Origin of the sequence: Sutterella massiliensis, from assembly GCF_016899755.1 — a bacterium.
GTDB classification, from domain to species: Bacteria; Pseudomonadota; Gammaproteobacteria; order Burkholderiales; family Burkholderiaceae_F; genus Sutterella; species Sutterella massiliensis.
In genome coordinates, this window is sequence record NZ_JACJJC010000005.1 from 57,067 (window position 1) to 162,145 (window position 105,079).

General features: G+C 61.1%; 75 protein-coding genes and 7 tRNA genes. 54 read left to right on the forward strand and 28 right to left on the reverse strand.

What is annotated here, in order from left to right:
- Window positions 1-76: 76 nt before the first annotated feature.
- Window positions 77-1,189 carry an iron-containing alcohol dehydrogenase family protein gene (locus H6A60_RS04515; RefSeq protein ID WP_205102226.1) on the forward strand — a complete coding sequence of 371 codons (1,113 nt, stop codon included), beginning with the start codon at window positions 77-79 and terminating at the stop codon, window positions 1,187-1,189.
- A gap of 101 nt (window positions 1,190-1,290) precedes the next feature.
- Here the strand turns inward: H6A60_RS04515 and H6A60_RS04520 are convergent, their stop codons facing one another.
- The 5 genes from H6A60_RS04520 to leuS all read right to left on the reverse strand — a co-directional run bounded on the left by H6A60_RS04520 (window position 1,291) and on the right by leuS (window position 8,549).
- Window positions 1,291-2,505 carry a THUMP domain-containing class I SAM-dependent RNA methyltransferase gene (locus H6A60_RS04520; RefSeq protein ID WP_205102227.1) on the reverse strand — a complete coding sequence of 405 codons (1,215 nt, stop codon included), beginning with the start codon at window positions 2,503-2,505 and terminating at the stop codon, window positions 1,291-1,293.
- 133 nt (window positions 2,506-2,638) lie between these two features.
- The gene (locus H6A60_RS04525; protein ID WP_205102228.1) at window positions 2,639-3,928 is read right to left on the reverse strand and encodes a glutamate-5-semialdehyde dehydrogenase; all 1,290 of its coding nucleotides are present in this window, start codon (window positions 3,926-3,928) and stop codon (window positions 2,639-2,641) included.
- 101 nt (window positions 3,929-4,029) lie between these two features.
- The gene (gene holA, locus H6A60_RS04530; protein WP_205102229.1) at window positions 4,030-5,025 is read right to left on the reverse strand and encodes a DNA polymerase III subunit delta; all 996 of its coding nucleotides are present in this window, start codon (window positions 5,023-5,025) and stop codon (window positions 4,030-4,032) included.
- Complete coding sequence (locus H6A60_RS04535) at window positions 5,022-5,522, reverse strand: LPS-assembly lipoprotein LptE (protein WP_205102230.1); 501 nt, start codon at window positions 5,520-5,522, stop codon at window positions 5,022-5,024. The genes holA and H6A60_RS04535 overlap by 4 nt, the downstream gene beginning before the upstream one ends.
- A gap of 390 nt (window positions 5,523-5,912) precedes the next feature.
- A complete protein-coding gene (gene leuS, locus H6A60_RS04540; RefSeq protein WP_205102231.1) occupies window positions 5,913-8,549 on the reverse strand; it encodes a leucine--tRNA ligase in 2,637 nt (878 codons plus the stop codon).
- Between the two features lie 332 nt (window positions 8,550-8,881).
- Between leuS and H6A60_RS04545 the strand changes: the two genes are divergently transcribed.
- Window positions 8,882-11,416, forward strand: a complete 2,535-nt coding sequence (locus H6A60_RS04545; protein WP_205102232.1) for an ATP-dependent helicase — start codon at window positions 8,882-8,884, stop codon at window positions 11,414-11,416.
- 164 nt (window positions 11,417-11,580) lie between these two features.
- A tRNA-Arg gene (locus H6A60_RS04550) sits at window positions 11,581-11,656 on the forward strand.
- A gap of 180 nt (window positions 11,657-11,836) precedes the next feature.
- Here the strand turns inward: H6A60_RS04550 and ansB are convergent.
- On the reverse strand, window positions 11,837-12,883 hold the full coding sequence (gene ansB, locus H6A60_RS04555) for an L-asparaginase 2 (RefSeq protein ID WP_205102233.1): 1,047 nt from the start codon (window positions 12,881-12,883) through the stop codon (window positions 11,837-11,839).
- Window positions 12,884-13,407: 524 nt separating this feature from the next.
- Here ansB and H6A60_RS13730 point away from each other — a divergent pair.
- The 4 genes from H6A60_RS13730 to arcC all read left to right on the forward strand — a co-directional run bounded on the left by H6A60_RS13730 (window position 13,408) and on the right by arcC (window position 17,188).
- A complete protein-coding gene (locus tag H6A60_RS13730; protein ID WP_338054836.1) occupies window positions 13,408-13,653 on the forward strand; it encodes an ABC transporter permease in 246 nt (81 codons plus the stop codon).
- Between the two features lie 443 nt (window positions 13,654-14,096).
- Entirely contained in the window at window positions 14,097-14,870 is a 774-nt protein-coding gene (gene allE, locus H6A60_RS04565; protein WP_205102234.1) for a (S)-ureidoglycine aminohydrolase, read from the forward strand.
- Window positions 14,871-14,993: 123 nt separating this feature from the next.
- The gene (locus tag H6A60_RS04570; protein WP_205102235.1) at window positions 14,994-16,022 is read left to right on the forward strand and encodes an aspartate/ornithine carbamoyltransferase family protein; all 1,029 of its coding nucleotides are present in this window, start codon (window positions 14,994-14,996) and stop codon (window positions 16,020-16,022) included.
- A gap of 239 nt (window positions 16,023-16,261) precedes the next feature.
- Window positions 16,262-17,188, forward strand: coding sequence for a carbamate kinase (gene arcC, locus H6A60_RS04575; RefSeq protein ID WP_205102236.1), 927 nt, complete (start codon window positions 16,262-16,264; stop codon window positions 17,186-17,188).
- Window positions 17,189-17,227: 39 nt separating this feature from the next.
- Here the strand turns inward: arcC and H6A60_RS04580 are convergent, their stop codons facing one another.
- A complete protein-coding gene (locus H6A60_RS04580; protein WP_205102237.1) occupies window positions 17,228-17,461 on the reverse strand; it encodes a hypothetical protein in 234 nt (77 codons plus the stop codon).
- 37 nt (window positions 17,462-17,498) lie between these two features.
- Between H6A60_RS04580 and H6A60_RS04585 the strand changes: the two genes are divergently transcribed.
- On the forward strand, window positions 17,499-18,581 hold the full coding sequence (locus H6A60_RS04585; RefSeq protein WP_239477583.1) for an AraC family transcriptional regulator: 1,083 nt from the start codon (window positions 17,499-17,501) through the stop codon (window positions 18,579-18,581).
- A 39-nt stretch (window positions 18,582-18,620) separates the two neighbouring features.
- Window positions 18,621-19,280, forward strand: a complete 660-nt coding sequence (locus tag H6A60_RS04590; protein ID WP_205102238.1) for an NUDIX hydrolase — start codon at window positions 18,621-18,623, stop codon at window positions 19,278-19,280.
- Between the two features lie 107 nt (window positions 19,281-19,387).
- On the opposite strand, the gene H6A60_RS04595 is transcribed toward H6A60_RS04590, so the two are convergent.
- The 3 genes from H6A60_RS04595 to H6A60_RS04605 all read right to left on the reverse strand — a co-directional run bounded on the left by H6A60_RS04595 (window position 19,388) and on the right by H6A60_RS04605 (window position 21,710).
- Window positions 19,388-19,948 carry a nitroreductase family protein gene (locus tag H6A60_RS04595; protein WP_205102239.1) on the reverse strand — a complete coding sequence of 187 codons (561 nt, stop codon included), beginning with the start codon at window positions 19,946-19,948 and terminating at the stop codon, window positions 19,388-19,390.
- A gap of 54 nt (window positions 19,949-20,002) precedes the next feature.
- A complete protein-coding gene (locus H6A60_RS04600) occupies window positions 20,003-20,881 on the reverse strand; it encodes a hypothetical protein (RefSeq protein ID WP_205102240.1) in 879 nt (292 codons plus the stop codon).
- A 397-nt stretch (window positions 20,882-21,278) separates the two neighbouring features.
- The gene (locus H6A60_RS04605) at window positions 21,279-21,710 is read right to left on the reverse strand and encodes an FMN-binding protein (RefSeq protein ID WP_205102288.1); all 432 of its coding nucleotides are present in this window, start codon (window positions 21,708-21,710) and stop codon (window positions 21,279-21,281) included.
- Between the two features lie 572 nt (window positions 21,711-22,282).
- Here H6A60_RS04605 and argG point away from each other — a divergent pair.
- Entirely contained in the window at window positions 22,283-23,614 is a 1,332-nt protein-coding gene (argG, locus tag H6A60_RS04610; RefSeq protein WP_205102241.1) for an argininosuccinate synthase, read from the forward strand.
- A 140-nt stretch (window positions 23,615-23,754) separates the two neighbouring features.
- Window positions 23,755-24,756 carry a cation diffusion facilitator family transporter gene (locus H6A60_RS04615; RefSeq protein WP_205102242.1) on the forward strand — a complete coding sequence of 334 codons (1,002 nt, stop codon included), beginning with the start codon at window positions 23,755-23,757 and terminating at the stop codon, window positions 24,754-24,756.
- Window positions 24,757-24,817: 61 nt separating this feature from the next.
- Here H6A60_RS04615 and H6A60_RS04620 read toward each other — a convergent pair whose 3' ends face one another.
- Entirely contained in the window at window positions 24,818-25,051 is a 234-nt protein-coding gene (locus tag H6A60_RS04620; protein ID WP_205102243.1) for a hypothetical protein, read from the reverse strand.
- Between H6A60_RS04620 and pyrG the strand changes: the two genes are divergently transcribed.
- The 4 genes from pyrG to H6A60_RS04640 all read left to right on the forward strand — a co-directional run bounded on the left by pyrG (window position 25,050) and on the right by H6A60_RS04640 (window position 29,687).
- A complete protein-coding gene (gene pyrG / locus H6A60_RS04625; protein ID WP_205102244.1) occupies window positions 25,050-26,693 on the forward strand; it encodes a CTP synthase in 1,644 nt (547 codons plus the stop codon). The genes H6A60_RS04620 and pyrG overlap by 2 nt on opposite strands.
- 164 nt (window positions 26,694-26,857) lie before the next feature.
- Complete coding sequence (gene kdsA / locus H6A60_RS04630; RefSeq protein ID WP_205102289.1) at window positions 26,858-27,712, forward strand: 3-deoxy-8-phosphooctulonate synthase; 855 nt, start codon at window positions 26,858-26,860, stop codon at window positions 27,710-27,712.
- Window positions 27,713-27,888: 176 nt separating this feature from the next.
- The gene (gene eno / locus H6A60_RS04635; protein WP_205102245.1) at window positions 27,889-29,178 is read left to right on the forward strand and encodes a phosphopyruvate hydratase; all 1,290 of its coding nucleotides are present in this window, start codon (window positions 27,889-27,891) and stop codon (window positions 29,176-29,178) included.
- Between the two features lie 77 nt (window positions 29,179-29,255).
- Complete coding sequence (locus H6A60_RS04640; protein WP_205102246.1) at window positions 29,256-29,687, forward strand: septum formation initiator family protein; 432 nt, start codon at window positions 29,256-29,258, stop codon at window positions 29,685-29,687.
- Between the two features lie 94 nt (window positions 29,688-29,781).
- Here the strand turns inward: H6A60_RS04640 and hslO are convergent, their stop codons facing one another.
- Window positions 29,782-30,684 carry an Hsp33 family molecular chaperone HslO gene (gene hslO / locus H6A60_RS04645; RefSeq protein WP_205102247.1) on the reverse strand — a complete coding sequence of 301 codons (903 nt, stop codon included), beginning with the start codon at window positions 30,682-30,684 and terminating at the stop codon, window positions 29,782-29,784.
- 228 nt (window positions 30,685-30,912) lie between these two features.
- Here hslO and H6A60_RS04650 point away from each other — a divergent pair, with 228 nt between their 5' ends.
- From H6A60_RS04650 to H6A60_RS04680, 7 genes are all read left to right on the forward strand, one after another.
- Window positions 30,913-31,767, forward strand: coding sequence for a PHP domain-containing protein (locus H6A60_RS04650; RefSeq protein WP_205102248.1), 855 nt, complete (start codon window positions 30,913-30,915; stop codon window positions 31,765-31,767).
- Between the two features lie 139 nt (window positions 31,768-31,906).
- Window positions 31,907-32,563, forward strand: a complete 657-nt coding sequence (locus tag H6A60_RS04655; protein WP_205102249.1) for a site-2 protease family protein — start codon at window positions 31,907-31,909, stop codon at window positions 32,561-32,563.
- Window positions 32,564-32,574: 11 nt separating this feature from the next.
- Window positions 32,575-33,171, forward strand: a complete 597-nt coding sequence (locus H6A60_RS04660) for a class I SAM-dependent methyltransferase (RefSeq protein WP_338054837.1) — start codon at window positions 32,575-32,577, stop codon at window positions 33,169-33,171.
- A gap of 97 nt (window positions 33,172-33,268) precedes the next feature.
- A complete protein-coding gene (gene bamC / locus H6A60_RS04665; protein WP_205102250.1) occupies window positions 33,269-34,444 on the forward strand; it encodes an NlpB/DapX family lipoprotein in 1,176 nt (391 codons plus the stop codon).
- A 153-nt stretch (window positions 34,445-34,597) separates the two neighbouring features.
- Window positions 34,598-35,314 carry a DUF805 domain-containing protein gene (locus H6A60_RS04670; protein WP_205102251.1) on the forward strand — a complete coding sequence of 239 codons (717 nt, stop codon included), beginning with the start codon at window positions 34,598-34,600 and terminating at the stop codon, window positions 35,312-35,314.
- Between the two features lie 47 nt (window positions 35,315-35,361).
- Window positions 35,362-35,829, forward strand: coding sequence for a DUF805 domain-containing protein (locus tag H6A60_RS04675; protein ID WP_239477585.1), 468 nt, complete (start codon window positions 35,362-35,364; stop codon window positions 35,827-35,829).
- Between the two features lie 98 nt (window positions 35,830-35,927).
- Entirely contained in the window at window positions 35,928-36,536 is a 609-nt protein-coding gene (locus H6A60_RS04680; protein ID WP_205102252.1) for an FKBP-type peptidyl-prolyl cis-trans isomerase, read from the forward strand.
- Between the two features lie 336 nt (window positions 36,537-36,872).
- Here the strand turns inward: H6A60_RS04680 and gluQRS are convergent, their stop codons facing one another.
- Entirely contained in the window at window positions 36,873-37,778 is a 906-nt protein-coding gene (gene gluQRS / locus H6A60_RS04685; RefSeq protein WP_205102292.1) for a tRNA glutamyl-Q(34) synthetase GluQRS, read from the reverse strand.
- Between the two features lie 57 nt (window positions 37,779-37,835).
- Here gluQRS and H6A60_RS04690 point away from each other — a divergent pair, with 57 nt between their 5' ends.
- The gene (locus tag H6A60_RS04690; protein ID WP_205102253.1) at window positions 37,836-39,089 is read left to right on the forward strand and encodes a Bcr/CflA family efflux MFS transporter; all 1,254 of its coding nucleotides are present in this window, start codon (window positions 37,836-37,838) and stop codon (window positions 39,087-39,089) included.
- 180 nt (window positions 39,090-39,269) lie between these two features.
- Here the strand turns inward: H6A60_RS04690 and H6A60_RS04695 are convergent, their stop codons facing one another.
- Window positions 39,270-42,947: an Rne/Rng family ribonuclease gene (locus tag H6A60_RS04695; RefSeq protein WP_205102254.1), complete on the reverse strand. Its 3,678-nt coding sequence runs from the start codon at window positions 42,945-42,947 to the stop codon at window positions 39,270-39,272.
- Between the two features lie 1,554 nt (window positions 42,948-44,501).
- Here H6A60_RS04695 and H6A60_RS04700 point away from each other — a divergent pair.
- The 4 genes from H6A60_RS04700 to H6A60_RS04715 all read left to right on the forward strand — a co-directional run bounded on the left by H6A60_RS04700 (window position 44,502) and on the right by H6A60_RS04715 (window position 48,743).
- Entirely contained in the window at window positions 44,502-45,512 is a 1,011-nt protein-coding gene (locus H6A60_RS04700; RefSeq protein ID WP_205102255.1) for an RluA family pseudouridine synthase, read from the forward strand.
- 156 nt (window positions 45,513-45,668) lie between these two features.
- Window positions 45,669-46,571: a L(+)-tartrate dehydratase subunit alpha gene (gene ttdA, locus H6A60_RS04705; protein ID WP_205102256.1), complete on the forward strand. Its 903-nt coding sequence runs from the start codon at window positions 45,669-45,671 to the stop codon at window positions 46,569-46,571.
- Window positions 46,568-47,188, forward strand: a complete 621-nt coding sequence (ttdB, locus tag H6A60_RS04710; RefSeq protein ID WP_205102257.1) for a L(+)-tartrate dehydratase subunit beta — start codon at window positions 46,568-46,570, stop codon at window positions 47,186-47,188. Before ttdA ends, ttdB begins: the two co-directional genes overlap by 4 nt.
- A 298-nt stretch (window positions 47,189-47,486) precedes the next feature.
- Window positions 47,487-48,743, forward strand: coding sequence for a peptidase U32 family protein (locus H6A60_RS04715; protein WP_239477587.1), 1,257 nt, complete (start codon window positions 47,487-47,489; stop codon window positions 48,741-48,743).
- Between the two features lie 36 nt (window positions 48,744-48,779).
- On the opposite strand, the gene H6A60_RS04720 is transcribed toward H6A60_RS04715, so the two are convergent.
- Window positions 48,780-49,724 carry a LysR family transcriptional regulator gene (locus H6A60_RS04720; RefSeq protein ID WP_205102258.1) on the reverse strand — a complete coding sequence of 315 codons (945 nt, stop codon included), beginning with the start codon at window positions 49,722-49,724 and terminating at the stop codon, window positions 48,780-48,782.
- A 269-nt stretch (window positions 49,725-49,993) separates the two neighbouring features.
- Here H6A60_RS04720 and H6A60_RS04725 point away from each other — a divergent pair, with 269 nt between their 5' ends.
- The 4 genes from H6A60_RS04725 (at window position 49,994) to H6A60_RS04740 (ending at window position 55,274) form a co-directional block, all read left to right on the forward strand.
- Window positions 49,994-51,253, forward strand: coding sequence for a hypothetical protein (locus tag H6A60_RS04725; RefSeq protein ID WP_205102259.1), 1,260 nt, complete (start codon window positions 49,994-49,996; stop codon window positions 51,251-51,253).
- 158 nt (window positions 51,254-51,411) lie between these two features.
- Window positions 51,412-52,113: an HAD family hydrolase gene (locus H6A60_RS04730; protein ID WP_205102260.1), complete on the forward strand. Its 702-nt coding sequence runs from the start codon at window positions 51,412-51,414 to the stop codon at window positions 52,111-52,113.
- A gap of 247 nt (window positions 52,114-52,360) precedes the next feature.
- Window positions 52,361-53,563 carry a hypothetical protein gene (locus H6A60_RS04735; RefSeq protein ID WP_205102261.1) on the forward strand — a complete coding sequence of 401 codons (1,203 nt, stop codon included), beginning with the start codon at window positions 52,361-52,363 and terminating at the stop codon, window positions 53,561-53,563.
- A 94-nt stretch (window positions 53,564-53,657) separates the two neighbouring features.
- Entirely contained in the window at window positions 53,658-55,274 is a 1,617-nt protein-coding gene (locus tag H6A60_RS04740; RefSeq protein WP_205102262.1) for a gamma-glutamyltransferase family protein, read from the forward strand.
- A gap of 112 nt (window positions 55,275-55,386) precedes the next feature.
- Here H6A60_RS04740 and H6A60_RS04745 read toward each other — a convergent pair whose 3' ends face one another.
- Window positions 55,387-56,679 carry a dicarboxylate/amino acid:cation symporter gene (locus tag H6A60_RS04745; RefSeq protein WP_239477588.1) on the reverse strand — a complete coding sequence of 431 codons (1,293 nt, stop codon included), beginning with the start codon at window positions 56,677-56,679 and terminating at the stop codon, window positions 55,387-55,389.
- Window positions 56,676-57,377, reverse strand: coding sequence for a lyase family protein (locus tag H6A60_RS04750; RefSeq protein ID WP_239477589.1), 702 nt, complete (start codon window positions 57,375-57,377; stop codon window positions 56,676-56,678). The genes H6A60_RS04745 and H6A60_RS04750 overlap by 4 nt, the downstream gene beginning before the upstream one ends.
- A 186-nt stretch (window positions 57,378-57,563) precedes the next feature.
- Here H6A60_RS04750 and H6A60_RS04755 point away from each other — a divergent pair, with 186 nt between their 5' ends.
- The 3 genes from H6A60_RS04755 to H6A60_RS04765 all read left to right on the forward strand — a co-directional run bounded on the left by H6A60_RS04755 (window position 57,564) and on the right by H6A60_RS04765 (window position 61,313).
- Window positions 57,564-58,268, forward strand: coding sequence for a FadR/GntR family transcriptional regulator (locus H6A60_RS04755; protein WP_205102263.1), 705 nt, complete (start codon window positions 57,564-57,566; stop codon window positions 58,266-58,268).
- Between the two features lie 156 nt (window positions 58,269-58,424).
- Window positions 58,425-59,852, forward strand: a complete 1,428-nt coding sequence (locus H6A60_RS04760; RefSeq protein WP_205102264.1) for an MmgE/PrpD family protein — start codon at window positions 58,425-58,427, stop codon at window positions 59,850-59,852.
- Between the two features lie 129 nt (window positions 59,853-59,981).
- Entirely contained in the window at window positions 59,982-61,313 is a 1,332-nt protein-coding gene (locus tag H6A60_RS04765; protein ID WP_205102265.1) for an anaerobic C4-dicarboxylate transporter family protein, read from the forward strand.
- A gap of 129 nt (window positions 61,314-61,442) precedes the next feature.
- Here H6A60_RS04765 and fdhD read toward each other — a convergent pair whose 3' ends face one another.
- The 5 genes from fdhD to H6A60_RS04790 all read right to left on the reverse strand — a co-directional run bounded on the left by fdhD (window position 61,443) and on the right by H6A60_RS04790 (window position 68,428).
- Window positions 61,443-62,354 (reverse strand): formate dehydrogenase accessory sulfurtransferase FdhD, encoded by a 912-nt coding sequence (fdhD, locus tag H6A60_RS04770; RefSeq protein WP_239477590.1) that lies wholly within the window; start codon window positions 62,352-62,354, stop codon window positions 61,443-61,445.
- 71 nt (window positions 62,355-62,425) lie between these two features.
- Window positions 62,426-63,337 (reverse strand): formate dehydrogenase accessory protein FdhE, encoded by a 912-nt coding sequence (locus H6A60_RS04775; protein ID WP_205102266.1) that lies wholly within the window; start codon window positions 63,335-63,337, stop codon window positions 62,426-62,428.
- A gap of 299 nt (window positions 63,338-63,636) precedes the next feature.
- Window positions 63,637-64,362: a cytochrome b/b6 domain-containing protein gene (locus tag H6A60_RS04780; protein ID WP_205102267.1), complete on the reverse strand. Its 726-nt coding sequence runs from the start codon at window positions 64,360-64,362 to the stop codon at window positions 63,637-63,639.
- Window positions 64,363-64,373: 11 nt separating this feature from the next.
- On the reverse strand, window positions 64,374-65,279 hold the full coding sequence (locus tag H6A60_RS04785) for a 4Fe-4S dicluster domain-containing protein (protein ID WP_205102268.1): 906 nt from the start codon (window positions 65,277-65,279) through the stop codon (window positions 64,374-64,376).
- Between the two features lie 35 nt (window positions 65,280-65,314).
- Window positions 65,315-68,428, reverse strand: a complete 3,114-nt coding sequence (locus tag H6A60_RS04790) for a molybdopterin-dependent oxidoreductase (RefSeq protein WP_205102269.1) — start codon at window positions 68,426-68,428, stop codon at window positions 65,315-65,317.
- Window positions 68,429-69,117: 689 nt separating this feature from the next.
- Between H6A60_RS04790 and H6A60_RS04795 the strand changes: the two genes are divergently transcribed.
- The 3 genes from H6A60_RS04795 (at window position 69,118) to H6A60_RS04805 (ending at window position 76,037) form a co-directional block, all read left to right on the forward strand.
- Window positions 69,118-70,971, forward strand: coding sequence for an FAD-dependent oxidoreductase (locus H6A60_RS04795; protein WP_205102270.1), 1,854 nt, complete (start codon window positions 69,118-69,120; stop codon window positions 70,969-70,971).
- Between the two features lie 212 nt (window positions 70,972-71,183).
- Window positions 71,184-72,590: a metallophosphoesterase family protein gene (locus tag H6A60_RS04800; RefSeq protein ID WP_205102271.1), complete on the forward strand. Its 1,407-nt coding sequence runs from the start codon at window positions 71,184-71,186 to the stop codon at window positions 72,588-72,590.
- Between the two features lie 30 nt (window positions 72,591-72,620).
- A complete protein-coding gene (locus H6A60_RS04805) occupies window positions 72,621-76,037 on the forward strand; it encodes an AAA family ATPase (RefSeq protein WP_205102272.1) in 3,417 nt (1,138 codons plus the stop codon).
- A gap of 102 nt (window positions 76,038-76,139) precedes the next feature.
- On the opposite strand, the gene lplT is transcribed toward H6A60_RS04805, so the two are convergent.
- Both lplT and H6A60_RS04815 read right to left on the reverse strand, forming a co-directional pair.
- Window positions 76,140-77,456, reverse strand: a complete 1,317-nt coding sequence (lplT, locus tag H6A60_RS04810; protein ID WP_205102273.1) for a lysophospholipid transporter LplT — start codon at window positions 77,454-77,456, stop codon at window positions 76,140-76,142.
- A gap of 173 nt (window positions 77,457-77,629) precedes the next feature.
- Entirely contained in the window at window positions 77,630-78,628 is a 999-nt protein-coding gene (locus H6A60_RS04815) for an AEC family transporter (protein WP_239477591.1), read from the reverse strand.
- 85 nt (window positions 78,629-78,713) lie between these two features.
- Between H6A60_RS04815 and H6A60_RS04820 the strand changes: the two genes are divergently transcribed.
- The 3 genes from H6A60_RS04820 to radA all read left to right on the forward strand — a co-directional run bounded on the left by H6A60_RS04820 (window position 78,714) and on the right by radA (window position 82,506).
- A complete protein-coding gene (locus H6A60_RS04820) occupies window positions 78,714-79,805 on the forward strand; it encodes a LysR family transcriptional regulator (RefSeq protein WP_205102274.1) in 1,092 nt (363 codons plus the stop codon).
- A gap of 192 nt (window positions 79,806-79,997) precedes the next feature.
- The gene (alr, locus tag H6A60_RS04825) at window positions 79,998-81,116 is read left to right on the forward strand and encodes an alanine racemase (RefSeq protein ID WP_205102275.1); all 1,119 of its coding nucleotides are present in this window, start codon (window positions 79,998-80,000) and stop codon (window positions 81,114-81,116) included.
- A complete protein-coding gene (gene radA / locus H6A60_RS04830; protein WP_205102276.1) occupies window positions 81,109-82,506 on the forward strand; it encodes a DNA repair protein RadA in 1,398 nt (465 codons plus the stop codon). Before alr ends, radA begins: the two co-directional genes overlap by 8 nt.
- Window positions 82,507-82,644: 138 nt before the next feature.
- Here the strand turns inward: radA and H6A60_RS04835 are convergent, their stop codons facing one another.
- From H6A60_RS04835 to H6A60_RS04845, 3 genes are all read right to left on the reverse strand, one after another.
- Window positions 82,645-83,673: a hypothetical protein gene (locus H6A60_RS04835; RefSeq protein ID WP_205102277.1), complete on the reverse strand. Its 1,029-nt coding sequence runs from the start codon at window positions 83,671-83,673 to the stop codon at window positions 82,645-82,647.
- 232 nt (window positions 83,674-83,905) lie between these two features.
- Window positions 83,906-83,990: transfer RNA gene (locus H6A60_RS04840), tRNA-Leu, on the reverse strand.
- 97 nt (window positions 83,991-84,087) lie between these two features.
- Entirely contained in the window at window positions 84,088-84,657 is a 570-nt protein-coding gene (locus tag H6A60_RS04845) for a hypothetical protein (protein WP_205102278.1), read from the reverse strand.
- 341 nt (window positions 84,658-84,998) lie between these two features.
- On the opposite strand from H6A60_RS04845, the gene tig reads away from it, so the two are divergent.
- The 10 genes from tig (at window position 84,999) to H6A60_RS04895 (ending at window position 94,440) form a co-directional block, all read left to right on the forward strand.
- On the forward strand, window positions 84,999-86,375 hold the full coding sequence (tig, locus tag H6A60_RS04850; protein WP_205102279.1) for a trigger factor: 1,377 nt from the start codon (window positions 84,999-85,001) through the stop codon (window positions 86,373-86,375).
- A 277-nt stretch (window positions 86,376-86,652) separates the two neighbouring features.
- A complete protein-coding gene (gene clpP, locus H6A60_RS04855) occupies window positions 86,653-87,252 on the forward strand; it encodes an ATP-dependent Clp endopeptidase proteolytic subunit ClpP (RefSeq protein WP_205102280.1) in 600 nt (199 codons plus the stop codon).
- Between the two features lie 81 nt (window positions 87,253-87,333).
- On the forward strand, window positions 87,334-88,587 hold the full coding sequence (gene clpX / locus H6A60_RS04860; protein ID WP_275114214.1) for an ATP-dependent Clp protease ATP-binding subunit ClpX: 1,254 nt from the start codon (window positions 87,334-87,336) through the stop codon (window positions 88,585-88,587).
- Window positions 88,588-88,830: 243 nt separating this feature from the next.
- A complete protein-coding gene (gene lon, locus H6A60_RS04865; protein WP_205102298.1) occupies window positions 88,831-91,239 on the forward strand; it encodes an endopeptidase La in 2,409 nt (802 codons plus the stop codon).
- A 146-nt stretch (window positions 91,240-91,385) separates the two neighbouring features.
- Window positions 91,386-91,461: transfer RNA gene (locus H6A60_RS04870), tRNA-Val, on the forward strand.
- A 343-nt stretch (window positions 91,462-91,804) separates the two neighbouring features.
- A tRNA-Asp gene (locus H6A60_RS04875) sits at window positions 91,805-91,881 on the forward strand.
- 95 nt (window positions 91,882-91,976) lie between these two features.
- Window positions 91,977-92,053 (forward strand) — tRNA-Asp (locus H6A60_RS04880).
- 93 nt (window positions 92,054-92,146) lie between these two features.
- Window positions 92,147-92,223 (forward strand) — tRNA-Asp (locus H6A60_RS04885).
- Between the two features lie 93 nt (window positions 92,224-92,316).
- Window positions 92,317-92,393: transfer RNA gene (locus tag H6A60_RS04890), tRNA-Asp, on the forward strand.
- Window positions 92,394-92,532: 139 nt separating this feature from the next.
- Complete coding sequence (locus H6A60_RS04895) at window positions 92,533-94,440, forward strand: SurA N-terminal domain-containing protein (protein ID WP_205102282.1); 1,908 nt, start codon at window positions 92,533-92,535, stop codon at window positions 94,438-94,440.
- A 207-nt stretch (window positions 94,441-94,647) separates the two neighbouring features.
- Here H6A60_RS04895 and H6A60_RS04900 read toward each other — a convergent pair whose 3' ends face one another.
- Window positions 94,648-96,195 (reverse strand): FGGY-family carbohydrate kinase, encoded by a 1,548-nt coding sequence (locus H6A60_RS04900; RefSeq protein ID WP_205102283.1) that lies wholly within the window; start codon window positions 96,193-96,195, stop codon window positions 94,648-94,650.
- 334 nt (window positions 96,196-96,529) lie between these two features.
- On the opposite strand from H6A60_RS04900, the gene H6A60_RS04905 reads away from it, so the two are divergent.
- The 4 genes from H6A60_RS04905 (at window position 96,530) to H6A60_RS04920 (ending at window position 104,837) form a co-directional block, all read left to right on the forward strand.
- A complete protein-coding gene (locus H6A60_RS04905) occupies window positions 96,530-98,509 on the forward strand; it encodes a DNA topoisomerase IV subunit B (protein ID WP_205102284.1) in 1,980 nt (659 codons plus the stop codon).
- A 363-nt stretch (window positions 98,510-98,872) separates the two neighbouring features.
- Window positions 98,873-101,260 (forward strand): DNA topoisomerase IV subunit A, encoded by a 2,388-nt coding sequence (gene parC / locus H6A60_RS04910; protein ID WP_239477598.1) that lies wholly within the window; start codon window positions 98,873-98,875, stop codon window positions 101,258-101,260.
- Between the two features lie 128 nt (window positions 101,261-101,388).
- The gene (locus H6A60_RS04915; protein ID WP_205102285.1) at window positions 101,389-103,281 is read left to right on the forward strand and encodes an ATP-binding protein; all 1,893 of its coding nucleotides are present in this window, start codon (window positions 101,389-101,391) and stop codon (window positions 103,279-103,281) included.
- A 17-nt stretch (window positions 103,282-103,298) separates the two neighbouring features.
- The gene (locus tag H6A60_RS04920; protein WP_205102286.1) at window positions 103,299-104,837 is read left to right on the forward strand and encodes an NlpC/P60 family protein; all 1,539 of its coding nucleotides are present in this window, start codon (window positions 103,299-103,301) and stop codon (window positions 104,835-104,837) included.
- The last annotated feature ends 242 nt before the right edge of the window (window positions 104,838-105,079 follow it).

A 105,079-nucleotide genomic window follows, 5' to 3' on the forward strand; every position in this document is an offset into this window, starting at 1 on the left:
GCGGTCCGTCGGGCCGCGCCTGAGAGAGCCGTCGAAGCGGCCGCGAAGGTAAACGATTGACAAAGAGAGGCAAAGAATGAAGAACTACACGGTGACGCTGCCCAACTACAGCATCGGGCCGAACTGCTACGAAGAGATCGGCGCCGTCTGTACACGCTTTGGCAAGCGCGCGGCGGTGGTGGGCGGCGCAACGGCGCTCGAAAAGGCGGGGCCCGCGCTTCGTCAGGGGCTCGCGGACGCGGGGATAGAGATTGCCGATTGGTTTGTCTACGGCTCGGACGCGACGATGGCTGCGGTCGAACGGATTGTCACCGCTCCCGAAGTGCAGGCTGCCGATATGCTTTTTGGCGTCGGCGGCGGGCGCGCCATTGATACGGTGAAGGCTGCGGCCGACATGCTCGGCAAGCCCTTCTTCTCGTGCCCGACGGTGGCGTCGAACTGCGCCCCCGTTTCGGCTATTTCCGTTATCTACCGTGAAGACGGCGCCCTCGACCGCTACTACTTTCCGAAGGGCTGCCCGACGCACTGCTTCATCAACACGAGCGTCATTCTCGACAGTCCCGAAGAGCTCTTTTGGGCCGGGATCGGAGACGCGCTCAGCAAGGGGCTCGAAACGCAGCTCGCGAGCCGCGGCAAGCGCCTCTCGCATACGCCGCTCATGGGTGTTGAGCTCGGCCGCATCTGCGAAGCGCCGCTTCTCACATACGGCAAGGCCGCACTCGAAGATTTCCGCGCCGCTCGGCTGACGGATGCTTTTGTGGAAGTGGTGCTCGACATCATTATTTCGACGGGGATCGTCTCGAACCTCGTGACGACCGCTGACGACTACTATTACAACTCTTCGCTTGCGCACTGCTTCTACAACGCTTCGATGGTGCTGCCCAAGGTGCACACGCACCTTCACGGCGAAGTGGTGAGCTTCGGCAATCTCGTGCTGCTCGCTGCCGACGGTCGAGACGAAGAGCTCGAGCGCTTCATTGCGTTCAACCGTTCGATTCGATTGCCGATCACGCTCGCCGACATCGATATCGTCGAGCACGCCGACATCGTGCGCTTGGTCGAGCGTGCGAGCGCGATGCGCGAGTGGACGTGCGTGCCCTACGAAATGACGAAGGAAAAATTCACGGCGGCAATTCTGAAGGCCGATGCGGCAGGGCGCACCTACCTTGCGAGAAGCTCGGGCGAATAACGAGCTCGAAGCGAAGCACCGCACGAGAAAAACGCCCGAAGGCTTCGAAAAGCTTTCGGGCGATTTTTCTCTTGAAGCGAAGCGTACGAATGGATGCCCGCTTATTCGGCGTCGTTCGTCTGCGTCTTCTTTTCGCGGCGGTTGCTGCCCGCGACCATGTCGAAGCGGAAGAAGCGGCATTCGAGCGGGCCGTTAAAGAGTACGACCTTGCGCGAGGGCTTCAGCCGCATCTGGCTCGGCAGCGTCCGGTCGGAGGAGAGCATCCAGGCGCGCCACCCTGCGTAATGCTGCTTGAGGTTCGCTGCCACGTGTCCCATCATGGACTGAATGGATGCGGACTTCGGATTGGACTGTTCGCCGTAGGGCGGATTTGCGATGACGAGCCCCGGCTCGAACCCTTCGGGGAGTTCGGGCGGGACGACTTCGCGCGCGTCACCCTGCGTGAAGCTGAGGCGGCCGTCGTCGAGGAGCTTTCCGAGACCGGCGCGATCGGCGTTTTCGAGCGCCTTTTCAACGACGATCGAAGAGATGTCGCTCGCGCGGATGAGGACTTCGGCATGCGGATTCACGGCCGCACGCGCGTCTTCGAGCATTTCCGTCCAGAGCGAGCGGTCGAACCCTTCGAGGTTTTCAAAGGCAAAGCTGCGGTCTAGTCCCGGCGCGTAGTTGATCGCGATGCGCGCGGCTTCAATGGCAATCGTGCCCGAGCCGCAGAAGGGGTCGACCAGGGGCATTTCGGGGCGCCATTCCGAGAGCAGCAGAAGACCGGCGGCGAGGTTTTCCTTCAGGGGCGCTTCGCCGTGCGTGAGGCGCCAGCCGCGCTTAAAGAGCGCTTCGCCCGCGAGGTCGAGAAAGAGGCTCACGCGATCGTACGTGAAGTGCGCCACGATGCGCACGTCGGGTGTGCGGCGGTCGACGCTCGGACGCCGTCCGGCGAGTTCGCGGAAGCGGTCGCAGATCGCATCCTTGATGCGCAGCGCCGCGAAGTCGATGCTCTCGAGCGGGCAGCGCGTCGCGCTCGTGTCGATGCGAAGCGTTACGTCGGGACCGAACCAGCGCTCCCACTTCGTCGAGCGGGCAATGTCGTAAACATCGCGGCTGTCCCAGTATTCGGCGTGCGCGACACGCATCAGAATGCGGCTTGCAAGACGCGAATGCAGGCACGCGGCCATCGCGAGGCCCGTGTCGCCCGCAAACTGTACGCCGCCGCGGCCGGGGCGCACGAGATCGGGATCCGCGCCGAGCGCGAGAATCTCGTCTGCGAGCAGCGTCTCGAGTCCGAAGGGGCAAACAGCGTAAAAGGAAAAGGCCGGCATGTTGGTGTCAGTAGTTGGATTGTTCGGGCGGGCGCCGCTTCGCTGAAGCGGCGCCCGAGGGCAGTTGTTGCTTTCTGTGTGCGCTTTGCGGCGTCTCTCTCAGGAAGGCGTCTGCGGCGCGAGGACAGGCGATTTAGGCGCGCCCTTCGCCGTGGCCCAGGACGACGTACTTGAGGTTCGTGAGGCCTTCAAGTCCGACAGGGCCGCGCACGTGAAGTTTGTCGGTCGAGATGCCGATCTCCGCGCCGAGGCCGTACTCAAAGCCGTCGGCAAAGCGCGTCGATGCGTTTACCATGACGGAGCTCGAGTCGACTTCCCGCAAAAAGCGGTTCGCTGCCGTCCAGTCGTTCGTAATGATCGCATCGGTGTGCTGCGAGCCGTGCTCAGCAATGAAGTCGATCGCCGCGTCGAGCGAATCGACGACGGCAATGCTGATGACGGGCGCATTGTATTCGGTATCCCAGTCCGTGTCCTCTGCGGCAACGACGGGGAGTTCCGCCGCAGACAAAATTGCAAACGCAGCGGGGTCTGCGCGCATTTCGACGCCCTTATCGGCAAAGATGCGGCCGATTTTCGGCAGAAACGCCTCCGCGGCGTCGCGGTGCACAAGGAGCGTCTCCGTGGCGTTGCAGGGCGAGTAGCGCTGCGTCTTGGCGTTGTCCGTGACGCGAACGGCCATTTCGATGTCGGCGGCGGCATCCACATAGGTGTGGCAGATGCCGTCGAGGTGCTTGATCATCGGCACCGTCGCTTCGGCCATGAGGCGCGAGATGAGGCCCTTGCCGCCGCGCGGAATCAGCACGTCGACGAATTTGCGCGCGCGGATGAGTTCGCCCACGATGGTGCGGTCGCCGACGGCGACGACCTGTACGCCCGCGCCCGGGAGCCCGGCCGCTTCAAGCGCGCGGGAGACGAGTTCGGCGAGCTTCTTGTTGCTTTCAAGCGCTTCGTGGCCGCCGCGCAGAATGATGGCGTTGCCCGACTTGATGGCGAGCGCCGAAGCGTCGATCGTGACGTTCGGGCGCGATTCGAAAATCATGGCGATGACGCCGAGCGGCACGCGCATGCGGCCGACGCTGATGCCGGTCGGCCGAGGGCGCAGCGCTTCGATTTCGCCCACGGGATCGGGGAGCGCTTCGATTTCGCGAACCCCTTCGGCCATGCGCTCGAGCACTTTGTCGGTGATGGCAAGGCGGTCGAGGAAGGCTTCGGAGAGCCCTTCGGCGCGCGCACGTTCGAGGTCGAGGCGGTTGGCGGCAAAAATCGCTTCGCGCTCTTCGGTCAAAAGCGCGGCGAGCGTCGAGAGCGCGAGGTTTTTCTTCGCGCTCGGCGCACTCGCGAGGCTTCTTGCAGCGCGCTTGGAGGCGCGGCCGAGCGTAGCGACGACTTCACGGGCGTCGGCGGCTTTCTCTTGCGTGGACATGGCTAGGGGCTCCCTGGGGAAAAATGCTTTGCGAGCAGCTGCGTGCTCGGTTCTCATTGTAGGTCCGCCTCGAGCGGCTCGAGCGGGTGCGGCGCATGCTTTCAGCGGGCGAGAAAGAGACAGACGCTCTTTAGTTCGATCCACGGATCGCTGTCGCGCTGCGGCACGGGGAGCCCCTTTGAGATGCGGTCGATGTCGGCGCATACCGAGAGCGCCGCCGCAACGCGCTGGGGCTTCAGGCGCCTTGCTGCGCGCTTGAGTTCGTCGGTGGCGAAGACGCCCTTGACGAAAGACTGACCGCGCGCGTAGGCGGCGGAAAGCCGCAGGACGCTTCTGAGCTGCATTGTGAGCATCATGAGGATGAGCGGGAAGGGCTCGGCTTGCGCTTCAAGGCCGTCAACGATGCGTGCGACGCGCTCGGGTTCGCCCAAAAGTGTCGAGCGAACGAGTGCGTCCGTGCCGTAGCGCGAGCTGTTGCTCACGCACGCATCGATGTTTTCCGACGTGAGTTCGCCGGGACCGAAGAGAATGCCGAGCTTGTCGACTTCCTGTTTGGCGGCGAGAAGGTTGCCTTCGACCAAGTCGGCGAAGCGCTCGAGCGCCTCGCGCGGCGCTTTCTGACCGTTGCGCGCAAGGCGCGAGGCGAGCCAGCGCGGCAGCGCTTCGCGCGGCACGGGCGAGCAGTCGACGACGCTCGAAGCCTTGACGAGCGCCGTCCACCATTTGGCTTTTTCACCCTGCCAGCCCGGGCGCGGCATCGAGAAAACGGTGACGACGCCCTCGAAAGGCCGCTCGACGAACTGCGTAAGCGGTCCCGCACCGCGAATGCCGGGCGCGCCACCCGGGATTCGCACTTCGAGAAGTTTCTTGTCGGCAAACATCCCGATTGCGGCAGCCGAATCGGCAAGCTGCGACCAGTCCGACGAGGGAGCGAGCTCGAGCACCTGGCGGTCCGTGTAGCCGAGTGCGCGTGCGCGCTCGCGGATGAGGTCCACGCTCTCGAGCTTCAGAAGGTCTTCGCTGCCCGTAACAAGCCAGAAGGGCGCAAGCTCGGCTTGCGCTTCCAGGTAGGCAGCGAGTTCGCCCGCTTCAATCATGGCTTTCGCGCCGCTTCGATGTAGCGGATCATCTGCGCGATGAGGTCGTTTTCCATATCGCGGTAAAGGACCTCTTCTTCCTTTTCGCGCGAAAGGAATTCGCTTTCCGAATACGTGATGTCTCGGTGTGCGATGAGCTGCGTCGGCTCGACGAAAGTGAAGTCTTCAATCGTCGACGTGACGCGGAATTCGATTGTGAGCGTGAGCTCGTACTCGCGCGCGCGGCCCGAGTCGCTGATCGAGAGCACCTCGCGGTCACGCTCCCAGTCGATGAGTTCCAGAATCGCTTCCGCCTCATTCGGGCTCTTGACGCAGCGCACGTTCGAGCCGGATTCGATCATGCGCTTGAGCAAGCCGGAAAAGCGCGTGTTCTCGCGCATCTGCAGGTAAAGCGTTTCAAAGGGCGCCTGGAAGTGGCCGCGAAGGCGAAAGCCGCAGCCCGAAAGAAGAAGGCCGGCGCCGGCGGCCGATAGCAGTGCGCGTCGAGTTGTCTGCATGAAAATGGGGCCGCAGGAGGCGCTTCGCGCTGCGAGTGAACTGGCGCGGACCCTCGGGCTGCGGCGGACGAAAGTGTCGGGTTCTGTGTTCGCACGCGGCGATTGCGGTCTGCGTGCGGAGCGGGTCGGGCGCGAAGGCGGATCGGTCGCTTTGGGGGCGTTATCGTCGCTCTTCAGGGCGCTCGGGTCCGCTCATTATAAAGTGCGTCGCACCGTACAAAACGATGACCGGCCATAGAGACGGTTGCTGAAAAAAGGAAGCTACCGTCACCAAAAGCGAACCGAGAGAGCACACGAAAATAAAGCCCGGCTGCGCGGTTGCAGCCGGGCTTTCGAGCTTTGCGGCCCGAGGGAGCGCGGGCAGCTGCCCGCGGCTCGATCGCTTTGCGATTACTTCGCGACGACGTTCACGAGGCGGTTCTTGACGACGATTACCTTGCGAACGGTGAGTTCACCCACAAAGCGCTGCACGTCGGGATTGGCGAGCGCAGCGGCCTCAATCGTCGCCTGGTCGGCGTCGGTCGGCACGCGGATTTCGCCGCGCAGCTTGCCGTTCACCTGCACGACGAGCTTCAATTCGTCGGCGGCGATCGCTTCTTCGGACCACTTCGGCCAGGGCGCATCGATGAGCTCGCCGATCGCTTCGACAAAGCCCACTTCGCCCCAGAGGGCGGTCGTGATGTGCGGCGCGATCGGGTAGAGCGTACGTAGCAGAATCGAAGCGCATTCCTTGCGGACGGCGTCCGCGGCGGCGCCTTCTTCCTTAAAGGCTTCGATCACGTTGAACATCTTCATGCAGGCCGACACGACCGTGTTGTACTGCATGCGCTCGAAGTCGAATTCGGCCTGGCGCAGCGCCGTATGCACTTCGCGGCGCAGATGCTTGGCGTCGTGGCTGAGCGCGGCGGCATCAAACGTCATCGGCGCGGCGAGCAGCGCTTCGTGCTTGGCATAGACCCAGTTCCAGATGCGGCGCAGGAAGCGGAACGTGCCTTCGGCACCCGAATTGGACCAGGCGGCCGACTGATCGGGGGGACCGGCGAACATCACGAAGCTGCGGGCCGTGTCGGCACCGTACTTCTGAATGATGTCGCGCGGCTCGACAACGTTGCACTTGGACTTCGACATCTTTTCGATGCCGCCGAGCACCACAGGCTCGCCGTCTTCCTTCGAAATCGCGCCCGAGGGACGGCCTTTGTCGTCGAACTGCATTTCGACTTCATCCGGGTAGTACCAGCGGCGGTGGCCGTCGGGCAGATCGCGGTAGAAGCATTCGGCCATGAGCATGCCCTGCGTGAAGAGGCGCTTGAAGGGTTCGTCATACTTGACGAGCCCGAGGTCGCGCATCACCTTCGTCCAGAAGCGGGCGTAGAGCAGGTGCAGCACGGCGTGCTCGATGCCGCCGATGTACTGATCCATCGGCATCCAGTAGTCGGCGCGCTTGTCGACCATGGCTTCGTTGCAGTCGGGCGAGCAGTAGCGCTGGAAGTACCACGAGGAGTCGACGAACGTGTCCATCGTGTCGGTTTCGCGCTCGGCGTCGCAGCCGCACTTCGGGCACTTCACCTTCTTGAAGGCGTCGCACTTGTCGAGCGGGTTGCCGCTGCCGTCCGGCACGAGGTCTTCGGGCAGAACAACCGGGAGGTCTTCGTAGGGAACGGGGACCGGGCCGCAGTGCGGGCACTTGATGATCGGAATCGGCGTACCCCAGTAGCGCTGGCGGGAAATGCCCCAGTCGCGCAGACGGAACTGCACGCGCTTTTCGCCCAAGCCCTTTTCGGCGAGGTCCTTGAGGATCGCTTCAAAGGCGGCGTGGAAGCCGAGACCGTCATAGGCGCCCGAGTTGACGAGCTTCGTTTCGTCGGACTTTTCGCCGTACCACTCTTCCCAGGCCTCGGTCGAGTAGGTCTGGCCTTCGACGGAAACCACCTGCTTGATGGGCAGACCGTATTTCTTGGCAAACGCAAAGTCGCGTTCGTCGTGCGCGGGTACGCCCATGACGGCGCCTTCGCCGTAGCTCATGAGCACGTAGTTGCCGACCCAGACGGGGATGTCGGCGCCCGTGAGCGGGTGCTTCACCGAGAAGCCCGTGGGGACGCCCTTCTTTTCCATCGTCGCCATGTCGGCTTCGGAGACCGAACCCTTGGCGCATTCCTTGATGAAGGCCTGCAGCTGCGGATTATTTTCGCTCAGGCGCGTGGCGAGCGGATGCTCGGCCGCAATCGACATGAAGGTGACGCCCATCAGGGTGTCCGGGCGCGTCGTGTAGACGCGCAGCGTCTTGGCTTCGCCGTCGAGTTCGTACGGGAACGTGATCGTGAGGCCTTCGGAGCGGCCGATCCAGTGTTCCTGCATGCGGCGGACCTGTTCGGGCCACCCGTCAAGCTGCTTGAGGTCGTCCAAAAGTTCCTGCGCGTACTGCGTGATGCCGAGGTAGTAACCCGGGATTTCACGCTTTTCGACAACGGCGCCCGAGCGCCAGCCGCGCCCGTCGATCACCTGTTCGTTGGCGAGAACGGTCTTGTCGACCGGGTCCCAGTTGACGATCTGCGTCTTGCGGTACGCAATGCCCTTTTCGAGCATCTTGAGGAACATCCACTGGTTCCAGCGATAGTACTCGGGGCGGCACGTGGCGACTTCGCGCGACCAGTCGAAGGCGAGCCCCAGGGGCTCCATCTGCGACTTCATGTCGGCGATGTTGTTGTAGGTCCACTGCGCAGGAGCCACCTTCTTGGCGATGGCAGCGTTTTCAGCCGGCAGACCGAACGCGTCCCAGCCCATCGGGGTCATGACGTTGTAGCCCTTCATGCGGAAGTAGCGGTACATCACGTCGTTGAGCGTGTAGTTGCGCACATGACCCATGTGCAGCTTGCCGCTCGGGTAGGGAAGCATCGAGCAGACGTAGAACTTGGGCTTGGGATTGCCCTTCTCGTCGAGCGCATTTTCGACGGCACGATAGACGTCGCGGGCCTTCCACATGCCCTGAACTTCGCTCTCGACCGCCTGCGGGGAGTAAGTCTCGCGCATAACGCTTAAATCCGATAATTGAGAGTTGAACGGAAAAAAATAGTCAGTCGAAAAGTATAGCCATTTGTCTTTGGGACCCGCGTGCGCGTGCTGTGCACTTCGCAAGCGCCGCCACGCCGATCATGACGGCGCGACGCTTCGTCTAAGCGTTTGTGCCGAGCGCGTATCTCGTTTTCTCGCGGCCGACGCGCGCCGCACGGAAACGAACCAATGGGCGCTCGGATGCCGAAATATGCTAACTTTTCGAGCCTCGAATTCACCTCCGGGGAGCTTTCTGCCGCAGCGCCGCACTCCCAGGAGGGAAAACCCGTCCTGCAAAGCCTTTCCACGCCATGCAACAAGATTTGCTCTCGAGCCTCAATCCCCGTCAGCTTCAGGCGGTCACCGCCCCGGAAGACAGCGTCCTCATTCTTGCGGGCGCGGGGTCGGGCAAAACGCGCGTGCTCACTTCGCGTATTGCGTACCTTCTGAACGAACATCTCGCGCGCACCGACGAGATTCTTGCCGTGACCTTTACGAACAAGGCGGCCAAGGAAATGGTGACGCGTCTTGAAACGATGCTTCCCTACGACCTGCGCCGCATGTGGGTGGGGACGTTCCACGGGCTCTGCAACCGGATTCTGCGCCGGCACGCGGAATTTGCGGCGCTGCCGAAAACCTTCCAGATTCTCGACAGCGGCGATCAGCTCTCGCTCATCAAGCGCGTGATGAAGGCCGCCAACGTCGATCCGGAGAAGACCGATGCGAAGTACGTGCAGAACTTCATCAATTGGAGCAAGGAGCACGGACTGCGCTCGAGCCAGGTGACGGGCAGCGACTGCGACGAGACGACGAAGTCGCTTTACGTCGAGTACGAGCGGCAATGCCAGCGCGAAGGCGTCGTGGACTTCGCCGAGCTGCTTTTGCGCTGCTATGAACTCCTCGAGCGCAACGAACTCGTTCGCACGCACTATCAGCACCGCTTCCGCCACATTCTCGTCGACGAGTTCCAGGACACGAACATCCTGCAGTACCGCTGGCTTAAGCTCCTTGCGGGCGCCGGACTCGGCCCGGACGGGTGCTCGCTCAATGCGGTTTTTGCCGTGGGCGACGACGACCAGTCGATTTACGCCTTCCGCGGTGCCAACGTCGGCAACATGGAGGACTTCCTCAAGGACTTTCGCGTTGCCGAGCCGATTCGCCTCGAAGAAAACTATCGCTCGACGGGGACCATTCTCGATGCCGCCAACGGCCTCATCGCGAAGAATTCCGGGCGCTTGGGCAAGAATCTCTGGACTTCGGGTGCGCGCGGCGAAAAGATCATCGTTGAAGAACTCCCCGATGACCGTGCCGAAGCGCGCTGGGTGGTCGACGACATCGAGCACGAACGCGGCCGCGGGACTGTCTATCGCGACTTCGCTGTGCTCTACCGCATGAACTCGCAGTCGCGCGCCATGGAAAGCGCGCTCGCTTCCGCAGGCATTCCCTACCGCGTCTACGGCGGGCTGCGATTCTTCGAGCGTGCGGAAGTGAAGCATGTTCTCGCGTATCTGCGGCTCCTTACGAACCCCTGGGACGACACGAGCTTCCTGCGCATCGTCAACTTTCCGACGCGCGGCATCGGCGCCAAAACAATCGAGTCGCTCACGCTCGAAGCGCGTGCGCGCGGCGTGAGTCTCTGGGCTGCGCTCTCGGACGATACGGTGAAGGTGCCGCCGAAGCTCGCAGCCTTCCATTCGCTCATTCTTAAGATGCGCACCGATGCGCAGACGATGTCGCTCGACAAGGCGATCCGTTACACGATCACGGCTTCGGGGCTGCGCGACGCGTACATGAAGGAAAAGGACGGCGAAGACCGTGTGGCCAACATGGACGAAATTCTGAGTGCCGCCAAGGGCTACCTCGAAAACGAAGGGATCCGTCCCGAGCACTGCGCGTTTGAGCCCGTGAGCGACGATTCGCCTTCGCCGCTCGAAGGGTTTCTCACGCAGGCGACGCTCGAAGCGGGCGACAAAAATGAAGACGCCTCGACCGATGCGGTGCAGCTCATGACGGTGCACGCCGCAAAGGGGCTCGAATTCAAGTACGTCTACATCATCGGGGCCGAAGAAGGGATCTTTCCGCATTTTTCGGCGCTCAAGGAAACGGAGAAGAAGGGCGGCCGAGGCGGCCTTGAAGAAGAGCGCCGTCTCATGTATGTGGCGATCACGCGTGCGAAAAAACGCCTCGTGATTTCGCACTGTCGCGAGCGACTCCTTTACGGCAACAACTTCAGCAACCCCGTTTCGAGCTTCGTCAACGAAATTCCGCAGGAGCTTCTCGACATTCGCGAGCTCGCGAGGTCGCGCCGCGACGATGACGACGACGGATTCGACGCGTATTTCGACGATTACGGTCGCAAGAGCGGCTCGTCGGGGCGCGGCGGTTACGGCGGCTACAGCAAGAGCGGTCGGGGCAGCACGGGCGGCTACGGCGCCCGAGGTGCTTCGGGTTACGGGTCGCGTGCATCGGGCTCTTCGCTCTCGCCGGAGACACGTGCGGCCTTTGCGGCGCACGTGGCCCGCTCGCCCTTTGGCGGGGCCGCGCGCTCCGGAACGAGCGGCAGCGGCTACGGGTCCCGTTTCGGGAGCTCGGGCTTTTCCGGGCGCGCTGCGCTCGAAAAGGGACGCGGGCCGCTTGAAAGCATCTCGCCTTTGGAGCGCAGCAATCTCGGCGCCTCCGCTTCGGGTTTTGCGCCTGGCGACCGCATCGAGCACGAAACGCTCGGTCCCGGGCGCGTTCTTTCGGTGACGGGTATCGGCGATATGGCGCGCATTCGCGTGAAGTTCGCGAGCCGCGAAGCCGAGCTGATGCTGAAATTCGCCCGCCCAAAGATTCGAAAGCTTTGAGGCGCAGCGAGCGCAAAGCCGTCTTTCATAGCGGCGCAGATCCGCAGGCGCCGTTATGAAGTCGTCCGTGCTAGACTTGCCATTCTTCCTGACGGGGGGCCTGGTGCCGTCCGTCGATGCCGGACCTTCGCGGCGGCTCTTTGCCGAGCGGCAGCGAACGTCTCCGGGCCATAGTTCAACTGGATAGAACTGTCCCCTCCTAAGGGACCGATCTGGGTTCGAGTCCCGGTGGCCCGGCCAGCGCGCGATAAGCCGCTGCAAAGAAAAGCCTTCCTGTCCTCGTCGGATAATGGAAGGCTTTTTTGTTTTTCGGCCCGCCAAACGACTCGAGCCCGGCTTGAGACCGGGCTTGAATGCGGATCAGCATTGTCGAAGTGCCGCCCGAGAGAATTCCTTGCGGCACTTCAGATCGTCAGCCGATTAGTACTGGTCGAAGTACTTCTGGACTTCCTTCCAGTCGCTCGTCTTCGTCAGAGCGAGCTGCAGAAGCACGCGGGCCTTCTGCGGGTTGAGCGAACCCGAGGCAACCCAGTGCATCTTCTGGTCGTCGACTTCGGCTTCCTTCGTCGTGGCGCCCGTCGGGACGCGCGAAGAACGAACCACAACCGTGCCGTCCTTGGCAGCCTTTTCGAGGATCGGCCAGATCGCCTTGTGGATGTTGCCGTTGCCGACACCGGCGGAGACGATGCCCTTGTAGCCGGCCTTCACAAGCGCTTCGGCCTGGTAGCCTTCAACGCCGGCGTGGTTGTAGACGATACCGACCTTCGGAAGCGATTCGAGCTTCGTCACGTCGAACGGAGCTTCCTTCTGAGCGCGCAGACCGACGGCTTCGTATTCAACATGGTTGTTGAAGATCGTGCCGACCTTGCCGAAGTTGCCGGCCTGGAACGTTTCGGGCTGAACCGTATTGGTCTTGATCACTTCGCGGGCGCCGACAACAACGTTGTCCATGGCAACCACGACGCCCTGCTTGGCGGTTTCGGGCGTGGCGGCCGTCAGAACGGCGTTAAAGAGGTTGCGGGGACCGTCAGCCGAGAGGCCCGTCGAGGGCAGCATGGCGCCGACGAGAACGACCGGCTTCTTGCAGCGGTTCGTGAGCTGCAGGAAGTAGGCGGTTTCTTCCATCGTGTCGGTACCGTGCGTGATCACGAAGCCGTCATACTTGCCGCAGTCGGCCGAGATCGTCTTGGCGAGCTTGAGCCAGACTTCGTCGGACATGTCCTGCGAACCGATGTTCGTGACCTGGACGGGCGTGACGTTCGCGATCTTGGCGAGTTCGGGAACCGCGTCGACGAGGTGGTTCACCGAGACCTTGCCAGCCTGGTAGGCCGAGCCGGTCGAGGAAGCGCCGGCACCGGCGATCGTGCCGCCCGTGGCGAGCACGGCGATATTCGGCAGCGAGGCGGCCATGGCGGCGCTCGAAAGGGCGGCGATACCAAGGGCGACAAGGGTGTGTTTGATCTTCATGACGAACATCTCCTTTGGGTGAAATGCTTTTTCTAGTGTTGGTCGATTCCGGTCGAACCCATCCGACCGGAAAGCACTGGTCCTGCTTCGTGAGGCGCGCGAGCGATAGTTCTTTTCGCGCGCCGCACCTGCATTTGCGAAGAAAAGTCTATCGATCGGGGCGCTCGTCGGCGATCAAAAACAGTAAGACTATTGCCTCAGTTCAATAAAACCGAACAGGTAGGGAAAAGTGCCTATTTCTAAATGGAGAAAGCAATGGGTGCTTCCGGCAAGCGAGATGACATTTCGCCTGGTGACTTCAATGAAAGTCCCTGAAGGTAGGGCGCTTCAGTCCAGGCTCTGCTCGGAATCGTCTTGAGCGACGTCGGTATTGCGCTTGTCTTCACGACCGCGGCCGTCTATTTCGCCGCCTTTGTCGCCGGACTGCCGTTAAAAAGCGTGCAACGCTTCAGGCGATCGAATTCGCCGCGCGTGTGCACGGCGCAACGCCCTTAACGGTTTTTCGCCGGGGCACGATGCCGCTCGTGCGGCCGCATTTGGCGGCAGGCCTGCTTTTGGGACTCACACGGGCGAGTGGCGAAGTGGGCATCACGATGATGCTGGGCGGCAATATTTCCGATCGTACCAACACGCTTTCGCTCGAGATTTTCAATGCCGTCTCTCGTGCCGAATTCGACGCTGCAACCGCACTCTGCCTGCTGCCAACGATCTTTACATTCGTCGTCTTTTGCCTTCTCGAAATCATTCAGAAACGTTCAGTCAAGCTCTGAGGTTTGGCGCCCGGCCTTCATTTTTCATAAGCCGTACTCGCCGTAGCGATCGTTTAGGCACTAAATCGCATCTGTCGAGGTCGTATTACCGGACATAACGCAAAGGCTCAAACTGCCAATTTTTTCTCTGGTGCGTCGAAGACGAGGCAGGCAAACTTTAGGTGGCGCGAAATGACAAGAAGAATGGTATGTACTGACCTATCGCGACAAGCGAGTTTGCGATATTGTGCGTCCTCTTTATGAAAAAGAACTTTGCGACTATTTGAAAAATAAGAAAATTTCTCCAATAGATGGCTCGGATGTGCGGGATATCTACTGGCGCGAAATGACAATAGCTTGACGTTCTGAGCGGTAATTGGGCGACGTCTGAAACCTATAGTTTTTTGCAACGCCGGCGCGCAAAGGAGGCGCGTCCGTTGAGTTTCAGACACTAGGAGACAAACATGCCCGGCTATCCGCAGGACCTTCTTTCGAACCGTTCGGTCGTCAAGCACGACTTTGCGATCATCACGCCGCAGGGGCGCGTCATCAACACCATCCCCGGCATCGTCGACACGAAGATGACGATTCTGTGCTCGCCCAAGATCGGCGCCGGCTTCGTGCAGCTGATCGGCACGCTCGGTCCCGATGCGCACACGGAATATCCGTACGCGACCGAAGCGCTTGAAGAGTCCTTCATCTATGTGCTCGACGGCGAAGTCGAACTTGAAGTGACGGTCGGCGACGAAACGTGCGTTCTCACGCAGGGCGGCTATGCCTATGCGCCCGCCGGCGTCGGCATCGGCTTCCGCACGAAGAACGGCCGCGAAGGCCGCATCCTGCTCTACAAGCAGCGCTACATCCCGCATCCGAAGGGCCTCAAGCCCTGGACGGTCTTCGGCAACATCAACGAAGTTGCCTTCCGCGACTACGACGGCATGGCCAACGTGCACGTCAAGGACTTCCTCCCGGTTGAAGAAGCCTTCGACATGAACATGCACATCCTCTCGTTCGATCCGGGTGCCTCGCACAACATCTGCGAAACGCATGTTCAGGAACACGGTGCCTACATCTACGAAGGCCAGGGCACGTATCTCCTTGACGATACCTGGTACCTCGTCAAGAAGGAAGACTTCCTCTGGATGGGCGCCTTCTCGGTGCAGGCGGGCTACGGCATCGGCCGCGAACCCTTCTCCTACATCTATTCGAAGGACTGCAACCGCGACGTCGAAATCTGATCGACCGAACGACTTTCGAAGAATCTCACTCGTCGTGCGAGCGCACTTCGTCTCAGACCGAACTTCAGACCTGAGGGCGCTCGCCGACCGAACAATCAACCACGACCCAATAAGGAGCCGATCATGGCGCTCGACGCAAACTTCAAAGCCCTTGACATCCGTGAATACCTTGACGCGACCCACATGCGCGGCAAGAACATCACGTTCCTCGACGACTTCTCGCAGGACGAAATCATGAGCCTCTTCCGCGCTGCGGAAATGCTCGAACCGTTCATGCGCACCGGCACGGACCTCCTCAAGGGCAAGGTGCTCTACACGCTCTTCTTCCAGCCCTCGACCCGTACGCGATGCTCGCACGAAAACGCCATGCACCGCCTCGGCGGCTCGGTGATCACTGAAGCCGACCCGACGCACAATTCCTCCGTCGCGAAGAACGAGTCGCTCGCCGACTCGCTGCGCGTGACGAGCGAATACGCCGACGTCATCGTGATGCGTCACCCGAACGACCAGGAAGCCCTGGGCGCGCTCGAAGAAATCAAGGGTCACTGCTCGCCCGTGATCTCCGGCGGCTACGGCAACGTCACGCACCCGACGCAGGGGCTGCTCGACTCCTACACCTGCTGGCGCGCCTTCGGCGACCTCTCGAAGCTCACGGTTGCGATCGCCACGCCCGACCTCTCGCGCGCCCGCTCCGGGCAGTCCTTCGCGCTTGCGCTCGCCCGCCTCGGCGCCAAGATCGTCTACACGGGCACGAGTGAACTGCGTACGCCCGAAATCGTTCGTCAGAAGCTCGTCGCCATGGGTGCGAACTTCGAAGAACACTTCGACCTCACGATGAAGCAGAACGAAGAGCTCTACATGGACAAGGGCGTCGACCTTATCTATCTGCCGGGCTGCTCCGTGAAGAAGGACGATCCGAACCGCGCCGACTTCGAAAAGAAGATGGCCAACTACTACGTCTCGCTCGAAATGCTCAAGAACATCAAGGCGAAGACTGGCAAGACCGTCGGCGTGCATCACTCGCTGCCGCGCAACCCTGGCGAATTCGACTTCGGCATCGACAACACCGAGCACCAGCTCTACTTCCGTGCGATCGGCTTCTCGGTGGCGCTGCGCATGGCGCTCCTCGCTTCCGTCGTCGGCGTTGCCTAATTCGTCGGAAGAAACCGGAAAAGACTTCTCCGGAAGTGCGCCGGCCGCTTGACGGTCATTGGAGCGGCCGGCGGCGCTCTTTCTCGTAGCGGTTGAGGCGAGCCGCCTCAACCGTACCAGCGAAACAGATTCAACGTCCGTTTTTTGTGGCTCGCGTAAGCGTACGAAAAACGGCGAAGGGATCGTCTTGTCTTCAAAAACGGTCGGCCCTTTAAAATTATTTCAAGGAAATCATCAAAATGCGTCTTGTTATTGCTCTCGGCGGCAACGCCCTTCTGAAGCGCGGCGAACCGATGCTCTGCGAAAACCAGCGCGCCAACGTTCGCATCGCCTGCCAGCAGATCGCCAAGGCCTATGAAGGAAACCAGCTCGTGATCGCGCACGGCAACGGTCCGCAGGTGGGCCTTCTTGCGCTGCAGAACAATGCGTACAAGGAAGTGCCGATGTATCCGCTCGACGTGATCGGCGCCGAATCGATCGGCATGATCGGCTACATGATCCAGCAGGAACTCGTCAACTTCGTGCCGAAGTCCGCCAAGCTCGCTACGGTGCTCACGCAGACCCGCGTCGACCCGAACGACCCGGCCTTCCAGAACCCGACTAAGCCCGTCGGCCCCGTCTATGAAAAGGAAGAAGCCGAACGTCTCGCCAAGGAACACGGCTGGACGATCGCGCCCGACAACGACAAGTACCGTCGTGTTGTGCCGAGTCCGGAACCCAAGCAGATCTGGGGTCTTGAACCGCTTCGCACGCTCGCCGAAAAGGGATACATCACGATTTGCTGCGGTGGCGGCGGGATCCCGACCTACTTTGACGAAAAGGGCAACCTCGTCGGGGCCGAAGCCGTGATCGACAAGGATCTGGCTTCCTCCGTGCTCGCTACGTCGCTCGACGCCGACATGTTCATCATTGCGACCGACGTTGACGCCGCTTATGTCGACTGGCGTCAGCCCACGCAGAAGAAGATCCGTCAGGCCGATCCGGCTTCGCTGCGCGCCTTCGGCTTTGCCAAGGGCTCGATGGGTCCGAAGGTTGAAGCTGCCTGCCGATTCGTCGAACAGACGGGCAAGACCGCCGTTATCGGTGCGCTCGACAAGATCGAAGACATCCTTGCCGGCAAGTCCGGTACCCGCGTTGTCGTCGAAAAGGGCGTTATTTACGAATAAGCGCTCCGATTGACAGGGTTGTAAGGCAATTTTCTCTCGTTATTCGAGTCGGTCGGCAGCCCGCGCGTTGCCGACCGTTTTTTTGAGGTTGTCTGGCGCGGAAAACCTATTTTTCGGCGTTAAAGGCCATTTGGATAATTGGCCTGAAAAAGCGATTATTTCCAAGGAATAACGAGCAGTTGCAAACAATTTGGTATTTTCATTTGCGGAGAATCGGTGTGAAAATTTTTCGGCGCGCAAAAACAGCTGCGGAAAACGGTAGGTCGATATCATCACTTTTCCGCGAAATCTTCATTGGCGAGTAAGAACCATGGTTGATGCATTCCAATCGTCCGGGGCCATGACCGGGACGGACGATACGTTTCTGCCGCTCGGCGACAGCATTCTCGCTAGTTGGATCCGCTCCATCTGCCAGACGGTTCGCGGCTACGGGATTACGCCCGAGGCCGTGATGGAACGCGTGGGGCTCGACGTTTCGCTTCTTTCCGTGCCCGATGCCCGCTTCCCCGCCATGAACGTGCGCCGTTTCTGGGAAGCCATCATTTCGGGGAGCGGTGACGAACTGATCGGTCTTCGCTGCGGGCAGGAAATGCAGGTGGCAACGATGCACGGCCTGGGGCTTGCGATCGTGACGTCGCACTCGCTCGCGCAGGTGCTCGACCTCACGGCACGCTACGCCAAGGTGATTTCGACGACGATGGAAATGAGCCTCGCGCACGATGCGTCGGGCTCGACGCTTTATTTGCGTACGCTCCACGGCTACGAAGCCAAGCATGCGGCACTGATGGCCATGCTCGCTTTCATCCACCGCCAGGCCAATTCGCTTTCGCAGCACAAGGTGACGCCGCTCGCGGTGCATATTCATCTGCCGCGCACGTCCGAGGCGGACCACCGGCGTTTGGACGAATACTTCGGCTGCCGCGTTGAAACCGACGATCTCGGTCCCGATTACATTCGTTTCTCCTACGCCGACGTGATGGAGCCCTATGCGGGCGCCAATGCAATGCTGCGTGAAGCCAACGAGCACGTCGTCATGCAGTATCTCAACCGCGTGCGGCAGTTCTCGTTTACGGTTCGCGTCGAAGAAGAAATACAGGTGCTTCTCAAGGCGGGCGAAAGCGTTAAGATCGCAGACGTTGCCTCCCGACTCAATTTGTCTTCGCGCACGCTGCAGCGGCGGCTCGAAGGCGAGGGGGCGACCTTCGCAGAGCTTCTCGAGAAGCACCGCAAGCAGCTCGCGCACGACGCGCTCGCGCACACCGAGCTCAGCATCACCGAAATTGCCTACACGATCGGCTTCTCCGATCCGAGCAATTTCTCCCGCACCTGCTATCGCTGGTTCGGCTCGTCGCCCGCGGCCTATCGCCGCCGCATTCGGCAGCTGCCGACCTGATGCGACGGAAGTGCTTTTTCTTCATAAAAGGCATTCACCATGGAACCTCTTGCATCGACGCTTCATCCGCAGCCTGACGAAAACGGCAATCCCCTTCTGATCGAAGCGCCGAGTGCACCGAGCGACGCAGCCGCGTGGCTCGATCCGGACGCGAGCGCCACGTATTCAGCAACGCACGGCGGGGCGCTTCCCGCAGCGCTCAACGATGTTGCCTTCACGAGCGAAAAATTCGAAGGCAAGGCTGTGAAGGCCGCGATGATGCGCCTCGCGAAATTTAGGGAGCCGCCGCTGCCCGTCACGCAGAAGCGCTTTACGAGCGGCCTCGTCGTTGCCGAGCCAGACGGTCGCTTTTGGGTCGTTCACCCCTCGAACCGCTATGCGGGCGCTGACGCCACTTTTCCGAAGGGACGGCTCGATGCGGGACTGACGCTTGTCGTCAACGCCATGAAGGAAACCTGGGAAGAGAGCGGTCTCATCGCCGAGCCCGTCTGCTGGCTCTGCGACATCGACCGCACGAAGACCGTTACGCGCTACTACATGGCGCGCAGAACGGGCGGCACGCCCAAGAACGTCGGCTGGGAAAGCCAGGCGGTGAGCCTCGTTCCCGCGGAGGCGCTCCTTGAGTTTCTCAACCGGCCCAACGACCGCAAGATTCTGCCTTTCCTCGCGCACTGGCGTGCGGCGGCGCAGCGCGGCTGAGCATGTGCTGCGGCCATGACGCCCGAAGAAACGCAAAGGAAAACGCCGTCCGAGTCGAACTCGGGCGGCGCTTTCGGCCTTTAGGATTCGGCGTCGGCGTACTCGAATCAGGCGGGGCGGCCCACAGTGAAGAGCACGATCGGTTCCATGTGTTCAGCGAGCTTCATGCCGTTGCGAAGCGCGTCGTGGTCGAACGACGCACGAACACATCCCGCAAGCCCGAGCGACGTTGCGGCGAGGTAGCAGGCCTGACCCATCGTACCCGCGTCGACGAAGACGCCTGTCGGGCGCGCATTCTTGGAGCGTTCTCGGTCTGCAACGAAGACGATCGTCACGGGCGCCTTCTTGACGTACTCGTACTGGTAGCTAGTCGAAAGTTCGCGCACGTCCTCGGCGGTCGTCTGTTCGAGCGCATTCTTTTCCGGGTCGAAGCGCCAGGCGCCGTCAGCGCGCAGCACGTAGGCCGTGACGGCGCGCAGGTCGAGCGTCGAAGGCACGGTTCTGCGGCCGTCTTCGCTCGTGATGCCTGCGCACGCCCAAAGGAGCGCCGCGAGGTCCTTGTCGCAAAGCGCTTCATCCGTGCATTCGCGGTTGGTGCGGCGGCGAGCAAGCGCATCGCCGAGCGTCATCGTGAGCGCCTGCGGTTCGGGCAGCTGAATAGTCGTCATGATGAAAATCCTCCGTTCGGTGTGTGTTGAATGGTCGGTGTGATAGGCGGCGTCTCAGAGACTGCTTTCCTTCAATAGGCGGGTTTCGATTTTGCGGCCCTCGACAAGACTCGCGCGGGCGATGTCAAGCCGCCGCTCGAGAATATCCGCGCCTTTCAGCAGCACGCGTGCAAGCGCATCGGCGCGCTCCGCGCTGGATGCACCTTCGGCCGAGAGGAGCGCGCAGGCGCCGGGCTGAGAAATCGCTTCACCGTAAATTGATCGCCTTGTGCCGCGCGAACGCAGAGGTGTCGTCTGGTCGAGCGTCGTCTTAAGGCGCAGCACTTTGCCCGCATCTTCAAGCGACAGGGCGCACATGATGTTTTCCGTGCCGTTGCCGGCAAAGACGCTTAGAGAAAGCGGTTCAGGCTTTTCGTCGGTGTCCCGATCGGGCAGGGGACTGCTTGCAATGACGAACCAAGGTGTCTCCCGCAGAATGAGTGACTCGGGGGCGGCGTTGCGCAGCGCTTCGGCGTCGGCAAAGAGATCGATGGCAATCACGACGGGCAGCGCGCCGATGCGAGCGGCAGCCGAGAGCCGCAACGCGCGGCTCTCGGGGAATGTCTTCCATTGGAAGCCATCGAGTTCGCCGAAAAGGGAAAAGGCGCGAAGGCGATCGATCGCGCTTTCGAGCGAATGTACGCAGAGGGCTTCGAGTCCGCGCGAGAAAGCGGCGTCGTCGAGAACGAAGTCGGCAAGCGCCGCTTTTTGCCGTTCGCTAAGGCTGGTCTTACAGTCCGCGAGCGAAACGAGACGCAAAAGCGCACGCAGTGCGTCGCGCGCTGCCGTGTTTCCGAAGTCAAGACCGATGCGTGCGCCGATGCCAAGACAGGCGGGGGCGGCCCGGCAGGTGCTGGTGCTGGCGGACGTGTTGGCGGCGCAGGACGGGGACATTTCTCTCTCTCCGAAGTTTGGGAGCGCACGACGAGCCCGCTGCCCGCTTTCGTCTCTTACGGTTTGCAAGCAGCACGCGTGCATGCGCGGACATGCTTCGATGCTTTGAAGGAGATTAGTCGTGTGACTGCTATTTCGACTGCGTTCGCGAATGACAACAAACAGTCATTGGGCGCCAAGCATCGGCTTGCGGGTCGAGTGATCGGCCGGACTCGAAAACAAATGCAAAAGGCCGTTGCAACTACGGGAAGTCGCGACAGCCTTCAGTCAGCGGCGAAGTCCCTTGCGGAGGCTTTGCCGAGGCAATCGAGTCGAGCTTTCGGTTATTTCGCAGCGAACGCTCTCGCTTCACGTCCGGCGAGCAGACCGGAGGCGAGCGACGTGGCGTTATGCGCACCTAGTCCCGCATTCGTGATGGCGTTGCCGATTGCGCCGCCCGCACCGTAAAGTCCTTCACATAAAGTGTGTCGCCGCTCGCCACCTTTTCGATGCGAATGTACCCTGCGTCGTCGACAACAATCTCCGCGCTGAGCTCGCTCTTTGCGCCGTGTGCCGTACCGATCCAACGACCAACGCGGGCCTTGGTTTCGGTCGCTTTCGACAGCCCCGCTTCTCGAAGCGCCGATTCTGCGGCCGTCCGGACGGCGTCGCTTGTCACGGTGGCGCCTGAGACGCCGTCGACCTTCGAGGCGCCCGCAGCAAGAATGCGCTCGGCCATCACTCGGCCGATGTCGTGGCCGTAGCCCGGCGTTTCCGAACCGGTGTCGGCCTCGACTTCAGCGAGCTTGCCGTTTTTGACGGTAATCGTGCCGGTTACGTCGCCGCCGATCCCTTTTGCTGAACCGACAAAACGCCTTGCGCCACGTCAGCGAACGACGGCGCGACAAGTCCGGCCAAGCCCGCGCTCGCGACTGAGACGGCCCAAGCGGCTTTTTTCAAGAAGTGCCTCTGCATTTTTTCTCCTTTTCCGTGTAACCGGAATGCTTGAGTGCATGCTAGGCGTCCCGCATTGCGCATACAAATATCAAATAATTAGTTTAATTAATACTAAATTGCCATTAATAGAAGATCCACCCTTCGATCAGCCTGCAAGTCAGGGCTTTTCGCGACAGAAATGGACCGATTCGAACGTTCACGCTCATCAAAAGTGATGATTTGTCGACAAAAAACCACTAATAAGTTAAAGGGAATAAGACATTCTGCCTAGACATCTTGCGGCGCTCCAAAGACCGATTTCGAGCTTCCGAAGTGCCCGTTTTTTTGCGTTTTGCACGCCCATAATGGGTCGGTCGAAATCAACACAACGCCATGGCGCCGCAGTCGCGGATGCCGGCGCCGGAAGAAAAACGCCTTCGGGCGGCGACCCTCAACAGTTCGAATTTTTTGCAACGGTAGGAAGTTATGTCTCAGACGATTCTGCAAAGCGTCCCGGTCGGCCAGAAGGTCGGCATTGCCTTTTCGGGCGGCCTCGATACGAGCTGCGCGCTTCACTGGATGAAGGTGAAGGGTGCGCTCCCCTATGCCTATACGGCCAACCTCGGGCAGCCCGACGAGACGGACTACGAAGCGATTCCGCGCCGCGCCATGGAATACGGCGCCGAAAACGCGCGTCTGATCGACTGCCGCGCGCAGCTTGTCAACGAAGGCATCGCCGCTATTCAGTCGGGCGCCTTCCACATCTCCACGGGCGGGCAGCTCTACTTCAACACCACGCCGATCGGCCGCGCCGTGACGGGCACGATGCTCGTAGCCGCGATGCGCGAAGACGGCGTCGATATCTGGGGCGACGGCTCGACCTACAAGGGCAACGACATCGAGCGCTTCTACCGCTACGGGCTTCTGGCCAATCCCAACCTCAAGATCTATAAGCCCTGGCTGGACGTGACGTTCATCAAGGAACTCGGCGGCCGTGCCGAAATGTCCGCCTTCCTCCAGAAGGAAGGGTTCGAGTACCGCATGAGCGCCGAGAAGGCTTATTCGACCGACTCGAACATGCTCGGCGCCACGCATGAAGCCAAGGACCTCGAAGAGCTCGCCACGAGCATGAAGATCGTCGAGCCGATTATGGGCGTGCCCTTCTGGAAGAGCGACTGCAAGATCGAACCCGAAGTCGTCAAGGTTGCGTTCCAGGACGGCGTTCCCGTCGCGATCAATGGCGAACGCTTCTCCGACCCGGTTGCTCTCATGATGGAAGCGAACCGCATCGGCGGCCGTCATGGTCTCGGCATGAGCGACCAGATCGAAAACCGCATCATCGAAGCCAAGAGCCGCGGCATCTACGAAGCTCCGGGCATGGCGCTGCTCTTCATCTGCTACGAACGTCTCGTCACGGGCATTCACAACGAAGACACGATCGAGCAGTACCGCACGAACGGTATCCGCCTCGGCCGCTACCTCTACCAGGGCCGCTGGTTCGACAGCCAGGCGATCATGCTGCGCGAAACGGCGATGCGCTGGGTGGCGAGCGCCATCACGGGCGAAGTGACGCTCGAGCTGCGCCGCGGCAACGACTACACGATCCTCAACACGGTGAGCCCGAACCTCACGTATGAACCGAGCCGTCTCACGATGGAAAAGGGCGACAGCATGTTCACGGCCGAAGACCGCATCGGCCAGCTCACGATGCGCAATCTCGACATCGTCGACACGCGCGCCAAGCTCGGCATCTACTCGAAGGAAGGCCTCCTCTCGGGCGGCGACCTCGATACGGTCACGCCGCTCCTCAAGCAGTGATCTTCGCTTTATAATCACCCGAGCTGAATAAAGCACGTGCGCCCGGGCTTCGCTCTGTCGAAGCCCGGGCGATTTGACGTCCGGCCCCCTCAAGCCGCAAGCAACCGACCGGTCGTCGGAAAGCCCGAAAAGAGTCGACTATGACCTCGAAACACCAAGAAGAACGCCGCGAAACGGCCGAACGCCGTGCCGACATTGAGGCACGCGAAAAGACTTTCTACGCCCACGAAGAGGGTGACAGCGTCTACGCGCACGCCGCCGAGCAGACACGACTCTCGGTTCTCGGACTTGCGGTGCTCCTCACGTTCGGGTTCTCCGCCATCGAACTCGCGGGCGGCATCTGGGCCAATTCGCTCGCGCTTATCGGCGATGCGGGCCACATGGTGACCGACTCGGCAAGCCTGCTTTTTGCGCTCATCGCCAACCGCATCGCCGCCAAGGGTGCCGACGAAGTGCACAACTTCGGGCACGGCCGCGTCGAAGTGGTTGCAGCCTTTGTGAACGGTCTCGTCATGCTTTGCGTCGTCATTTGGCTTTTTGTCGAGGCGTTCGAGCGCATTCAGACGCCGCCCGCTGTTTCGGGCGGCAGCGTCATGATGATCGCCTTTACCGGTCTCGTGATCAATCTCGGCGTCGCCTGGTCGCTCTCGCGCGACAAGAAGAACATGAATACGCGTGCGGCGCTCCTGCACGTCATGGGCGACCTCTTGGGGTCGGTTGCGGCTATTGTGGCGGGCGGCATCATTCTCGCGGGCGGCCCTTCGATCATCGACCCGATTCTTTCGATGTTCGTGGGGGTGATGCTACTGCACGCGACCTATTCGATTCTGCGCGACTCGATCCGTGTGCTGCTTGACAGCACCCCCGAGGGCGTCGAGTACGTCGCAGTGGGCGACTTCATCGCTTCGGTGCCCGATGTCGCGCACGTGCACGATCTGCACGTCTGGACGATGAGTCCGGGGCATGCGGCGCTGCAGTGCCACGTGAAGATTTCGTCTTCGCGGTGCTGGCCGACGATTCTGAACGAAATCCGCGCGGGGCTGCGCGAACGCTTCGGGATCGACCACGTGACGATTCAGCCCGAGTGGGCGGACAGCGAGCACGGGTGCGCCTGCGCCGAGCGGGCTTCGCGCGCTCGATAAACGTCTTCATTTCCCGACAGGGCGCTTGAGAGCGGTTCGCGCCGCTCTCTTTCGGCGCTCCTCAACTCTGCTCGCGCCTCTTCAAGCGGGCGGGCGCTTCATCTAAAATAAGCCGAACCGAGATCTGCACCCGAAGCGGATCGCCGATGATGTCGAACGAGAGCGCGCCTCGCGCAAAATTACGCTTCGATATCGCGGCGACGCCTCGGGCAATCTTCGTATAATCGGCGCTTCGAAACTTATCCCTGCCTTTCGTAAAAAAGCGAAAAGGTGTTTCTCTGGTTGGAATTTTCATGACCAAGTACGTATTTGTGACCGGCGGCGTTGTCTCCTCTCTTGGGAAGGGCATCGCCGCCGCTTCTTTGGCGGCCATCCTCGAATCTCGCGGTCTGAAGGTGACGATGATCAAGCTCGATCCGTACATCAACGTCGATCCGGGCACGATGTCGCCTTTTCAGCACGGTGAAGTGTTCGTGACGGAAGACGGTGCGGAAACGGACTTGGACCTCGGGCACTATGAGCGCTTCATCTCTTCGAAGATGCACAAGCCCAACAACTTCACGTCCGGCCAGATCTACGAGAGCGTGCTGCGCAAGGAGCGCCGCGGCGAGTATCTGGGCAAGACCGTTCAGGTGATTCCGCACATCACGAACGAAATTCAGGAATTCATCGCGCGCGGCGCCGCTTCCGCTTTTGACGGCAAGCCCGACGTCTGCGTCGTCGAAATCGGCGGCACCGTGGGCGACATCGAGTCGCTGCCCTTCGTTGAAGCCGTGCGCCAGATGTCGTTCCGCGTCGGCCGCAACAACACGTGCTTCATCCACCTCACGCTCTGCCCGTGGATCCCGTCGGCCGGTGAACTCAAGACCAAGCCCACGCAGCACTCCGTGCAGAAGCTGCGCGAAGAAGGCGTCTACCCCGACGTTCTCCTCTGCCGTGCCGAACGCATGATTCCGGAAGGTGAACGCGCCAAGATTTCGCTCTTCTCGAACGTGCCGATGGACTGCGTTATCAGCGTTGCCGACGCTTCGACCATCTACGAAGTGCCCCTGATGCTGCACGCGCAGCACCTCGACGAGATCGTCTGCCGCAAGCTCGGTCTCGAAACGAAGCCTGCCGACCTCTCGGCCTGGGAGCACATTGTCGAGCGCATCCGCAATCCCAAGCACACCGTTACGGTGGGTATGGTCGGCAAGTACGTCGACTACGCCGACAGCTACAAGTCGCTCAACGAAGCGCTTCTGCACGCCGGCATCCATACCGAAACCAAGGTTCGCACGAAGTTCATCGATTCGAGCAAGATCGAGGAAGAGGGCTGCGGCGCGCTCGAAGGTCTTGACGCCATCCTCGTGCCGGGCGGCTTCGGTAAGCGCGGTACGGAAGGCATGATCAAGGCGATCGAATACGCTCGCGAAAACAAGATCCCGTTCCTTGGCATCTGCCTCGGCATGCAGTGCGCCGTGATCGAATTCGCGCGTCACGTCTGCGGTCTCGGCGGCGCCAATTCGACCGAGCTCGATCCGGATACGCCGCACCCCGTCGTGGCGCTGCTTACCGAATGGAAGGACCGTTCGGGCGCCGTGCAAAAGCGCGACGAATCCTCGGACCTCGGCGGCACGATGCGTCTCGGCCGTCAGGAAGTGCCCGTCACGAAGGGCACGCTCGGCCACAAGATCTACGGCGACGTTGTTGCCGAACGTCACCGCCATCGCTACGAAGTGAACAACTCCTACGTTTCACAGTTCGAAGAAAAGGGTATGGTGATCTCGGCGAAGACGCCGGGCGAACACCTGCCCGAGATGATGGAGCTGCCCGATCATCCATTCTTCTTTGCCGTGCAGTTCCATCCGGAATTCACGTCGAACCCGCGCTTCGGCCATCCGCTCTTTAAGGCGTACATCGAAGCCGCACTCAAGCACCGCGAAGCGGCCGCTTAATGCGCTCCAAGAGCGCTCCGGTCCGTTTGCCGGAGCGCTCGGGCGCCGGTTCGGGCGCCGGTTCGGGCGCCGCGGCGCAGCTGCGCCGTTTTGGCGGCCCGAAACCCGTTCAATCAGGGCGTGCCCGAGGCTTTCGGGCCGCGTCCGCATTCGGAGGGCACCTCGTGGAGCTCTGTGGTTTTGAAGTCGGCCTTGATCGGCCGTTTTTTCTCATTGCCGGTCCGTGCGTGATCGAAGGCGAAGCGATGGCCGTCGACATTGCCGGCGAAATGAAGGCGATTACCGATGCGCTCGGGATTCCCTACATTTTCAAGGCGAGCTTCGACAAGGCCAATCGCACCTCTGAAAAGGGGTTCCGCGGCCCCGGCATGGAAGAGGGGCTGCGCATTCTCGCCAAGGTTCGCGAGACCGTGGGCGTACCCGTTTTGACGGACGTGCACACGGCCGACGAAGTACCCTTTGTCGCCGAGGTGGTCGACGTTCTGCAGACGCCCGCTTTCCTCTGCCGCCAGACGGACTTCATTCACGCCTGCGCCGTTTCGGGCAAGCCCGTCAACATCAAGAAGGGCCAGTTCCTTGCGCCCGGCGACATGAAGAATGTTGTCGAAAAAGCGCGCGCGGCTGCTGAGCGCGCGGGGCTCTCGACCGACCGCTTCATGGTCTGCGAGCGCGGTGCGTCGTTCGGCTACGGCAACCTCGTCTCCGACATGCGCTCGCTTGCGATCATGCGCGAGACGAATGCGCCCGTCGTGTTTGATGCGACGCACTCGGTGCAGCTCCCCGGCGGCAACGGCACTTCTTCGAGCGGCCAGCGCCAGTTTGTACCCGTGCTTGCTCGTGCGGCGACCGCGACGGGTATTGCGGGCCTCTTCATGGAAACGCATCCGAAGCCCTGCGAGGCCAAGAGTGACGGCCCGAACGTCGTGCCGCTCTCGCGCATGCGCGAACTCCTCGAAAGTCTTCAGGAAATCGACCGCGTCGTGAAGGTCCGTCCCTTCCTCGAATGCGATTTCGCTTAAGAACAGTCAACTTCCCGTCGGGCGCCCGAAAGCGGACGCCCGACGTCGTTTTTTTCGTTGTCAACGGCGCCGGCAGCCGCCGGTTCGAGTTCGCCCGCCGAAGCCAAAAACGGCGAGCGGCCATCGAACCGAAAAGCGTTGCCGCCCGCGTCTAACTTTCCCAAAAAGGAATCATCATGAGCGCCATTATTGATGTCCATGCCCGTGAAGTACTCGACAGCCGCGGCAATCCGACCGTCGAAGCCGAAGTCGTTCTCGAATCGGGCGCTTTCGGCCGCGCCATCGTTCCCTCGGGCGCCTCGACGGGGGTTCGCGAAGCGATCGAGCTGCGCGACGGCGACAAGGCTCGCTACAACGGCAAGGGCGTTTTGAAGGCTGTTGAAAATGTCAAGGGCGAAATCGCCGAGGCCGTGACGGGCCTTGACGGCTGCGACCAGGTGGCTGTCGACCGCACGATGATTGCGCTTGACGGCACCGACAACAAGAGCCGCTTGGGCGCCAATGCGCTCCTCGCCGTTTCGATGGCGACGGCGCGCGCTGCGGCCGAAGAAACGGGGCTGCCCCTTTATCGCTACTTCGGCGGCATGCACGCCGTGACGATGCCCGTGCCGATGATGAACGTCATCAACGGCGGCGCGCACGCCAACAACAACCTCGACCTGCAGGAATTCATGATCATTCCCGCGGGCGCGACCTCTTTCCGCGAAGCGCTCCGCTGCGGCGCGGAAACGTTCCATGCCCTGAAGAGTCTTGTCAACAAGCGCGGCATGTCCACGGCCGTGGGCGACGAAGGCGGCTTTGCGCCGAAGATCGACTCGCATGAAGAAGCGATCGAACTCATCCTGGAGGCCGCTCAGAACGCGGGCTACGAGCCGGGCAAGGACATCCTCATTGCGCTTGACTGCGCGAGCTCGGAATTCTTCGACGGCGGCAAGTACGTCATGAAGAAGTCCACAGGCAAGGCGCTCACGGCCGACGAATGGATCGACGTTCTCAAGGGCTGGTGCGATCGCTATCCGATCGTCTCGATCGAAGACGGCATGGCCGAAGGCGACTGGGAAGGCTGGAAGAAGCTCACCGATGCGCTCGGTAACCGCGTCCAGCTCGTCGGCGACGACCTCTTCGTGACGAATCCCGCGATTCTGCGCGAAGGCATTGAAAAGGGCGTGGCCAACTCGATCCTCATCAAGGTCAACCAGATCGGAACGCTCACGGAAACGTTCGAAGCGATTGAAATGGCCAAGCGAGCCCGCTACACGGCCGTCATTTCGCACCGCTCGGGCGAAAGCGAAGACAGCACGATTGCCGACATCGCCGTCGGTCTCAACGCCGGCCAGATCAAGACCGGTTCGATGAGCCGCTCCGACCGCATGGCCAAGTACAATCAGCTGCTTCGCATTGAAGAAGAGCTGGGTGCCGCTGCGGTCTACCCGGGCCGCAACGCCTTCTACTCGATCCGCGGCTGATCGGCTTCGCGTCCTTGAGGCGCGTCGTGCTCTTTATAAGTGCGGCGCGCTGAGGACAAAAGGACGGCGCATCGGTCATGATCAGGTTCTATATCGTTCTACTGACGCTCGGCATCGGCGTCATGCAGTATCAGCTCTGGGCTGGTCCCTCGAGCTGGTTTCGGTATGTGGAAATGAAACGCGACCTTGCCGAGCAGCGCCTCGAAAACGATCGCCTGCGCGCGACGAACGAGGCGCTTGCCGCCGAGCTCTATTCGCTCGAGCACAATCAGGACGCGGTCGAAGCGCGTGCGCGCTACGAGCTCAACATGATCAAGCCCGGCGAGCGACTCTTTCGCGTCGAAAGCGTTGAAGACGTGCGCCGCGGCGGCCGACAGAGCGAACCGATTCCGCAGCTGCAGGTTGACGTGAAGCCCGGTTCGGCGCCGACCTTCGAACCGAAGAAGTCGGACCTCTACCACGCGCCGAAGAATCAGCGCGCGCCCAAAGCGCGCGATCGACGCGAGTAGTACGTTGCGCCAAAAACGAAAAAACGCCCGAGAAGCGATGAAGCCTCTCGGGCGAACTTTTTTGTCCGATTGAACAACCGCCGGAGGTGAGCGATCAGTTGTCCTTTTCCTCGGTCTTGCGGCCGAAGATGGCGGCGACGTCGACCTCGTCGAACGTTTTTTCCTTGCCGCAGAAGTCGCACGTGATCGTGAACTTGCCGCCCTGCGCGCGCAGGATTTCGCGGATTTCGGCTTCACCCACGGAGCGCACGATGTTCTCGAACCGTTCGTCGGTGCAGGTGCACCGGAAGACAGGGTTCGCCTCGAACGTGACGAGCGGCGACTCTTCCCAGAAGAGACGGCGATTCACATCCTCGGGGCGCAGCGTGAGAAGTTCTTCGCTCTTGACGGTTTCGGCAAACATGCGAAGACGCGACCAACCCTCCGGATCGTAGTCTTCAGGAAGCTGGCCGCCCGTGGCTGGCATCTTCTGCAGCATGACGCCGCCCGCAGCCACATCGTCGGCAGCAAGGCGCAGAACGGTCTCCACCTGTTCGGATTGTGCAAAGTACGCTTCAAGCGCTTCGGCAAGCGTCGCACCCGCGAGCGGCACCACGCCCTGGTAGGGCTGCTGATCGCGCGTTCGGCCGGTCATGTCGAGAATGAAGGCGCATCGGCCGCGCCCCGTCTTGTTGACGAGGTCGGCAAGCGTCGCGTTCGGGTCGATGTCGCCGGCGTTGTCGCGCATGCGTACGGTGACGCGGTAGGAGAGGTCCTTGCGCACTTCCACGACAAGGAGCTTCACCGGGCCGTCGCCCGCAATCTGCAGCTGCACCGTGCCGTCGAATTGAAGTGCGGCGGCGGCGAGAAGTGCCGCGGCAGCGGCTTCGCCCGCCAAGCGGCGCGCCGCCACGGGGAGCGCCTGGTGTTCGAGCGCCTGCGCGAGGGACCCGTGCAGCGCAACGGTTTCGCCGCGCACGTTGGCGCGGGAGAAAAGAAGCTTTTGAATTTCGTCCATGCTGATGCGTTAGAGAAACCATTGATTTGGCGAGCATTGTAGCCTTTCGCTTCAGAGTCGGCGGGGCTCAGGGAACGAATGAGCGGCCGATCGTTGCGACGGCAAAAATAGAAAAGGACGGGGCGTCCGGGCAGAGCGGTAAATCGTGTCGCTCGCCGCGCGGTTTTGTACACTTTCTCGGTTGAGTAAACCAAGAACAACACATCGATGGATTTTGAGGAGGCTGCCATGCCGGTCGACATGCACATGCATTCCAATGCGTCCGACGGCGCGCTGAAGCCCGCCGAGCTTGTCGGGCTTTGCGCTCGGCAGGGCATCCGGCTCATGAGTCTCACGGACCACGACACAATGGCGGGAACGGCTGCCGCGCGGGACGCCGCCAAGGCGCTCGGCATCGAATTCGTGACGGGCGTGGAGGTTTCGACGCTCTGGGGCGGTCAGACGATTCACATCGTGGGCTACGGGATCGATCCAGAAAGTCCGGGTGTTGCCGCGTTCTTTGCCGATGTTTCGAAAAAGCGCGAGGCGCGCGGCCGCGAGATGGGCGCCGCCTTTGAAAAACTCGGCATGCCCGGGGCTTTCGAAGGCGCCGTGAAGCTCGCGGGCGGCAGTACCGACAATCTCTCGCGCACGCATTTCGGGCTCTGGCTTCTCGAAAAGGGCTACATCCGCGTCTACCAGGAGGCGTTTGACAAATACCTGAGCCGCGGGCGCCCCTGCAGCGTCGACGTTGCCTGGCCGAGCATTCCCGAAGCACTCGACTTCATTCGCGCCGAAGGCGGTACGGCCGTATTAGCGCACCCGGGCCGCTATAAGTACGCGAGCGCTTGGGAGGAGACGGCGCTCCTTGAGACGTTTCAGGGCGCGGGCGGCACGGCGATCGAAGTCACTTCGGGTTCTCAAGGCGAAAAAGCGAACGTTCACTTCGCCGAAGTCGCCCGTCAGATGGGTTTTTTGGCAAGTACAGGCTCGGACTGGCACAGTCAGCGCTCCAAGCGGCCGATGCCAGGCGAGCAGCCGCCGATTCCGCACGATCTGCGCCCCGTCTGGACGCTCTGGGGCTACCCGACGAGCTTTGACTGAGACTCGTCGCTCGGATTCGTCAACGATCTGAAACGCGTGTTTTCCGTTTGCAACAAGTTTGCGGACATTGCGGGTGCCGCGGCACAGCTAGAATCGAAAGCCATACCGTTTATTGCCTAATCAAGGATTTTTTCCAGAGATGGACTCTTTTGCCCATGCCGTGCAGCTCGTCTGCGTTTATGCAATTCCGCTCATCTTCGCCATCACGCTGCACGAAGCGGCGCACGGCTGGATGGCGGCGAGGCTCGGCGACAAAACGGCCGTTGCGCTCGGCCGCGTAACGCTCAATCCTCTGGCGCACATCGACCCTGTCGGCACGATTGCGGTGCCCGGTGCCCTTCTTCTCATGAGTGCCATGACTGGGGGCGGCGGACTTCTCTTCGGCTGGGCCAAGCCCGTGCCCGTCAATCCGAACCGTTTTCGCAGCTACCGCTCCGGCATGATGCTTACGGCAGCCGCGGGCCCGATTTCCAATCTCCTCCAGATGATGCTCTGGGCGCTGCTTCTCAAGGTGTTCCTCATTGCGGGCATTTACGAGAAGTTTCTGATTTCGGTCTGCACGGCGGGCATCAGCGTCAATTTGATGCTGATGGCTTTCAACCTCATCCCGATTCCGCCGCTCGACGGCGGACGCATCGTTTCGGGGCTGCTGCCCTACCGGGCAGCAGCGGCGTTTGATCGGATCGAACCCTACGGCATGATCATTCTGCTTGTGCTGATGGTGGGCGGGGGCTTGAGCTTCTTTGTGCGCCCGTTCCTGATGTTCGGGCAGATGGTTGTCGAGCTTCTCATTTGACGGAGGCCCGGGTGGCAATCGAAGAAAACGATAGTAAGGACTCGCTACTCTGTCATTGCGACGCGATGATGCGTCCGTCGGCCTGGGTGATGCGTTTTGCGGGGCTGCTGCCGCGCCGTGCGCATGTGCTGGACGTTGCCTGCGGCGAAGGGCGCCACACGGCCTATTTCGCACTTCGCGGGGCGCGTGTCACGGCCGTCGACATCGATCTGCACGCAATCGAGCCGCTTGCGGGCGCTCCGGGCATCACGCTCGAGTGCCGCGACCTCGAAAAGGAACCCTGGCCCTACGCGGACGAAGCGTTCGATGCGATCGTCGTCACGAACTACCTTCATCGACCGCATTTCGAGCACTACATGCGCTCGTTGCGCCCGGGCGGCGTTTTCATCATGGAGACCTTCACCAAAGCCAACGGCCTCATCTGGGGACGTCCGCGAAACCCGGCGCACTACCTTTTGGAGCGAGAGCTTCTTATGCTCACGCCCGCAGAAGCGCATATCGTTGCCTACGAAGAAGGCATGACGACCGAAGATCACGCCGTCGCGCGCATCGTCTGGACAAAGCCCGCGGACGCGGAACCGTACGGACAGCCGCTCGGCACGCGATAAATTCGCAGTTTCGAGCACAAAAGGCCGTGCGGCTCTTTGCTAAAATTTCAAAATTGCCTCCGGCAGGGCCGGATATTGTTTTTCAGGAATCAATTCAATGACCAAGCTTTCGCTTCGTCTCGCTGTGCTTGCCGCCGCCGCGACCGCGGTCTCCGGCTGCTCCGTTCTCGGCATCGACTTCACCGACGAGAAGGTGCAGTACGAATCGTCGAACTCCCGCGCCAACCTCGAAGTGCCGCCCGATCTCACGCCGATCGGCAACGACAACCGATTCGCCGTTCCGTCGCGCACGACCGTCGTGAGCGCCAACGCCGAAGCGGCGCGTCAGCAGGCAGCGGCCGCTCAGAGCAACACACCCGTTGGCAGCGAAATCGTGCCCGCCACTGTGACCGTCAAGGTGATGAAGGAAGGCACGGACCGCTGGCTGCGCGTCAATGCCAAGCCTGAAGAACTCTGGCCCGTGGTGCAGGACTTCTGGCCCTCCGTGGGCCTTGTCGTGAAGGCGCAGGACGCCAAGACGGGCTACATGGAAACGGAATGGGCTGAAAACAAAGCGAAACTCCCGCAGGACATCATTCGCCGCACGGTCGGCAAGGTGCTTGACTTCGCCTATTCGACGGGTGAGCAGGATCAGTACCGCGTCCGCATGGAGCGCAACGACGATTCGACGACCGACATCTACATCACGCATCGCTCGATGGTCGAAGTCGTGACGGGTGCTCAGAACGACTCGACCGTCTGGCAGCCTGGTCCGAACGATCCCACAATGGAAGCCGAAATGCTGCAGCGCCTTGCGCTTCGCATCGATGCCGAATTTAATCCGAATGCTTCGGGCAAGGCTGAAGAAGCGCTGGCCGAACAGATTAAGCAGGATCTGCAGCCCGAACCCGTGCCCGCGAAGAGCCGCATTGTCAACGGCGCCGACGAAAAGGTGCAAGCCGTCGAACTCTTCGAGCCCTACGATCGCGCCTGGCGTACCGTCGGCCTCGTCATCGACCGCATGGGCTTCGAGCTCGTCGACCGCGACCGCGTTGCGGGCTACTACCTCGTGCGCTATCTCGATCCGACGTACGAACAGAAGAAGAAGGAAGAGCAGGGCTTCTTCACGAATCTCTTCGGTTCCGACAAGGCGATCGATGCGCCCAACTACCGCATCCATCTTGCCGACGAAGGCGCCAATACCCGCATTACGGTGCAGGACGGCGACGGCAATCCCGATCCCACGGGTGTTGCGCCGAACATTCTGACGCTCTTGGCCGAACAGCTTCGCTGAGGCTGAGGCGGTGCGCGCCGAGTGCGCTCGTCCGCCCCGAAAGGGGGCGGGAGGGCGTTGGGCGGCGCGCGCAAAACGCATAAAAACTGCCGGGTGAGAGCGCCTTGTCGCGCGACTTGCCCGGCATTTTTCTTCTGTTCGAGGAACCGCATTATGAGCGTCGCACTGAACGAAGTGCTCACGATATCGCCCGCAGGGCGCGCTTCGAGAGAGGCGTACTGGCTCTCGCTCTTTGCCGCGTTTGCGCTCATGGGCGCGAGTTTCGTCGTGTTCGGGTTTTCGCCTGCAGCGGCTTCCTTCATGGGCTTTGAAGCGGCGCCCGTGGCCGAGCCCGTCGGTATTGCACTGAGCTTTTTAGGCGGCGTGCTTTTGCTGCTTTCGGTGGCGCTACTCGCGACCGCGGTCGTGCGGCGTTTGCACGACCTTGCTACGAGCGGCTGGGCGGCACTCTTTCTTCTTATTCCCGTTGTCAACGTCCTCGTGCTTATCGCACTCGGCCTTGTGCGCGGCACGAGCATGAACCGCTTCGGGCCCGATCCGCTCACGATCCCGACGCTTGACCGGGAAGCGTACCGAAAGGCCAAACAAATCGGCGAACGTATGCGTGAGGAGACGGTTGAGGCGAGCAGTTCACCCGAGTCGCTCGAGCCCTCCCTGCAGTCCTCGATGGGAGCCGAGACCCCTGCCGCATCCGTTTCGCCTGCCGAGCGCCTTTATGAAATCGCGCGCGTTCAATGCATGGACGAGAACACGTCGATTCGCTTGCAGGTGAAGGTCGGCACGGTCGAAAAGCTTCGCAAGCTTCTCAAGAAGGGCCGCATCACCGAAGCGGAATTCCGGACGTGGAAGCTGCGAATCATGTCGCTTTGAGCGGGACGCCCAAAGGCAGAATGCGATTCTTGACGGATGAGCGGCACATGATGCGGTACGACGCCTGCGAAGCATACGAGGGGGCGGCTGCGAAAAGCGCGGGTGCGCACGGGCTCACGCAGTGGCTCTTGTGGGTGCCGGCGCTTTTGGGCGCGCTCTTCATGCGGCTTTACTGGCCGCAGTGCCGCATCGGACGCGTGACGTTTGCCAAGGGGTTTGCGCTTTGGGCGCTCCTTGGGGTCGCAGGCTATTGGCTTCTCGACCCGATAGCGGACGCTGCCTGGATTTCCGACGAGACAATTGTCGCGATAGCCAAGACGCTTCCTTGGCTTACGGGGGCGTGGATGCTTGCACTCATGGCGCTTCTCGCGCGCCGCGCGCACGACTGGGGGCTTTCGGGCGCCTGGGCGCTACTCGCCGAAGTTCCCATCGCCAACCTCGTGCTTATTGCTGCGGCGCTCTTTCTGCCGGGTAGGCCCGAGGGGCGTCGTTGGCCGCAGGCAAGCGAGCTCTGAGCGCGCGAGAATAAGACCATTGAGCAATTTTTCCGATCGTTGCGGCGCAGAAGCCCGCACGAGCACCAGATTCAATCAACGGGATTAGAAACAAGAAAATGACGCAACAGCACGTTCAGAAGAACAAGCTCGTGACGCTTGCTGTCAAGATGGCAGACATGACCGGCAAGATTCTCGAAGAAACCGGCCCCGAAGGGATTACGTACCTGCACGGGCACGGCGATATCTTCCCGAAGATCGAGGCTGCGCTCGAAGGACGCTTCCCGGGCGAAGGCTTCACGATTGCGCTCGAACCCGAAGACGCTTTCGGCGAATACGACGCGGACGCGATCCGCATGGTACCGCTTGAGCGGCTTGGCGATCCTGAAAGCGTCGTGCCGGGGCTGCAGTTTGACGAAGTGCCGGGCGAAGGCCCCGACGGCCGCATCTGGCGCATTACCGATGTCGCCGAAGGCGTGGCGATTCTCGAAGCCAATCACCCGCTCGCTGGCTGCGGCCTGCAGTTCGAAGTGAAGGTGATGTCGGTCGAAGACCCCTCGGGTGACGAAACCGGGACGGACGACGTGGTGGTGCCGGGCTTCCTCGGTCTCGCGGACAAAATCGTTTCCGAAGACGATGACGACGATCTGCCGTATGCGGTTGCGGCACAAGAACCCGACGACTCGTCGATGGCGCGTCTGGCGAAGCCGCCTCGCATCGTGCGTTAAATCGCTTTTTCTGTTTGGACGAAGGCTCTTCCTGGAAAAGGGAGGGCCTTTTTTCTGCACGGTAAAAGAGAGAAGCAGAAACGCCCGAGCCAGTGCTGAGAAAACAAATTCAAGCGCACCTTTGTGCACTTTTTGGGTCAAATGGTTCGATGAAATCTGGCCGAATAGTTTGTTTATTCTGATATTTCGCTAAATTTCAAATAGCTGTGTATAGATCAAGACGCGTCGACGAACTGCTGAAAAAACTTATGACAAGCGGAGCGCTCTTGGTAGAAGATCCAAAGCTGCCCGAAGTCTTAAAGACGGTTTCGTAGCCATAGCGTCGATAGAAATGCTTCAAGCCGGCTCTTCGGCAAATCGGTCGGCCCAGCACCGCAGTGCTTCGCGATGAAATGCTTCGATGGAGTCGGCGCCGATCCGTTCGAACCCGAGATGAACGAACGCGCGCTCGAGTTCACCCAAGAGATCGTCGTCGGCAAGCGGTGTTGCACCCTGCTGCTTGCTGAGTTTTTCGCCCCGATCGTTGAGAACGAGCGGGATGTGCATGTAGCGGGGCACCGGCGCGCCGAGCGCTTCATAGAGGAGGCACTGGCGCGGCGTGTTGTCGATGAGGTCGGCCCCGCGAACGATGTCCGTGATGCCTTCAAAGATGTCGTCGACGACGACGGCCAGCTGATACGCCCAAAGGCCGTCTGCGCGCTTCAGAACGAAGTCGCCCACGGCCTTTTCCACATTCTGCGTATAGGGGCCGGCGAGTCTGTCGACAAAGGTGACATCTCGATCGGGTACGCGAAAGCGCCAGGCACGTGCTTCGCGTCCGCCCGTACCCCCGCGGCAGGTGCCGGGATAAACGCCCTCAGGGAGTCCAAGCGCCTGCGCCGCCGCACGAATTTCCTTTCGCGAACACGCGCATCCGTAGACGGCGCCCTTGGCCTTCAAGTCCTCGAAGACCGCAGCGTAAGCGTCGAGTCTGTCGTGCTGCCAGAGTACGGGACCGTCCGAAGGCATGCCAAGGCGCTCGAGCGTGCGCAGTATGTCTTCGCCTGCTCCCGGAATATCGCGCGGCGGATCGATGTCTTCAATGCGAATCAGCCAGCGGCCGCCCGCCGCATGCGCATCCAATCGGCTTGCGAGCGCCGCAGCGAGGCTCCCACGGTGCAGGCGGCCGGTGGGTGAGGGCGCAAAACGTCCGCAATAGGGACGAAGGGGCGTCAACGCTTCTTGGGATGCGGAAGTGGGCATGCTCGGCATAAACTGAAAGCTTCGGAAACCTTTGCATTCTAAGGAAGCAGCGTCTTGATGGGGAAAATCGAAGCAACCTCGGGCACCGGTGCCGACAACGCCGGCAAGGCTGCGCCTCGGTCGCCGTCATTTGGGGACGCGGCGCTGCTAGCGGCCATCTCGAGTCTCGGTCCCTTTGCTGCGAATACTTACGTACCCGCCTTTGGGACGATAGCGGCCGACCTCGGGACAACCATGGTGGGCGTACAGCAGACGCTCTCCGTGTATCTTGCCGCCTATGCCGTGAGTGCGCTCTTTGTGGGCGCGATTTCCGACGCCGTCGGCCGCAAGCCCGTCATCATTGCGGCGACGCTCGTCTTTGCCGCTGCCTCCATCGGCGCGATGTTTGCCGATTCGCTCGAGGCGCTTTACTGCTGGCGCGTTTTGCAGGGCATGTGTGCATCGGTGGGGGCCGTTCTGTCGCAGGCAGTCATTCGTGACCGATGGGATGGCGCCGATGCCGCGCGACTCATCGGCCTCACGGCGATTCTTTTCGCGCTTGCGCCCGCTGCTGCGCCCGTTGCGGGCGGCTGGATTACGCTTTTGGCGGGATGGCGTGCGGTTTTTGCGTTCTTGGCGCTCTTCAATGTCTGCGTTGCGCTCCTTGTATGGCGCTGCCTCAAGGAGTCGCTCGAGCGCCAGCGCAGGCAGCCCTTCCGTGCGGGGCCGCTGCTTTCGGGCTACTTCAGGGCCGTTCGCCACAAAGCCTTCATGGCGGGCGCGCTCGGGCACGGCTTTGCATTTTTGGGCACGATCGTCTATTCGGCGGGAGCTGCCGACTTTGTGCTGCACATCATGGCGCGCGACGTCAACGACTTCGGACTTCTTATGGTGCCGCTCGTCGCCGCAACGATGGTCGGCGCCTTTATTGGGCCGCGCATCATGGCCAAGATCGGCAATTGGCGCCTCATTTTCGGCGGCATCCTCGTGATGGTGGCTTCGGGCATTCTCGGCATCTGGCTCGAGCTTGAGGGCGTCGGCGGCTATCCTGCCGTCATCGTCTTTCCGATGATTTACAACGTGGCCGTTTCGGCTGTCCGTCCCGTGATGAATGTCATGAACCTCGACTGGTTCCCCACGCGACGCGGGCTTGCCGCTTCCATTCAGCAGTTCTGCCTCACGATGGCCTTCTGTCTTTCATCCTCGGTCTTTGTGCCGCTTGTCATGGGCGAAGCCTGGAAGTACAGCGCCGTGATGTTGGGGGCCGCTCTGATGACGGCATGCCTTTGGCTTGTCGTGCGGTCTGCCGCCAAGCGAGCCGAACGGCGCTAAGCGGACCGGCAATCGCCGTTCGGCTGAAAGGCGTCTGCGAAAAGCTCGAAGAAAAAAAGAGAACCCCGGACGTTTTGCAACAATCCGGGGTTCTTTATGGGCCTATGGCGCTTTTTGCTGCTTTTGGTGCTTTTGGCGGTCGGACGGCACTGACGCCACCGACCGCACCTGAGCAGCGTTTTAGGCTTTCTTCGTTTCCACCTGAACGAGCGCTTCGGCGACCGCTTCAACGGATTTTTCCGTGCGGCGGCCCGGGTAGCGGACGGGTTCGTAGACGACGGGCTTCACGAGCTCGGGACGGGTGTGAACCTGCACGAGCCCTTCGGCTTCGTCTGCGGGAGTGGCGGCATGCACGGTTGGACGCCCCGGGTAGATCACGGGGGCGTAGCTCACGCGCGTGTCGAAGTCGCGGCGGGTATGGACCTGAACGAGGCCGGCGCGCGCGAGGTTCGCTTCGAGCCCTTCGGCAATTGCGAGGGTTCCGAAGGGTTGAACGGCTTCAAGCGGTTCAACCGGTTGAGCTGCTTCAACCGTCTCAGCGGCGACGGGCTTCGTCTCGATCTGCTCGAGCACTTCAGCGACGGGCTCGGCGTCGGCAGCCTGCGCATTTTCGACCGATTCGACCGTTTCGGTCGCTTCAGGCTTCGGTTCAGCTGCACGCACTTCCTGCACCGTTTCGGTTGCAGCCGCGGCAGCGGTTTCGTCAGCGGTCACCTTCGTTTCGATCTGAACGAGCTTCTCTTCAACGGGCGCTTCGCTGCGGGGCTTACGCGAGCGACGGCGGCGTTCCTTCTTCGCGGGCTCTTTCGCGGCTTCACGGAAAGTTTCGCGAACGGCCATGGAAACGGCCATCGAGACGGCCGAGGGCTTCGTTTCGATCTGAACGAGCGGTTCGCTTTCGTGGAAGGTGCCGAAAGCGGGGTGTGCGGCTACTTCGGCGCACATCGCTTCGACTGGATCGATCGCAGGTTTGACCTTGGCGTCAACCGTCTTTTCGGCTTTTTCTTGAGCCTTCTCTTCGGTCTTGGCTTCAGGCGCCTTCGTCTCGATCTGCTCAAGCGCTTCGGTCTTCACGACTTCAACGCTTGAGGGAGCTTCGGCTGCGGCAGCCGCTGCAGCGGGCTCGCTCGTTTCGGCCACAGCGTTCGGCTGCACATCCTGCGCGGTCTCGGTACTCGCTTCGCCTTCGGCTGCATTGCGGCTGCGGCGGCGACGGCGCGGACGACGGCGGCGAGCGCCTTCTTCGGCGTTTTCAGCGGCTTCGGCGCCTTCGACGGATTGCGCTGTCTCGATGCTTTCGGCGGCTTCCCTGCCTTCGCCGCTTTCGGCAGCGACCGGCGCTTCGATCGCTTCGACCTTCTCAGCCGCTTCGGGCTTCTGGGCGGGCACTTCGGCTGCAGTCACCGCTTCGGTCGTCTCGATCGTTTCAGTCGCCTCGGCGGCTTCGACGGTCTCGACGGCTTCGTTCGAGCGGCGGCGACGGGAGCGGCGGCGCGGCTTACGTTCGGTGCTCTCTTCGCTGCGGGTTTCCTGCGGCGCCAGTTCGGCGTCTTCCGTGCCCTGAGCGGGTTCGGTCGTCGTCTGAATGGCTTCGGGTACCGCTTCAGCTGTCGGCGCGAGCTGTTCGACCGGTGCGACCTGAACGGCCAGGGCGGACTGCTGCGTTTCGTCGGCTGCGGCTTCGGTGCGGCTGCGGCGCCGGCGCGAACGGCGTTCGTTCTTTTCGGTGCGCTCCTGCGCGTCGGCCTTGATTTCGGCCTTCACGTCGGCTGCGCGATCCGTACGATCCGCACGCGCGCTCTGGCGCTTTTCTTCGTCAGCGCGCTTTTCCTCAGCAGCAGCGGCTTCGCGGCGATCCGCACGTTCGAGTCGCTCGCCCGTGCGATCGCGTCGGCTGCGGTTCGTGCGTTCACCTCTGCGCGTACCGCGGCGCGAGCCGCGCTCGCTCGAGGCGCGAGCGCTCTTTTCTTCGGCGGGCTTCTTCGGCGTTTCAGGTTCGACTTCCTTCTTCTCTTCCTTGTCGCCAAAGAGGAACGCGGCGATGCGCGCAAAGAGCCCCTTCTTGGGCGTCACGGCTTCGGGACGCGCTTCAACGGGCTTCTTCTGCGACTGCGCCTTCTCTTCCTTCGGAACATGGACGGGCGCGGGCTCGCGCTCAATCATGATGTTCTTGATGACAGGTTCCTGCTTGCTGCGCGGCGCCTTTTCTTCGGCGGACTTCTGCGCATACGGGTCGCTCGCACGCGTGTCGATTTCTTCAACGAGGTTGAAGCTCGCCACATGCTTTTCGAGACGTTCGTCGTCCTGGCGGATGCGCTCGATGTGGTAGTGCGGCGTTTCGAGGTACGTGTTCGGCACGAGAATGATCGGCACGCGGTGGCGCGCTTCGAGCTTCGTGATGTCGATGCGCTTTTCGTTCAGGAGGAACGTCGCGACGTCGACGGGCACCTGCGCCTCGACGGCGCCCGTGCCTTCCTTCATCGCTTCTTCCTGCAGGATGCGCAGCACCTGGATTGCGCAGCTTTCCGTGTCGCGGATGACGCCGACGCCGTTGCAGCGCGGGCAGGTGATGTGGCTGCCTTCGGAGAGGGCCGGGCGCAGACGCTGGCGCGAGAGCTCCATCAGGCCGAAGCGGCTGATCTTGGCGATCTGCACGCGGGCGCGGTCGAAGCGGATGGCGTCCTTCAGGCGCTGCTCGACGGCACGCTGATTCTTCGGATCGGCCATGTCGATGAAGTCGATCACGATGAGACCGCCCAAGTCGCGCAGGCGCATCTGACGGGCCACTTCGTCGGCGGCTTCGCAGTTCGTGCGGAAAGCCGTTTCCTCAATGTCGGCGCCGCGAGTAGCGCGTGCGGAGTTGACGTCGATTGCCACGAGCGCTTCGGTATGGTCGATCACGATCGCGCCGCCCGAAGGCAGCGGCACCGTGCGCGAGTAGGCCGTTTCGATCTGCTGCTCGATCTGGAAACGCGTAAAGAGCGGAATGTCGTCGCGGTAGCGCTTCACGCGACCGATCATGTCGGGCATGACGTGCGCCATGAACTGGCGGGCCTGCTCGTAGATTTCGTCCGTGTCAACGAGAATTTCGCCGATTTCGGGCTGGAAGTAGTCGCGGATGGCGCGAACGACGAGGTTCGACTCTTCAACGATCAGGAAGGGCGCGGGGTTGAGGCGCTTCAGGGGCTTGCCGTTCATCACGGCTTCGGTCGTGACGTTGACCTTGCGTCGGCCGTTTTCTTCCGTGACGAGTTCGTACTGGGGCTTGGCGGCGTCGACAATGGCTTCCCAGAGCTTCAGAAGGTAGTTGAGGTCCCACTGGAGCTCTTCGGTCGTGCGGCCGATGCCCGCGGTGCGCGCAATGGTCGACATGCCCGAGGGGACGTCGAGCTTTTCCATCGCTTCGCGCAGTTCCTGACGTTCTTCACCTTCAATGCGGCGCGAGACGCCGCCCGCACGCGGGTTGTTCGGCATCAGAACGAGATAGCGGCCCGCGAGGCTGATGAAGGTCGTGAGCGCGGCGCCCTTGTTGCCGCGTTCTTCCTTTTCAACCTGGACGATGAGCTCCTGCCCTTCCGTGATGGCTTCGCGGATCGTGGCGGTGCGCACGTCGAGACCGGGCTTGAAGTAGGCGCGCGAAATTTCCTTAAAGGGCAGAAAGCCGTGGCGATCCTCGCCGTAGTTGATGAAGCACGCTTCGAGACTCGGCTCGATGCGCGTGACGATGCCCTTATAGATATTGGACTTGCGGGCTTCGCGGCCCGCTGTTTCGATGTCGATGTCGATCAGCTTCTGACCGTCGACGATGCCGACGCGCGTTTCTTCCGGATGCGTGGCATTGAAAAGCATTCGCTTCATTGAGCACTCCTTGAGGCGCCACTGACGCGGGCGAAGGACGTGCCACTGAAGTAAATTCAATCGTTCGCGCTGTAATTTGCCTTCTTTTGCGCGCATCGCGGCTTATCTGCGCAGCACGGGCCGCACAGAGAGCCCGCGTCGGGCGCTCCGGAAGCTTGTCGGTCTCTTGACTGGCGAAAAGAGCATAAAAAAGAACACGCGCACGGCTCCCGAGCAAGGAGCGGCACGCCGTGGACCGGCAAGTCGCGGATAGCGTGTCGGCCGAACGCACCGCACAACAGGTGCGGCATTCGGCGCTTTGGGGAGAGTCGCATCTCGCTCGGGCGACAGGCACTTCTGCATCCAGCCCGCGAAAACGCGTCGACGCGGTCTCGTAGCGCGTCAACACTTCCTGCTCGAAGGCGACGCTCGACCCGTACGTCGGGATGCAAACTGTCGGACGGCGAGGGCTCGATCCCTCACAGCTGTTCCGCTTCTCGGGCGGCGTTCTTTACGAACAGGACCCGAAAATTCTGTCTTTCGGCGATGCGAATGCTTTGAAGCGGTCCGGGTGGCGAGGATGACGGCCGCGAGGCGAGCTGAAGCCGGGCTCGCAAGTGCGGCCTTCGGAACGCTTAGGCGTGTCGGACGGCATTTTGTGGATTGCGGGTTCGAAAGAGAGGCGTCGGCGGCGGTGCCACGCGTTCTTGGGCGAGCGAGCTCTGAAATAGGGACCGTTCCGGCGGCAGGCGCGACCCTCGCTTTGGGGTGCATGGCGTGCGGCAGCCGGCGGGAGCTTCAGCTTCGCCGAGCGGGCTATGGCCGTCGAGTCCGCAGCCGTCGTCAATGTGCCGGCCGCGTCTTCAACGCAACGCTTTCGATTCGCAATCCTTCAGGTCGTCCGATTCGGCAAAGCGCCCGTCGGACGCAAACGCGTGCGCGGGGCTCGATCGCATCGGTCTCCTCGATCCGGAAGCGCCAGGCGCTCGACAATCGTCGGAAGAGCGAACGAAATTCTTTAAATCCGTGGCAACGGCCGGACGAACGAGTCGGCCGGCCGAAGCTGCGCGCCGCACAAATCAAACGCTGACGGCGAAGCGGTTTCCGCAAGCAGACACCTTATCCGCGCCATGGGCTCCCGCGCCGCAGCACTCTTTTGCGTGCGCTCAAGCGGCCAATTTCCCCCTTTGTAGGGGGCAAAAGGCTGCGAGCGCGCTTCTGAAAAGAAAAGCCGCAGGGCGGAACGCCTATCCTGGGGAAGCGTGTCCGAGTTCGGTTGTTCGCTTTAGGTCGCCGCAGCGAAGACTGCGCTAAGCGTGCAAAACAAACAAAAAACCGCTCGATGCGCAAAACCTGCCTTTGCCTCGGTTCGAACCGGCCGAAAGCGGCCTGAAGCGGTCGAAGGCGGGCGCGGCAAGGCGCATCCAACGGAAACAAATCCAAAACGAAACATGCGACAATGCGCGCGCGGCCTTCGTAGGGCCGCCGATCGCCTTTGAGGCATGTCGACAAGCACTGAAAACGCCGCCGCGCATTGCGGCACCGCTTCCGGCGCACAGAACGAAAGTATAGACGATGTCCGCACCTGCCAAAACAGAAATTACGCCCCAGAAATCTGCTTCGATCTCGGTACTGCCCGCCGATCGGGTTACGTATGTCGAAATCGGCGAAGACGCTGCGGGACAGCGCTTGGACAATTATCTCGTGCGTGTGGCCAAGGGGGTGCCCAAGAGCCACATCTACCGCGTGGTCCGTCAGGGTGAAGTGCGTGTCAACCGCAAACGCGCCAAGGCCGAACTCAAGCTCGAGACGGGAGACGTACTGCGCATTCCGCCGATGCGCGTTTCGCAGCGTCCGGTGACGCAGGCGCCTGCGGCGCCCTTTGCCGAGGGCGCGATTCCCGTGCTTTACGAGGACCGTCATCTGCTTGTCGTCAACAAGCCCGCCGGCATTGCCGCGCACGGCGGCTCGGGGATTTCCTACGGCCTCATCGAGCGGCTTCGTGCGACGCACCCCGACGAGCCCATGCTCGAGCTCTGCCACCGTCTTGACAAGGAGACGAGCGGCGCGATCGTGATTGCCAAAACCAGAAAGGCGCTTGTGCGCATGCACGACCTTATGAAGGCGGGCGGTGTCGAGAAGCATTACTTCACGCTCGTCAAGGGCGACTGGGTAAACGAGCGCCAGCACGTGCGGCTGCCCTTGGAGCGATACCTGCTTGCGTCGGGCGAGCGGCGCGTGCGCGTTTCGGCCGAGGGCATGAAGGCGCACTCGATCTTCACGCAGCTCGAGCGCTTCGGTGCCGTAACGTTCCTGGACGTCGAACTCAAGACCGGCCGCACGCACCAGATTCGCGTGCACGCTTGTGCGAGCGGACATCCGCTTGTGGGCGACGACAAGTACGGGGATTTCGAATTCAACAAGGCGGTCGCACAGGGTACGCTCGGCATGCCGTTTAAGCGCATGTTTCTGCATGCCGCGCGTCTTGCGTTCGAGCACCCGGTGTCGGGCGAGGCGCTCGATATTCGCGCGCCGCTGCCGCCCGAGTGCGAGGGGCTCCTCGCGGCGCTTCGCCGTTCGCGCTGAGGTTCGGTCAGTCTTCTTATAGTCTGTAAGTTATATATTTGATAATTCATCAAATATTCGACTTATGGGCAATCGCTCCCTAGACTTTGGGCTTAGTTTCAGGGGCGCCCTTCGGGGCGTCGTCGAGGCTACATCGACCCTAAGGAGAAAGAAGCAATGTCCGATCAGGCTCAGCTTGTCGAGCGTTTTACGGACGTCATGGCCAAATTCACCGCTTTCTTCGGCAAGCGGCTGCCTGACGACGTTTACGAGAAGCTCGAAGAGATGCGGCGCGTTCAGAAGAGCGAACTCGCCGAGCTTATTTACGATGCCATGTTTACCGATCTCGACATGGCCAAAGCGCGCAACGTTCCTTTCTGCCAGGATACGGGCGTCATTCAGTATCACATCGAACTCGGTGCCGATTTTCCCATTCGCAACGAGCTCGAAGCGTGCCTCAAGGAGGCCGTGCGTCGCGCAACGAAGGCGGCGCCGCTGCGCCACAACGCCGTTCAGATTTTTGACGAGCGCAATACGGGCGACAACACCGGGCACCGCATTCCTTGGATTGACCTCGAGATTGTCCCGAATTCGACGGATGCCGTGATCTACGCCTACATGGCGGGCGGCGGCTGCTCGCTGCCCGGTGCGGCGAAGGTGCTCATGCCCGTCGAAGGCTACGAAGCGGTCGTGCAATTCATTTTCGACACGATCTGCGAGCGCGGCGTCAACGCCTGCCCGCCGCTGCTCGTCGGCGTCGGGATTGCCGGTTCCGTCGAAGTGGCGGCAACGCTCTCGAAACGCGCGCTCATGCGCCCGGTGGGCTCGCACAACTCCAACGCCCGCGCAGCCGAGTTCGAGCGCATGGTCGAAGAGGGACTGAACAAAATCAATATCGGCCCCGGCGGTCTTACAGGCGAACTTTCCGTTATGGGCGTCAATGTCGAACAGGCCGCGCGCCACCCGTCGTGCCTTGCCGTCGGCGTTTCGGTCGGCTGCTGGGGACACCGCCGTGCGGCGATTCGCCTGCATGCCGACATGTCCTACGAACTGCTTTCTCACAAGGGGGTGGAACTGTGAAGACGCACTACCTCAAGACGCCGATCAAGGACGAGGATCTCGAAGGGATCGAAATCGGCGACATCGTTTATTTGGAGGGCTACCTCATTACCTCGCGCGACGACGTGCACATGCGGCTCGTCAAGCAGCACCGCGAACTACCCGTCGATCTCGCAGGCAAAGCGATCTTTCATGCCGGGCCCATCATGGTGCCCTGCGGCGAAGAATCCGCGAGCGGCTACAAGGTCGTATCGATCGGACCCACGACCTCGATGCGTATGGAGAAGTTCGAGCGCGAATTCATTCGCGACACCGGCGTGAAGCTCATTGTCGGCAAGGGCGGCATGGGACCCAATACGGAAGCGGGCTGCCGCGACTACAAGGCTTTGCACTGCGTGTGGCCGGGCGGCTGCGCGGTGCTTGCGGCCAGCAAGGTCGAAGAGGTCGAGGCGCACCATTGGGAGGAACTCGGCATGCCCGAGTCGATTTGGGTGATGCGCGTCAAGGAATTCGGTCCGCTCATCGTTTCGATCGACACGAAGGGCCAAAACCTTTTCGAGAAGAATAAGAAGGTCTTCAACGCGCGCAAGCAGCCGATCGTTGACGAGATCAACAAGCACGTCGACTACTTCGATTGAGGAACGATAAAAAAATAACCCGATCTTGACGACGCCCTAGCGGCATCGACCGAACGCTCGGCCGACCGATGCCGCGAGCGTTGATCCGCCGCTCGAGACATTGCGTTTCGAGCGGTCTTTTTTGCGCATAAGTTTTGCGCGCATCGCGACGGATGGAAGAATTGATGACGAGCGCACGCACAGGCTTGACGCGACGGCCGTCTCTAAAGAAAATGCCGAATCTCCATTATTCGATCGGTTTTTCGCCGAGGCGCTGCTCGCTCAGACAGTCGGTTGCCGCGCTCGGTCCAGTTCCAACATGCCCAACGCTCACGCTCTGAACGGCTACGAAATCATGGCCCCTGCCGGCGCGCTCGACGCCGTTGCCGCCGCGCTTGCGGGCGGTGCCGACTCGGTTTATTTCGGCGCAGGCGCACTCAATATGCGCTCGCGAACCGCTTCGAGTATCACGCTCGAAGACCTCCCCGAAATTGTTTCGCGCTGTTCGGACAAGGGGGCGAAGGCCTACCTCACGCTCAATTCCATCGTCTACGAGGGGGAATTGCCGCTCATGGAGCACATGCTCGATCGGGCGGCCGAGGCGGGTATTTCGGCCGTGATTGCGGCGGACCCGGCCGCCATCGCCGCCGCGCGCGAACGCGGCATTGAGGTGCACCTTTCGACGCAGTTGAGCATCTCGAACGCGCGGGCGCTCAAGTTTTATGCGCAGTTTGCCGACGTCGTTGTTCTTGCGCGAGAGCTGACGCTCGAAGAAATCAGGGGCATAGCCGAGACGATCGAACGGGAAAACATCTGCGGCCCGAGCGGCGAGCGCGTTCGCATCGAGTGCTTCTGTCACGGCGCCCTTTGCATGGCCGTGAGCGGGCGCTGCAATTTGAGCTTCTTTTTGCGGGGCAAAAGCGGCAACCGCGGCGAGTGCCAGCATATCTGCCGTCGCAAGTATCGGCTCGAAGACATCGAGCGCGGCGAGGCGATCGACTTTGACGGTGCGCGCTTTCTCTCGCCCAAGGACCTTAAAACGATCGGGATCATGGACCGCATGGTGACGGCCGGCATCAAGGTCTTCAAGATCGAGGGGCGCGCCCGCAGCCCCGAATATGTGCGCACGACGGTCGAGTGCTACCGCGAGGCGCTCGAGGCGGTGCTCGGAGGCCGCTGGGCCGAGGCCGACGTCGAACGTTGGAACGAGCGGCTTGGCGGTGTGTTCAACCGCGGCTACTGGGACGGCTGGTACATGGGCGCAAAGTCGCTTGAGCAGACGGCCGGCAACGGTTCGCTCGCTTCGCTCAAGAAAGTCTATGTCGGCCGCTGCATCAATTACTACCCGCGTGCGGGCGTCGGGTGCTTCCGCATCGAAACGCAGACGATTGAAGAGGGCGACCGCTTCGTCGTGACGGGCCCCACCTCGGGGGCTGTCATGGGAACGGTTGAGGGGATGCTTCTTGAAGAAGTGCCCGCCAAGTGCGCCGGCAAAGGCGACGAACCGACAATCGCCGTCCCCGAGCGCATCCGCGAGGGTGACCGTCTCTATAAGCTCGTGCCCGCGCGCCGCTAAGCATGCGGACGCGCTCTCGGTTTCTCGAGTGTCCGCTCAGCCGTTCTGGAAGCGCTCGGCAGCGACCGCTTGCATCGTTCGCACGAGCAGGCGCGCAGCCTTCGAGAGGTAGCGCGCCGGCCGATAGGCAGCGACGACCAAGCGGTTCGGTACCGCCGGGTCGATCGCAAAGAATTTCACCCCGAGCGCGGCGTTGCTTCGGCGTGCAAGCGTTTCGGTCACAATCGTTGCACCGAGTCCGGCACCCGCAAGTGCGAGCGCGGCGTTAAGCGATTCGCTTTCAAGGACGATTTTGGGAGAAGCCCCGGTTTGCGCGACAAGCGAGCGGTAAAGGTCGTGGATCTGCTGTCCGGCGCGCACGACGATGAAGGGCTCGTCGGCTAGGAGTTTGAAAGGAAAAGGCGGAAATTCGGCTTGCCGCAGTTGCGGCGGGCAGACCGCCATGGCAGCCGCCGTCAGCGGGCTCTTTTCGTTCACGGCAAGGAGGAGCCGCTCTTCGCAGATTTCTATCGACTCGAGTCCGGGCTGCGCCAGCGGCGCGATCACAAGCGACAAATCCGTTTTGCCGCTCCAGACGAATTCTTCGAGCTCGCGCGTCGTACCTTCTTCGAGTGCGATCTCAATGCCCGGGTGTGCTGCGCGAAAGACAGGGAGCACCTCCGTCAGAAAGAAAATCTCTCGATACTCCGAGGCGCCGATCACAACGCGTCCGCGTTCACCGCCGTTGATGTCGAGGACGGCTCGACGGCAGTCCTCGCGGATTTGCGCGACGCGCTTTTCGGCGTCGTAAAAAATCCGCCCCGATTCCGTCAGCGAAAGCGGCCGCGTCGAGCGGTCGAAGAGTTCGGCACCGACGTCCTTTTCGAGTCGCTGCACATATTGCGAGAGCGAGGGCTGCGAAATCTCGAGAGCTGCCGCGGCGCGCGAAATGCTGCCGGCCTCAAGAATGGCGGTGAGATAGCGGAAGGCTTGCGAGTGCATGCTGGCTCGAGAAAAATCCGTTGCGGTGAATCCTGATTTTGCCGCGACTCGCCCGAAAATGTCGACCGGACGGGGGCTGGCGAGAAGTTGTCGGCGGTAGCCCTTTTTAGTGCTAATGCCTTTTCTGCCGTTTTATAGCGTCAATTAATGTCGCAAGTAAAAAATATGTACGCGACGAAAATTGACGTATTGGTTCCTAAGATGAAAACAACGGAAGCGCAGTTTGGTACGTGTTTCCGATGCTTAATCGAAAAGGAGTTGGTTGGTAAATGGCGGCACTCGCAAACTTTTCTCGGTTTTCTCGTCTCAATCGTATTTGTGCGGCACGCGCGGCCGCCGCTTCGAGCGGCATGGCGCTCGTGAGCGGACGTCTTGGCGACGCAGGCATCGATCGCGAGGATGCGATCGTGCTGCCGCTTCCGATGGCGGCTGCGGCTGAAGCGCTCGATATGTTCGATCGTTTTGATGCGATCGACTGGAACAACTATCCGTCGGCGTGGCGCACGAAAAAGAACGCTTTCTTCGAGCGTCTCGCTCGCCATGTCGACGCGCGCTGTCGACGCGCCGCCGCGGCACAGGCGGAACTGGAAGAGACGACGCTTCTTGCGCTCGCATCCGACGAAGCGCACGACGTGCGAAAGCAGTTGGCTGACAACTGCGATGCGGTTCGTCGACTTGATTCGGCTCTTCTGTGCGAAATCGCCGCTCACGACGAACGCCTGATCGAGTCGCTCGCCGCTTCGCTCGAGCGGATTACGAGCGAAGCGCAGGACGATTGGCTCAAGGCTGCGGCGGCGGGCGACGCGGCTCTTCTCGTTGAGAAGGCCAAGGCGCTCGAAGCGTGCATGCGCGCGGCGCAGGCCTTCAAAAACGCCCACGAAACGCATCCGGACCCAAATGTTCGAGAACGCCTCATGAGCGCCCTTGACTTTCCGACGAGCGCGCGCATGAATTTCCTGCACATGTCCGGTCGCATCGGTACAAAACCGAAGGAAGAGCGCTGGCGCTTCGTCGAACCCGACGGTTGCGTTTATGCGCTCGCTTTCATGCGGGAGGCTTGCAGCGAGGCGGGTGACGGAAGCGGCACCGATATGCTCGATGCGATCGATTTCGGGACGAATGCGCCGATGGTTTTCCTGGAAGTTCGTCAGCTCGGGCGCTTTTTGCGCATGGTCCAAGCGCTCAAAGTGCCCGACGAATTTCTGGTGCGCTTTGCCGCAAGCGGCTGCGCCGAGCTTCGCGAGGCGGTCGCCGATCGCAAGAATCTGCCTCAGCCGGTGCTCGATCTCCTTAAGCGCGACGCGTCGTATGACGTGCGTACAGCACTTTTAGGCAACGACGACGCACTGGCGTTGCTGGACGAAACGGACGTCATCGAAGTGCTTGCGGGCGATCCGCTGCTCCTGCGTGAAGCGTTCGAATACGCTTCGCCGAGCGGGCGCATCAAGCGCGTGCTTCACAAGGCCTTTGACGATTCGGACGATCCTGGTGCGCGTGAAATTCTTGCGGCGCTTGACGCCGAAGATTGACGTCGAGCGTCGAGAAAAGAAGCAACGCACCGATATCGGTCGTCGGAGATTCCTGCAGCTGCGGTTCGACCATCCGGCAAAAGACGTTTTGCGCAATTCGTCCGGTGCAGGAGCGCCGTGCTATCGTACGAGCGTTTCTGCACTTTTCCGAGGTTCCCATGTCCGAAGTCTTCAATAGAGAAACGGCGCCCGCGGGCGGCTACGATCTTGTCGTTTTCGACTGGGACGGTACCGTGCTAGATACGACGGCTGCCATCGCACTCAGCATTCAGCATGCGTGCGAAAAAATGCGCCTGCCGGTGCCCTCGACGAAGCTCGCCAATTCCGTGATCGGCCTGGGCTGGCGCGAAGCGATCCGGATCATTGCGCCCACGTGTCCGGTCGAGGAGTACCAGACTTTCTCGAAATACTACGCGGCGCACTACCGCTCGCTCGAAAATGAAGTGCATCTTTTTCCCGGGATCGAGGCGCTGATTCGTGCGCTTGCATCGGCTGGCGTAACGCTTGCTGTTGCTACGGGCAAGTCGCGACGCGGACTCGATCGGGTGCTGAAGATGACTGGGCTTGCCGAATGTTTCAGTGCGACACGAACGGCCGACATGTGCGCTTCGAAGCCCAATCCCGACATGCTTGAAGAAATCGGGATCGAAACCTGCATCGCTGCCGAGCGCACGATTATGGTTGGCGATACGACGCACGACCTCTACATGGCGCGCGCCTACGGGTGCCGGGGTATCGGCGTTACCTACGGCGCCATGAGCGCAGAGTCGCTTCTTGAAGCCGAACCCATTCTCCTTTGCAATGATGTGCCCGCACTCGCTCGCGCGCTCGGCGCCGATGTGCTCCTTGCAAAGGCTTGATTGACGGATGGCAGTCAAACAATCTTTTCGCAGAGAGATCGGGTGAATTTTTCGCAATTTCAGCCGATTCGCTTCTTGCGTTTCACGACGCCTTACTAGGTCGAACACCTGAGGCCGAGCGAGAGAGCCCTCGCTAATCTAGGAAAAGTCGGGTCTTTCCACCCGCTTTTCCCAATCAACAAAGCATCCAAGGCGCTCAAGGCGTGCGTGCGGGCTTTTCCGCGTGTGCGCACGGCGGTGTTCGGCCATGTTTGACAACGTCTTCTTCTACCTCTTTCTCTGCCTGCTCTTTTTCGGCATCGGGGACGTGCTCGGCACGCTCACGAAGGCAAAGCTCTCATCTGTCTTCGTGAGTCTTTTCCTCTTTCTCATCTGCTTTGTCACGGGGCTCATTCCCCCCGACATCATCAAGCAGGCTGGTCTCACCGAGGTCGGCAAATGGGTGACGCCCTTCATCGTTTTTTCGATGGGGACCTCGATCAACCTGCGTGAATTCATCGCCGAATGGCGCACGCTCGTCACCGCCATCTTCTCGATGGTCGTCGTCGCCATTGCCGGTCTGGCCATGATTCCGCTGATCGGCTACAACGAAACGATCGTTAGTGTGCCGATCATCAACGGCGGCATCGTGGCGACGCAAATCATGACGAGCGCCGCGCTCGAGCACGGCATGAATCTCGCGGCTGCGCTCGGCGCCATTGTCTACGCCGTGCAGAAGTTTGTGGGGACGCCGATCGCTTCCTACTACGGCATTCGTGAAGCGCGCGTGCTCATCGAAGAGTATCGCCGCACGGGCGGCGCCGTTGCGAAGGCCAAGACCGAGCAGAAGGCCGGAGCCGAAAAAACGGACGAAGCGCCCGCCAAACCCAATTTCTTCGAGTCGCACAAGAAGTATTACGGCGTTTTCGTTTCGCTCGCGATTACGGCGTTCTTCGCCTGGGTTGCATTCGTGCTCGGCAAGTGGACGGGGCTCGCTTCCTCGATCTGGGCGCTTATCCTCGGTACGCTCGTCTCCGCGACGGGGATGCTGCCGAAGAACATCCTCAAGCACTCGAATTCGTCGGGCATTTTCAACGTCTTCATCTTTGCGACCATCATTCCGTCGCTTGCGCAGATTCGCCTTGAAGACCTGTCGACGCTCGCCTATGCGCTTGTCGTGCTTTTTGTCGTCACCTGCGCCGTGCTCTATCTCTTCTTCTACGTGCTGCCCTTCTGGAAGCTTCTCGGTTCGCGAAACCTTGCCATGGGCGTTTCCGTGGGCCAGCTTCTCGGGTTCCCGGCGACCTACCTCATCGTCAACGAAGTGGCGAAAGCCGTCGGCGAAAACGAAGCCGAAATGCAGTACATCTCCGACCATCTGATGCCGAAGTACCTTGTCTCGGGCTTTGCAACCGTGACGTCCTGCTCGGTCATCATGGCGGGCATCTTCCAGGGGCTCCTGCAGCCCTAATCGTCCCTCGGGGCACGATCGCGGCGGCGCATGTCAACGCTCGTCGCGCCGTGCTCCGTCCCCACTTTTTTCATTCGCTTAGGATTTCATTGAAATGATCAAGTTCGATTTCGACGCGCAGGACTATCCCTATCCCTCCAAGCGCCACGTGGTCTACGCCAAGAACGGCATGGCCTGCGCCGGCAATCCCACGGCCGCTTCGATCGGGCTGCAGACGCTCATGAAGGGCGGCAACGCCGTTGACGCGGCCATTGCCATGGCGAGCGCCTATCCGGTCGTTGAACCGACGGGCAACGGCATCGGCGCGGACTGCTTTGCGATCGTTTGGTTCAAGGGGAAGCTCTACGGCATCAACGGCTCGGGGCCCGCGCCGAAGACCAATTCGGTTGCAGCGCTCAAGGCGCGCGGCTTTGAGAAGATCCCCTCCTACGGTGTGGAGCCGATCAATGTGCCGGGCGCCGTCGGCGCTTGGATGGCGCTTCACGAGCGCTTCGGCTCCATGCCGCTCGAAGATGTGATGGCGCCCGCGATCAGCTACGCCGAAAACGGCTACCCTGTCTCCCCCAACGTCTCGCGCCTTTGGGAAGAAGCTTGGCAGATCTACGGCAAGTACAAAGACCGCCCCGAGTTCCAGGGGCTCTTTGACACCTTCATGGACAAGGGCACGTGGTATCGGCCGGGCGAAATCTTCCGCGCGCCGGACCACGCCAAGACGCTTCGCCTCATCGCCGAGACGAAGGGCGAAGCCTTTTATCGGGGTGAACTCGCCGAGAAGATGGACGCCTTCTTTAAGAAGCACAACGGCTTCCTCACGAAGGAGGACCTCGCGGCCTATAAGCCCGAATGGGTCGAGCCGATTTCGGTCAACTACCACGGCTACGACGTTTGGGAGCTGCCGCCCAACGGTCACGGCATTACGGTGCTCATGGCGCTGCAGATTCTGAAGGGGTTCGAGCTCGGCGAGCGCGATTGTGCCGATACGATGCACAAGCAAATCGAAGCGATGAAGCTTGCGATGAGCGACACGGCCGCGCACGTGGCCGAACCGTCCTACATGCGCGTTACCGTCGACGAGCTGCTCTCCGAGCGTTATGCGGCCGACCGCCGCGCCTTGATTGGCGAGGAAGCCATCATGCCGAGCGCGGGCGATCCGAAGTACCACTCGACGATTTATTTCTGCTGCGTCGACGGCGAAGGGAACATGGTTTCCTTCATTCAGTCGAACTTCCGCGGCTTCGGCTCGGGCATCGTGATTCCGGGCACGGGCATTGCGCTCAACGACCGCGCGGAAAACTTCAAGTTCGACGAAAACCACCCGAACGCGCTCTTGGGCGGCAAGCGTCCCTACCACACGATCATTCCGGGCTTCCTCACGAAGGACGGTGAGCCCGTCGGCCCCTTCGGGATCATGGGCGGCTTCATGCAGCCGCAGGCCCACGTGCAGGTCGTGCAGAACATGATCGACTGGCACCTCAACCCGCAGCAGGCGCTCGATGCGCCGCGCTGGCAGTGGGTGGGCGGCAAGAACGTCGAGGTTGAGCAGGATACGCCCAACCACGTCATTCGCCTCCTGCAGCGCCGCGGCCACAACATCATCGTTCAGCCCGACCCCTACCACATGGGACGCGGCCAGATGATTCTGCGCAATTCCGAGGGCGTCCTCTGCGGCGCGACCGAAAAGCGCACCGACGGTCAGATCATGGCGTATTGATCGCACTCATTCAGGAGGCGCCGCTTCCCGAAGTGAAAACAAGCGCTCAAAAATAGGAGAGGGGACGGCCTTCAGGGTCGTCCCCTCTAATTAATGGGCAGAACAGAACCACTTAAAGCTTGTCGCCGTACATGTCCTTATTCACCATGGCGGCGACGGCACTGTCGGACCACACATTGAGCGTCGTTTCGATGGCGTCGATCACAGCATAGAAGGGCAGAATCACGCCCATGAGCAGAATGGGCACGTTCATGCTCGCCAAAAGCGAGGCCGAGAGGAAGAAGCACCCCATCGGCACGCCGGCGTTGCCGACGGCGGCAATGGTCGAAATGAGAATCCATGCCGCAAGCGTGCCGACTGTGATGTCGGCGCCCGCGTTCTGCATGAGGTAGACGACCGTGATGAGAATGAAGGCCGCGCACCCGTTCATATTGATCGTCGTGCAGATCGGGAGCACGAAGCGCGAGACGGGCTTGCGAACGCCAAGCTTCTCAGCGCAAGCCATCGTCACGGGGAGTGTCCCCGCGGAGGACTTCGAGAAGAAGGCCACCATGAGCGCGGGGAACATGCCACGTGCAACGCGGATCGGGTTGAGGCCGCGCGCGAGGAGCACGAGCGGCAGGATCACGAGCATCTGAATGAAGTTGGCCGAAAGCACGGCGCCGAAGTAGCTGCCGAGCCCGCCGATTGCCACGCCCGAAGCGAGTTCGGTCGTGAGAACGGTAAAGAAGCCGAAGAGGCCGATCGGCAGCGCCTTGATGATCCAGCCCACGATCGTAAAGAGCACGGACTGCAGCCCCGAGAAGAAGGCCATGAGCACCTCCTGGGGGCGGCTGCCCGACGGGAGCTTCGCAATCGCGATGCCGACGGCGGCCGAAATCAGCAGCACCGAAAGAACGTTCGCCGACAGGAAGGGCGCGAGGAAGTTGTCCGGAATCACCGTCTGGACATAATCGAGGTAGCTCTGCTTCGGCGCAACGCCTTCGAGCGAAGCGCTCGAGCCGGAGATGGCGACGTTGGCGGGCGAAAACACGACAAAAAGCACCGCAGCCAACGTCGCGGCGAGGATCGTCGTAAAGAGCGTGTAGAAGATCGAGCGGCGGAAGATCTTCCCCGAGTCGCTCGACTGCGAAATGCTCGCGAGCGTCGCGATGATCGAGACCGCAATAATCGGGATCGAAATGAACTTGAAGAGGCGGATGAAGATCGACGAGACGATCTGCGCAATCTGCTGCAGCATCTCGCCGCCCCAAAGGCCGTTGGCAACGCCGAGCGCCATCGCAGCGAGGTAAAGGCAGGCGAGCGTGATCTGACTGCGCTTCTCTTCGGGCGTCATGACGTGGCGGGTCGGGATCTCTGCGGCCGGCAACGGGGCGGCGGGTTTGTTGTGAGCATCGGGAGTCATGTGTGAGAGTCCTTTGCGGCCTGCATGGGCGGGCGCGAACTTGACTGTTGTGTTGTTGTCTCTGTCAACAAAAGTTGACTAATTTTGTCAAGTATAGACGGACTCTTAAAGGTCTGTGGTATTGCGGATGCCTTTTTGGTGCACAAAGTTACCTCGGTGGAGTTCTGGGGCTGACCGTTCTGCATGTGCGTGTAGCTGGGCATGATCACGTCAAGGTGACGTTCGGCCGTGTCGACAAAGAGTCGAACGGCTTTCTGGACTTCGCGGATTTCGTGGCGCAGACACATCTTCGTCGACGTCGTCGTCTGGTCGTTGCGGCTGTGGCCCGTATGCAGGCGACCGCCCGCAGGCCCGACGATTTCGGTCATGCGCTTTTCAATCGCCATATGGATGTCTTCGTCCTTCACGCTGAAGACGAATTGGCCTGCTTCGATTTCAGCCTTGACCTGCTCGAGCCCGCGGCAGATCGCTTCGGCGTCTTCTTTCGAGATGATGCCCTGGCGCGCGAGCATCGTTGCGTGCGCGATCGAGTCGGCGATGTCAAACGAACAGACGCGCTGCTCGAACGTGATCGTTGCGTTGAAGCGTTCAACGAGTTCGTTGGCCGGAAGATCGAAGCGGCCGCCTCGGCTCTTGGAATTCTGGTTTTCCTTTTTAAAAACGAATAAAAGCGTTATTAAATTCAATTGTGTCGACAACTTAAATATATTGTCGCTAATTTAAAGCGTAAATTGCGAGTATATGAGTTTGTTTTAGGATAAAGGATTGACGAAACGCGGTTTCGTACGCAGAATTGCTCGATCAAACTTTCAATCGGGGCGAGACGACATACGCCTCTTCGCGGGCTGCGGCCTTTCGTGCACCGCGCCCGAAGGAACTTTCAGATGGACGAAGAGAGTCTGTTTCGCGATATTCATCGGCACCTTCTTCGCCGCGCCAAAGAGGCGGATGCGGTCGACACGGAGGCGACGCTTGCCGAGCGCTTCAACGTGTCGCGCTACCGCGTGCGGCGCGTGCTCGACAAGCTCGCGCAGCTTGGCGTCGTCGCGCGTGCGCAAAAGCGCGGCGTGACGGTGTTGCCGCCCGACCCGAAGCTCATGGCCGAGAACATTGAGGAGCAGATTTCCGCTTCGAGCGTCGATGTTCGCGAGCTCCTTGAAGCACGCGAGCGCACGGAGGGCGACTTGCTCGCGCTATCGATTCGCCGTCTGACGCCCGTGCTCTTCGGCCGACTCGAAGAGAAGGTGCCGCAGATGCAGAACTGCGTGGAATTTCACGCCGCCGTGCTGAAGCTTCATGCGGCGCTGCACCGCGAAATCATCGAGTCTTGCGGCAATCGGATTCTCACGGCGTATGCACTTGCGCTGCTCGGCTTCATCGAAAAGCTTTTTGCCGAACAGGCGCATTTCGATCACGAGCTCGTGAGCCGGCTTGTTTCGGGTAACGCCCGACTTGTTGCGGCCTTGAAGGCCGAAGACATTGCGGCCGCACGCGAGTCGCTCAAGGAGGTGCTCGAGGCGGAAGCCGAAGCCGTTCTCGAGGCCGAGCGCCGCTTGGCGGCCGAGGAATCGGGCGCCGCTTCGAGCTGAAAGACCGACCGAGAGCGAATGTTCTGGCGTCGCGTGCCGGAATATCGCTCCGACAGTTTTCCGTTCTTTTTCGTTTTTTTTTATGAAAGCGTCCGGGCTGCGGCAGCATAGTCCGCGCGGGCGCTTTCGAACATTCAACTTCCAGATCCTCCAACCATGACGCAAACCACAGAAATTTCTTCGGTGGACAAGAGCGAAGCGCTTGCCCGCTTCATTGTCGAAACGCCGCTCTCGGCGATTCCGGTCGAAATGTATCGAAAAGCCGAGCGCCACACGCTCGACACGATCGGTGCGGGCATTGCCGGCGCCATTTCGCTCGAGGCTCAGCTGCTCGTGAAGACGCTTGTCGCTGCGGGCGAACCGTCGGGCGCGAGTGCCCTTTGGGCCGCGGGTCGGACGTTGCCGCCCATTTCGGCGGCACTCGTGAACGGCACGGCCGCACACGCGTTTGAACTTGACGACACGGGCGGGTGCGACCATTCGGGGGCCGTTGTTGTTCCTGCGGCAATTGCGGCGGTCGAAATTGCACGCGACGCCGGGCGCGTCGTGACCGGGCGCGAGTTCCTCGCTGCCGTCGTAATCGGCTACGACGTGGCGCGTCGCGCGCTCGAAGCCTGCGGCGCTTACGAAGCGCATAACGGCGCGGGCTTTCATTCGACGGGTACCTGCGGGCCCTTCGGCGCAGCAGCCGCTGCCGCACGCATTCTGGGGGCGTCGGTGAAGGAAACGCAGATGGCGCTCGGACTCGCCTCGTCTTTCTCGGGCGGGCTTTGGGCATGCGTACATAACGGCGCGCAGAGTAAGCGCTTGCATGCGGGGCATGCCGCGAGCGGCGGACTCCTTTCCGTGCTTCTCGCCCGCGAGGGATTTACGGGCCCCACAAAGATTTTCGAAGACGTCTGGGGCGGGTTCTCGAAGAGTTTTGCGCCGCAGTCGGAAGACCCCGACGCGTGGCTCAGAGACCTCGGGCGCGTCTGGAAGCTCGGGCGCGTCTCGATCAAGCCTCATGCCTCATGCCGCTCGACCCATGCTGCGATCGACGCGGTCGACAACCTGCGCGCTGCGCACGGCTTCGGGGCCGACGACGTCGAAGCGATCGAAGTCGTCATCAATCCTTTCGTTTTCGGCATGTGCGGCGGCTTCGATCGTCATCCGATGCCTTCGGCGCAGCTGTCGATCCCGTACAGCCTCGCTGCGGACCTCGTCTTCGGCAACGCTTCGCTTGCTTCCTACGCGCGCGAGCGGCGCGACGATCCGAGGGTCGAAGCGCTGATGGAACGGATCCGCTTCACGGTCGACAAGACGCAGGCTGACGATGAAGAACCCACCGTCATCGTCACTTTGAAGGACGGGCGCGTGCTGCGCGAGCACGTGCCGATGCCGCTCGGTGCGCCGGTCAACCCCGTCTCGGACGAAGCGCTTCTCAAAAAGTTCAAGTCCGTTTCCGGCATGGTGCTCGCGGCTGAGACGGTCGACAAGCTTGCCGAGCGCCTGATGACGCTCGACGCGAGTGAAGACGTCGCGGCCGACGTTGTTGCGCTTCTCGCCGAAAAACCCGCCTCAACCGAGCTTTTCCACGTCTAAACGCAACACGTCTACAAAAAGAGAACGGCGGCGGCACAACGCGTGCGCATTTTTGCCTAAGCTTCACGCCTCGGCGAATTCGCCGCCAACAACCTAAAAGTCAGCTGATAACAATAAAAGGCACTCCAAATGGATCTTATGTTTTGGATGGAGCTTGCCGTCGTGCTCCTGTGCGTCGGCATCGGCGGCCGCTTGGGCGGCCTCGGTCTCGGCGCCGCCGGCGGTCTCGGCGTGTGTATCCTCGTGCTCGGTTTGGGCGTCAAGCCCGGCGAGCCGCCCGTTTCCGTTCTGCTCATCATCACGGCCGTCATCGCGTGCACCTCGATTCTGCAGGGCGCGGGCGGTTTGGATCTCCTCGTTCGACTCGCAGAGAAGCTCCTTAGAAAATGGCCCAAAGCTATTACGATCGTGGGGCCGCTTGTCTGCTCGACCTTCGTGATTCTCGTGGGGACGGCTTACGTTGCCTTTGCGGTCTACCCGGTCGTTGCCGAAGTGGCCGCTTCTGCGAAGGTGCGCCCCGAACGTGCGATTTCCGCCTCCGTCATTTCGGCGGGTATCGGCGTGATGGCTTCGCCCATGTCGGCCGCCATGGCCGCCATGGTGGGCATCATGTCGACGCAGGGGATCTCCTTCGGGCACATCCTTGCGGTGACGCTGCCGACCTTCATTCTCGCCACGCTTTGCGCGTCGCTTTCTGTTTTCTGGCGCGGCAAGGAGCTCGAGGACGATCCCGAATTCCAGCGCCGTGTCGCTTCGGGCGACTACCAGTGGCTCGCTGGGGGCGACCTCACGACGAAGTACGAACGCAAGCCCGCGGCGAAGCTCTCCGTGATCATCTTCATGCTCGGCATTCTGGTTTCGATCCTCGTCGGCTCCGTGCCCGCGCTTCGTCCCTCGTGGACGAATGCCGAAGGCGCCACGACGATGCTTGCCATTCCGCAGATCATTCAGATGGTGATGCTTGCGACGGCCTTCGTGATCATCATGGTCTGCCGCGTCAAGCCCGAGCAGTTTGCGTCCGGTTCGGTCTTCCGCTCCGGCCTCATCGGTGTTGTGGCTGTTTTCGGCATCGCTTGGTGTACGGGCACGTTCTTCGATCAGCACACGAAGGTCCTCGCCGACGCCTTCTCGGGCATCGCCACGACCGCGCCCTTCCTCTTCTGCATTGCCGCCTTCTGCGTCTCGACCGTGATCTTCTCGCCGACCGTTTCGACGACGATCATGATGCCGCTCGGCCTCAAGTTCGGTCTGCCGCCCGAATTCCTGATCGGCACTTGGGCCTGCTGTTTCGGCGACTTCGTCATTCCGGGGGGAGCGCAGATCGGCTGCACGGCTTTCGACCGTACGGGGACGACGCGCCTTGGCACCTACGTGATCAACCACTCGTACATCCGTCCGGGTCTCGTCTTCGTGGTTTCGGGCACGATCATCGGCTGGTGCATCTCGAAGGTCGTCTTCTAACCGTCGACGCGACCTTCTGTGTCTCGAGCGAACGCCCGTACGCCGGGCGTTCGCGAGCCTAAAGAGAAAAAACGCACGCTCAACGAAAGCGTGCGTTTTTTTGTTGCCGATTATCGGTTGGGCCGCTCTTTAGGCTGCGAGCGGCAGCCCCGTGAGGCGTTCTGGGTGCGCATAGATATTGGCGCGACCGCGCCGGCAGAAGGCTGCGAGCGTGAGTCCGGCCTCCTTGGCAAGCTTCACGGCGAGCGCCGTCGGGGCAGAGACAGCAAAGAGGATTTCTACGCCGCAGTTGACGGCCTTTTGCACCATTTCGAAAGAGGCGCGCGAACTGACGACGAGGGCGCCCACGTGCCAGCCCGAAAGCGCGCGCAGACCGAGGAGCTTGTCGAGCGCAACGTGGCGGCCCACATCTTCGGCGCCGCCCGCGAGCGTGCCGTCGGGATGCACCCAAACGGCCGCGTGCGTCGCGCCCGTGAGGCGCCCGAGCTTTTCGGCGTCATAAAGGTAGCCGAGCGCCGCTTCGTAGTGACGCATCTCAAAGCGCTGCGTGTGAGCGACCGTTCGGACTTCGCCCACGGCACCCTCAAGACTTTCAACGCCGCAGAGTCCGCAGCCCGTGCGCCCGGTCATCGAGCGGCGGCGGCTTTTGAGCTGCCAGAAAGCCTCGGACGACACTTCGAGATTGACGGCGCGCCCGCTGCAGGTTTCTTCGACTTCAATGTCGTAGATCTCGTCGAGCGACTTCACGATACCTTCGGCGAGCGAAAAACCCACGGCAAATTCCTTGAGCATCGTGGGCGTCGTCATCATGACGGCATGCGAGATGCCGTTATAGACGAGGGCGACGGGCACCTCGTCGGCCACCCAGTCGGTATCGGGGCCCGTCGTAGCGCTCGTGCCGCTCATGCGCACGATGTCGAGCATTACGGCGCCCTCGGGCGTGCGGGCGCCGCCGATCGGCGCGTCGGGCGCGGAGAGCTCAGAGGGCACCGAAAAGGGTATCGCGTTCGGCACGGCTTCGAAGGCGTAGGGTTTCGTCATGGTGGACCTCCGGAAAAACGCAGAATCGTTTGAGGGGTTCCGAATTCGGTTCGGTACTTTTTTTGGGGGACTCAGTTGACGGGTGCCGCAAAGGCATCGGCGAGCGCTTCGGTGACGAGGTATTCGACGTCGGGCGAGACGCCGATCTCTTCGCCCTTCAGAAAGACTGTGGGCGTGGCGGCGCCGCAGTCGGCGCACACATGGAGGCGATGCGCTTCGTCGGCTTCGTCATGCACATATCGAAGGTCGGAGACCGCTTCGTCGCCGCAGGCCGCGCATCGGATACGCTCGAACTTCCAGCTCGCGCCGCAGGCGCCGCAAAAGAGCTTTTTGGCGTTGCCGCTCTGCGGCGTCGGGGCTACGACCGCCATGATCGGGTGCGAGCCGCAGACCGGACAGGTTAGGCGGCGTTCGTAGTCGACGACGGGCTTGTCGCGCATTTCGATCAAGCGCGAGCACTGCGAAGCGAAGCGGTCGAGCGAGGCGCGCAGAGCCAGGCCGAGCACGATCACGATGAAGTTTTCAAAGAGCCCCTCGCTCTTTTCGCCGTGAAGCTCGAGCCAGAGCGCTTCGCTGCGCTCGAGGTAGCCCGGTAAGTCGGATGCGGCATCAAGGAGCGCCGCGCGCGTCGCAAAGGGCGCCCAGTCGATCGACTCGACTTCCGCGGCGGCATCTTTCCCGATGCGGCCTTCGCGCTTGAGCGTTTCGAGGAGCTTCGCTGCAAGGCGCTTCAAGGCGTCGGCGTAAGCGGCTTCTTCGATCTTGACGAGACCGAGCGAGAGCAGCGTCGGGCCGCCGCGAACGGCCTGGTCGAGCTCCTTGTTGGTCGGCTCGTTGGCGCGGATGTCGCTCGGGCGCAGCGCTTGCGAGATGTCGGCGGCTTCAAGGAGGAGCGGCCCCCAGAGTGCAAGATCAGCACGGACGGTCGGGTCCTTGTGGCCGGCGTATTTTTCAAGTGCGCGTTCGATGGCGTTGCGGTTCATGCGGATGATCCTTCTGTTGCGGTTTGACGAGCCTGGCTTGGGTGCTCCAAAGCCGTTGCGCGGCGCGCCTTTCGGTCTCTCATGCGAAGCGCTCGCTCGGGCGGGCGCTTCGCATGCGGCCGAAAACGGTTTTCTTGTTTCGGGCCGATTCGGGCGGAGCGGCTGCTCCGCCCGAATCGGCCTCAGCGATTTTCGCGTCCTCAAGGGACTTCCCTTGACTCTACCTTGCGGCAAGGGTCTTTAGAGGGAGATTGTTTTTCGGAAGCGCTCTCCCTCGGGCGCTTCGTATCGGTGCGGCCTCAATTGGCCTTGCCGTCCTTTTCCACCGTGACGTTCTTGCCGAGCGCAATTTCTTCATTGGCCCAGTAGCCCCAGTGGTAGGCGGCGTCCGATTCGCTCACCTTGCCGTCGCCGAACATGATGCGCGCCGTGCCGCGGTAGGGCTGGAAGATGCCCGCGCCGAGGTAGATGTGCGCGATGCCGACAAAGACGGTGAGGAAGAAGAAGATGTCGTGCAGCAGACGCGCCCAGAGGATCGTCTCGCCCGAGAATTCCACCTTCATGCCGCCCGAGGGGAGCAGTCCCGTGTTGAGCCAGAGGATCATGCCCGTCACTGCCATGATCACGCAGAAGAAAAGCAGCGCGCCGTCAGCCAAGCGCTGCGCGGACTTCACGTGATGCTGCGGGGGCATGTGAACCTTGCCCGGCGCAAAGAGGTAGAACGGGAACTTCATCGCCCAAGCGTAGTCGTCCTTGTCCCACTTGCCGAAGATGTCCTCCTTGAAGAGGTGCGCTGCGCCCGAGGGCGACTTAAAGAGCGCAAAGAGCGGCACGAGGATGAACGGGATCGCAAGGAGGCGATGCAGCATGCGCATCATGTAGGTGAAGTCGCCCCCCATGATCGAGCCGCCGAGTTCGGGCCAGAAGACAAAGAGGCCCGAGACGGCGAGCAGAATGCAGGAGACGGCGGCAACGCCGTGCGTGACGCGCGTCAAGAGCGAATGACGCTGAATGTATCGAGTCATTTGTTGCTCCTTCACTTCGTTTCGTTGTTGGCGGCGCGCTCCCTGCGAAGCAGTTCGGCGACTTCACGGTCGGCCTTGGCCCGCTGTTCGGGCGTCCAGCTCTTCTTGGCTTCTTCGATCGTCACTTCCTTGCGGCGGTAGCCCATGGCGGCGAGGAAGGAGACGGCGAGTCCGGCGACGACGAGGCCCGTGCCCGCAGCGGCAATGGGCTTCATCGCCTTGATTGCCGGGATGAGCGTATTGGGCGTCGGATCGGTCGGCAGCCCGTACGCTTCGTGCCCGAACTTGAGCACGGAGAGCACGTGCAGACCGCCCATTTCCGTTTCACCGTAGAGCTCGGCCTTCTCGAAGCCCTTCTTTTTGAGGAATTCGACGCGCTGCTTGCCGAGCGCGATCATCTCTTCGCGCGGACCGAACTTGAGCGCTTCGGGCTGACAGGTCTTCACGCACGCGGGTACTTCGCCTTCTTCAAGACGATCGATGCAGAGCGTGCACTTGTCGATTCGACCGTCCTGCGGGCGGAAGCGCGGCACGTCGAAGGGGCAGGCGCTCTGGCAGTACGTGCAGCCGTTGCACTTTTCGGTGTCGAACGCGACGACGCCGTTTTCCTTCTTAGTGAGTGCGCCCGACGAGCACACCTCGACGCAGGCCGCGTTCGTGCAGTGGAAGCACGAGCGACGGCCGATCGCCCAGTGAATCGGCTGGAACTTGTTGCCCGAGGGCTTCTCATCAAACGTCATGATGAGACGCGTGTCCCCGTTGAGGTCAGCGGGACTCTGCAGCGACCCCGTGAACTTGTTTTCATTGAGGCCCAGGGCGGAGGGCAGCATGTTCCACTGCTTGCACGCCACCTGGCAGCCTTTGCAACCCGTGCAGTGCGACGAGTCGAAAAGCATGGCGACTTCTTGCTTAGCCATTTGTCAGTCTCCTAAAACTTTTGACGAAGCGCACTTCATGCGGCTTTTTCAATGTTGACGAGGAACGCCTTGTATTCGGGAATGTAGGAGTTCGGATCCCCGACGTTGGGCGTGAGGTCGTTGACGTTGTCGCCCGTGGCGAGCTTCGTGGCCCAGGAGAAGTGGTGCGGCATGCCGACGACGTGCGTGAGCTTGCCGTTGACTTGCATGGGCTGCATGCGGATCGTGACCATGGCCTTGACGACAACGGAGCCGCGGTTGTTCCAGACGCGAACGTCGTCGCCCGTCTTGATGCCCTTTTCCTTGGCGAGCTCTTCGGAGAGCTCGATGAAGTTGCAGGGCACGAGTTCGTTGAGCCACGGAATGTTGCGCGTCTGCGTACCGGACTGCCAGTGCTCGGTCACGGAGTACGTCGTGCAGACGTACGGGTAGTCGCCTGCCTCGCCGCGGCGAACGGACTTGTCTTCCGTGAAGCGGGCGCACGGGTTGTGTGCGGCGCCATTGAAGGCGTTCGCCGTCGGCGATTCAAAGGGCTCGAAGTGTTCGGGCATCGGGCCGTCTACCATCGGGTACGCGAAGAGGCGTGCGTTTTGCTCCCACGTCATGAAGAACGCGTTGTTGTCGGGCGGGTTCGCCGTTGCGAAGTCGCCCACGTCGTTTTGCAGCCACTTGCCGTTCTTCCATTCGACGAGCACGCGCTTGTCGTTCCAGGGACGCCCCTTCGGGTCGGCCGAAGCGCGGTTGTAGAGAATGCGGCGGTTTGCCGGCCAAGCGAAGGACCAGTTCGGATAGAGGCCGAGTCCCGTCGGGTCTTCCTTGCTGCGGCGCGTCATCGGCTGCTTCATCGGGTCGAGCGGCGCGTCGTTGTTGTTGTAGTAGCCCGAGAAGATCCAGATGCCGCACGCGGTCGAGCCGTCGGCCTGCAGATCCGCGTAGCCCTTGAGGAGCTTCTTCGTCTTCACGTCGTAGCCGTTCAAAGCCCAGCAAAGCGCGCGGATGTCGTACTTGCCGTCGATCATGTAGCGCATGTTGGCCTTGAGCACCTGCTCGGGGCAGGCGCCGCCTTCGGCTTCGTAAAGCGAGCGGATGCGCTCAAAGAGCAGCGAAAGCATTTCGAAGTCGGACTTGCATTCGCCGGGCGGTTCGATCGCCTTTTCGCGCCACTGGATCCAGCGGCCTGAGTTGTTGATCGAGCCCGTCTTTTCATAGATGAGCGCCGCCGGGAGGAAGAACACTTCGGTGTTGATCTTTTCCGGATCCATATCGGGCGCTTCCCAGAAGGTTGCCGTTTCCGTGAGGAACCAGTCGGCCACGAGCAGCCAGTCGAGGTTGGCCATCGAGCGGCGGACGTGCGCGCCGTTGGCGGCCGAGTGCGCCGGGTTCATGCCCCAGCACATGTAGCCCTTGATTCGCTCGTCGCGCATCATGTTGAAGGTCATGATGGTCGAGTAGGCGCCGTAGTCGAGCTTCGGGCTGATCTTCGGGAGCAGGTCGTAGCAGTAGTCGTTCTCAACGGTGGCGTTTTCGCCGAACCATTCGCGCAGCGCCGAAACCCAGAACTTGGGCTTATTGGCGTAGTAGCCCGCAGCGTACGTTTCCGCTTCGAGGTACTTCGCGAGCGTCGGGTGTTTTTTGCCGGTCGGCCACTTGAGGTAGCCCGGCGCATCGGGCACGGAGGCGCCGACGTCGGTCGAGCCCTGAACGTTCGGTTCGCCGCGAAGCGCGTTGATGCCGCCGCCCGCAACGCCGATATTGCCGAGGAGAAGCTGCACGATGCACATCGCGCGGCAGTTCTGCGAACCGTACGTGTGCTGCGTCTGGCCGAGCGCGTAGAGGATCGAGCCCGAGCGATCCGGGCGACCCGTCGAGGCGTAGACCTGCCAGATCTTCATCATCACTTCCGGGTCCATACCCGTCACCTTGGCGACAAGTTCCGGCGTGTAGCGCGCGTAGTGGCGCTTCATGACGTTGATGACGCAGCGCGGATCCGTGAGCGAGAGGTCGCGCTTGAGGACTTCAAGGTCGGGCGTCTTGAATTTCGGCGTACCGGGCTTGTTCACCCAGGCGTAGGCCCCCGTCTCGGACGTATCCCACTTGGCGACCTGATCGTAGTCGTAGCCCCAGGTTTCGTCGGAGTAGCGCTTCGTTTCCGGATCCCAGCCCGAGAAGAGGCCCGACTCCGGATCGAATTCGTAGTCTTCGCGAAGAAGGCACGCGGCGTTCGTGTAGTTGAGAACGTACTCGTGCTGCCAGAGGTCGTTCGAGAGAATGTAATTGATGAGGCCGCCGTAAAAGGCAATATCGGTGCCCGGGCGGATGCGGCCGTAGATGTCGGCGTTGGCGGCCGAGCGGTTGTAGCGCGGATCGACGACGATCCACGTGGCGCCGCGGTCCTGCGCGCGTTCAACCCAGCGCGAGGAGAGCGGATGGTTTTCGACGTTGTTCGAGCCGATCGAGAGGATGACGTCGGAATTCTGGAAGTCGCACCAGTGCGACGTCATGGAGCCGCGGCCGAACGAGGGTGCGAGGCCCGAAACGGTCGAGGAGTGGCATACGCGCGTCTGATTGTCGATGGCGACGATGCCGAGCGAGCGGGCGAACTTCTGAACGAGCCAGCCTTCTTCGTTGTTGAGCTGCGCAGCGCCAAAGCTCGCGATCCCGTCGCAGCGGTTGACGGTGACGCCGTCTTCCTTTTCGACAAAGGTCTCGTCGCGCGTCTTCTTGATGCGCTTGGCGATCGCATCAATGGCTTCGTCCCAGGAGATCTTCTCCCAGGTCTTGCTGCCCGGACGGCGAACGAGCGGCGTGAGTACGCGGTCCGGATGGAGTTTGGCCTTGCGCTCGGGCGTCACGATGTTTCTCAAGCCCCACATGGCCGCGCCCTTCGGGCAGAGGCCGCCCATGTTGACCGGGTGGTCGGGGTCGCCTTCGAGGTTGATGAGTTCGCCGTTGCGCGCCGAGCATATCGTGCCGCAGCCGCCCGAGCAGTAGCAGCAAATGTTCGTCGTTTCCTTGACGTCTGCAAGCTTATAAACAGGCTTGGCGCCGGACGGGCCGGCAGCGTGCGCGGTCTGCGCAGCTGCCGCTGCGAGCGGCGCCGCACCCATCAGGATTCCTCGCTTGAAGAAACTTCTGCGTGAAACTTCCATGGATCCTCCTAGCAGGGAGTCTTCTCGGCCTCGGACGCGCCGTATGGAGTTCTCTTGCTGCGGGTCCGGCCGAAGGGTCAAAAACGTACGCTTGTTCGGGTCCGCTTCCTTGGTTTCGAGCGGGCTCTTTTCTTGCGCGAGTAGAGTGTCGTCGCACTCGAACGCACGCTCAAGCCGCCGCTCGTATAGGGTCCACACTTCAAAAGGGTGTTCGTCTTACGTCTTTTTACGTGTAGGTAAAAACCATAAATATACCAATTAAGGGGTAGATCCAAGGTCGATGGCCGGCCGTTCTCGCATCAGGACACGGCAATACCGATATTCCAAAATGGAATAACGAAAACTGCGTCGGTACTCTGCGTCTTGTCCTCTGGTTTGATTTACATCAAATTTTTGATATGCCGTCACGCATCCGGCAACAGTGTTGCGTTTCTCCGCCTGCAACCATTGCGGTGCTCTGCGTGGCTCTTTTGCGACAGTGACGCGCAGAAAACGTTTCAGACTGCTATCCTTTCGGTGCGAGGGTTTTCCCTCCTCGACTTAATACTGATCTGCCGAGTGTCCCCCAATGGCGGATGCCCGGCGCGTAAGCGCGTTCGGCATGCGCCCGCGAGCGGCTTTGTTGTCAGCAAGACCGCGGCGGGTGTCAAAGGAGCGCGCCGTCCGTTCGATCCGTTGCGAAGCCATCCATGTCCGACCCGAAAAATCTCGTCAAGCAATCCCATCGGTTGATTTGTCAAGCATCGGCGGCCGCACTTTTGGGCGCTGCGTTGCTGTTTTCCGGTACAGCTCTTGCTGCGCAGGGGGCGCCCGGCAGTGATTTTTCGTCGTCAAACCTCAGTGAAGCTGCCGCCGTCTCGTCGACTTCGTCGGCTTCAAGTGCGCCCGTCCGTGTGGCCGGACTTCCTTCCGGGGCCGCAGCCTCAACGCCCAACGCCTTCGAAGGTGCGCCTGCCGAGCGCTGCATCACCGAAGACGACCGCCATCTGCCGCACTACCACTGCGATGTGCTTGTCATCGGCGCAGGCGCCGCGGGTCTAACGGCCGCAATCGAAGCCTCGCGCGCGGGTGCCGACGTGATCGTGCTCGAGAAAATGCCGATGGCGGGCGGCAATACGATTCTCTCGCTCGACGGGCTCCTTGCACTCTCGCCCGAGCGACGCTCCGAGGTGAGCGTCGATGTGCCGTCGGCTCAGGTAGCTGCGCCGAGCGGCGCGGCCGTGGCGCACGGGCGCGTTCGCCACGACGTTGCGCAGGGGCTCGCTTCGCCCAACGTTGCTATTTCCGCGCTGCCGCCGCAGGGCGAAGCGCTTTTCGCGTCGCTTTCCGTTCACCACGCGATGGGCGAACCCGTTCTTTCACGAAAGCTCATTGCCGAGTCGAGCTCGGCGCTTGCCTGGCTTGAGTCATGCGGGATCGATTTGTCGAGCAAAACGGCGCATCCGGGATTTGCCGGCCTTTATTCGAGGCGGCCCGCCAACGGCGCGCCCCTCGGCTTTGAAGTCATTCGCGGTCTTCTGCAGGCAACGGAAGCGGCACGCATTCCCGTGCAGACGCTCACGCGCGCTGAAGCGATTCTCTACGACGAACGTACGGGCGCCGTTTCGGGTGTTCGTGCACACGGGCGCTGCGGCGCGCTTCTCTACGAGGCCGGTGCGGTTGTGATTGCAACGGGCGGCTACGCCGCTTCGATCGAAGTGATTCGTTCGGAAAACCCGACGCTGCCGCTGCTTTCCACCACCAATTCTGCGGGCGCCACGGGCGACGGACTCGTGCTTGCGCGCAAGGCGGGGGGCGTCAAGACGAAGATCGGGTGCGTTTCCATGCATTGCACGACGCTCGCCGTTACGGGGAGTGTTGTGCCGCAGGCGGTTCGGGTTGACGGGGCGATCCTTGTGAACGACAAGGGACGCCGCTTTGTCAACGAACTGCTCCCTTCCGACGAGGTGGCGCAGGCGATTTTGAGCGAACCAAACAACGAGGCGTGGCTTGTCTTTGACGAAAGCATTTTGGAAAAAGACCGCACGCTCTCGGCCGCTGCCGACATCGGGTCGCTCGACGTTGTCTACCGATCGCCGAATCCCGGCGTTCTCGCGCGGCAGATCGGCGTCTCGCCCAAGCAGTTCACCGAAACGGTGTTCGCTTACCGCCGTATGGCGCAAGTGGGTAAGGACACCGCATTCGGCCGCCAGACGCTCAACTCCTCGCTCGAGCACGGGGATCTCTGCGCCGTGCGCGTGCGCCCTGCCTATCACTCGACCTCTGCGGGTGTAGCGATCAACACCTCGGCACAGGTGCTCCGTGCGAGCGGTCGCCCGATTCCCGGGCTCTTTGCGGCCGGTGAAGTCGCGGGCGGCGTTTTCGGGCGGCATGTGCCCGACAATCTCGGTATCGTGAGTGCGGTCGTCTTCGGCCGTACGGCGGGCGCGCGCGCGGCGGCTTTTGCGAGCGAGCGCGCGGCTGAAAAGCGGCCAGCCGATGCGGCGGTCGTGCATCAGGCGTCGACTGGCACTGCGCCCGAGAGTGCAGAACAATTGAACTGAAAATATCGCTTCGTCGAAATTTCTCCACAGGAAACGCCTCGTCCGAGCACCAACGGACGGGGCGTTCGCTTTTCGGGCCCGCGCGGCAGGATTCGTTTCTGTGCGGCTGTGTTGGTAGCCGTACAAAACCTCGAACGACCGTTGTCGACGCGCGCTTCGCTACACTTTTCGGCACCGAAGCATCCGCTTTCGGACCGTTTTGCTGCGTAATCATGAGAACACTTCGAATTCTTCACACTGCCGACTGGCACCTCGGCAAGCGTTTGGCCGACGTGGAGCGCACCGACGACTTCCGGCTGTTTCTCGACTGGCTTCTCGACCTTGTCGAAGCGCAGGCGGTCGACGTGCTGTTGATTTCGGGCGACGTCTTCGATACGACGATGCCCGCGACCGATGCGCAGCGCCTTTATTACGAATTTCTTTCGCGCGCAGCCTCTTCAAGGCTCCTTAAAACCGTTGTGACAGCGGGCAACCACGATTCGCAGCGTTTTCTGAGTGCGCCGAAGGCGCTCCTTGGCGTCATGAACTGCCTTATAGCGGGAGAGGCGCCAGAGGACGAAGCCTTCGTCATCCGCGACCGCTCGGGTGAACCTCTGCTCGGCGTCGCAGCGGTGCCCTATCTGCGCGAGGGCGATGTGCGCGCGAGCGGGCAAAGCGCTTCGGAAGCCGAGCGCTTCGAGAGCTGGTCGGCGGGCGTTGCGAAGCGCTACCGGGCAGTGCGCGAGATTTTGGAGGAGCGGCTTGCCGCGGCGGGCGCTAGCGAAAGTGTCCCCCGCGTTGCCATGGGGCACCTTTTCGTGGCGGGTAGCCGCTTAGGCGAAGCTGCGCTCGAGAGCGAAGCGACCGCCGGGGCGCCGGCTGATGCGTCGCTCCCTGCCGCCGACACAAGCGAGCGCGAATCTCACTACGTGGGGGCGCTTCGCAACGCGAGCGCCGATGCGTTCGGTGCCGACTGGGACTACGTCGCGCTCGGCCACATTCACGCGGCGCAAACGGTGAAGCGCTATGCCGGGCTTGGAGAAGCCCGCTACTGCGGCGCACCGCTCGCGCTGGCCTTTAAGAACGAGCGCTATGCGCATCAGATGCTTTTGGTGGAAATCGATCTCGACAAGCCGCGCACGGCGCACGCAGCGCGCACCCGAATCGTTTCCGTGCCGGTGCCGCAGCCGCGGCGCGTCGGACGCATTCGCGGCAATTACGACGAACTTCTCGCTGCGATCGAGGCCGCAGCTGCGCGCAGTGCGGGCGAATTGCCGCCCGTTCTTGAAGTTGCTTTCGAACTCGATCCCGTTGAAGCGCGCGCTTTGATTGAGCCGCTGCGCGCCGCGGCCGACAAGGCGGGTGTCGTGCTCGGGCCCATTCGCGCGACGCGCGCAGCCGAGGCCGAGCGCTCGGAAGCGGCGCTCATGCGGCTCGAAGACATCACGCCCGAAGAGGTGTTTGAAGATGTCCTAGGTCGGCTCGAACTCGACGAAGCCAAGACAAAGTCGCTCAAAGCCTCTTTTGCCGCGGCGCTTGCTGAAGCGCGAGATGCCTTGGGCGTACGCCGCGAAACGGGGCGCGGGGCCGAAGCGCTCGCCGAGATCAAACGTCTTTGCGAAAAGAACGAAGCCGAGTAACGCTTGAGAGCCACGAGGACGGAAAAAGATATGCGTCTATTGAAACTGCGGTTCCAGAACATCAATTCGCTCGCGGGCGAGTACGAAATCGACTTCACCAACGCCGTCTTGGCCGAGAGCGGTATTTTTGCGATCGTTGGGCCGACGGGGAGCGGGAAGACTTCGATCCTTGACGCGGTGTCGCTTGCGCTCTACGGCGAGACGCCGCGAACGGCAGAGCGGCCCGAGGAATCGAAGGATAAAGCGGCGGAGTGTCAGGTTCTCACGAAGAACCGTACCGAATGCTATGCGCAGGTGATTTTCGAAGCGCACGGTAAAACGTGGCTTTCGCGCTGGTCGCGCGGCTACGGTCCACGCTCGAAGAAGCTCACACCGGAAAAGGTGGAGCTCGCGCTTCTCTCGAGTCCCGACGACGAGGCAGGGCGCATCGTCGCCGAAAAGATCACCGACTGGAAAGCAGCCGTAACGTGGCTTCTCGGCATGGACTTTGCGGGCTTCACGCGCTGCGTGCTTTTGGCGCAGGGGGCATTCGCGAAACTGTTGCGTGCAAAAGTCGACGAACGCGCTTCAATCCTCGAGCGCATCACGGGAACCGAGCTCTATTCGGAAATCGGCAGAACCGTTTACCGCAAGGAAGCAGAAGATAAGGCGCGTGTCGAGCGTCTCGAAGCCGCGCTCGCCGGGGCGGCGCCCTTGAGCGACGAGGCAAGAGGCGCACTTGAAGCGGCGCTGCAGGCTGCGCAGGCAGCGGAAAAAGCCGCAGTTGAATGCCGTCGAACGGCCAATCAGCGTCTTGAAAAGCGCCGCGCGCTCGATGCGGCGGCGGCCGCGTACATGGAAGCGAAAAAGCGCAGCAAGGCCGCGCAGGCGGCGCTTGAAGCGGCCGCGCCCGAGCGGGCGCGTGCGGCGGCTGCACGCAGAGCGGCCAAGGGCGCTCGCGCACTCGAAGAAAAAACACGGACGCAAACCGCACTCGCGCAGGCCGAAGCGGCGGTGATGTCGGCCGAAAAGACAAAAGCGGCGGCAGCAGCGTCGCGCTTGGCGGCCGAGGCTGCACAAAAAGCGAGTGCGGACAAAACCCGAGAGGCGCAGGCCGCGCAAAAAGCGTTCGAACCCGAGTTCGATGCGATGTCAAAGGCCGATGCCGCGATTGCGCAAGCGCGCCGCACGTTTGAGAGTGCCGAGAAGGAACGCGCGGCAGCCGAGGCGCGTTTTACGCAAGCGCAGTTCGACGAAAAGAAAGCTTTCGAAGCCGAAGCGGCAGCCGGTAAGGCACTCGAAGAGACGGAAGCGGCGGAGCGTGCAAGTGCGGGCGACGACGCGATTGTCGAAGCGCTTGAGGTCATCCGTGCCGCCGTTGAGGCGCATCGCCAAGCGCGGCAAGCGGAAATGAAGACGCGTAGGGAAAAGGAAGCGGCCGAGCGGTCGGCAAAAGCGGCAGACGATGAGGCGACGGCAGCCCGCAGCACGCTCAAATCGGCTCGAGCACAGCGCGACGAGGCGCTTCGCGAACTTGAAGAGAAGCGCCTCGCGTACGAACGCGCCATGGCCGGAAGTTCCCTTGAAGCCGGACTTGTCGCTATGCGGCAGGCTGCGGGCGAATGGTGGGGCGCGCAGTGGGCGGCTTCGCTCTGCGAAGAAATTTCGGCGGCCGACGAGGTCCTCAAGGCGCTCGGCGCGCATGTCGGCAGCGACGCGTCCACCTCGCCCGCATTGGCCTATCCGCTCGCGGTTCGCGAGCGCTCGAAAGCGCGACTTGACGCGCTGATCGAGCAGTATCCATCCTTTGCTGCCGGCGTTGCCCCCGAGCGCATCGCCGAGCTCGAAAATGCGGTCGATCGTTTGCGCCTTTGGTCCAAGGAGGCGGGCGACGCCGGTACGGCGCGCGATCGGGCGGCGGCGCTCGAAAAGACGGCGCGCGACGCGCTGGATCGAGCGAGCGGCCTGGCGCAAGAGGCCGAGCAGAAGCTTGCGGCGGCAGTCGCAAAGCGCGAAAACTTCCGGGCGCAGTTCGAGCGCGACACCGAAGCGCTTGACGCAGCCCGCGCGAATTACCTTGAGCGTACGCGTCCTTTCTTCGAAGAAACGGTGCTCCTCAAGACGAAGCCCGCCGAGATACTCCACGCGCTCGAAATGCGGCGCGACGCGCGGGCGGCCGTGAAGAAAGCGATTGACGAGCGGCGCAGCGCCAAAGAGAAGGCCGCGGGCGAAAAACTCGCCGCACAGAGGCTCTGCGCCGAGCGCAAGCGCTCGGTCGACGAGGCGAAAAAGCGTGCAGCCGAAGACAAACGCACCTGGGAGACGGCAAGCGCCGAGCGGCGCGAACGCTGGGGGGAAGTCGATGCGCAGCACAAGCGTCGGGCACTCGCCTGCGCACTCGAAAGCGCGCAGCAGAAGGAAGTGAAGACGAGAAAAGCCTTCAGCGATGCGCAGGCAGCCGAAGCGGCGAGTGCAACGGCGTTGAAGCTCAGAACGAGCGAGCGCGACCGAGCGAAGAGAGCATTCGCAGAAGCGCAAACCAACTGGACCGAGGCGCTCGCTGAATCGGGTTTTGCCGACGAGGGGGCGCTCGTTCATGCTGCGGTGCCCGAGCGTGAACTCGAAGCACTCGAAACGCAGCTCGCCGAGCGCGAGCGTGAAGCACAAAAGGCAGCGGGCGCGCAGGAAGAAGCGCAAAAGCACCTCGAGGCGCTTAAGCGTGCACACGAAGAAGAAACGCGCGCTGCGGGCGCTGGTACGCCGGCTTTCGATGTGTTGACTCTGCCCCTTGAAGCGCTGGAGGCCGCCGTACGCGAAAGCGAATCCGCTGCCGGCAAGGCGAGCGAAGAGAAGGGGCGTCTTGCGGCGGAGTGCAGGGCCGACGACGAGCGGCGCGTGCAAACGAAAGAGTTTGCCGAGGCGCTCGCGGCGGCCCGTGCGTCGCTTCTCGCTTGGGGGCAGCTGAGCGAACTGATCGGGAGCGCCGACGGCAAGCGCTTCCGACTTGCGGCGCAAAAGCTCACCTTCCGGCTGCTGCTTGCCAATGCCAACGAGGTGCTCGAGCAGATGGAAAGCCGCTATCGGCTGGCCGCTGCCGGCACCTCGGGGCTCGAAGTGGCCGTTCGCGACGAAGAGCTCGCGGGACTCGTTCGCACGTCCTTCAATCTCTCGGGCGGCGAAACTTTCCTCGTGAGTCTCGCACTCGCGCTTGCGCTCGCGCGCATCAGTTCGAGAAACCTGCGCGTCGACACGCTCTTTCTCGACGAAGGTTTCGGTTCGCTCGATGCGGAAACGCTCGAAAAGGCGCTCGGGGCGCTCGAAAATCTGCAGTCGCGCTCCAAGAAGCTCATCGGTCTTATCAGCCACGTGCGTGCGGTGCGCGAGCGCATCGACGCGCATATCACGGTTCGCCCGAAAGGCGTCTCGGGCGAAAGCGATATTTCGGGGCCGGGCGTCCGGCGGATTTGATCGCGCATGAACGACGATGAGCCGCCGAAATAAAAAGGCGGCGCGCATTCGGTTTCGAAGCGTGCCGCCTTGTGCGAGGAAGGTGTTGCCTTTTACCGAGCGTCAGTGACGCTTGGCTTCCCCGATCAGATGCGTGCTGTCGTACTGACTCTGATTGCGGTGGTGCTTGAAGATCACGAGTCCCATCGAAATCATCACGAAAGCGCCGAAGACGAGCATCGTGGTCGGCACCGAGAGATCGAGCTTGATCAAGAGCGAGTAGACGCCGAGCATCGTGAGAATAGAAAGATTTTCGTTGAAATTCTGCACGGCAATGGAGCGTCCCGCGCTCATAAGCACGTGACCGCGGTGCTGCAAAAGCGCGTTCATCGGTACCACGAAGAAGCCGGCACAAATGCCTACGGCCACCATCGCTACGGCGGCGATGATCGTTGCCCAGGAGAGCTCGAACCCGAACATCGAAAGGCCGCCTTCAGGGGCCATGCTGCGGTCGAAGTAGGCCATGCACGTGACGAGAATCCCCATGAGGATCCCCATCGGCAGGACGGAGAGCGACTTCTTAAGCGGTACCTTCGCGGCGGCGAGTATGGCGCCGATGGCAATTCCGATGCTTACGACGGCCTGCATGACGGCGCCCTGCGAGAGGTCCATGCCGAGCGCATGGTCGCACCACTTGAGAACGAGGAACTGCAGCACGGCGCCCGCCCCCCAAAAGAGCGTCGTCACCGAAAGCGAAATCTGTCCGAGACGGTCGTGCCAGAGCAGAATGCAGCTCTCAAGGAATCCGCGGATCGAGTCGACGGGGTCGAAGCGCTGCTTGGGGTAGCGTGCTCCCGTGTCCGGGATGGCGAGGTTCACGAGTGAAGCGCTGAGGTAGACGAAAGCGATCGCAAAAATCGCGGCCTCGGCAAACTGCGAGAGGCCGAGCGCATTCAGGTGGAAGATGTCGAGAATGGGCTGTGCGATTTCGGGCTTGATGAGAACGCCGCCCAAGACGACGCCCAAAATGATCGAGCCCACGGTGAGGCCCTCAATCCAGCCGTTGGCGACGACGAGCTTCTCAGCAGGGAGGAGCTCCGTCAGGATTCCGTACTTTGCGGGTGAGTAGGCGGCGGCGCCCACGCCCACGATTGCATAAGCAAGAAGCGGATGCCCGCCGAACAGCATCAGGAGGCAGCCGCAGGCCTTGATGAAGTTCGTCAGGAACATCACGCGCCCCTTGGGCATCGAATCGGCGAAGATGCCGACCCAGGCGGCCAAGAGCACGTAGCTCACCACGAAAAAGAGCTTCAGAAGCGGCGTCTGCCATTCGGGCGCGTTGAGGCTCGTGAGCAGAGCGATGGCGGCAATCAAGAGCGCATTGTCGGCGAGCGACGAAAGAAACTGCGCCGTCATGATGGTGTAAAAGCCGCGATTCATAAGATGTGTGAAACCTATGAAGCGAACGCCCTCGCGGGCGTTCTGGAGTTTGCGAGTGTTCAAGCGGCCGCTGCGAGAAGCAAAAAAACACCCCCCGGCGCCGGCTCGAATGCCTGGAAACGATGGCTGATTTTAGCAAAGGCCGCAGAAGGTCAATGACGGCGGACGGCGCTCTAGAGAAGCAAAAACGCGAGCCAGAAGGGCAGCGTTGCCATCGCGGCCAATGTCTGTGCGGTCGTGACATTCGCAACCGCTCCGGCATCGCCGCGCATGCTCGCTGTCATCACGTAGCAGGACTGCGCGGTCGGGAGCGCCGCAAAAACGATTGCTACGCCCGCTTCCACGGGCGAAAGCCCAAAGGCGACACCCATGCCCCAGGCGATGAGAGGCACGAGGAGCAGTCGGTCGACGCACGACGCCGCAATGAGCGGCATATGGGCGCGGAAGTCTTCCGTGCGGAGCCCGGCGCCGATGCAGAGAAGCCCCATCGCGAGCGATGCGTTGCCGAGGTCGGCAAGAAAGATGTGCGCGGTCTGCGGCACCTTGAAGCCGCTCACGTTCACGATGAGGCCGAGCACGGTGGCAATGATGAGCGGGTTGCGAACGACGGCCTTCACGGTCGAAGCGAAAACGTTCGTGCGTGCGCCAGCCTGCGCGCCCGCTTCTTTACGGGCAACTGCCGCAGCGAGCACGCTCACGGCGATGGCGTTGCTGATCGGCACCCAGAATGCAATGAGAAGCGCTAAAAGCGATGTGCCTTCATCGCCGTAGAGGCGGGAGGCGACGGCAAAGCCGATGTACGTATTGAAGCGAAAGCCGCACTGAAAGACGGAGGCGTGCGTCCAGTCGCTATCTTTGACAACGTAGCGAACGCACCAGGCGACAAGGACGGCAATGAGCATGCCGGTGACGGCGACCGTCAGAAATTTGCTCGCCGAGGAGAGTCCGATCGAGGCGCTCGACACCGAATTGAAGAGCAGCGGAGGAAAAAGCACATAGAAGACGAGCTTTTCGGCCTTATCCCAAAAGGCACGCGGATAGTCGAGCTTTCTCGCGAGGAAAAGCCCCAAAAGAATGACGAGGAAGTCAGGGAGTATCAGAAGAACGCTTTCCATGGCGCGTGCGCTTCCCAATGCGTTGACGGTGTTGATCGGTCGGTCCTGCGGGTGCAAGGATCCTACGCTCGGTCTTCTTTCGATGTGTTCTTCATTAGACTTCCTTATGATTTTTCGTAATGAATAATGATGGAAGCGCAAAGTGAAGAAGGAGCTGCGTACGGACGGCAAGAGAGGCGGGGCACCGATCGCGGTTGAGGCGCGCGAACAAGGTCAAGCGGCGAAGGCACCCGCACGACCCATTCGATCGTACGGCGACCTGCGTGCGCTGCAGCCCGCGCATCTCGCTGTTTTCAGTCAGGCTGTGCGCGCCGGGACGTTTTCGGAGACTGCGAAGGTGCTCGGTCTCACGCAGTCGGCCGTCTCGCAAACGATCGAACGACTCGAGGCGCAGCTCGGACTTACGCTTTTCGATCGAACAAGCCGGCCGGCGGAACTCACTTCCCAAGGTCGCGAGGTCTTTAAGCTTGCTGTCGGTCTGCTTGAAGAGGCGGAGCGCTTTCTCGAGGCCGTTGAAGGCTTGCGCGCGGGCGAAGTGCGCTCGCTTCGCTTCGGCATCACGGAAGTGGCGGGCAGCTACGCATCGGCTGCGCTCGAAGCGGCGCTTATTCCGCGCGTGGACGCCTTTGAGGCTTCGGGCGGCCTCATTCCGAAAGTGCTCGACGACTTTGGCAAAGGGCGTCTGGACGTCGTGGTGGCCCCCGACATTCCGGCGGACCGCCGGCTGATCGCGTTCGAACTCATGTGCGAGGACTATCTCATCGTGTGTCCGAAGGCCGCTGCCGCGAAAGACTTTCTGCCTGTCGAGGTTTTGCTCGAGCGGCTGCGGCTCCCCTTTGTGTCCTATCGGCACGAGTCGCTCGACTGGTGCCGTTCGCAAGGCATGCTGCGCATGCTCGGGGTGGCGCCGCACGACGCGATCTCGCTCGAAAACACCCAAGCCGTGGCAAGCGCCGTGTCGGCCGGGTTCGGCTGGACGATTTTGCCGCCCACGAGCCTCTGGTGCGTGCGGCATGCGCTCGATCGCGTTTCCGTACACTCGATCGGTGCCGTTTCGATCGAAAAAACGCTTTGGGCAGCTGCCGGCGCGCAGCGCTTTCGAGCGCTTGCCCTGGAAGCGGCTCGGGTGTTTCGGACGCGCTTTGAGACCGATTGGCTTCCCGAACTCTTGGCGAGAAAGCCCGAGCTCGGGCGTTTCGTGCGCGCGAGTGCACTGCCGCTTCCCGCTGCCTGATGCCGAACCTGTAACAGGCCGAGACTTTTTGGGGAGCGAGTCGACGGCATAGGCCGTGCGGCAAGCGAGTAAGATAAACGGCCTCCGGCGGACGTTCGGCGGCTCGAGCGCTCGCACACCAACAAGAACACACATGCGGCAGCTCGTCGGAAAGCGACGGCGCGCCGTCCTCGGAAGGAGAAAGCGTACGCCATGTCGCGTCCCATTTATGCCGAAATCGATCTCAATGCCCTGAAGCACAATCTCGCTCGCATTCGCGAATGCGCCGCCGGGCGCGACGTCTGGGCAGTTGTCAAGGCCAATGCCTACGGGCACGGACTTGAAAATGCCGTGAAGGCTTTTGCCGATGCCGACGGGCTCGCCACGATCGACCTCTGCGACGCTGAACGGGCTCGCAATGCCGGCTGGACGCGGCGCATTCTTCTTCTCGAAGGGTTTTTCGACGCCTCCGACATCGAACCGCTGCAGCGCCTCAAGGTCGAAACGATCATTCATTCGCCCTGGCAGATTGAGATTTTGCGCCGCGCCAAGCTCGAAGACGTTCGCTGCCACATCAAGGTCAATTCCGGCATGAACCGCCTGGGGTTCCTCCCCGTTGAAGTCAATACCGTCTACGACCAGCTCACGGCCATCAAGGGTGTGCGCGTCATGGGAGTCGTAACGCACTTTGCCAATGCCGAACCCTCCTACTCGGCGCAGAAGCCCGCTTCGGTCGAAAAGCAGCTGAGCCGCATGGGACGGCTCGCTCACAGCGCGACCGCAGCCTGCATGGCCAATTCCGCCGGCATTCTTTTTCACCCGGAAGTGGGCGGCTGCGCCGTGCGCGGCGGGATTGCCCTTTACGGCGTGAGTCCCGACAGCCACATTTCCTCCGAAGAGCTCGGCATCGTTCCGGCGATGAGTCTCAAGGCGAAAATCATCGCGATTCAGGAAATCGCGGCCGGCGAAGCCGTGGGCTACGGTTCGCGCTGGATCGCCAAGCGTCCTTCGCGCATCGCGGTTGTCGCCTGCGGCTACGCCGACGGCTATCCTCGGTCGATGCCCGACGGCGCCCCTGTCTGGGTTGAAGGGCAGATCGCGCCGCTTGCGGGGGCTGTCTCGATGGACATGCTCGAAATCGACGTCACGGACATCCCGAAGGCCGCGCTTGGCTCCGAGGTGGAGCTCTGGGGGAAGAATCTTTCGGTCAACAAAGTGGCTGCCGCCTGCGGCACGATCGGCTACGAGCTCCTTTGCGCGCTTGCGCGACGCGTACCCGTGCGCGTGAACGAAAGCGAGGCAGACCGGACGAGCGAGCACGCCGATGGCTAAGCGAGACCGCGTCGAATTCGTCTGCTCCGAGTGCGGCGGTACGACCGCCAAGTGGCACGGGCAGTGTCCGCACTGCAAGGCGTGGAATACGTTGCAGGAATTCAAGGTGACGACAAAGGGCGCCGCCTCCCGCTACTCGAGCGACGCGCGCGATGTCCGTTCGTCGCGCGGCTTTGTCGACACGACCGGCGCCGTGCAGAACCTAGCCGAGGTAAGCATCGAGGAAGCGCCGCGCATCGTTACGGGGCTCTCGGAATTCGACCGAGTCATGGGCGGCGGTCTCGTGCGCGGGGGCGTGGCGCTCATTGGCGGCGATCCAGGGATCGGCAAGTCGACGCTTCTCATTCAGGTCATGGCGCGGCTCGTCGCGCTCGGTATTCCGTCGCTATACGTCTCGGGCGAAGAGAGCGCCTCGCAGATTGCGCTGCGCGCGCAGCGCCTGCAGTTGCCGCTTGAAGGTATGCGGCTCATGAGCGAAATCGAACTCGAACATATCGAAGCCGTCATCATCAAAGAAAAGCCCGCCTTCGTCGTGATCGACTCGATTCAGACGCTTTTTTCTGGAGAGCTCGACAGTGCGCCGGGCTCCGTTTCACAAGTGCGGGAGTGCGCGGCGCGCTTGACGCGTATCGCCAAGACCTACGGCGTCACGCTCTTTTTCGTCGGGCACGTCACCAAAGAGGGTGCGCTTGCCGGCCCCCGCATTCTCGAACACATCGTCGACACGGTGCTTTATTTCGAGGGTGACACGCACTCGAACTTCCGACTCGTGCGCGCCTTCAAGAATCGCTTCGGCGCCGTGAACGAGCTCGGCGTCTTTGCGATGACCGATCACGGGTTGCGCGGTGTGACGAATCCTTCGGCGATCTTTCTCTCCGAATACAAATCCAATATTCCGGGCTCGACCGTGCTCGTGACGCAGGAAGGTACGCGTCCGATTCTTGTCGAAGTGCAGGCGCTCGTCGATCAGTCGCATCTGCCGACGCCAAGGCGTCTGTCGGTTGGCGTCGATACGCAGCGCCTTGCAATGCTTCTCGCGGTGCTTCACCGTCACGCGGGCGTCGCGCTCTTTGATCAGGATGTTTTCGTCAATGCCGTTGGCGGCGTGAAGATCTCCGAAACGGCAGCCGATCTCGCGGTTCTCGTGGCGATTCATTCAAGCTTTCGCAACAAGCCCCTTTCGCCCGGACTTGTCGTCTTCGGCGAAGTGGGGCTCGCCGGCGAAATCCGTCCCGCGCCAAGAGGGCAGGAGCGTCTTCGAGAGGCGGCCAAACTTGGTTTCTCGCGCGCCGTGATTCCGCGCGCCAATGCGCCCAAACAGCCGATTGACGGTCTTGAAATCGTCGCTGTCGACCGCTTGTCGGACGCGCTTGCCGCCGTCATCCGGTAGTAAAAAAGGTACGCAAAAGGCGCTCGAAGGCCGCTTAGAATGGATAACACCTCTGTCGGAGCGGCTTACCCGACGCGAAGCGTACCGTTCGCTCCGATCCGATTTTTTCTTTTTCGAAGGAATTTCGAAATGACCACGTTAACGAAGCTTCTCCCGCCGGGTGCTGCGCCCGCGAAGATCATCCTCGAGCGAGCCGGCGGCCTCGTGCTTACTTCTGCCGAGCGCGCCGAGTGCCCCAAGACGATCACCACCGCTGCCGGTGAAGTGAGCGTTGCGGTCGAAGAAATGCGCCCGCTCGAAGTGGGCGATGTCTTTGTAGACGATGCGGGTGCTTTCTGGGTCGTACAGCCTGCCGTCGAACAGATTCTGCATGTGACGGGCGATATCGATGTGATGCGTGAAGCCGTTGCGGCGCTCATCAACCGCGGCGTGCGCGTCGCGCAGGCGCCCGACGGGTTCGCCGTGTTGCCGCTGCCGAATCTTGCGCAGATGCTCGGTATGGTGGGGCTCACCGTGACCCCTGTCGAAGCGCCTTTCGATCCGATTCAGTTTGTTGAATCGGGCTGCGGCTGCGGCCATCACGGCGGCGGCTGCGGTTGCGGCCACCACCATCATCATGATCACGAGTGCGGCTGTGGCCATCATCACGATCATGAAGGCGAATGCGGCTGCGGTCACCATCATCACCACGACCACGAAGGCGAGTGCTGCTGCGGCGATCACGGCGATGAACACAAGCACGAACACGGTGAAGGCTGCTGCTGCGGGCACGATCACGCGCATTCGCATGAAGGCGAATGCGGCTGCGGTCATCATCACCACGACCACGAAGGCGAGTGCTGCTGCGGCGGTCACGGCGATGAACACAAGCACGAACACGGTGAAGGCTGCTGCTGCGGGCACGATCACGCGCATTCGCATGAAGGCGAATGCGGCTGCGGTCATCATCACCACGACCACGAAGGCGAGTGCTGCTGCGGCGGTCATGGCGATGAACACAAGCATGAACACGGTGAAGGTTGCTGCTGCGGGCACGATCACGCGCATTCGCACGAAAGTGAATGCGGCTGCGGTCACCATCACCGCGACCATGAAGGCGAGTGCTGCTGCGGCCACGGTCATGAACACGACCACGAGGACGGTGAAGGCTGCTGCTGCGGTCGTCATGCGCAAGAGGCTGACGGCACGCAGAAGAAGACCGAATAAATCGCCAAGCACGATATGTGAAAGCGGCGCGGCAAGTGCTGCGCCGCCTTCCCGCGTTGGTAGCGCCGCCTGAGGCGTGTGCCCGACGCTCTTAAAAAGAAAGGCACGTTCTCTCGGCGTAACGCCGAAAGCAAACGTGCCTTTTTCGCTTCTGTCTCGAGGAGCAGCTCGCTCGCCGTGAAGCCGTTGTCTGTGGTGCGCGAGGCCGGATTTGAACCGGCACGCCGTGAAGCGTCAGGACCTAAACCTGGTGCGTCTACCAATTTCGCCACTCGCGCAGGAGTGGCGCATTGTAGCGGAAAAGTGCCGTGTTGCCCCGTCAAGCGGACAAAAAAAGTGAATTTTTGTCTGCTTGAGTGCGATCAAAGCGAGATTTTAGTTTCGAGTGACCTCTTCTTGCGTTTTCGCTTCCTCGCCGCTTTCGCGCAGCCAGAGCGTGCGGCGCTGCGTGTTGTATTCGCCCCAAGTGATGCGGCCCGCCAAAAGTGCTTTTTGGAGGTTCTCGATCAGGGGGTCGACCTCTCGGCGCGACGCCTCTGCCTGCTCAATGAGGTCGGGCTGTCCCGTCGAGATCATGAAGCTGCGCATCTCTTCGCTCAGCGTATGCGTGAGATCGAAAACGTCCTGAGCGGCCTTTTTCTGTGCGGCGGTGATTTTGGTGCGGTCGCGCATCATGACGTCCGTAATGCCGGCGGGCAGGCAGGCCGTTTTGGCAAAGTAGGGCTTGTACTTGGGGGAGACGCAAGCGGCGCGCATGCGCTCGCCAATGCGTTCGACCTCTGCGTTGAAGCGTTGCTCTTCTGTACTCGCCGCATGCGTGTCGTGTGAAAGACCGGTCTCGGGGGCGTTCGTGCGATCGCCCACGGCGCAGGCGCCGAGCAGGACAACGGCCGTCGAGATCAAAATCGAGCGGGTAAACAAAGTGCGATGACGAGTGAGAAGCATGCGGAGAAAACAGTGCGAAAAACGGTTCTGGCAAACAAAAATTTTCCAAGCCGAGCGCAAGTTTAGCGAAAACAGGCAATGCGCATCGGCGGGCTTCTTCGTTATAATGCGAAGCTTCGAATTCGGCTTTGGCATTCCGAGCGCTTTGCGCTTCGGGGGCAAAGCGAAGAAAAAGGACAGATTTTCAGACGGGCGGCTCGATCTCGAATCGGCAGCCGCTCGCTTTCCGGCGCCTCGCACGGGAAGCATGTTTCCACCGCTATCGAGCACGCTTTCGGCTTTAAGCGCGTCAATTGACGGCTGATCCCGAAGAGGCTCGATTTTTTTGCAAAGAACTCGAAATGACCGAAGAAAAGATCGAACAGACCCAGGAACAGGCTGTTGAACAGACGCAGGCCGAAGCGGCCTCGCCCGTCGTCGAAACGAACGCCGCCGTCAACCCGCTCGAGCACTCGCTCGAACTCAAGGTGGCTGCTGCCGACGTGGAAAAGCTTGCCGAACAGCACCTCAAGCGCTACGCCAAGAACGCCCGTATGCCCGGCTTCCGTCGCGGCCACGTTCCGATGAACCGAGTTCGCATGATGTACGGCGCCGAAGCCTTCAATGAAGCCGTCAATGAACTCGTCGGCCGCGCTTGGGTTGAAGCCGCCCGCGAATCCAAGCAGCAGATCGTCGGCGCTCCCTCGATCGATGCCGTTCCGACCGAAGACAAGGAATTCATGACCTTCAAGGCCAAGTTCGAAGTCATGCCCGAAATCCAGAAGGTCGACTTCACGACGCTCAGCCTCAAGCGCTACGGCTGCAAGGTTGACGAAGCCGCCGTCGAAAAGACGATCGAAGTGATGCGCAAGCAGCGCGTCACCTTCAACGTTGAAGAAGGCCGTGCCGCTCAGGACGAAGACCGCGTCACGCTCAACTTCAAGGGCATGAAGGAAGGCGTCGCCTTTGAAGGCGGCACCGCCGAAGACTACGCCTTCGTTCTCGGTCAGGGCCGCATGCTCCCCGAATTCGAAGACGCCGTTCGCGGCATGAAGGCCGGCGAAAAGAAGACCTTCCCGCTCACGTTCCCGGAAGACTACGGTCACAAGGACCTCAACGGTGCTTCCGTTGAGTTCGACGTGGAAGTCCTCAAGGTCGAAGCGCCGACCTATCCGGAACTCAACGATGAATTTGCCGAAAGCCTCGGCATCGAAGGCGTTGAAAAGATGCGCGAAGAAGTCAAGCTCAACCTCGAGCGTGAAGTCGCCGCCCGCATCGAAAACAAGAACAAGGCCGAAATCTTCGAACTCCTCAACAACACGCTCACCTACGCCGTGCCGCAGGTGCTCGTTGAAGACCAGGCCCGCAGCGTTGCCAACGCCTACGTGCAGCAGTTCGTTGCCCGCGGCGCCAAGGCCGACGCCTTCAAGGATCTGCCGATCGACGTCTTCAAGCCCGAAGCTGAAAAGCAGGTTCGTCTCGGTCTCTTCGTCGACAACCTGATCGCCGAAGAAAAGCTCGCCCCGACGAACGAACAGATGCAGAAGATGGCCGAAACGCTCGCGGCTGCTTACGAAGAGCCCGCTGAAGTCGTCAAGCACATCCTCAACGACCAGGCCTCCCGCGCCAACCTCGTTGCCCGCATTCGCGAAGAAAACGTTGCCGAATTCATCCTCGGCAAGGCCCAGACCGAAGACGTCGAAGTCGAATTCGACAAGGTCATGTCCGGCCAGTTCTAATTCGGACGCCTTGTGCCGCAGGCGCGAATTCCGCTGAGAATTTCGCTGCGGCACGCGGGTGCACCGGCTTAGTGCCGTGCGCATCCGTTAAAGAATGCGATCGCAAGCGCCTGCTCGAGCCTAGCGGCTTGGCAGGCGTTTCGGTTTCTTGCGGGCGCGAATCGTGCAGGCGTGCGCGTCTTTGGTCATAATGCTTCGACCGAAAAACCGAAAGAGCACGGATGAAGCCGCCGGCTTTGCCCGGCGCCGCTGCCGCGCCAAATAAAGAAGAAACAACATGTCTTTAGTGCCCATCGTTATTGAAAGTTCCGGTCGCGGCGAACGCAGCTTCGACATTTACTCGAGACTCTTGCGCGATCGAATTGTTTTTCTCAATTCGGAAGTGAACGACCAGACGGCTTCGCTCATCGTCGCGCAGCTGCTCTTCCTTGAAAGCGAAGATCCCGACAAGGACATCTCGCTATACATCAACAGCCCGGGCGGCTCGGTGTCGGCCGGCATGGCGATCTACGACACGATGCAGTTCATCCGACCGAATGTGAGCACGATCTGCATGGGCATGGCCGCCTCCATGGGTGCCTTCCTGCTTGCGGGCGGCGCCAAGGGCAAGCGCTTTGCGCTGCCGCATTCGCGCATCATGATTCATCAGCCGCTCGGCGGCGCCGAGGGTCAGGCAAGCGACGTGGAAATTCGTGCGCGCCAGCTCACGCTCATCAAGCGTCAGATGAACGAAATGATGGCGGGCTTTACCGGCCGCAGCTACGAAGAACTCGTCCGTGATACGGATCGCGACAACTTCATGAGCGCGCAGGAAGCGCTTGAGTACGGTCTGATCGACCGCGTGCTCGTTAGCCGCGACGAGGCCGCTGCGAAGTAAAGCGCTGCCGCATCATTGAGATGCCCGAAGCCCTAGCCGGGGCAGAGCCCCTCGGCTAGGTCGAAGAAGATTGGAATGTTTATGAATTCAAAACGCTACTGCGCCTTTTGCGGGCGCCCGGAATCCGACTGCAAGGCGCTCTTTCAGGGTTTAAACGGCGAGCTCCTCTGCGACGAATGCATTCGAGCGATGGCCGCCGACCTTGACGGCAACCCCGATGCCGCGCCCGCCGACGCGAATGCGCCGCAGGCGCAGGCTGAAAAGCCGCTGCCGACGCCTAAGGAGCTCTACGAGCTTCTTGACGGCTACGTGATCGGTCAGGAGCGCGCCAAGCGTACGCTTTCCGTGGCGGTCTACAACCACTACAAACGTCTCAGAAGCCGTGATGCCAAGAAGGACGAAGCAGCGAGCGCCGTCGAACTGCAGAAGTCGAACGTTCTTCTGATCGGGCCGACGGGCTCAGGCAAAACGCTGCTCGCGCAGACGCTCGCGCGCGGTCTTGACGTGCCTTTCGCGATCGCCGATGCGACGACTTTGACCGAAGCCGGCTATGTGGGCGAAGACGTTGAAAATATCGTCGCCAAGCTCGTTCAGGCAGCCGACGGCGATATCGAACGCGCACAGCGCGGGATCATCTACCTTGATGAAATCGACAAGATCGCCCGCAAGTCGGAGAATCCCTCCATTACGCGCGACGTTTCCGGCGAAGGCGTGCAGCAGGCGCTCTTGAAGCTCGTTGAAGGAACGATCGCCTCGATGCCCGTCAAGGGCGGCCGCAAGAACCCCGGCAAGCCCATGATGGAAGTCGACACTTCGCAGATTCTTTTCATCTGCGGCGGCGCTTTCGACGGGATGGAGCGCATCGTGCGCCATCGCACCGAGAAGAGCGAAATCGGCTTCAACGGTACGGTTGTCGGCAAGAGCGATGCGGATCTGACGCGTCTATTCAGTCAGATTGAGCCCGCCGACCTCGTCAAGTACGGCCTCATTCCCGAACTTGTCGGTCGCTTGCCTGTCATCGCCGTGCTCGAAGAGCTCGACGAGAAGGCGCTCATCGAGATTCTGACCAAGCCCAAGAACGCGATCGTGCGTCAGTACCAGGCGCTTTTCGGCATGGAAGACGTCGAACTCGAATTCACCGAAGACGCGCTCAAGGCCGTTGCCAAGCGCGCCATCGAACGCAAGACCGGCGCGCGCGGCCTGCGCTCGATCATGGAAGACGTGCTTCTCGATACGATGTTCGAAATTCCGAGCGAAAAGGACGTCGAAAAGGTGATCGTGACGGCTGCCGCAGTCGAAAAGACCGGGCCGCTCGAAATCGTCCGCAAAGCCTGAGCGGGCGGCTGCGCCTCAAGGGCTGCACCCGAAGCGGGGGCTGTATGCCGCGCCGATTCGGCGAAGTAGGCAAAAACGTGCGCTAAATCGGCAGGAACGGCTTGAAACACACGGGATAGCCCCCATATAAGGGTTACTGACGTAATTTTTTTTGGATATTGAGCTTTGACCAACGAGAACACTCTTGCGAACAGCAATGCGCCGGAACTGGCCGGTCCTTACCCGGTCATTCCGCTTCGCGACATGGTTGTCGGGCCGCACGCCATGACGACCATCTTCATGTCGCGCCCGATGTCCGTTAAGGCCGCAGAGGCGTCGCTGCAGAGTTTCGGCGGACGGATCATCCTCGTGACGCAGCGCGATAAGTCCGTTGACGATCCGAAGCCCGAAGACTTTTGGGATGTAGGCGTCGTGGGCGAAATCGACCAGCTCCTGCGCCTGCCCGACGGCTCGGTGAAGGCGCTTATGCATGGCACGGATCGTTGCCGCGTGAGCACCTTTGACCGCACGGGCATCTACTACAAAGCCTCTGCCGAGATTCTCAAGACCGAACCGTGCGAAGCGGGTGACCTCGAAGCGTATCGCCGCACGCTGATGCGTACCCTTGAGGACTACGCGCAGAACGTCAAGAAGATGTCGCTCGAGCACCTCAAGCCCATCCGCGCCGAGCGCGATGCGGTTAAGGCCTGCGACATCGCCGCCTCCGTTGTGCCCCTCTCGACGGAAGAGCGCATTCGCTTCGTCGGCTCGACGAAGCCGAACGAACGCTTTGAGATTCTGATCGAAGCGCTCGAGCGCGAGCTCCAGAGCGGTCAGATCGAAAAGCGCATTCAGATGCGCGTCAAGGGCCAGATGGAGAAGAATCAGCGCGAGTACTACCTCAATGAGCAGATGAAGGCCATCCGCAAGGAATTGGGCCTTGACGGCGAAGGGGAAGGTGAAGACGACGAGATCGCCGCGCTTGAAAAGAAGGTGAAGGAAGCCAAGATGCCCAAGGCGGCCGAGGAGGCGGCCTTGACGGAATTGAAGCGCCTTCGCATGATGCCCTCGGCAAGTTCGGAAGCTGCGGTTGTTCGCAGCTACGTCGACACGCTGCTCGACATTCCCTGGACGAAGAAGAGCCGCGTCAACCAGAACATCGCTCGCGCCCGCAAAGTGCTCGACGAGGATCACTGGGGCCTCGAAAAGGTGAAGGAGCGCATCCTTGAATACCTCGCCGTGCAAAAGCGCGTCGGCAAGGTGAAGTCGCCAATCCTCTGCCTTGTCGGTGGACCGGGCGTCGGCAAGACCTCGCTCGGCCGCTCGATCGCTCGAGCGACGAACCGCGAGTACGTGCGCATGGCTCTGGGCGGCGTTTCCGACGAGGCGGAAATCCGCGGTCATCGCCGCACCTACGTGGGCGCCATGCCCGGGCAGGTGATCAAGCACCTCGTGAAGGCCGGCGTTCGCAATCCGCTCTTCCTTTTGGACGAAATCGACAAAATCGGTTCGAACGTTCGCGGAGACCCTGCCGCGGCGCTCCTTGAGGTGCTCGACCCCGAGCAGAACAACGCGTTCGAAGACCATTACGTCGAGTGCGAGTATGACCTCTCGGACGTGCTCTTCATCGCCACGTCGAACAGCTACAACATCCCGCCCGCGCTTCTCGACCGCATGGAAGTCATTTCGCTTTCTGGCTACACCGAGGACGAAAAGGTGCACATTGCCGAACGCCACCTCGTGCCCAAGCAGATGCGCGCCAACGGCGTCAAGGACAACGAAGTCACCGTGACCGAAGGGGCTGTTCGCGAAATCATTCGCTACTACACGCGTGAAGCCGGCGTTCGCGGCCTCGAGCGCTCGATCGGCAAGATTCTGCGAAAGATCGTGCTTACCGAGCTCGAAGAGAACGAAAAGGGCAAGCCTGAGCTGCCTGTCGTTGTGACGGAAAAGAACGTCGACAAGTACCTCGGCGTTCGCCGCTACAGCATCACGGTTGCGCAGCGCGAGCCGCAGGTCGGCATCGTCAACGGGTTGTCGTGGTCCGAAGTGGGCGGCGACATCCTCACGATTGAAGCGGTCGCCTTCCCGGGTAAGGGGCAGGTTCTGCGCACGGGCATGCTCGGCGATGTGATGAAGGAAAGCGTGGAAGCGGCCCGTTCGGTTGTTCGCGCCCGTGCTTCGCAGCTCGGCCTCAAGTCCGACGTCTTCTCGACGACGGACTGGCACATTCATTTCCCCGAAGGCGCCATCCCGAAGGACGGCCCGTCTGCCGGTGCGGCCATCGTTACGGCCATGGTCTCCGCGCTCACGCAGATTCCGGTTCGTTCCGACGTCGCGATGACGGGGGAAATCACGCTGCGCGGCGAAGTGCTTGCAATCGGCGGTCTCAAGGAAAAGCTCCTTGCGGCGCTTCGCGGGAACGTTCGCACGGTTCTCATTCCCGAAGAGAACATGAAGGACCTCACCGAAATCGGCGAGGACACGCTCAAGGGACTGGAAATCGTACCCGTTCGCAAGATCGAGGAGGTGCTCGAGCGCGCGCTTGTGCGCCAGCCCGTCGCGCTTGAAGCCTCGGCAGCGATCGAAGGCAAGGATGCCATGACGCTCGTTCCGCCCGCCATGCAGACGGCGAATCGCTCGAGTGAGGCGCTTGCGCCCACAGCGAGCTGAAGCAGCGCTGTGCGCTTCATTGCACCTTGAATTTGAGCCCGAGTCGCGAAAAGCGAATCGGGCTCAAATTTTCTTGCATTACTGCGCATTCTTCTGATAAAATCCACTCTCTTGCGTTGCTTCGTTCAAGGGCGAGTGCGCATCAGGGGTGATTAGCTCAGTTGGTAGAGCACCGCCTTTACACGGCGAGGGTCGGGAGTTCGAGTCTCTCATCACCCACCAAAATTCAAAAAATTCAACAAGTTATCGCTAAAATGCGTTTGCGTGTTGAGTCGTCGTGCCCCTGCAGTACTTACTGTCGGGGCTTTTTATTTAGTTGTTTTTGAAGTCGCGCCGAAGCAATTGACAGACGCCCGAGCCGCAGACGCTCGAGCTGGTGAGTGCGCTCGAAATAGCGTCGAGTATCCTTGTTTACGGAGCCTGACGCTGCAATTGAAAAGAAAATTCAATTTTTTTTTCACAAAGGTCTTGATTTCTTCGACGACATCCGTATAATTCGCCTTCTGCCGCCGAATATGACGGACGGCGGAACCCGCTTCCGAGCGGGTTGCTTCAAGCGATAAGCGGAGTGGTAGTTCAGTTGGTTAGAATACCGGCCTGTCACGCCGGGGGTCGCGGGTTCGAGTCCCGTCCACTCCGCCAGTTTCTTGAAGCGAAGGGTGAATAAAAAAAGTTCTTGCAAATTTTCAGAACTTCTGTATAATTCACCCTCTAGGCTGAAACGCCTGACTCTTCGTGGAGTGGTAGTTCAGTTGGTTAGAATACCGGCCTGTCACGCCGGGGGTCGCGGGTTCGAGTCCCGTCCACTCCGCCAACTGCTTGATGAGCGAAAGATCGTCAACTGAAGCGTCGGGAAGTTCGGTAGAATTCGAACCTGGTTTAAGCCTTGACAGTTTGTGCTAAGCGCGGAGTGGTAGTTCAGTTGGTTAGAATACCGGCCTGTCACGCCGGGGGTCGCGGGTTCGAGTCCCGTCCACTCCGCCAACTGCTTGATGAGCGAAAGATCGTCAACTGAAGCGTCGGGAAGTTCGGTAGAATTCGAACCTGGTTTAAGCCTTGACAGTTTGTGCTAAGCGCGGAGTGGTAGTTCAGTTGGTTAGAATACCGGCCTGTCACGCCGGGGGTCGCGGGTTCGAGTCCCGTCCACTCCGCCAGAGATTTTTGAGAAAGGCGAACCGTGCGGTTCGCCTTTTTCTTTATCTGTCGGCAGAATCTGTTGAAGAATTACAAGACTTGCAATCACATGCTTCTTTCGCTTCGCAGGGCGAAAGGGCGTCGAGGAAAGGAACGCACATGCTTCAGGCATTCCGCGAGCACAAGCGTTGGCTGATGTTCATCGCCATGGTGCTGATCATCCCGAGTTTCGTTGTTACCGGGATCTATTCCTACAACCGAATGATCGACTCGTCCGACAACGCCATCGTCAAGGTCGGCGAAGTGGCGATCACGCCGGAAATGTTCGACAACGCCAAGCGCCAGCAGCTTGAGCGGCTGCGTCAGCAATTGGGCGACGCTTTCCGCGCCAACATGCTCGAAAACGAACAGGCCCGCGAAGACATCCTGCGCATGCTGATGGACGATGCGGCCGTTACGCAGACGATTGCGAAAAACTACATCGCCGTAAGCGAAGCCGACGCGATTGCGCTCATCAAGAGCGCCGAAGGCCTGATGCAGAACGGAAAGTTCTCGCCCGAACTCTATGCTCAGTTCCTGCAGTCGCAAGGCAAGAGCGACCAGCAGTTTGTTGCCGAAGTCCAGCGCGATCTCGCCAAGGAAGCGCTTGTGGCGGGTGTCGCTGCTACCTATCCCGTGCCCAAGGCGATCGTGCAGCAGATGCATGAAATCCTGACCGAGGAGCGCCTCGTGCGCACGTACATCGTCAACGCCACCGATTATGTCGATCAGATGACGGTGACGGACGAAGAAGCCAAGGCCTACTACGACGCCAACAAGCAGTCGTTCCTCTCGCCCGAGCACGTTAAGGCGCAGTACGTTGTTCTTTCCCCCGAGAATTTCCGCAACGTCAATGTGAACCCCGACGACCTGAAGGCCTATTACGAACAGAACAAGAACCGCTGGACGACGCCCGAGCAGCGCCGTGCGAGCCACATCCTGATCGAATTCGGCAACGACAAGGCGGCTTCGCGGAAGAAGGCCGAGGAACTCATGGCCGAAGCCAAGGCTGATCCGACGAAGTTCGCCGAACTCGCCGAAAAGAACTCGGCCGACCCGGGCAGCGCCGCTGCGGGCGGCGACCTTTCCTACTTCGGCCGCGGCATGATGACCAAGCCTTTTGAAGATGCGGTCTTCGCCGCCAAGAAGGGCGACATCGTCGGTCCGATTGAAACGGAGTTCGGCTACCACATCATTTACGTCACCGACGTTCAGGAAAGCGCCGTCAAGCCCTATGAAGCCGTGAAGACCGAGATCGAGCGCGAATACGTCGAACAGATGTCGATCCGCCTCTTCTCGGAAAAGGCCGAAGAGTTCACGAACATCGTTTACGAACAGGCCGACACGCTTGAGCCCGCCGCTGAGAAGTTCGGCCTCAAGCTTGAAACGGTCGACTTCGTTACGCGCGAAGGCGTCAAGGATCCCGAACTGCGCAGCATCATCAACGACCAGGTCGTTGAAGCGCTCTTCGGCTCCGAGTGCCTCAAGGAAAAGCAGAACTCGTCCGCGATGGAAGTTCGCGCCAATACGCTCGTAGCGGCCCGCGTGCTCGACTATCAGCCGACGCACGAAGAACCGTTCGAAAAAGTTCGCGCCAGCATCATCGAAACGCTCAAGCTCCAGAAGGCTACGGCCAAGGCGCTTGAAGTCGGTCAGGCCAAGCTCGCCGAAGTTCGCGAATCGAAGAATCTGGACGGCTTCTCGGCCGAAACCTGGGTGTCGCGCCGCGATCCCAAGGGCCAGCCCGAAGCACTCGTGAATGCCGAAGTGAGCCATCCGGACACCAAGTTGCCCGCCTACATCGGCAAGCAGGTCGATGGCGGCGCCTACATCATCAGCTACATCTCCGAAGCGAAGAAGCATCCTGCTCACGAGCAGGAGCTCGCCGGTCTGCAGCGTGAGCTCACCTCGATCTACGGCGAAGCCGATCGCATGGGCTACCTCGAAGCGCTTGAAAAGGCGCTCGGCGTTGAAGTGCTCAAGCCTAACTTCACGAAGGATGCTGAAAAAGAAGAAGCGCCTCTCTAAAGCGTTGCGCCTTCTTTGAAGTCCAACGGGACCGCAAAAACGTGCCGATGAGGTACGTTCGAGCGGTCCCGATTTTTTTCTCTGCTCTACCGGCGGCCGCACTCATGCGCTTTGTGGTCGGTTGCGCGTACAAAAAGAGCGCGAATGCCGCAAGGGGCATCCGCGCTCGAAAAGTCTTTGTCAATCAGGCTTGGGGCTTGTCGGTTCTTAGCGCTCGCGCATTGCTACGAGCCGGTCGAACGCTTCACGCAGATCGTGCTTGACGAGCGTCGTACGGCTTTCGTAAAGCGCGCGGTAGCGCTTCGAGAGCTCGGCATCGGGCGCGTAGCGGCCGTTCTCTTCAATAACGCGCGCGAGTGCCGCCTTCACGTCGTTGATGCTTCCCGTTGCCCAGGCGCCGAACACGCAGTTCGTGAGCACGGCGCCCCCTGCATTGCGGTATCGGATCACTTCGGCGTCGAGCATATTGGCCTTGATCTGATTCCAGAGCTCGTCGCGGCTGCCGCCTTCGGTGACGGTGATTCGGTTGAGCGGCACACCGGCGCCGCGGTACTGGTCGGCGACCCCCATGTAGTCGTAGCCGATGCCTTCGAGCACTGCACGCCACATGACGTACTGGTCGTCGTCCATCGTCATGTTGAGGAAGCACCCGCTCGCGTTTTTCTCGTCGCCGGAGCCGCCGGTGAGGTACGGCAAAAAGAGCACGCCGTTGGAGCCCGCAGGTACTTTCGCCGCGCCTTCGCTCAGCTGCCCGTAGTAGGCGCTTTCGCCCGGCTTCAAGGCCACGTTGTCCTTGAACCAGCGCAGCGCGAGTCCGCCCGTACGGACCGTGCCCCAGTAGAAATAGGTATCCGGAAGCGTGCCCGAATTGAAGATGAGGCCCATGCCGGGTTTGGAGAGCTCGGGGATGATGCCGTTCGTCGATACGCAGAACATCGCGCAGGTACCCGCAACATCGACGCCTTGGCCGGCTTCGAAGACGCCCGAACCGAGCATCGACTGCATCGTGTCGCCGGCGCCCGCAAGTATCGGCGTGCCGGCGGCAAGGCCCGTCTTTTCGGCAAAAGCGTCGCAAAGGCCGCCCACAATATCCCAGGGCTTGAGAATGCGGGGCATGTATTTTTCGTCGATGCCGAGAATGTCGAGCTGCGCTTTGGACCAGCGCTTTGCCTTGACGTCAAAGCCGAGCCCCCAGCCCGACATCGCGCCCCAGTCGATGAACGCGTCTTCGGCCTTGAGGCCTGCGAGATTCATGAGGATGTAGGGGGCGTTATGCACAAACTTCACCCCTTTTTCGACGAAAGCGGGCGAATTCTTGAGGAACCAGCGCGCAAACATAGCCGGGAACATGGGCGAAGCTTCAGGGTTGCCGGTTTCGCGGCCCCAGATGTCGAGCTTTTGGGCGTTGAGCGCTTCAACGTCCGGCATCGTGCGGCTGTCGAGGTAGTTGATGTACGGGGTGATCGGACGGGCATTTTCGTCGATACCGACGATGCCGCAGATGATGCCGTCGCCCATGATAGCGGCGACTTCTGCCGGGTCGCGTCCGAGCGAGCGCAGATCCTCGACGACAAGACGCATGCATTCGACGCAATTGTCGAGATAGTTGTCGACGTCCATCTGCACCCAGCCCGGCTGCGGATAATCGATTTGGGTCGGCAGCGCATGCGAGGCGACCAAAGAGAAGTTTTCGTCGTAGACGGCAACCTTCACGCTTTGCGTGCCGGCGTCAAAACCCATGTAGAGCTTGCCCATTTTGTCCGTTACCTTTTTGTTCTGTAGTGGTCGGTGGTGAAGAAAAAAAATTTTACCCCTGCGGAGTATTTTCAAGAAACGGAAATTTTTAGCCGACTTGCGGCGCACGCGCAGCACGCTGCGTCGTGTGCCCGAACAAAGTTCGAATGACGGCGTCGAGCGAAGCGGCTGATACAATGCCTCGCATTGATTTTTTTAGGGTTAGGCGTACCGGCAGTGCAGAGAGAAGACCGGACGCCCGCTCGCGCGTGCGCGCGTCTTTCGCCTTTGGGCAGAGCGTTCGTGCGGGCAGAACAATTCGCGCGCGGCGCGAATTCATGTGCGGTTTAAACAGATGGCAGTGAAATCGAACAAGGCAGACAGTTACGGCGTCAATTCCATTCGGGTGCTCAAGGGTCTCGAGCCTGTCAAGCAGCGTCCGGGTATGTACACACTTACGGACAATCCGCTGCACATCATTCAGGAAGTGATCGACAACGCGAGCGACGAAGTGCTTGCGGGTTTCGGTACGCGCATCAGCGTCACGGTCGAGGAGGACGGCGCCATCACCGTCGAAGACAACGGCCGAGGGATCCCGACGGGACTGCACCCCGAGGAACAGGTCCCCGTTGTCGAACTCGTCTTTACGCGCTTGCATGCGGGCGGCAAATTCGCCAAGTCCGACGGCTCGGGACCGTACTCTTTTGCGGGTGGGCTCCACGGTGTGGGCGTTTCGGTGACGAACGCGCTTTCGACGCACCTCGTCGTTACCGTTTGGCGCGACGGTGAAGAGTCGACGATCGGTTTTCGCGACGGCTTTGTCGCAGAGCCGCTTTCGGTTCGCAAAAGTCCGCGCCCAAAGTCGCAGACCGGCACGCGCGTTCGCGTGTATCCGGACCCGAAGTATTTCGACAGCGCCGAAATTCCCGAAGCCTCTCTCGTGCGGCTCCTGCGCTCGAAGGCCGTGTTGCTGCCGGGATGCGAAGTCGACTATCGAAACGTCAAGCGCGGCGTTGAGGAGCACTGGAAGTACGAGGGCGGCCTCAAGGAATATCTGATGACGGAGCTTAAGGCCGATCCCCTCATCGAACCCTTCGAGGCTTCGGGCTATGCCGACGACGATTTTGAAGGTTACGCCAAGGGCGAGGGCGCGAGCTGGGTCGTCGCTTGGACGACCGAAGGGCCGCTCACGCGTGAGAGCTACGTGAACCTCATTCCGACGCCGCAGGGCGGCACGCACGAATCGGGTTTGAAGGATGGGCTCTTTCAGGCGATGCGTGCCTTCATGGATGCGCACGGCCTGCAGACCAAGGGCGTGAAAGTGCTCGCCGAAGACGTTTTCGGGCGCGCGAACTTCATCCTTTCGACCAAAGCGCTCGATCCGCAGTTCCAGGGACAGACGAAGGAAAAGCTTACGAGCCGCGACACGCTCAAGCTCGTCAGCAGCTTCGTGCGCGCGCAGTTCGAGTTCTGGCTCAACGACCACCTCGAAGAAGGTAAGAAGCTTGCCGAACACATCATCAGTGTGGCGCAGTCACGCCAGCGTCAGGCGGCCAAGTACGAGAAGAAGAAAACATCGAGCGTCGCGGTGCTGCCCGGCAAGCTCACCGACTGCGAAACCGACGACATTTCCCGCAACGAGCTCTTCATCGTCGAAGGCGACTCGGCGGGCGGCTCCGCGAAAATGGGGCGCGACAAGGAGTTTCAGGCGGTGCTGCCTTTGCGAGGCAAGATTCTGAACACTTGGGAAGTGGGCGCCGACGAGCTTTTCCGCTCGGATACGATTCACGACATTGCGCTTGCAATCGGCGTGGATCCCCATCACAAAGAGGGTGATCCGGATCTCAAGGGGCTGCGCTACGGCAAGATCTGCATTCTTTCGGACGCGGACGTCGACGGCTCACACATTCAGGTGCTGCTTTTGACGCTCTTTTTCAAGCACTTTCCGAAACTCATCGAGCTCGGCCACGTGTACGTCGCAATGCCGCCGCTCTTTCGCGTCGATGTGCCGAAGAAGGGCCGCAAGGCCGAGCGCAAGCTCTACTGCCTTGACGATCGCGAGCTGCAGCGCACGCTCGATTCGCTGCGTAAGGAAGGCTTTGAAGATCAGCAGCTCAAGATTTCGCGCTTCAAGGGCTTGGGTGAAATGAAGGCCGAGCAGCTTGCCGAAACGACGCTTAATCCCGATACCCGGCGTCTTCTGCCCGTCACTTTCGGCAGCGTCGCCGAAGCGGCCACGCAGTCGATCATGAATCTTCTGATGGCTGCCAACGAGTCGAACGGGCGGCGTCTTTGGATGGAAGCCTACGGCAATCGGGTTGAAGCGGACGTCTAAAGAAAAGAACAAAAAATGGCAAAGATGAGCAGAACGAAAAAGAAGGCGGGACTCGCCGACGGGCCGAGCCTTTTCGACAACATGGACGCGGTCGAGGGTTTTGAGACGCTCGGCGAGACGGATCTCAAGGGCGGCATCGGCCTCGTGTACGAAGATGAGGCGGCCGTCGTGGTGCCCGAGGACTCGGAGGACGAACGTACGGACGCGAACGAGCGACCGACCTCCGCGCAGAGCGCGGCTGAAGCGGCCGATACCTCTCGGGACGACGCTGAAGATGCGCTCGATCCAGAGGACGAAGACTTGGGCGGCAATGGCGACGAGGGTGACGGCAGCGACTCGAGCGATCCGAAGAGCGACTCGGCCATGTCGCTTGCCATGACGGGCGACTCCGAAGAGGACGGCGCGCTCGTGCTTGCCCGCTACGCCTCGCAGGCCTATCTCGAGTACGCGATGTCGGTTGTCAAGAGCCGCGCATTGCCTGAAGTTTCCGACGGGCAGAAGCCCGTGCAGCGCCGCATTCTTGTCGATATGGACCGCATGGGCATTCGCTGGGACGCCAAGAACGTGAAGTCGGCGCGTGTCGTCGGCGACGTGCTCGGTAAGTACCACCCGCACGGCGACCAGTCCGTCTACGATGCGCTCGTTCGCATGGCGCAGGATTTCTCCATGCGCTACCCGCTCATTGCGGGCGAAGGCAACTTCGGTTCGCGCGACGGCGACTCGCAGGCGGCGATGCGTTATACGGAAACGCGTCTGATGCCGATTGCCAAGCTCCTTTTGGACGAGCTCGATCAGGGGGCTGTTGAATTCGTACCCAATTACGACGGCAATTTCATGGAACCCGTCGAGCTCCCCGCAAAGCTGCCCTTCGTTCTTTTGAACGGGGCTTCCGGGATCGCCGTCGGTATGGCTACGGAAATTCCCTCGCACAATTTGCGCGAAGTGGCCGCGGCAGCGGTGCTGCTTCTTGAAAAGCCCGAGGCGACGCTTGACGAGGTGATGCAGGTGCTTCCCGCACCCGACTTCCCCTGCGGCGCGCAGATTATCTCGTCGCGCCGGGAGATTCGCGATATCTATGCGAGCGGCCGCGGCAAGCTGCGCGTTCGTGCGCGCTACCACTTCGAGGAACTCGCGCGCGGTCAGTGGCAGCTTGTCGTTGACGAACTGCCTCCTGCAGCCTCTTCAAAGATCATTCTCGACCGCATCGAAGCGATTACGAATCCGAAAGTCAAAAAGGACAAGAAGTCGCTTTCTGCCAAGCAGCAGCAGGCCAAGGCCGCGATGCTTGCGCTTCTTGACCGCGTGCGCGACGAGTCGGGCGGCGGTGTTCCCGTTCGCCTCGTTTTCGAGCCGAAGTCAAGCCGCACGAACCGCGACGAATTCGTGAGCATGCTCCTCTCGCAGACGGAACTCGAGTCGAACGTGCCCGTCAACCTCGTCATGCTCGGCATCGACGGCAAGCCCTGCCAGAAGACGCTCCTCGAGATTCTCGGCGAGTGGCTCACATTCCGCATCGAAACGGTGCGCCGCCGCTCGAAGTCGCGTCTCGATAAGGTACTCGACCGCATTCACGTGCTCGAAGGGCGCCAGCTAGTGCTGCTCAATATCGATCGCGTAATCGAAATCATCCGAACGAGCGACGAACCCAAGACCGCGCTCATCGCCGAATTCGGCCTCACGGACCGCCAGGCGGAGGATATTCTCGAAATTCGCCTGCGCCAACTCGCTCGACTCGCCGCGATCGCGATCGAAAAGGAATTGGCCGAGCTCGGCAAGGAGCGCGCGCAGCTCGAGCGCGTACTCGGCAATGAAGGTGCTTTGAAGCGTCTGGTCGCCAAAGAGATCAACGAAGCCGCGAAAGCCTTCGGCGACGATCGCCGCACGCTCGTTGAAGAAGCGCAGACGGCTACGCACGAACAGACGGTGGCCGACGAACCCGTAACGGTCGTCATTTCGAAGAAGGGCTTCCTGCGTGCAAGAACGGGGCACGGCCACGACTGTACGCTCATGAATTTCAAGATGGGCGACGGCTTCGATCGCGCGATCGAGTGCCGCACCGTCGACAGCCTCACCGTTATCGACAACGCCGGGCGTGTCTATAGCATTGCGGTGTCGAATCTTCCCGGGGCAAGAGGCGACGGGTTGCCGCTCTCGTCCTTTATCGAAATGGAAAAGGGCGCCGAACCCGTGGCTTATCTTGCCGGCCCGAGCAACACGGATGTCGTTTTTGCAACGACCGACGGCATGGGGCTCGTGGCTTCGTTCGGCGACCTCGGTACGCGCCTGAAGGCCGGGCGCAGTTTCGTGAAGGTCTCCGAGGGTGAAACGCTCTCGCACGTACTCGTGGTCGGTCCGAATAAGACGAAGCTCGCCTGCCTTTCGAGCGGCGGACGTCTCCTTATTTTCGGCATTGATGAAATCCGCCGGCTCGCTTCGGGCGGCAAGGGCGTCACGCTCATGCAGCTCGATGCGGGTGAGAAGCTTCTTGACGCGGTCGTGATCGATGACCGCGGGGTGATCGTGAAGGGCACGGGCCGAGGCGGCAAGGCGCGCGAAGCGCTTGTGAGCCGCCGCAGCTTTGCCGAGCATACCTTTAAGCGCGCCCGAAAGGGACGCGTTCTTGACGTGTCCTGGAAGGCCGAGCGTCTTGAGGCGCTTCCCGATGTGCCGGAGGGCGACTCGGACGGCAGTGCGAAGAACGGCGGCCTCGTGATCGAAGTGGTTGACGAGAATACGCCGACGCTGCTCTAAAGGGGAAGCGGCGCTGCGCCCTAGCCCGCAGCGCCGCCGTCTCTGCGCGACGACCGATTGACGAGGAGGCGGTGCGGCCTCTTGCGGCTTTCAAGCAAAGCCGCAAGAGGCGCCGCGCCGAAGCAACAATGATGAAATTTTTCAAAAGCCTTTCGGCCCGGCTGCTCTTTTTGACGCTCATGTGGGTGAGCTTCATCGTCTGCTCGGTCGGCTACACGATGTATCTGAACTGGCAGCTCGAGGCGAGCGCGGCGGGACGCTTTACGGCAGCCGAAATCCGCTACAACCTCTTCAGACTCTCCCTTTTCACGCTGCCCAATTACAGCGACAAAGAGTTCGATACGGAATTGGCTGCCGTGGGCAAGAACTTCGATCGCCTCAAGACGGGCGATCCCTGGCTGCCGCTCAGGGTGCCGGAAACGGCGGAAATTCAGGAGCAGCTCAACCGCTTGGTCTATCAGTGGGAGCGCGATCTGCGCCCGCTCTTTGAGCAGGCAAGAGAAAAGTCGCAGCCCGTTCGCCTCACGCGCCTCTCCGAATACGGCGAAGAAATCTCCACTTTCTCCAATCAGATCGAGCAGTATCGCAGCTCATACCTGTGGCAGCTGCGCTACCTGCAGATTCTTCTTATCGTCCTTGCGATCGGGAGTCTCTTCACCATCATCGCGCTCCTTCTCAGGTGGGTGATTCGCCCGCTAGACCGGCTCGGCGAAGGCATCAACCGACTCTCTGGGGGCGACCTCGCAGCGCGTGTCGTGGTGCCCCAGACTGAGGACGAGTTCTGCCGCATTACGACGGGATTCAATCGCATGGCCGATCGACTCGAGGACCTCTACAACAACCTTGAGCAAAAAGTGGCCGAAAAGACGGCGGTGGTCGAAGAAAAGAACCGCCACCTCGCGCAGCTGTACGAAATGACCGCTTTCTTCTCGCGGCAGCGCACCTTTGATGAAGTGACGGAAGGCTTTGTCGAGCGCATCGTCGGCTATACCGATGCCGACGGCGCAGCAATCACGCTTTGCGACACGAAGCGCGAGCGCAGCACCGTCGTTGCTTCGTGCGGGCTGCCCGCCGAACTTCTGAAGCGCCTCACGACCGAAAATATCGAAGGGCGACTTTGCGAGCGCGTGCTCTCGAAGAACTATCCGCTCTGCGTGCATCTTGATCGGGAAGAGTCGGGACTCTCGAAGCTTTTGACGAGTTCGGGTTATGTGACCGCCTACTGCTTCCAGATCCGCAGTGCTATGGGCGACATCGGCATCTATACGCTCCTATTCCGCAAGGATCCGCAACTCTCGAGCCAGACGGTACAGCTGCTTGAGAGCATCTCCACGCATTTGGGGACGGCCATCGAAAACACGCGTCTGATCGAAAGGGATCGTCAGTTCGCAGTCATTCAGGAGCGTCAACTTCTCGCGCAGGGACTGCACGATTCGATCGCGCAGGCGCTCTCGTTTCTCAATCTCCAGGTGCAGCTTCTTGACGAAGGAATCAAGCAGAAGGACGACGAACTGCGCGACGAATCGCTCTCGGCCATTCGAACGGGTGTGCAGGAATGCTACGAGGATGTTCGCGAACTCCTTCTCAACTTCCGCGAACGTCTGCACAAAGAGGGCTTCATTGACGGCGTGAAAACCGTGATCGACCGCTTTGAGGGGCAGTCGCACGTTTCGGTGCGTCTGCAGACGAGTGGCCCCGGGGCCGAGCTCACTGAGCGGCAGAAACTTCAGGTGATTTTCATTATTCAGGAAGCGCTCTCGAATGTTCGCAAGCACGCACAGGCCGAACACGTTGAAGTGCGCGTTGAAAACGACGACGACCTGACGGTGGAAATCATTGACGACGGCATCGGGATCGACGAGAGGGTGGTTGAAGCCCGACGCGGACAGCACGTGGGGCTCTCCATCATGGCCGAACGCGCGTCGCGTATCGGCGCGAACGTGAGCGTCGAGCGTGCGAGCCCGATCGGCGGCACACGCGTGAAGCTTGTGTTGCCCGCCTCCGCGCGTCGTCCCCATTGATACAGAAAGAGGCCCCTATGATCGATCGCACGCATCGTGCCGCTATTTTGCCGATTGCCGTTCTTTGGGCGCTCGGGATCGCAGGCGGCGCAGTTTCAAACGCTCTCGCAGCAGCGCCCGTCGGCCCGCAGTCGGTTGCAATCGGGCAGACGACACAAGCGCAGACAGTCGAAGAGAACATGACGCCGCTTGAAAAAGCCCGCGCAGCAGTGGCAGCCTATCGGGCGCAGGCGGTCTATGACGAACTGACGAGCGTTTTTGAAGTGCGTGCTGAGCAGCAGCCCGGCAATCGAAACGGGATTGTGCTCACGGGGGCCGTGAGCGACAAGGCGTTCCTCTCGGGGCTGATCCCGGAATTGCTTCGCGTGAACATTGCGCCTGCAAACACTATTCGGGTCCTTCCCGAAAAAGCGCCGCTCAAGAACCTCTTTTGGGCGCTGGTGAAGTCGCCGTCCATTCTGCTCGTTCGCCCCGAATTCGGCAGCATTCTGCACGCGCCGACCGTGGACGAGTCGATGCGGCACTTGGGCTTTGAGGTGATGGGAACGCCGCTACGCGTACTCGCACGAAACGAATCGGGCGACATGCGGCTTGTGCAGGCCCCTGACGGGCGCATTGGCTGGACGCCGACAGACGGTCTCTTTCTCGGTACGGACACGTCGCTCATGGCTTGGAACCGACGAGCACGCGTTTTCGTCTCGTCTTCAGAGGCCGAGATCGAAGCCGAGGCCCCTGAAGCTGTTGCCTCCCGTAAGTCCATCGGTTTGACGGCGCCCGAGCCCGTTTATTCAAAAAAGATCCGCCTCTATGAGGGCACCGTACTTGCACTTGATCCGACGCTCGACCAAATCCAAGATGCCGGCGGTGAAGCGGCTGCTTCAAAGGCTGTGGGCGAATCGCTCAACCTGCGAGACATGCGCGGCAAAGGACTGCGTCTGCCCGACGGACGTGCCGCTCGGTTGGTGTCCGGCGATCTGACGCCTTTAGGCGACTTTGAGCTCCAGGCGGAGGCATTCCGCAGAGAGACGCCCGCTAAGGCGCTTGGAGCGGCGGCGTCACATGCCGAAAAGATTGTCGGCCGACAGATGAGTGACGCCGATCTCTTGAGAGCGGCCTTTGCGTCGATCGACCTGGTGCTGCCTGCGACGCTCGAGCGCACGGCCTACCTCGGAGCGCCGCTATCGGGCGGCAAAAACTTTAAGGAGCTCCGTGCGGGCGACATGCTCTTTTTCGGCGAGCCCGCCGGGGCGCGGCAAGGAGGCGGCAAAGCAGGCACGTCGCCCTCGATTGAGGCTGCCGGTCTCTATATCGGTAACGGCCGCTACGTGGGTGTTGAAGCTCGGAAGGGCGGGCGTGCCGAGGATGCTTCGTCGAGCGCGCCGCGCGTCGTCGTTAAGAAGCTTTCGGCCAAAGAAAGGGAGAAGAGGCATTTTCTTTGGGCCGTTCGTTTGGCTCCCGACGATCTGCGCAATCCCTGCGTACTTGCTAAGCGTTCGCACCCGTTCTTTCAAGCGCCTCCCGACATACTGAAGCCGTGCAGACTTCGGAATCAGTGACGCAAAGACATAAAACTTCGGAAATTGCGTATTTTGTAGAACTATCCTTGACAGATTTCGAACGGGTAGGCAGAATACGCAACCTCGCCGCTCGCTGGAGCGGTCGAGATCAAGCGCAAAACGACGGGTTTTAAAAATTCTTCGAAATTGCTCTTGACAAACAGAATCGATTTCGATATGATTTCAATTCTGCGCTGAACGAAATGTTCAGCAGTTCTTTAAAAATTCGATTCAACGAACCG

Coding starts and splice junctions, on each gene's coding strand:
- H6A60_RS04515 (WP_205102226.1), top strand. CDS start 77: ATGAAGAACTACACGGTGACGCTGCCCAACTACAGCATCGGGCCGAAC.
- H6A60_RS04520 (WP_205102227.1), bottom strand. CDS start 2,505: ATGCCGGCCTTTTCCTTTTACGCTGTTTGCCCCTTCGGACTCGAGACG.
- H6A60_RS04525 (WP_205102228.1), bottom strand. CDS start 3,928: ATGTCCACGCAAGAGAAAGCCGCCGACGCCCGTGAAGTCGTCGCTACG.
- holA (WP_205102229.1), bottom strand. CDS start 5,025: ATGATTGAAGCGGGCGAACTCGCTGCCTACCTGGAAGCGCAAGCCGAG.
- H6A60_RS04535 (WP_205102230.1), bottom strand. CDS start 5,522: ATGCAGACAACTCGACGCGCACTGCTATCGGCCGCCGGCGCCGGCCTT.
- leuS (WP_205102231.1), bottom strand. CDS start 8,549: ATGCGCGAGACTTACTCCCCGCAGGCGGTCGAGAGCGAAGTTCAGGGC.
- H6A60_RS04545 (WP_205102232.1), top strand. CDS start 8,882: ATGCAACAAGATTTGCTCTCGAGCCTCAATCCCCGTCAGCTTCAGGCG.
- ansB (WP_205102233.1), bottom strand. CDS start 12,883: ATGAAGATCAAACACACCCTTGTCGCCCTTGGTATCGCCGCCCTTTCG.
- allE (WP_205102234.1), top strand. CDS start 14,097: ATGCCCGGCTATCCGCAGGACCTTCTTTCGAACCGTTCGGTCGTCAAG.
- H6A60_RS04570 (WP_205102235.1), top strand. CDS start 14,994: ATGGCGCTCGACGCAAACTTCAAAGCCCTTGACATCCGTGAATACCTT.
- arcC (WP_205102236.1), top strand. CDS start 16,262: ATGCGTCTTGTTATTGCTCTCGGCGGCAACGCCCTTCTGAAGCGCGGC.
- H6A60_RS04580 (WP_205102237.1), bottom strand. CDS start 17,461: ATGATATCGACCTACCGTTTTCCGCAGCTGTTTTTGCGCGCCGAAAAA.
- H6A60_RS04585 (WP_239477583.1), top strand. CDS start 17,499: ATGGTTGATGCATTCCAATCGTCCGGGGCCATGACCGGGACGGACGAT.
- H6A60_RS04590 (WP_205102238.1), top strand. CDS start 18,621: ATGGAACCTCTTGCATCGACGCTTCATCCGCAGCCTGACGAAAACGGC.
- H6A60_RS04595 (WP_205102239.1), bottom strand. CDS start 19,948: ATGACGACTATTCAGCTGCCCGAACCGCAGGCGCTCACGATGACGCTC.
- H6A60_RS04600 (WP_205102240.1), bottom strand. CDS start 20,881: ATGTCCCCGTCCTGCGCCGCCAACACGTCCGCCAGCACCAGCACCTGC.
- argG (WP_205102241.1), top strand. CDS start 22,283: ATGTCTCAGACGATTCTGCAAAGCGTCCCGGTCGGCCAGAAGGTCGGC.
- H6A60_RS04615 (WP_205102242.1), top strand. CDS start 23,755: ATGACCTCGAAACACCAAGAAGAACGCCGCGAAACGGCCGAACGCCGT.
- pyrG (WP_205102244.1), top strand. CDS start 25,050: ATGACCAAGTACGTATTTGTGACCGGCGGCGTTGTCTCCTCTCTTGGG.
- H6A60_RS04620 (WP_205102243.1), bottom strand. CDS start 25,051: ATGAAAATTCCAACCAGAGAAACACCTTTTCGCTTTTTTACGAAAGGC.
- eno (WP_205102245.1), top strand. CDS start 27,889: ATGAGCGCCATTATTGATGTCCATGCCCGTGAAGTACTCGACAGCCGC.
- H6A60_RS04640 (WP_205102246.1), top strand. CDS start 29,256: ATGATCAGGTTCTATATCGTTCTACTGACGCTCGGCATCGGCGTCATG.
- hslO (WP_205102247.1), bottom strand. CDS start 30,684: ATGGACGAAATTCAAAAGCTTCTTTTCTCCCGCGCCAACGTGCGCGGC.
- H6A60_RS04650 (WP_205102248.1), top strand. CDS start 30,913: ATGCCGGTCGACATGCACATGCATTCCAATGCGTCCGACGGCGCGCTG.
- H6A60_RS04655 (WP_205102249.1), top strand. CDS start 31,907: ATGGACTCTTTTGCCCATGCCGTGCAGCTCGTCTGCGTTTATGCAATT.
- bamC (WP_205102250.1), top strand. CDS start 33,269: ATGACCAAGCTTTCGCTTCGTCTCGCTGTGCTTGCCGCCGCCGCGACC.
- H6A60_RS04670 (WP_205102251.1), top strand. CDS start 34,598: ATGAGCGTCGCACTGAACGAAGTGCTCACGATATCGCCCGCAGGGCGC.
- H6A60_RS04675 (WP_239477585.1), top strand. CDS start 35,362: ATGATGCGGTACGACGCCTGCGAAGCATACGAGGGGGCGGCTGCGAAA.
- H6A60_RS04680 (WP_205102252.1), top strand. CDS start 35,928: ATGACGCAACAGCACGTTCAGAAGAACAAGCTCGTGACGCTTGCTGTC.
- gluQRS (WP_205102292.1), bottom strand. CDS start 37,778: ATGCCCACTTCCGCATCCCAAGAAGCGTTGACGCCCCTTCGTCCCTAT.
- H6A60_RS04690 (WP_205102253.1), top strand. CDS start 37,836: ATGGGGAAAATCGAAGCAACCTCGGGCACCGGTGCCGACAACGCCGGC.
- H6A60_RS04695 (WP_205102254.1), bottom strand. CDS start 42,947: ATGAAGCGAATGCTTTTCAATGCCACGCATCCGGAAGAAACGCGCGTC.
- H6A60_RS04700 (WP_205102255.1), top strand. CDS start 44,502: ATGTCCGCACCTGCCAAAACAGAAATTACGCCCCAGAAATCTGCTTCG.
- ttdA (WP_205102256.1), top strand. CDS start 45,669: ATGTCCGATCAGGCTCAGCTTGTCGAGCGTTTTACGGACGTCATGGCC.
- H6A60_RS04715 (WP_239477587.1), top strand. CDS start 47,487: ATGCCCAACGCTCACGCTCTGAACGGCTACGAAATCATGGCCCCTGCC.
- H6A60_RS04720 (WP_205102258.1), bottom strand. CDS start 49,724: ATGCACTCGCAAGCCTTCCGCTATCTCACCGCCATTCTTGAGGCCGGC.
- H6A60_RS04725 (WP_205102259.1), top strand. CDS start 49,994: ATGGCGGCACTCGCAAACTTTTCTCGGTTTTCTCGTCTCAATCGTATT.
- H6A60_RS04730 (WP_205102260.1), top strand. CDS start 51,412: ATGTCCGAAGTCTTCAATAGAGAAACGGCGCCCGCGGGCGGCTACGAT.
- H6A60_RS04735 (WP_205102261.1), top strand. CDS start 52,361: ATGTTTGACAACGTCTTCTTCTACCTCTTTCTCTGCCTGCTCTTTTTC.
- H6A60_RS04740 (WP_205102262.1), top strand. CDS start 53,658: ATGATCAAGTTCGATTTCGACGCGCAGGACTATCCCTATCCCTCCAAG.
- H6A60_RS04745 (WP_239477588.1), bottom strand. CDS start 56,679: ATGACTCCCGATGCTCACAACAAACCCGCCGCCCCGTTGCCGGCCGCA.
- H6A60_RS04755 (WP_205102263.1), top strand. CDS start 57,564: ATGGACGAAGAGAGTCTGTTTCGCGATATTCATCGGCACCTTCTTCGC.
- H6A60_RS04760 (WP_205102264.1), top strand. CDS start 58,425: ATGACGCAAACCACAGAAATTTCTTCGGTGGACAAGAGCGAAGCGCTT.
- H6A60_RS04765 (WP_205102265.1), top strand. CDS start 59,982: ATGGATCTTATGTTTTGGATGGAGCTTGCCGTCGTGCTCCTGTGCGTC.
- fdhD (WP_239477590.1), bottom strand. CDS start 62,354: ATGACGAAACCCTACGCCTTCGAAGCCGTGCCGAACGCGATACCCTTT.
- H6A60_RS04775 (WP_205102266.1), bottom strand. CDS start 63,337: ATGAACCGCAACGCCATCGAACGCGCACTTGAAAAATACGCCGGCCAC.
- H6A60_RS04780 (WP_205102267.1), bottom strand. CDS start 64,362: ATGACTCGATACATTCAGCGTCATTCGCTCTTGACGCGCGTCACGCAC.
- H6A60_RS04785 (WP_205102268.1), bottom strand. CDS start 65,279: ATGGCTAAGCAAGAAGTCGCCATGCTTTTCGACTCGTCGCACTGCACG.
- H6A60_RS04790 (WP_205102269.1), bottom strand. CDS start 68,428: ATGGAAGTTTCACGCAGAAGTTTCTTCAAGCGAGGAATCCTGATGGGT.
- H6A60_RS04795 (WP_205102270.1), top strand. CDS start 69,118: ATGTCCGACCCGAAAAATCTCGTCAAGCAATCCCATCGGTTGATTTGT.
- H6A60_RS04800 (WP_205102271.1), top strand. CDS start 71,184: ATGAGAACACTTCGAATTCTTCACACTGCCGACTGGCACCTCGGCAAG.
- H6A60_RS04805 (WP_205102272.1), top strand. CDS start 72,621: ATGCGTCTATTGAAACTGCGGTTCCAGAACATCAATTCGCTCGCGGGC.
- lplT (WP_205102273.1), bottom strand. CDS start 77,456: ATGAATCGCGGCTTTTACACCATCATGACGGCGCAGTTTCTTTCGTCG.
- alr (WP_205102275.1), top strand. CDS start 79,998: ATGTCGCGTCCCATTTATGCCGAAATCGATCTCAATGCCCTGAAGCAC.
- radA (WP_205102276.1), top strand. CDS start 81,109: ATGGCTAAGCGAGACCGCGTCGAATTCGTCTGCTCCGAGTGCGGCGGT.
- H6A60_RS04835 (WP_205102277.1), bottom strand. CDS start 83,673: ATGACGACCGCAGCAGCAGCCTTCACCGTCCTCGTGGTCGTGTTCATG.
- H6A60_RS04845 (WP_205102278.1), bottom strand. CDS start 84,657: ATGCTTCTCACTCGTCATCGCACTTTGTTTACCCGCTCGATTTTGATC.
- tig (WP_205102279.1), top strand. CDS start 84,999: ATGACCGAAGAAAAGATCGAACAGACCCAGGAACAGGCTGTTGAACAG.
- clpP (WP_205102280.1), top strand. CDS start 86,653: ATGTCTTTAGTGCCCATCGTTATTGAAAGTTCCGGTCGCGGCGAACGC.
- clpX (WP_275114214.1), top strand. CDS start 87,334: ATGAATTCAAAACGCTACTGCGCCTTTTGCGGGCGCCCGGAATCCGAC.
- lon (WP_205102298.1), top strand. CDS start 88,831: ATGGTTGTCGGGCCGCACGCCATGACGACCATCTTCATGTCGCGCCCG.
- H6A60_RS04895 (WP_205102282.1), top strand. CDS start 92,533: ATGCTTCAGGCATTCCGCGAGCACAAGCGTTGGCTGATGTTCATCGCC.
- H6A60_RS04900 (WP_205102283.1), bottom strand. CDS start 96,195: ATGGGCAAGCTCTACATGGGTTTTGACGCCGGCACGCAAAGCGTGAAG.
- H6A60_RS04905 (WP_205102284.1), top strand. CDS start 96,530: ATGGCAGTGAAATCGAACAAGGCAGACAGTTACGGCGTCAATTCCATT.
- parC (WP_239477598.1), top strand. CDS start 98,873: ATGTCGCTTGCCATGACGGGCGACTCCGAAGAGGACGGCGCGCTCGTG.
- H6A60_RS04915 (WP_205102285.1), top strand. CDS start 101,389: ATGATGAAATTTTTCAAAAGCCTTTCGGCCCGGCTGCTCTTTTTGACG.
- H6A60_RS04920 (WP_205102286.1), top strand. CDS start 103,299: ATGATCGATCGCACGCATCGTGCCGCTATTTTGCCGATTGCCGTTCTT.